Origin of the sequence: Dorea sp. 210702-DFI.3.125 (assembly GCF_020560945.1) — a bacterium.
Lineage (GTDB): Bacteria > Bacillota > Clostridia > Lachnospirales > Lachnospiraceae > Dorea > Dorea formicigenerans.
The window spans coordinates 1-115,343 of sequence record NZ_JAJCNF010000005.1; the positions used below are offsets into that span (position 1 = coordinate 1).

Annotated in this window: 120 protein-coding genes, 1 tRNA gene and 1 pseudogene; 107 read left to right on the forward strand and 15 right to left on the reverse strand. The window is 41.2% G+C overall.

What is annotated here, in order from left to right; translation table 11 throughout:
- On the reverse strand, positions 1-171 hold a 171-nt coding region (locus LI164_RS03745), incomplete at its 3' end, for an excisionase (RefSeq protein WP_111230939.1).
- Complete coding sequence (locus LI164_RS03750) at positions 171-1,232, reverse strand: replication initiation factor domain-containing protein (protein ID WP_259302594.1); 1,062 nt, start codon at positions 1,230-1,232, stop codon at positions 171-173. The genes LI164_RS03745 and LI164_RS03750, both read right to left, overlap by 1 nt.
- Before the next feature lie 496 nt (positions 1,233-1,728).
- Between LI164_RS03750 and LI164_RS03755 the strand changes: the two genes are divergently transcribed.
- The 9 genes from LI164_RS03755 (at position 1,729) to LI164_RS16265 (ending at position 8,051) form a co-directional block, all read left to right on the forward strand.
- The gene (locus tag LI164_RS03755; RefSeq protein WP_004847061.1) at positions 1,729-2,400 is read left to right on the forward strand and encodes a helix-turn-helix domain-containing protein; all 672 of its coding nucleotides are present in this window, start codon (positions 1,729-1,731) and stop codon (positions 2,398-2,400) included.
- 377 nt (positions 2,401-2,777) lie between these two features.
- The gene (locus tag LI164_RS03760) at positions 2,778-3,734 is read left to right on the forward strand and encodes a Rossmann-like and DUF2520 domain-containing protein (protein WP_227086737.1); all 957 of its coding nucleotides are present in this window, start codon (positions 2,778-2,780) and stop codon (positions 3,732-3,734) included.
- Positions 3,709-4,536, forward strand: a complete 828-nt coding sequence (gene panB, locus LI164_RS03765; protein WP_004847068.1) for a 3-methyl-2-oxobutanoate hydroxymethyltransferase — start codon at positions 3,709-3,711, stop codon at positions 4,534-4,536. Before LI164_RS03760 ends, panB begins: the two co-directional genes overlap by 26 nt.
- Before the next feature lie 11 nt (positions 4,537-4,547).
- The gene (gene panC, locus LI164_RS03770) at positions 4,548-5,393 is read left to right on the forward strand and encodes a pantoate--beta-alanine ligase (RefSeq protein WP_004847070.1); all 846 of its coding nucleotides are present in this window, start codon (positions 4,548-4,550) and stop codon (positions 5,391-5,393) included.
- Positions 5,394-5,406: 13 nt separating this feature from the next.
- Complete coding sequence (panD, locus tag LI164_RS03775) at positions 5,407-5,787, forward strand: aspartate 1-decarboxylase (protein WP_004847071.1); 381 nt, start codon at positions 5,407-5,409, stop codon at positions 5,785-5,787.
- 591 nt (positions 5,788-6,378) lie between these two features.
- Positions 6,379-6,513 (forward strand): hypothetical protein, encoded by a 135-nt coding sequence (locus LI164_RS15915; protein ID WP_005332445.1) that lies wholly within the window; start codon positions 6,379-6,381, stop codon positions 6,511-6,513.
- Positions 6,510-7,082, forward strand: a complete 573-nt coding sequence (locus LI164_RS03780; RefSeq protein ID WP_227086738.1) for a DUF4230 domain-containing protein — start codon at positions 6,510-6,512, stop codon at positions 7,080-7,082. Before LI164_RS15915 ends, LI164_RS03780 begins: the two co-directional genes overlap by 4 nt.
- A gap of 194 nt (positions 7,083-7,276) precedes the next feature.
- The gene (locus LI164_RS03785; protein ID WP_117614300.1) at positions 7,277-7,741 is read left to right on the forward strand and encodes a DUF1653 domain-containing protein; all 465 of its coding nucleotides are present in this window, start codon (positions 7,277-7,279) and stop codon (positions 7,739-7,741) included.
- A 109-nt stretch (positions 7,742-7,850) separates the two neighbouring features.
- Positions 7,851-8,051, forward strand: a complete 201-nt coding sequence (locus LI164_RS16265) for a histidine kinase dimerization/phospho-acceptor domain-containing protein (RefSeq protein WP_207635924.1) — start codon at positions 7,851-7,853, stop codon at positions 8,049-8,051.
- 35 nt (positions 8,052-8,086) lie between these two features.
- Here the strand turns inward: LI164_RS16265 and LI164_RS03795 are convergent, their stop codons facing one another.
- Positions 8,087-8,878, reverse strand: a complete 792-nt coding sequence (locus tag LI164_RS03795) for a YdcF family protein (protein WP_118364026.1) — start codon at positions 8,876-8,878, stop codon at positions 8,087-8,089.
- Between the two features lie 203 nt (positions 8,879-9,081).
- Between LI164_RS03795 and LI164_RS03800 the strand changes: the two genes are divergently transcribed.
- From LI164_RS03800 to LI164_RS03825, 6 genes are all read left to right on the forward strand, one after another.
- Positions 9,082-10,320 carry a threonine/serine exporter ThrE family protein gene (locus LI164_RS03800; protein ID WP_227086739.1) on the forward strand — a complete coding sequence of 413 codons (1,239 nt, stop codon included), beginning with the start codon at positions 9,082-9,084 and terminating at the stop codon, positions 10,318-10,320.
- Between the two features lie 200 nt (positions 10,321-10,520).
- Positions 10,521-11,534: a stage V sporulation protein AD gene (locus tag LI164_RS03805; RefSeq protein ID WP_105309849.1), complete on the forward strand. Its 1,014-nt coding sequence runs from the start codon at positions 10,521-10,523 to the stop codon at positions 11,532-11,534.
- 44 nt (positions 11,535-11,578) lie between these two features.
- On the forward strand, positions 11,579-11,935 hold the full coding sequence (spoVAE, locus tag LI164_RS03810; protein ID WP_173794092.1) for a stage V sporulation protein AE: 357 nt from the start codon (positions 11,579-11,581) through the stop codon (positions 11,933-11,935).
- A 498-nt stretch (positions 11,936-12,433) separates the two neighbouring features.
- On the forward strand, positions 12,434-13,195 hold the full coding sequence (locus tag LI164_RS03815) for an ABC transporter ATP-binding protein (protein ID WP_227086740.1): 762 nt from the start codon (positions 12,434-12,436) through the stop codon (positions 13,193-13,195).
- A 41-nt stretch (positions 13,196-13,236) separates the two neighbouring features.
- Positions 13,237-14,781: a COG1361 S-layer family protein gene (locus tag LI164_RS03820; protein ID WP_227086741.1), complete on the forward strand. Its 1,545-nt coding sequence runs from the start codon at positions 13,237-13,239 to the stop codon at positions 14,779-14,781.
- Positions 14,738-16,156, forward strand: coding sequence for an ABC transporter permease (locus LI164_RS03825; protein ID WP_227086742.1), 1,419 nt, complete (start codon positions 14,738-14,740; stop codon positions 16,154-16,156). Before LI164_RS03820 ends, LI164_RS03825 begins: the two co-directional genes overlap by 44 nt.
- Before the next feature lie 58 nt (positions 16,157-16,214).
- Here the strand turns inward: LI164_RS03825 and LI164_RS03830 are convergent, their stop codons facing one another.
- Positions 16,215-16,478 (reverse strand): hypothetical protein, encoded by a 264-nt coding sequence (locus LI164_RS03830; RefSeq protein WP_005332422.1) that lies wholly within the window; start codon positions 16,476-16,478, stop codon positions 16,215-16,217.
- Positions 16,479-16,690: 212 nt separating this feature from the next.
- Positions 16,691-17,224 (reverse strand): phosphodiesterase, encoded by a 534-nt coding sequence (gene yfcE / locus LI164_RS03835; protein ID WP_005332417.1) that lies wholly within the window; start codon positions 17,222-17,224, stop codon positions 16,691-16,693.
- 135 nt (positions 17,225-17,359) lie between these two features.
- Between yfcE and LI164_RS03840 the strand changes: the two genes are divergently transcribed.
- Complete coding sequence (locus LI164_RS03840) at positions 17,360-18,487, forward strand: N-acetyltransferase (RefSeq protein ID WP_227086743.1); 1,128 nt, start codon at positions 17,360-17,362, stop codon at positions 18,485-18,487.
- A 140-nt stretch (positions 18,488-18,627) separates the two neighbouring features.
- Here LI164_RS03840 and LI164_RS03845 read toward each other — a convergent pair whose 3' ends face one another.
- Positions 18,628-19,491 carry a class I SAM-dependent methyltransferase gene (locus tag LI164_RS03845; RefSeq protein ID WP_005339044.1) on the reverse strand — a complete coding sequence of 288 codons (864 nt, stop codon included), beginning with the start codon at positions 19,489-19,491 and terminating at the stop codon, positions 18,628-18,630.
- Between the two features lie 229 nt (positions 19,492-19,720).
- Here LI164_RS03845 and LI164_RS03850 point away from each other — a divergent pair, with 229 nt between their 5' ends.
- The 41 genes from LI164_RS03850 to LI164_RS04050 all read left to right on the forward strand — a co-directional run bounded on the left by LI164_RS03850 (position 19,721) and on the right by LI164_RS04050 (position 46,327).
- Positions 19,721-20,422, forward strand: coding sequence for a PHP domain-containing protein (locus LI164_RS03850; RefSeq protein ID WP_005332413.1), 702 nt, complete (start codon positions 19,721-19,723; stop codon positions 20,420-20,422).
- A gap of 49 nt (positions 20,423-20,471) precedes the next feature.
- Positions 20,472-21,056, forward strand: a complete 585-nt coding sequence (gene yedF, locus LI164_RS03855; RefSeq protein ID WP_227086744.1) for a sulfurtransferase-like selenium metabolism protein YedF — start codon at positions 20,472-20,474, stop codon at positions 21,054-21,056.
- A gap of 157 nt (positions 21,057-21,213) precedes the next feature.
- Positions 21,214-22,254, forward strand: a complete 1,041-nt coding sequence (selD, locus tag LI164_RS03860) for a selenide, water dikinase SelD (RefSeq protein WP_081472141.1) — start codon at positions 21,214-21,216, stop codon at positions 22,252-22,254.
- Positions 22,255-22,293: 39 nt separating this feature from the next.
- On the forward strand, positions 22,294-23,712 hold the full coding sequence (selA, locus tag LI164_RS03865; RefSeq protein ID WP_227086745.1) for an L-seryl-tRNA(Sec) selenium transferase: 1,419 nt from the start codon (positions 22,294-22,296) through the stop codon (positions 23,710-23,712).
- A gap of 24 nt (positions 23,713-23,736) precedes the next feature.
- Positions 23,737-25,650 (forward strand): selenocysteine-specific translation elongation factor, encoded by a 1,914-nt coding sequence (gene selB, locus LI164_RS03870; RefSeq protein ID WP_005332409.1) that lies wholly within the window; start codon positions 23,737-23,739, stop codon positions 25,648-25,650.
- Entirely contained in the window at positions 25,650-26,549 is a 900-nt protein-coding gene (locus tag LI164_RS03875; protein WP_005332408.1) for a selenium metabolism-associated LysR family transcriptional regulator, read from the forward strand. The genes selB and LI164_RS03875 overlap by 1 nt, the downstream gene beginning before the upstream one ends.
- A 164-nt stretch (positions 26,550-26,713) precedes the next feature.
- Positions 26,714-27,856: an aminotransferase class V-fold PLP-dependent enzyme gene (locus LI164_RS03880; RefSeq protein WP_173785474.1), complete on the forward strand. Its 1,143-nt coding sequence runs from the start codon at positions 26,714-26,716 to the stop codon at positions 27,854-27,856.
- Between the two features lie 42 nt (positions 27,857-27,898).
- Positions 27,899-28,135, forward strand: coding sequence for a DUF3343 domain-containing protein (locus LI164_RS03885; protein WP_005332406.1), 237 nt, complete (start codon positions 27,899-27,901; stop codon positions 28,133-28,135).
- An 81-nt stretch (positions 28,136-28,216) separates the two neighbouring features.
- Positions 28,217-28,314: transfer RNA gene (locus LI164_RS03890), tRNA-Sec, on the forward strand.
- Between the two features lie 1,345 nt (positions 28,315-29,659).
- Positions 29,660-29,977, forward strand: coding sequence for a 30S ribosomal protein S10 (gene rpsJ, locus LI164_RS03895; RefSeq protein ID WP_005332402.1), 318 nt, complete (start codon positions 29,660-29,662; stop codon positions 29,975-29,977).
- Between the two features lie 72 nt (positions 29,978-30,049).
- Positions 30,050-30,730 (forward strand): 50S ribosomal protein L3, encoded by a 681-nt coding sequence (gene rplC / locus LI164_RS03900; protein ID WP_029731230.1) that lies wholly within the window; start codon positions 30,050-30,052, stop codon positions 30,728-30,730.
- Positions 30,731-30,759: 29 nt separating this feature from the next.
- Positions 30,760-31,380, forward strand: coding sequence for a 50S ribosomal protein L4 (gene rplD / locus LI164_RS03905; protein ID WP_117495405.1), 621 nt, complete (start codon positions 30,760-30,762; stop codon positions 31,378-31,380).
- Positions 31,380-31,685 carry a 50S ribosomal protein L23 gene (rplW, locus tag LI164_RS03910; protein ID WP_005332398.1) on the forward strand — a complete coding sequence of 102 codons (306 nt, stop codon included), beginning with the start codon at positions 31,380-31,382 and terminating at the stop codon, positions 31,683-31,685. Before rplD ends, rplW begins: the two co-directional genes overlap by 1 nt.
- A gap of 88 nt (positions 31,686-31,773) precedes the next feature.
- Entirely contained in the window at positions 31,774-32,616 is an 843-nt protein-coding gene (rplB, locus tag LI164_RS03915; RefSeq protein ID WP_005339032.1) for a 50S ribosomal protein L2, read from the forward strand.
- A 23-nt stretch (positions 32,617-32,639) separates the two neighbouring features.
- Complete coding sequence (gene rpsS, locus LI164_RS03920; RefSeq protein WP_005332391.1) at positions 32,640-32,921, forward strand: 30S ribosomal protein S19; 282 nt, start codon at positions 32,640-32,642, stop codon at positions 32,919-32,921.
- 26 nt (positions 32,922-32,947) lie between these two features.
- On the forward strand, positions 32,948-33,337 hold the full coding sequence (gene rplV, locus LI164_RS03925; RefSeq protein WP_005332390.1) for a 50S ribosomal protein L22: 390 nt from the start codon (positions 32,948-32,950) through the stop codon (positions 33,335-33,337).
- 11 nt (positions 33,338-33,348) lie between these two features.
- Positions 33,349-34,002 carry a 30S ribosomal protein S3 gene (gene rpsC / locus LI164_RS03930; RefSeq protein WP_005332389.1) on the forward strand — a complete coding sequence of 218 codons (654 nt, stop codon included), beginning with the start codon at positions 33,349-33,351 and terminating at the stop codon, positions 34,000-34,002.
- Positions 34,003-34,004: 2 nt separating this feature from the next.
- Complete coding sequence (gene rplP, locus LI164_RS03935; RefSeq protein ID WP_005332388.1) at positions 34,005-34,442, forward strand: 50S ribosomal protein L16; 438 nt, start codon at positions 34,005-34,007, stop codon at positions 34,440-34,442.
- Positions 34,432-34,638, forward strand: a complete 207-nt coding sequence (gene rpmC / locus LI164_RS03940) for a 50S ribosomal protein L29 (protein ID WP_005332387.1) — start codon at positions 34,432-34,434, stop codon at positions 34,636-34,638. Before rplP ends, rpmC begins: the two co-directional genes overlap by 11 nt.
- 38 nt (positions 34,639-34,676) lie before the next feature.
- Positions 34,677-34,931 carry a 30S ribosomal protein S17 gene (gene rpsQ / locus LI164_RS03945; protein WP_005332385.1) on the forward strand — a complete coding sequence of 85 codons (255 nt, stop codon included), beginning with the start codon at positions 34,677-34,679 and terminating at the stop codon, positions 34,929-34,931.
- A gap of 19 nt (positions 34,932-34,950) precedes the next feature.
- The gene (gene rplN, locus LI164_RS03950) at positions 34,951-35,319 is read left to right on the forward strand and encodes a 50S ribosomal protein L14 (RefSeq protein ID WP_005332383.1); all 369 of its coding nucleotides are present in this window, start codon (positions 34,951-34,953) and stop codon (positions 35,317-35,319) included.
- 14 nt (positions 35,320-35,333) lie between these two features.
- Positions 35,334-35,645, forward strand: coding sequence for a 50S ribosomal protein L24 (rplX, locus tag LI164_RS03955; protein WP_005332381.1), 312 nt, complete (start codon positions 35,334-35,336; stop codon positions 35,643-35,645).
- Between the two features lie 22 nt (positions 35,646-35,667).
- The gene (rplE, locus tag LI164_RS03960; protein ID WP_005332380.1) at positions 35,668-36,207 is read left to right on the forward strand and encodes a 50S ribosomal protein L5; all 540 of its coding nucleotides are present in this window, start codon (positions 35,668-35,670) and stop codon (positions 36,205-36,207) included.
- Between the two features lie 11 nt (positions 36,208-36,218).
- Positions 36,219-36,404, forward strand: coding sequence for a type Z 30S ribosomal protein S14 (locus tag LI164_RS03965; protein WP_005332379.1), 186 nt, complete (start codon positions 36,219-36,221; stop codon positions 36,402-36,404).
- A gap of 143 nt (positions 36,405-36,547) precedes the next feature.
- Positions 36,548-36,949, forward strand: a complete 402-nt coding sequence (gene rpsH, locus LI164_RS03970) for a 30S ribosomal protein S8 (protein WP_005339031.1) — start codon at positions 36,548-36,550, stop codon at positions 36,947-36,949.
- Between the two features lie 75 nt (positions 36,950-37,024).
- Entirely contained in the window at positions 37,025-37,567 is a 543-nt protein-coding gene (gene rplF, locus LI164_RS03975; RefSeq protein WP_005332376.1) for a 50S ribosomal protein L6, read from the forward strand.
- 17 nt (positions 37,568-37,584) lie between these two features.
- Positions 37,585-37,953, forward strand: coding sequence for a 50S ribosomal protein L18 (rplR, locus tag LI164_RS03980; RefSeq protein ID WP_005332375.1), 369 nt, complete (start codon positions 37,585-37,587; stop codon positions 37,951-37,953).
- Between the two features lie 14 nt (positions 37,954-37,967).
- Positions 37,968-38,477: a 30S ribosomal protein S5 gene (rpsE, locus tag LI164_RS03985; RefSeq protein ID WP_005332371.1), complete on the forward strand. Its 510-nt coding sequence runs from the start codon at positions 37,968-37,970 to the stop codon at positions 38,475-38,477.
- Between the two features lie 14 nt (positions 38,478-38,491).
- A complete protein-coding gene (gene rpmD / locus LI164_RS03990) occupies positions 38,492-38,671 on the forward strand; it encodes a 50S ribosomal protein L30 (RefSeq protein ID WP_005332368.1) in 180 nt (59 codons plus the stop codon).
- 28 nt (positions 38,672-38,699) lie between these two features.
- Positions 38,700-39,140 (forward strand): 50S ribosomal protein L15, encoded by a 441-nt coding sequence (gene rplO / locus LI164_RS03995; RefSeq protein WP_005339030.1) that lies wholly within the window; start codon positions 38,700-38,702, stop codon positions 39,138-39,140.
- On the forward strand, positions 39,140-40,456 hold the full coding sequence (gene secY / locus LI164_RS04000) for a preprotein translocase subunit SecY (protein ID WP_005332362.1): 1,317 nt from the start codon (positions 39,140-39,142) through the stop codon (positions 40,454-40,456). Before rplO ends, secY begins: the two co-directional genes overlap by 1 nt.
- Positions 40,457-40,514: 58 nt before the next feature.
- Positions 40,515-41,159 (forward strand): adenylate kinase, encoded by a 645-nt coding sequence (locus tag LI164_RS04005; RefSeq protein ID WP_005339029.1) that lies wholly within the window; start codon positions 40,515-40,517, stop codon positions 41,157-41,159.
- Positions 41,160-41,163: 4 nt separating this feature from the next.
- The gene (gene map / locus LI164_RS04010; RefSeq protein ID WP_117657668.1) at positions 41,164-41,928 is read left to right on the forward strand and encodes a type I methionyl aminopeptidase; all 765 of its coding nucleotides are present in this window, start codon (positions 41,164-41,166) and stop codon (positions 41,926-41,928) included.
- A 78-nt stretch (positions 41,929-42,006) separates the two neighbouring features.
- On the forward strand, positions 42,007-42,261 hold the full coding sequence (locus LI164_RS04015; RefSeq protein WP_117495402.1) for a KOW domain-containing RNA-binding protein: 255 nt from the start codon (positions 42,007-42,009) through the stop codon (positions 42,259-42,261).
- A gap of 12 nt (positions 42,262-42,273) precedes the next feature.
- On the forward strand, positions 42,274-42,492 hold the full coding sequence (gene infA, locus LI164_RS04020) for a translation initiation factor IF-1 (protein WP_004607275.1): 219 nt from the start codon (positions 42,274-42,276) through the stop codon (positions 42,490-42,492).
- A 319-nt stretch (positions 42,493-42,811) separates the two neighbouring features.
- Positions 42,812-42,925, forward strand: coding sequence for a 50S ribosomal protein L36 (gene rpmJ / locus LI164_RS04025; protein WP_005339020.1), 114 nt, complete (start codon positions 42,812-42,814; stop codon positions 42,923-42,925).
- A 246-nt stretch (positions 42,926-43,171) separates the two neighbouring features.
- Complete coding sequence (gene rpsM / locus LI164_RS04030; protein ID WP_005339006.1) at positions 43,172-43,540, forward strand: 30S ribosomal protein S13; 369 nt, start codon at positions 43,172-43,174, stop codon at positions 43,538-43,540.
- Positions 43,541-43,589: 49 nt separating this feature from the next.
- The gene (gene rpsK, locus LI164_RS04035) at positions 43,590-43,985 is read left to right on the forward strand and encodes a 30S ribosomal protein S11 (protein WP_005332330.1); all 396 of its coding nucleotides are present in this window, start codon (positions 43,590-43,592) and stop codon (positions 43,983-43,985) included.
- Positions 43,986-44,045: 60 nt separating this feature from the next.
- Positions 44,046-44,639 (forward strand): 30S ribosomal protein S4, encoded by a 594-nt coding sequence (rpsD, locus tag LI164_RS04040; protein WP_005332326.1) that lies wholly within the window; start codon positions 44,046-44,048, stop codon positions 44,637-44,639.
- Between the two features lie 30 nt (positions 44,640-44,669).
- Entirely contained in the window at positions 44,670-45,629 is a 960-nt protein-coding gene (locus LI164_RS04045) for a DNA-directed RNA polymerase subunit alpha (protein ID WP_005339004.1), read from the forward strand.
- A gap of 161 nt (positions 45,630-45,790) precedes the next feature.
- Entirely contained in the window at positions 45,791-46,327 is a 537-nt protein-coding gene (locus tag LI164_RS04050) for a bL17 family ribosomal protein (RefSeq protein ID WP_117606528.1), read from the forward strand.
- Positions 46,328-46,804: 477 nt separating this feature from the next.
- On the opposite strand, the gene fdhF is transcribed toward LI164_RS04050, so the two are convergent.
- The 5 genes from fdhF to mobB all read right to left on the reverse strand — a co-directional run bounded on the left by fdhF (position 46,805) and on the right by mobB (position 54,613).
- Complete coding sequence (fdhF, locus tag LI164_RS04055) at positions 46,805-49,516, reverse strand: formate dehydrogenase subunit alpha (RefSeq protein WP_227086746.1); 2,712 nt, start codon at positions 49,514-49,516, stop codon at positions 46,805-46,807.
- Complete coding sequence (locus LI164_RS04060) at positions 49,513-51,348, reverse strand: NAD(P)-binding protein (protein WP_227086747.1); 1,836 nt, start codon at positions 51,346-51,348, stop codon at positions 49,513-49,515. The genes fdhF and LI164_RS04060 overlap by 4 nt, the downstream gene beginning before the upstream one ends.
- Positions 51,349-51,389: 41 nt before the next feature.
- Positions 51,390-52,202 (reverse strand): formate/nitrite transporter family protein, encoded by an 813-nt coding sequence (locus tag LI164_RS04065; protein WP_227086748.1) that lies wholly within the window; start codon positions 52,200-52,202, stop codon positions 51,390-51,392.
- An 88-nt stretch (positions 52,203-52,290) separates the two neighbouring features.
- A complete protein-coding gene (locus LI164_RS04070) occupies positions 52,291-53,505 on the reverse strand; it encodes a molybdopterin molybdotransferase MoeA (RefSeq protein ID WP_227086749.1) in 1,215 nt (404 codons plus the stop codon).
- Positions 53,506-53,539: 34 nt separating this feature from the next.
- On the reverse strand, positions 53,540-54,613 hold the full coding sequence (gene mobB / locus LI164_RS04075) for a molybdopterin-guanine dinucleotide biosynthesis protein B (RefSeq protein ID WP_227086750.1): 1,074 nt from the start codon (positions 54,611-54,613) through the stop codon (positions 53,540-53,542).
- A 335-nt stretch (positions 54,614-54,948) separates the two neighbouring features.
- On the opposite strand from mobB, the gene LI164_RS04080 reads away from it, so the two are divergent.
- The 27 genes from LI164_RS04080 (at position 54,949) to LI164_RS04210 (ending at position 84,942) form a co-directional block, all read left to right on the forward strand.
- On the forward strand, positions 54,949-56,781 hold the full coding sequence (locus LI164_RS04080) for an NAD(P)-binding protein (RefSeq protein ID WP_227086751.1): 1,833 nt from the start codon (positions 54,949-54,951) through the stop codon (positions 56,779-56,781).
- The gene (locus LI164_RS04085) at positions 56,775-58,508 is read left to right on the forward strand and encodes a [FeFe] hydrogenase, group A (RefSeq protein ID WP_117980524.1); all 1,734 of its coding nucleotides are present in this window, start codon (positions 56,775-56,777) and stop codon (positions 58,506-58,508) included. Before LI164_RS04080 ends, LI164_RS04085 begins: the two co-directional genes overlap by 7 nt.
- 346 nt (positions 58,509-58,854) lie before the next feature.
- Positions 58,855-59,493, forward strand: coding sequence for a bifunctional 4-hydroxy-2-oxoglutarate aldolase/2-dehydro-3-deoxy-phosphogluconate aldolase (locus tag LI164_RS04090; RefSeq protein WP_022279208.1), 639 nt, complete (start codon positions 58,855-58,857; stop codon positions 59,491-59,493).
- A 4-nt stretch (positions 59,494-59,497) separates the two neighbouring features.
- Positions 59,498-60,523, forward strand: coding sequence for a sugar kinase (locus LI164_RS04095; RefSeq protein WP_005338993.1), 1,026 nt, complete (start codon positions 59,498-59,500; stop codon positions 60,521-60,523).
- A 166-nt stretch (positions 60,524-60,689) separates the two neighbouring features.
- Positions 60,690-61,676 (forward strand): tyrosine-type recombinase/integrase, encoded by a 987-nt coding sequence (locus LI164_RS04100; protein ID WP_227078539.1) that lies wholly within the window; start codon positions 60,690-60,692, stop codon positions 61,674-61,676.
- Between the two features lie 342 nt (positions 61,677-62,018).
- Positions 62,019-64,526 carry a DUF5979 domain-containing protein gene (locus LI164_RS04105; protein WP_227086752.1) on the forward strand — a complete coding sequence of 836 codons (2,508 nt, stop codon included), beginning with the start codon at positions 62,019-62,021 and terminating at the stop codon, positions 64,524-64,526.
- A 1-nt stretch (position 64,527) separates the two neighbouring features.
- Positions 64,528-65,040: a signal peptidase I gene (lepB, locus tag LI164_RS04110; RefSeq protein ID WP_227085797.1), complete on the forward strand. Its 513-nt coding sequence runs from the start codon at positions 64,528-64,530 to the stop codon at positions 65,038-65,040.
- Between the two features lie 122 nt (positions 65,041-65,162).
- Complete coding sequence (locus LI164_RS04115; protein WP_227078536.1) at positions 65,163-66,218, forward strand: FctA domain-containing protein; 1,056 nt, start codon at positions 65,163-65,165, stop codon at positions 66,216-66,218.
- A 3-nt stretch (positions 66,219-66,221) separates the two neighbouring features.
- Positions 66,222-67,199 carry a class B sortase gene (gene srtB, locus LI164_RS04120; RefSeq protein WP_227078535.1) on the forward strand — a complete coding sequence of 326 codons (978 nt, stop codon included), beginning with the start codon at positions 66,222-66,224 and terminating at the stop codon, positions 67,197-67,199.
- Positions 67,162-67,815 (forward strand): FctA domain-containing protein, encoded by a 654-nt coding sequence (locus tag LI164_RS04125; protein WP_227086753.1) that lies wholly within the window; start codon positions 67,162-67,164, stop codon positions 67,813-67,815. Before srtB ends, LI164_RS04125 begins: the two co-directional genes overlap by 38 nt.
- Positions 67,806-68,363 carry a hypothetical protein gene (locus LI164_RS04130; protein ID WP_227086754.1) on the forward strand — a complete coding sequence of 186 codons (558 nt, stop codon included), beginning with the start codon at positions 67,806-67,808 and terminating at the stop codon, positions 68,361-68,363. Before LI164_RS04125 ends, LI164_RS04130 begins: the two co-directional genes overlap by 10 nt.
- 535 nt (positions 68,364-68,898) lie before the next feature.
- Positions 68,899-71,505 carry a bifunctional acetaldehyde-CoA/alcohol dehydrogenase gene (adhE, locus tag LI164_RS04135; RefSeq protein WP_227086755.1) on the forward strand — a complete coding sequence of 869 codons (2,607 nt, stop codon included), beginning with the start codon at positions 68,899-68,901 and terminating at the stop codon, positions 71,503-71,505.
- Between the two features lie 13 nt (positions 71,506-71,518).
- Positions 71,519-72,274: an aminoglycoside phosphotransferase family protein gene (locus LI164_RS04140; protein WP_005338990.1), complete on the forward strand. Its 756-nt coding sequence runs from the start codon at positions 71,519-71,521 to the stop codon at positions 72,272-72,274.
- A 212-nt stretch (positions 72,275-72,486) separates the two neighbouring features.
- Complete coding sequence (locus tag LI164_RS04145) at positions 72,487-73,497, forward strand: permease (protein WP_227086756.1); 1,011 nt, start codon at positions 72,487-72,489, stop codon at positions 73,495-73,497.
- 46 nt (positions 73,498-73,543) lie between these two features.
- Positions 73,544-73,903 carry a metalloregulator ArsR/SmtB family transcription factor gene (locus LI164_RS04150; protein ID WP_117606537.1) on the forward strand — a complete coding sequence of 120 codons (360 nt, stop codon included), beginning with the start codon at positions 73,544-73,546 and terminating at the stop codon, positions 73,901-73,903.
- Positions 73,890-74,822: a GTP-binding protein gene (locus LI164_RS04155; RefSeq protein WP_117606538.1), complete on the forward strand. Its 933-nt coding sequence runs from the start codon at positions 73,890-73,892 to the stop codon at positions 74,820-74,822. The genes LI164_RS04150 and LI164_RS04155 overlap by 14 nt, the downstream gene beginning before the upstream one ends.
- Before the next feature lie 124 nt (positions 74,823-74,946).
- Positions 74,947-75,180, forward strand: coding sequence for a thioredoxin family protein (locus LI164_RS04160; RefSeq protein ID WP_005332299.1), 234 nt, complete (start codon positions 74,947-74,949; stop codon positions 75,178-75,180).
- Between the two features lie 15 nt (positions 75,181-75,195).
- Complete coding sequence (locus LI164_RS04165; RefSeq protein WP_117606539.1) at positions 75,196-76,026, forward strand: HAD family hydrolase; 831 nt, start codon at positions 75,196-75,198, stop codon at positions 76,024-76,026.
- Between the two features lie 11 nt (positions 76,027-76,037).
- On the forward strand, positions 76,038-76,865 hold the full coding sequence (locus tag LI164_RS04170; RefSeq protein ID WP_005332295.1) for an undecaprenyl-diphosphate phosphatase: 828 nt from the start codon (positions 76,038-76,040) through the stop codon (positions 76,863-76,865).
- A gap of 95 nt (positions 76,866-76,960) precedes the next feature.
- Positions 76,961-77,842 (forward strand): transporter substrate-binding domain-containing protein, encoded by an 882-nt coding sequence (locus LI164_RS04175; RefSeq protein WP_005332294.1) that lies wholly within the window; start codon positions 76,961-76,963, stop codon positions 77,840-77,842.
- A 34-nt stretch (positions 77,843-77,876) separates the two neighbouring features.
- Positions 77,877-78,587 carry an amino acid ABC transporter permease gene (locus LI164_RS04180; RefSeq protein WP_117612846.1) on the forward strand — a complete coding sequence of 237 codons (711 nt, stop codon included), beginning with the start codon at positions 77,877-77,879 and terminating at the stop codon, positions 78,585-78,587.
- Positions 78,571-79,374 carry an amino acid ABC transporter ATP-binding protein gene (locus LI164_RS04185; protein WP_118001260.1) on the forward strand — a complete coding sequence of 268 codons (804 nt, stop codon included), beginning with the start codon at positions 78,571-78,573 and terminating at the stop codon, positions 79,372-79,374. The genes LI164_RS04180 and LI164_RS04185 overlap by 17 nt, the downstream gene beginning before the upstream one ends.
- Before the next feature lie 178 nt (positions 79,375-79,552).
- On the forward strand, positions 79,553-80,296 hold the full coding sequence (locus tag LI164_RS04190; RefSeq protein ID WP_227086757.1) for a zinc ribbon domain-containing protein: 744 nt from the start codon (positions 79,553-79,555) through the stop codon (positions 80,294-80,296).
- Between the two features lie 92 nt (positions 80,297-80,388).
- Positions 80,389-81,066, forward strand: coding sequence for a zinc ribbon domain-containing protein (locus LI164_RS04195; RefSeq protein ID WP_227086758.1), 678 nt, complete (start codon positions 80,389-80,391; stop codon positions 81,064-81,066).
- 4 nt (positions 81,067-81,070) lie between these two features.
- Complete coding sequence (locus tag LI164_RS04200; RefSeq protein ID WP_227086759.1) at positions 81,071-81,673, forward strand: YARHG domain-containing protein; 603 nt, start codon at positions 81,071-81,073, stop codon at positions 81,671-81,673.
- A gap of 15 nt (positions 81,674-81,688) precedes the next feature.
- Positions 81,689-82,891, forward strand: a complete 1,203-nt coding sequence (locus tag LI164_RS04205) for a zinc ribbon domain-containing protein (protein WP_227086760.1) — start codon at positions 81,689-81,691, stop codon at positions 82,889-82,891.
- A gap of 29 nt (positions 82,892-82,920) precedes the next feature.
- Entirely contained in the window at positions 82,921-84,942 is a 2,022-nt protein-coding gene (locus tag LI164_RS04210) for a VWA domain-containing protein (protein ID WP_227086761.1), read from the forward strand.
- Positions 84,943-85,061: 119 nt separating this feature from the next.
- Here LI164_RS04210 and LI164_RS04215 read toward each other — a convergent pair whose 3' ends face one another.
- A complete protein-coding gene (locus tag LI164_RS04215) occupies positions 85,062-86,753 on the reverse strand; it encodes a hypothetical protein (RefSeq protein ID WP_227086762.1) in 1,692 nt (563 codons plus the stop codon).
- A 391-nt stretch (positions 86,754-87,144) separates the two neighbouring features.
- Here LI164_RS04215 and LI164_RS04220 point away from each other — a divergent pair, with 391 nt between their 5' ends.
- The 12 genes from LI164_RS04220 to LI164_RS04275 all read left to right on the forward strand — a co-directional run bounded on the left by LI164_RS04220 (position 87,145) and on the right by LI164_RS04275 (position 100,579).
- Complete coding sequence (locus LI164_RS04220; RefSeq protein ID WP_227086763.1) at positions 87,145-87,597, forward strand: hypothetical protein; 453 nt, start codon at positions 87,145-87,147, stop codon at positions 87,595-87,597.
- A gap of 128 nt (positions 87,598-87,725) precedes the next feature.
- Complete coding sequence (locus LI164_RS04225) at positions 87,726-89,084, forward strand: zinc ribbon domain-containing protein (protein WP_227086764.1); 1,359 nt, start codon at positions 87,726-87,728, stop codon at positions 89,082-89,084.
- A 780-nt stretch (positions 89,085-89,864) separates the two neighbouring features.
- On the forward strand, positions 89,865-90,773 hold the full coding sequence (locus tag LI164_RS04230; RefSeq protein ID WP_005332273.1) for a phosphate ABC transporter substrate-binding protein: 909 nt from the start codon (positions 89,865-89,867) through the stop codon (positions 90,771-90,773).
- A gap of 83 nt (positions 90,774-90,856) precedes the next feature.
- Positions 90,857-91,759 (forward strand): phosphate ABC transporter permease subunit PstC, encoded by a 903-nt coding sequence (pstC, locus tag LI164_RS04235; RefSeq protein WP_227086765.1) that lies wholly within the window; start codon positions 90,857-90,859, stop codon positions 91,757-91,759.
- Positions 91,760-91,774: 15 nt separating this feature from the next.
- Positions 91,775-92,650 carry a phosphate ABC transporter permease PstA gene (pstA, locus tag LI164_RS04240; RefSeq protein ID WP_005332271.1) on the forward strand — a complete coding sequence of 292 codons (876 nt, stop codon included), beginning with the start codon at positions 91,775-91,777 and terminating at the stop codon, positions 92,648-92,650.
- Between the two features lie 16 nt (positions 92,651-92,666).
- Positions 92,667-93,434: a phosphate ABC transporter ATP-binding protein PstB gene (gene pstB / locus LI164_RS04245; protein WP_105309643.1), complete on the forward strand. Its 768-nt coding sequence runs from the start codon at positions 92,667-92,669 to the stop codon at positions 93,432-93,434.
- A 3-nt stretch (positions 93,435-93,437) separates the two neighbouring features.
- On the forward strand, positions 93,438-94,091 hold the full coding sequence (gene phoU, locus LI164_RS04250) for a phosphate signaling complex protein PhoU (protein ID WP_005332269.1): 654 nt from the start codon (positions 93,438-93,440) through the stop codon (positions 94,089-94,091).
- Complete coding sequence (locus LI164_RS04255; protein ID WP_117980511.1) at positions 94,088-94,762, forward strand: response regulator transcription factor; 675 nt, start codon at positions 94,088-94,090, stop codon at positions 94,760-94,762. Before phoU ends, LI164_RS04255 begins: the two co-directional genes overlap by 4 nt.
- A gap of 150 nt (positions 94,763-94,912) precedes the next feature.
- Positions 94,913-96,229 (forward strand): ATP-binding protein, encoded by a 1,317-nt coding sequence (locus tag LI164_RS04260; protein ID WP_227086766.1) that lies wholly within the window; start codon positions 94,913-94,915, stop codon positions 96,227-96,229.
- A gap of 102 nt (positions 96,230-96,331) precedes the next feature.
- Positions 96,332-97,852 (forward strand): sensor histidine kinase, encoded by a 1,521-nt coding sequence (locus tag LI164_RS04265; protein ID WP_227086767.1) that lies wholly within the window; start codon positions 96,332-96,334, stop codon positions 97,850-97,852.
- Complete coding sequence (locus tag LI164_RS04270; RefSeq protein WP_117606552.1) at positions 97,839-98,855, forward strand: ABC transporter substrate-binding protein; 1,017 nt, start codon at positions 97,839-97,841, stop codon at positions 98,853-98,855. The genes LI164_RS04265 and LI164_RS04270 overlap by 14 nt, the downstream gene beginning before the upstream one ends.
- Positions 98,856-98,956: 101 nt before the next feature.
- Complete coding sequence (locus tag LI164_RS04275) at positions 98,957-100,579, forward strand: response regulator (RefSeq protein ID WP_117606553.1); 1,623 nt, start codon at positions 98,957-98,959, stop codon at positions 100,577-100,579.
- Here the strand turns inward: LI164_RS04275 and LI164_RS04280 are convergent.
- The gene (locus LI164_RS04280; RefSeq protein ID WP_227086768.1) at positions 100,576-101,670 is read right to left on the reverse strand and encodes a GntR family transcriptional regulator; all 1,095 of its coding nucleotides are present in this window, start codon (positions 101,668-101,670) and stop codon (positions 100,576-100,578) included. The genes LI164_RS04275 and LI164_RS04280 overlap by 4 nt on opposite strands.
- A 404-nt stretch (positions 101,671-102,074) precedes the next feature.
- On the opposite strand from LI164_RS04280, the gene LI164_RS04285 reads away from it, so the two are divergent.
- The 8 genes from LI164_RS04285 (at position 102,075) to LI164_RS04320 (ending at position 112,347) form a co-directional block, all read left to right on the forward strand.
- Positions 102,075-103,064 carry an ABC transporter substrate-binding protein gene (locus LI164_RS04285; protein ID WP_117606555.1) on the forward strand — a complete coding sequence of 330 codons (990 nt, stop codon included), beginning with the start codon at positions 102,075-102,077 and terminating at the stop codon, positions 103,062-103,064.
- Between the two features lie 227 nt (positions 103,065-103,291).
- On the forward strand, positions 103,292-104,785 hold the full coding sequence (locus LI164_RS04290; protein ID WP_117606575.1) for a sugar ABC transporter ATP-binding protein: 1,494 nt from the start codon (positions 103,292-103,294) through the stop codon (positions 104,783-104,785).
- A complete protein-coding gene (locus LI164_RS04295) occupies positions 104,785-105,870 on the forward strand; it encodes an ABC transporter permease (protein ID WP_117606556.1) in 1,086 nt (361 codons plus the stop codon). The genes LI164_RS04290 and LI164_RS04295 overlap by 1 nt, the downstream gene beginning before the upstream one ends.
- A gap of 1 nt (position 105,871) precedes the next feature.
- Positions 105,872-106,888: a sugar ABC transporter permease YjfF gene (locus tag LI164_RS04300; protein ID WP_117606557.1), complete on the forward strand. Its 1,017-nt coding sequence runs from the start codon at positions 105,872-105,874 to the stop codon at positions 106,886-106,888.
- A 6-nt stretch (positions 106,889-106,894) separates the two neighbouring features.
- The gene (gene araA / locus LI164_RS04305; RefSeq protein WP_227086769.1) at positions 106,895-108,394 is read left to right on the forward strand and encodes an L-arabinose isomerase; all 1,500 of its coding nucleotides are present in this window, start codon (positions 106,895-106,897) and stop codon (positions 108,392-108,394) included.
- Between the two features lie 26 nt (positions 108,395-108,420).
- A complete protein-coding gene (locus LI164_RS04310; RefSeq protein ID WP_117606559.1) occupies positions 108,421-110,019 on the forward strand; it encodes a xylulokinase in 1,599 nt (532 codons plus the stop codon).
- An 82-nt stretch (positions 110,020-110,101) separates the two neighbouring features.
- On the forward strand, positions 110,102-110,803 hold the full coding sequence (locus LI164_RS04315; RefSeq protein WP_117606560.1) for an L-ribulose-5-phosphate 4-epimerase: 702 nt from the start codon (positions 110,102-110,104) through the stop codon (positions 110,801-110,803).
- A 59-nt stretch (positions 110,804-110,862) separates the two neighbouring features.
- Positions 110,863-112,347, forward strand: a complete 1,485-nt coding sequence (locus LI164_RS04320; RefSeq protein WP_227086770.1) for an L-fucose/L-arabinose isomerase family protein — start codon at positions 110,863-110,865, stop codon at positions 112,345-112,347.
- Between the two features lie 189 nt (positions 112,348-112,536).
- On the opposite strand, the pseudogene LI164_RS16270 reads toward LI164_RS04320, so the two are convergent.
- A pseudogene (locus tag LI164_RS16270) lies at positions 112,537-112,818 on the reverse strand (GxxExxY protein); the annotation flags it as partial.
- A gap of 191 nt (positions 112,819-113,009) precedes the next feature.
- On the opposite strand from LI164_RS16270, the gene LI164_RS04330 reads away from it, so the two are divergent.
- The 3 genes from LI164_RS04330 to LI164_RS04340 are packed head-to-tail and all read left to right on the forward strand — an operon-like array spanning position 113,010 to position 113,934.
- Complete coding sequence (locus LI164_RS04330) at positions 113,010-113,492, forward strand: DUF3990 domain-containing protein (RefSeq protein ID WP_173794159.1); 483 nt, start codon at positions 113,010-113,012, stop codon at positions 113,490-113,492.
- Positions 113,489-113,728 carry a hypothetical protein gene (locus LI164_RS04335; RefSeq protein ID WP_173794160.1) on the forward strand — a complete coding sequence of 80 codons (240 nt, stop codon included), beginning with the start codon at positions 113,489-113,491 and terminating at the stop codon, positions 113,726-113,728. Before LI164_RS04330 ends, LI164_RS04335 begins: the two co-directional genes overlap by 4 nt.
- Positions 113,729-113,730: 2 nt before the next feature.
- Complete coding sequence (locus LI164_RS04340) at positions 113,731-113,934, forward strand: DUF3791 domain-containing protein (protein ID WP_173794161.1); 204 nt, start codon at positions 113,731-113,733, stop codon at positions 113,932-113,934.
- Between the two features lie 87 nt (positions 113,935-114,021).
- Here LI164_RS04340 and LI164_RS04345 read toward each other — a convergent pair whose 3' ends face one another.
- Positions 114,022-115,176: an FprA family A-type flavoprotein gene (locus tag LI164_RS04345; RefSeq protein ID WP_173794162.1), complete on the reverse strand. Its 1,155-nt coding sequence runs from the start codon at positions 115,174-115,176 to the stop codon at positions 114,022-114,024.
- Positions 115,177-115,343: the final 167 nt, after the last annotated feature.

Genomic DNA, 115,343 nt, shown 5'->3' on the forward strand with positions numbered 1-115,343 from the left:
AAACTGTCGGCGTTTAATCTGTATGCGGTTGCCATTCATAATGAGCCAGCCAGCGTCCTTGTTTTCCTCTGCCAATCGTCTTAACTTGTTTTCTCCAATGCGGAAATACTTTGACGCTTCTTCAATGGTAAGGGTGTATTTTTCCCATACGGGAATATCGTTGTTATTCATCAGATACCCCCTTTCCCATGTTTTGTGTCATACTGGATATAGGGGATAAGGTCGGTGCGGTTTATCCTCTGTAAATGGGCGGTTAATTTACTGGAAAGGGAATTGCTGTATCTTGCCTTATCAAGCATAGTTCCTACTTTTTCCAGTCCACCTAATGCGTCATGTTCTTCCAAGAAATAAAAACTTTTGACAGCGGAAATGACGCCACCCTCTGTGAGCCATTGCTGTGTTTCTTCAAGGGAATTATGCTGCTTTGGTACTTGCAGTTTCAAGACTTCCACAGCCCCTAAAAAGCGTTCCCAAAATCGACACGTTTTCCACCTGCTTTTATTACTTTCGTTTCTGTTTGGCACGACAAAGCGTAGGTTGTTTGCCAGTAGCCCGAAAGCCAGTTCCCCAAGTTCCAGCGGTCTGTCCTTAAATGTCATGGCAAAAACATGAGCCTTATCATCACGCAGTTGCATTTCTGTTCGTTTCCAACTGCCGACTTCCTCAAGCGTCTTATTATGTTTTGAACAGACTTCCTTATCCTTATCATAAAAGCGGTAGGATAATCCAGATTTTCCAGCACCGATATAAACAGTCTTTGCGGTGTCGAAATCGTCAAACTTGCTTTCATCAAAGTGGTAGCCCTCACTATTGGAGATAAATTCCTCTTTTTCGCATTTCTTCTTTATCTGCTCTATGGTAAAGAATGGCTTTTCGTTCTTATCATCAATGGCAATATCAAGTCTTGTGAAATGAAAATTATCCAGTCCGTATCTTCGCTCACAGCGTCGGAACATATCCCCAAAGGTATAATTCCTACTGTCGAGAATACGGAAAATATCATCACAACCTCTGCCAGTCATAACAAGATAACAGCCTAGCCCCTGTGGGTTGTCCTCTGTCTTTCTTGCGTCCCCCGATACATAAATATCTCCAATCTGCCAGCGTGCTTGATAGGTTTTGTATTTAATGCTTGCCGGATAGACATTGAAAATATCAGTCGGTAAACCTAAAATGTGCATGATTACATCTTCAGCGGTTGCCGTTTCAAATACAATGCTGATGTAATCAATCTTAACGGATAAATTTTTGTGTGTAGTTATAGTGCATTACTCCTTTCGTATGCCCCGTTTTTTTGCGGGGTAAAAATAGCGTTTTGTCCTTTATTTATCACAGTTTCTAGGTACTATGACATGTATGCGCAGGGCGGTGTTACATATACGCCCTTTACGAGCGCCTAAAGGCGTTCCCTTTCTTCCTGTGTCTGTTCCGTTCTTAACGCTCACGAGCCTTGAGAGGCTCGTGGCTAAACGAAACAGCCCCAGTCAGAAACCCTATTTTTAGTCTGATAGTCCATGCTCATTCATGCTATCAAAGTGAAAACATCTCTTATATATGCTTACTCAAGTGTGTGATTGACCCTAGCGTGCTTAATCACTCTGTCTGATAAGATAATAACGCCACTAGAATTACTTGTCAAGAAGTTTCGATTGACTTTTCGATATATATTAAGTATGATATGCTTATAAATGACAATAAAAGCAACGAAAGGAGCGGTTATACTAAGTTATGGAGTATTATGAAAAGAAAATCAGTTTCTTAGGAGAAAACATACAAATCATAAGAAAACACAGGGGAATGAAACAACAGGAACTTGCCAATAAAATCGGTATCAATATGCAGAGCCTTTCCAAGATTGAACGAGGTGTGAATTATCCTACCTTTGATACATTGGAAAAGATAATGGACGTGCTGGGAGTAACACCGAATGAATTATTGTCGGGGGAATGGAAATATATTGACCACACCGAGCCATATATCATGGACGTTATCAAACGAGAACAGGATTTTAATGTTTCCTTAGATTATTTGTCTGAAAATGAATTTTTCAATGACGAAAAAGAATGTAGATTTTACATGGAAACTACATTGATTAGATACATTAGCAATTATCTTTCTAGTGAGGTAGTAGAGTTGGAAGAACTTATGGAAATCAAGCAGTTGATACAGCGTCAGAAATTGGAACGCATGATGAAAGTACATAAGGAAATGCGAGGGTTAGACCGATACAGAGAACAGCCCAAAGAGTATAAATATCACGACCCTTATGATGATTGGATATTCCGTCAGCTTGCAGATATAGACAACAGAAACAACATTCCCAACACTTCGCCACAATTAGATTTTAATGAAACGGACTATGAAGATTATCTAAAAGAGAAATGGAATAGAGGACTTTAATTTTCCTCTTGCATGAAAGATACAGCAAACAAAAAGCCCAATCAAGAGTGCAAAGCACCACCAATGGTGGTAAGGCTCTTTACAGGGTTCTTTCTTTTCTGTGGTGGGTAATCAAGCGAAAAATGAAGAAGTGTTTTGTCATGCTTTATATTTTTATCCCGACTTTGATAATTCAGATTGTGAAAATGATTAAATACAGAAAAGCTAAATAACACGATTTATATTAGCATCACTTTAATGATAAATTAGTTAGAGTGGTGCCTTATTTTTTTCTCTGTACAATCACTTAAATAGGTGCTATAGTAATGGGTAGATAGTATTCGAACAGAAACTATACCACATATTTTTTATTTTTAAACCATGAGGATTATATCAGTTTGAACGAGACCTCATCCATGCAGATTTTCATGATTGTCACTTCCCAGAAAGGAGTGATCGATATGAGAGCAGGATTTATCGGAGCGGGGAAAGTAGGATTTTCCCTTGGAAAATACCTGAAGGAAAACGGCGTAGAGATTACGGGTTACTTCAGCAAATCACCGGAATCAGCTAAATCAGCAGCAGATTTTACTAACACAAAACTATATAAGAGTATAGAGGATATCTTAAGTGACAGTGATACCCTGTTTATTACTGTGCCTGATGGACAGATAAGCAAAGTATGGGATTATATGAAGAATCTGGATATTAAAAATAAAAATATTTGTCATTGCAGCGGTTCGATTTCATCAACCGTTTTTTTTGATGGTGAAAACCTCGGTGCAAATATCTATTCGGTACATCCCCTATATGCAATAAGTGATAAGTGCGAATCATGGAAACACTTGAATAAGGCTTATTTTACTGTGGAGGGTTCGGCAGAGAATCTAGATGAGATTAAGAGTATCTTTGAGCGAGCAGGAAATAAGGTAATCGCAATGGGAGCGGAAAATAAATCTCTTTACCACTGCGGTGCAGTAGTTGTAAGCAATCTCGTAAACGGACTTTTTCAAGTGGGGGCTGAAATGCTTGTAAAATGCGGCTTTGATAAAAAAGATGCAAAGAAAGCCTTAGTGCCTTTGTTTACTGGAAATGCCGACACATTGGCAGAAAAAGGAGTTGCGGCTGCCCTCACAGGTCCTGTTGAGCGAAATGATTTGTCGACTATCACAAAACACATTGAAGCTATTAAGGCAGCATGGATAAACGAGTCTGAGGAAAAGGTGGGATATGAGATGATATATCTTTTGCTTTCAGAAAAGCTTCTCAGTATTGCACAGGAAAAACATTTAGACAGTGACTATTTGAAGATGACGGAGGTAATTAAAAATGAAAAACACAGTATCCACTTTTAAAGAACAGAAGGTTAAGGGCGATAAGATTACAATGCTGACAGCCTATGACTATTCGACAGCTAAATTGATGGATCAGTCAGGTATTAACGGTATTCTCGTTGGAGATTCTCTTGGCATGGTTATGCTCGGATACGAAAATACTTTGCCGGTAACAATGGAAGATATGATTCACCATACAAGAGCAGTTACAAGAGGTGCCAAAGATGCCTTAGTAGTTGGAGATATGCCGTTTATGTCATATCAAGTTTCAGTTGAAGAGGCCATGTATAACGCAGGAAGACTTATGAAAGAAGGAAGATGTCAAGCAGTAAAGCTAGAAGGTGGAGCCTCTGTTTGTCCACAGATTAAAGCTATTACAGCTGCTTCAATTCCTGTTATGGCACATATTGGACTTACACCTCAGTCAGTGAACGTTTTTGGAGGCTTTAAAGTTCAGGGAAAAAGTGAAGAGGGAGCAAAGAAACTCATTGAAGAGGCAAAAGCTGTTGAAGAAGCAGGAGCATTTGCGATTGTTTTGGAATGCGTACCTGCAAAATTAGCGGAAATTATTTCTGAAAGCATTAATATTCCTACAATAGGAATAGGTGCAGGATCTGGCTGCGATGGACAGATTCTCGTTTATCAGGACATGCTTGGAATGGTCTCTGACTTTACACCTAAATTCGTAAAACAATTCGCAAAGGTAGGAGATGTAATGAAAGAAGCCTTTGCTGCATATATAGAAGAAACTAAACAGGGAAGCTTTCCAGCACCTGAACACACATTTAAAATTTCAGAAGATGTAATTAACAAGTTATATTAGGAGATAGAACGATGAAAATAGTAAAAACCGTAGATGAAGTGAGAGTTATAGTCAAAGAATGGAAGAAAGAAGGTCTTACAGTAGGTCTTGTTCCTACTATGGGATTTTTGCACGAAGGACATAAGAGTTTAATTACAAGGGCTGTTTCAGAAAACGATAGAGTTGTTGTCAGTGATTTTGTAAATCCGACTCAATTTGGAGTAGGGGAAGATTTGGAAAGCTATCCGAGGGATTTGGAAAGGGATACTATGCTATGTGAGGAGGCAGGTGCTAATTTAATATTTAATCCTGAGCCGGAAAATATGTATTTTGACGATTTTTCAACATATGTAAACATAGAAAGTCTTTCAGAGGAACTTTGTGGAAAATCACGACCAATACATTTCAGGGGTGTAGGCACAGTAGTATCTAAACTTTTTAATATTGTAAATCCCGACAGAGCTTACTTTGGTCAAAAGGATGCACAGCAGCTTGCGATTATAAAAAGAATGGTTAGAGATTTGAACTTTGATATCGAAATTGTGGGCTGCCCTATAGTTAGAGAAGAGGATGGTCTTGCAAAGAGTTCAAGAAATACATATCTAAGCAAAGATGAGAGAAAGGCGGCACTAATTTTAAGCAAAGCAGTTAAGCTCGGAGAAGATATGGCAAAAGCAGGAGAAAAAGATACAGATAAAATTGTATCAGAAATGATTAAGCTTATTGAAACTGAGCCTATGGCGAAAATAGATTATGTTCAGGCTGTAGACGCTGTTTCAGTTAAACCGGTCAAGGAGATGACAGCACCAGTACTAGTTGCCATGGCAGTTTATATCGGCAAAACCAGATTGATTGACAACTTTATTTACGAAGGTTAAACGGGGGTTAAATATGACATTTGAAATGTTAAAGGGGAAGATACACAGAGCTACAGTAGTTCAAGCAGAACTTGATTATGTAGGAAGCATCACTGTAGACGAAGACTTACTTGACAGTGCTGGAATTTTGGAGTATGAAAAGGTAAGTATCGTAGATATAAATAATGGGAACAGATTTGAGACATACACAATTGCAGGAGAAAGAGGCAGCGGAATGATATGTCTCAATGGAGCTGCTGCAAGATGTGTTCAGACAGGTGATAAGATAATCATAATGTGCTATGCACAGATGACTCCAGAAGAGGTAAAGAAAAATCCACCTAAAGTAGTATTTGTAGATGAGGATAACAAAATATCAAGAGTCGCAAGATACGAAAAACATGGTAAGCTATAAGACATGTAATTTGCAAATAAAAAAGGGAATTTCGGTAATTAAAAAATGTAAAAGGTGAAGAATATGTCATCTGCCCTCGTTGTGAGCAAGAAGTTTATAAAGAAGTAATAATTTATCCATTTTGTAACTTTGGCATAATGGCATGGCTTGAAGGAGAAAATGATGAAAATAGCAAACCAGTGAAAGATAAATCTAAGTAAAATCTCAGCTTAACAATTTAATATCTATATTTACAAAGCAGTTGGTCTTATGATTGACTGCTTTTAAAAAAGACACCGTTTAGGTGTGAGGTCTTTTTAGTGTTATTTATAGTCATATCAAGGCTCGTTTAATTATGGTAAATTCGTGGTAAAATGAGTGCTTTTCTATACTTCAAAATATTTGAAAGTATAGTGTTTATACGGATAATCAAAAATTAGATATAAAATTTATATAAATCCTTTATCAAAATTTGTGATGAGTCCATATTTCCCGAAATCCGCGGAATATCAATATTTATTACTCTTTATTGAATATGTATTATCATGTCTTAAGTTATTATACTGGAATCATCGAAAGACAGCAAGAACAAGTAATTAAGGCGGTGTGTAAATGAATGCAGAACACAGAATACGACTGATACGGGTGATAGAAAAAATAGAGAAAAATCCAAAGTTCAGCAAAAAAATTGGTATCAAAGATAAGACAAAAGAAAAATTACAGGAAAGACGAGGAGTAAGAGTATGAAGAAAAAAATTAAGATTGGATTTGTGGTGTTAGTTTTCGTTGTGGTAAGCGTATGTGGAGTGTCTGTTTACAGGCATTTCACAGCGCCGAAAAAGGAAAGCGTTCCGCTTGAGACGGTGATTCAGAATTCATCGGATCTGACAACGCAGAAAATGGTGATTTCAGATGTGTTCGAGTGTACGAAAGGAAAGATTCCATTGCTCACAAAGAAAGATTTTCTGGTACAGTACAGAACAACCGTAACTGCCGGATTTGATGTAAGCGAAGCAGAAGTGGAAGAGACAAAGGATAAGGTGACGATCACGATTCCGCATTGCACAGTCGATGAAGATTCGGTCAAGATTAAATCCGACGACATCACACTATATGATACGAATTTTGCAATGTTAAATGTAGAACCGGAAGCTCTTCTGGAGGTGTTGGGCGAGGCAGAGACACGGGCAAAGAAGTTAGCAGAATCTGATGAATACGGATTTATCGCGGCAGCAGATGCGAATGCAGAAAATGTAGTGCACAGCCTGTATGATAACATTGTAGATGGAAGAAAAGTTGTGGTAGAGTTTAAGTAAAAAAACAAAAAAATCCCCTTGTTTTGTGGTAAAATTACGATATATAATGTCAGCACGAAGCACAAAGTAATTGCAGGCATTGTAATGTAAAATTGAGCTACAAAATAAAGGGATTTTTTTCGTGAATAAATTTTTCAATCATTACTGGATGATGGTTGCGGGATTAGAGATTGATGAAAAAAGGAGATTAAAATATGCCAAGAGTAAGAATTATTAAGAAAAATGATGAGTATTCTTCCGAGTACGACTTGGGAGATATTTTTGAAATCACAGGAACCTGGTACGGCGGCGTACACATTGAGGGAAAATCCGGGGTTCCGGTTTCGTTGGACAAGGATGAATATATGGAACTGGACACAGAACCACAGGAGCAAAAAAATCCGGCGGCAGGTGATGTGCCGGAGCGGGACATTCTTGTAGGAGATATTGTGCAACATTTTAAACGGGAGTGGGTGTCTTCTGAAACTTCGGAATACTTATACAAGGTTCTGGCATTTGCGCAGCATACGGAGACGGGAGAGAAGCTGGTCGTTTATCAGGGGATGTATCCGCCGTTCAAGATATGTGCCAGACCGTATGATATGTTTATGAGTGAGGTGGATCGGGAAAAATATCCAAAGATCCGGCAAAAATACCGATTTGAAAAAATAAAATTGTAGGAGAGTAGCGCCAGAGAAGCGTGGATATGATCTTTCCGGTCAGCAGTAGAAATCATTCAGTATGATTCAATTGAGGAATGTATCAAGGCTTTAAAATCGGGCGCGGAGTGTGTTTCTTAGGAATATGTCTCATGATATCCGCACACCGTTAAATGCGATCATTGGATTCGCAAGGCTCGCCATGAAGTCAGCCGGATTGAGAGCGGTCAGACAAAGCTGGAAGATTCGGATCTTGCAAATATTCCAATTATTGCACTTTCTGCAAATGCATTTGAGGAAGACAGAAAAGCATCGACCGATGCCGGAATGAATGGACATCTGGCAAAACCGGTCAATGTATCAGAATTATTGAAAATGCTTTGTAAGTTGTTTTAGCAAAAATTTGATTTCTGCAAAATATTCCCGGAACATATTGTTCGGCAGATATACTTTCGTGGAGCCGCAGGAAATACCGTAAGCGTTTGGTATCTTCTGCGCTCGCGCAATCTGCATAGCGCGGAACATATGAAAATCATTGGTCAAAATTCCAACGGTATTCGTTGTGTTGCTATCCAGTGCGTGATTTATCGTATCTGCAGAAATCAGTTTCATGCTGTTAGTCAGATTCTGGGCAGTGGTGGTTGATTTATCCTCCAGAATAATGCGCCCGGAATCAATTCCGCGCTTCACCAGATAATCTGCCATGCAGCTTGCCTCTGTAAAGGGTTCGTTTGATCCCTGGCCGCCGGTGACAATACATCGGGTTTCTGGATTTGCAGACAGATATTCATAAGCCTTGTCCAGTCGAAATTTTAGAACCGGGCTTGGACCATTTTTATAGACTTGTGCACCTAACACGATAAGATAGTCCAGATTATCAGGACCCGCTACATGCATCTGGCTTATGATTAGTCCTTCAATAATAAGGAAAGATGCCAGACAACCGGCAAATATAATGACAATTCCTTTTTTTAGAATATCAGGGAACATTTTCCATAGATTAAAATGAATTCCCAAAGCAACGCATATAAAAAAGACAGCCAGAACGAGCCAGACTGCGAAAAATGCTGTACCAGAGCCAATAGCGCGGACTGCAATGCCGTATGTGCCACATACTAAAGCCAGTATAATGCATAAAAGAAATAAAAAAGTGTGCATGTAAATGATAAACCTTTCTACAAATTTATTTACATTCTATCATAGATTGGTAAGAAATCCTACCTTTTTACATTGTATCGAAAATGTGAAAGCTTTATAATGGAACGATAGAAATTCGAATGAAAAATGTGGATAAAAAGTAAAATGGACTTGAAGAAGTGTTGATAAGTTCTGGAAAATAACCGTAAAAAGAGGATAAGCAGATGGATTATAACCGGATCGTGCAGGAAATATTAAATATTGGAGAAGAGCTGTTGAAAAGCGGGGCAGAAATATTTCGTGTGGAGGACAGTCTGTATCGCATGTGCAGAAGTTATGGATTTGTGCGAAGTGATGTCTATGCTTCGCAGATCAATATTCAAATGACGGTGGAGACGCCCGAAGGAGAGATTATCACACAGATCCGTTATATTGAAATGACGAGTCCTCATTATGATAAACTGGATCAGCTTAATAACTTGTCCAGATATGTTTGTGCCAATACTCCGAAACAGGCAGAGATTCATGAACGTTATGAAAAAATTGCAAAAAGTAAAGTACTTGCATTTCCACTTATGGTGCTGGCACAGATTGTAAGTGGAACTTCATTTGCAATTTTTTTCGGAGGAGGACGAAATGATGCGATTGTAGCCGTTTTTGCTTCAGCTGCAATGGCACTTACCGGATACTGGATTGGAAAACAGGAAAAGAATCCGATGATCTATAATCTAGTCCTCGCATTTGTAACAGAGATGGTGATACTTTTAGCAGAAAAAATGGGAATTGCAATTCATTCGGATCGTATTATGATCGGGATTGTCATGGTGCTGATCAGTACCCTTGGCGTGATCAATGGACTGCGTGATGTTGTTCAGAGAAACTTTACTTCCGGAACTCTGGAGATTATGAATTCTGTGCTTGGAGCCCTCGGAATTGCATTTGGAATTGCGTTAGCAATGAAAATGTTGCATGGCGGTGGAAATGCAGGAGGAGCAGTGCTAAACTCCAATATATTTGTGCAGGCGGTTTCGGTATCAGTCGGAAGCATCGGACTGGCTGGAATTTATCAGATACGTGGCAAAAAAGTTATTTATTCAGGGATCGGAGCATTTCTGACATGGACAGTCTATCTGATTGTGAGACAATTCGGCGGCAGTTATTTGTTTGGAATGCTTCTGGCGTCTGTATTTGTGGGAATGTATGCATTTGTAATGGCCAGGATTAATAAAGCACCGTCCACAATCTTTCTGACAGCATCCGTATTTCCGCTGATGCCGGGAGCCAATCTTTATTATATGATGTACGGCTGTGTGAAGCAGAACTTGGCGCTTGCCATAGAACATATGATTCTCCTTGTGGAGACCTGTCTGATGATCGTATTTGGATTTTTACTTGTGGATATTGTATCGAGAATCGTGATGCGAATTTTGGGACAGGAATATCATATTGGAAAGAATCAATAATGGAGAAAAAATAATCGGATCAGGGGAATATTTTGCCAGAAAAAGAAACATACTAATTTCATGTTGAAAATATGAGAACAGGCAGATGCCATGTGCTGCATGTCATTGCGAGGCATTCTTGAATGCATGACATGCATTTGGCAGTAAGAATGTCGAGGCTGTTCTTGTATTCTTTGAAAAAGAAAAGGGAGTTGGAATACATGAAATTAGTAAAAGGGGCGCAGAGTATAGCATATGACCGGGCACCTTATCTCATCAGCAGTGCATCTGTTGTCGGGAAAAAAGAAGGAGCAGGGCCGATTGGAGAAATGTTTGACCTGGTCGGAGAAAGTGATTTGTTTGGAGAAAATACGTGGGAGGAAGCGGAGAGCACGATGCAAAGGGAAGCCTGTCTGCTTGCCATGGGGAAGGCACATGTCAGCCAGAATCAGGTACGGTATCTGTTTGGCGGGGATCTTCTAAGACAGGGAATTGCAACGAGCATGGGAGTGGAAAAACTGCAGATTCCGATGTTCGGGCTTTACGGGGCGTGTTCAACATCGGGAGAAGCATTGGCATTGGCATCTATGAGTGTGGCAGCAGGATATGGCGAATATATACTTGCAGTGACCTCCAGCCATTTTGGAAGTGCGGAAAAAGAATTTCGTTTTCCACTAAGTTATGCGAATCAAAGACCATTGTCTGCCCACTGGACTGTGACTGGAAGTGGAGCGTTTCTTGTGGGGAAAAAGGAGAGCCATGTGAGGATAAGTGGTCTGACAGTGGGAAAAATTGTGGATTACGGTCTGAAAGATTCGCAGAACATGGGAGCGTGTATGGCGCCGGCGGCCTGTGATACGATTTGGCAGAATTTACAGGATTTTGGAAGATCGCCGGAAGATTATTCCCGGATTATTACAGGAGATCTCGGATATGTGGGACAGAGCATTCTTTTTGATCTGCTGCTTGAAAAAGGTTATGATATCCGTGGAAAACACCTGGACTGTGGTATGACGATCTTTGATCAGCAGACCCAGGACACCCATGCGGGAGGCAGCGGATGCGGGTGCGCGGCAACGGTACTTTCAGCATATATTCTTCCCAAAATCGAACGGGGAGAATGGGAACGTGTGTTGTTTGTGCCTACAGGAGCACTCATGTCTACGGTCAGCTACAACGAAGGTGCAAGTGTGCCGGGGATTGCCCACGCGATTGTGTTGGAGCATGAAGCTTAGAATATAAGTAGATCTTTGGTTTTCGAAATGGAGAGGAGACAGATATGGATTATATAAAAGCATTTATTATAGGCGGAATCATCTGTGCTCTGACGCAGATCCTGCTGGATAGGACAAAACTAATGCCAGGGCGTATCATGGTACTTCTAGTGTGCAGCGGGGCAGTTCTTGGAGCGATTGGAATCTATCAGCCATTCCAGGATTTTGCCGGAGCTGGTGCGAGCGTACCATTGTGTGGGTTCGGGAACCTTCTTTGGAAAGGGATCCAAGATGCTGTAGATCAGGAAGGATTCATCGGAGTGTTCCTGGGAGGATTCAAAGCCAGTGCAGTCGGTATCAGCGCAGCGTTAATATTCGGATATCTCGCATCATTGATATTCAGTCCTAAAATGAAAAGATGACTTTTTATATCGCTCAGATTAGACAGGATTTTCTATGCCTGCTGCGTCATATATTACAGTTTTCTCCGTAAACTCGCCAAAAGGCAGGCTCAGACAGTGCTCCGAAAACTGAATTATACTCGCAGGCATAACGAAAATCCTGCCATTAATCCTCGCGATGTAGAAAGTTCAGGCGGAAGTTGTGTGCGGGGACTTGGTGTGCTCGTTCCTGCGAAAGCCTCACTATAGTCACCAAGAAATTAAACATGAAACATAAAAATTAAGAAATACTTCATAATTTCTACCGGAAGTATTTCTTTTTTTATGTTTTAATGAACGTATGTAATATATAATTGAGAAAATAGATTTTTCAATTCTTAAGACAATTGGAAGATTTTTGCAACACCTGCAAATAGACGACGCAGCAGGTGTTGCAAAAATCTTTCATGTCTTCAAGAATGAAAAATCTGTATAACAATGTATATAAAGGAATTAAACATAAACCAAGAGGGAGGGTATATGGAAAAAGTCATAGAGGTAAAGAATCTGTATAAACTCTACCGCGTGGGTGATGAAGTCGTGCGTGCCTTAGATGGCGTAGACTTTAATATTTATAAGGGCGAGTTCTGCGCGATTGTCGGAACATCAGGATCTGGTAAATCGACCCTTCTGAATATGCTGGCAGGGCTTGAAAAACCGACAAAAGGCGAGGTCATCATCAGCGGCGAGCATATCGAAAAGAAGAACGAAGAAGAGCTGGTAAAGTTCCGGCGGGACAATGTAGGATTTATCTTTCAGTCTTTCCACCTGCTGGGGACTATGAATGCCGTGGAAAATGTAGCGTTGCCGTTGAGCTTTCGTGGAGTTCCGAAAGATGTAAGATTAAAAAAAGCGGATAAGATGCTGGATCTTGTAAATCTTGGAAAGCATAAGAAACATATGCCGAACCAGATGTCTGGCGGACAGCAGCAGCGAGTCGGTGTAGCGAGAGCACTTGTGGTAGATCCGAAGATTATTTTTGCGGATGAACCAACGGGAAATCTGGATTCCCACACATCGGAAGAGGTCATGAAACTGATGCAGCAGGTAGTAAGGCAGCAGAAGAAAACATTAGTTATGGTAACTCACGATAATCATCTCGCGACCTATGCAGACCGGGTATTTCATATCAGCGACGGTAAGATTATCAAGATAGAAGATCATCGGTCAGGAACTGAACATACAGAAGATAGAGATAAAGCGATTTCGGGAAATATGAATCCACAAGATACAGAGTATTAAAAAAAATAGAAAGAATGGGAGTAGTAAGGAGGAACAGGAAAATGACAAAATCAAGGAGAGTAATGGCGGTCATTGTAGCGGCGCTATTGATTGCAGCAATGATCCTGCCGGGGCTTGCGGTGAAGGTAGAGGCAGCAGCAGAAGGAGAAGGAACCGGAGAAGCTGGTCGTGTGGCCGCGAAGATTGAGTCCAAGGATAATAAAACACTGCAATATAAACCGGGAGAATCCCAGAAATGGACACTGGTGATCACCAATAAGACAGGACAGGATTTAAGTAATTTATCTGTATCTCCGGATATGGGTGGTGAAAATGCAGATGCATGGCCATTCAAGACAGATTATCAGAAATATGAACAGAAAATTGATACACTGAAAGCTGGAGAGAAGACAGAGATTTCTTTTGATTTTGTACAGAGAGACGATGCCGGAACACGCAGATATGCCATTCCATTTTCTGTGTATAAAGGTGATGATGATGAGCCGATTGCAACCCATAAATTATATGTAAACACGACAGAGAAGCCGCAGGCAGATAATTCCCAGAATCAAGGTGACAATGGAAATGGCGGCGATGCTATGACAGCTTCTGTTGGCAATGACGAGCCGGCAGTCTACAGTGGTGGCGGAAGCGGCAGTGGAGGAAGCAGTTCCGATGGTTCTGTGCCACGAGTTATCGTAACAGGATTTGATACCAATCCGGCAGAGGTGCATGCAGGAAGTGATTTTACACTGACGATTCATTTGAAAAATACATCGAAGAAAACAAAAGTCCAGAATATGTTGTTTGAGCTGGAAGCTCCGACGGAAGGTACTGATGAACAGACAAGTGCGCCGGCATTTCTGCCAACTTCCGGTTCGAATTCTATTTATCTTGATGGAATTAAAGCTGACGGTACCGCAGATATTTCTATTACATTGAATGCGAAAGCGGATCTGCTGCAAAAGCCTTACAGCATTAATTTGAGCATGAAGTACGAAGATTCACAGGCAACTCAGATTGATTCTTCCTCATCGATCTCTATTCCGGTAAAACAGGACGCAAGGTTCGAATTCAGCGAATTTGAAATCAGCCCTCAGACCATTGAGGTCGGTGGCGAGGCAAATGTTATGTGCAGTCTTTATAATCTGGGAAGAATTAAACTGTATAATGCAAAAGCCAGATTTGAAGGAAATGGAATCAAAAAACAGGAGATTTTCATCGGAAATGTGGAAGCTGGTGCAACCGGTTCTATTGATGCCATGCTGAAAGGCGAAAAAGTGACGAATGGAAATTCTAAGATTACCATGACTCTTTCTTATGAAGATGAATCGGGAAATATATCTGAAACTACGAAGGATTTCGAGCTGGAAGTCACTGAGGCAGTAGATGACTCTGATATGTATATGAATACAGACGGTGATGTGGACGCAGGCAGCAGCGGATTTCCGGTTGTTCCGGTCGTAGTAGTGATCGTGATCATAGCCGGTGCAGTGGCAGCAGTAGTATTTGTAAAGAAAAAGAAGAAAAAGCAGATGTTAAATGAAGAGGAGGAGCTACTGGATGAGTTGGATAGATCTTCTGAGGATGAGCGCGAGCAACCTTAAGAGACGAAAGCTTCGTACATTTCTTACGGTGCTCGGAGTCGTCATCGGAACAGCATCTATCGTAGTTATGGTGTCTCTTGGACTTGGACTTCAGAAATCAGTCTATGATGAGATGGAGCAGTCAGGGGGACTTACGACTATAAATGTAACGGGCAGCGAATCTGTCGGAGATGGGATGATGCATTCATCGAACTCCGATAAATCCGATGAGGCAAGCAAATATATTGATGACAATTGTGTGAAAAAATTCGGTGAGCTGGAACATGTAAAAGCAGCAGCACCAATCTATGAAACATCCGCAATTTGTCTGAAAGGGAAATATGAAGGATATATTTCCCTGTACGCAAGTACACCGGAAGGCTTGAGAATGAGAGATATCAAGCTGGCAGATGGAGGAACTTTTCCAAAATCCGGGACTGGAAAGCTGGAGCTGGTTTATGGTAACAATGTTCTGACCAATTTCAGTGAGAGAGGAAATAATTCATCAGGATATTGGGAGACAGGAGAACTTCCGGACATTGATTTGATGAAGGATTCTATGTTTATGATTCTGGATCAGGATGCTTATTACAACAGTCAGAGCTCCGGGGGATTTCAGGTTGATGCAGGAACTGACGGAAAGGGAACATCTAATGTTCCACAGTCAGCCAAGAAACATATCGTAACTGCCAGTGGCGTTGTGGCAGGAGGCGTTGACGATTATAATGTGAATTCCTACTATGTATTCTGTGATCTGGATACATTAAAACAGATTATGAAAAAGGAATTCAAAGGAAGAGTGATTCCGGGGCAGCCGTCTACAAAGTCTGGAAAAGCCTACAAAGAATTCTATTATTCTTCAGCGCAGGTCAAAGTAGATGATATGAGTAATGTCAATGATGTGGCAAAACAGATCCGCGAGATGGGGTATAATGTAGAGACAAATGTTGAATATATGGACAGCATGAAAAAGCAGATGGCAGTGATCCAGGCAGTACTTGGTGGAATCGGAGCCATTTCCCTGATTGTTGCAGCAATCGGAATTGCAAATACGATGATGATGTCCATATATGAGAGAACAAAAGAAATCGGAGTCATCAAAGTACTTGGCTGCAGTCTGAAAAACATTAAGCAAATGTTTCTGATTGAAGCAGCATTTATCGGACTCCTCGGTGGAATAGTCGGAAATATGGTGAGCTTTGCAATGTCTGGTGCAATCAATATGGTAACAGCACAAAGCTCGGCACTGGGAGTAGAAGGAAATATTTCTTATATTCCGGTATGGCTGGTGCTTATTTCTCTTGGATTTGCGATGCTGGTCGGAATGGTGGCGGGATATTTCCCGGCGCTTCGGGCAATGAGACTGAGTCCGCTTGCGGCAATCCGCAGTGAATAAAGTAAGCAAGAACAGGTGAAAAGGGGACAGGTGAAAAAATCACCTGTCCCAAAGTCTTTTATTCTTCTATTATATGAATTTCCAGATAGTCAAATTCAATAGAATCTACGAAGTTATCCTGATGAAATCTTGTCTTTGCATGTCTTTTGAATTCATCAATATTGGAATCCAGCCAGATTGGATTGCTCAGATCAAATTCATGGCAGACTTCGTCAATCGCATGAAAAATCTTGTGTGTGCGGGTGTCATCGTTATCAACTTCTATGACAGTATCCCGCAACATTCTATTATCTTTAAATTCTTTTGCCCATAATCGGAACATAGAAAATCCTCCTTGTATAATTTTTAGCGGTTGATAATAATGATGTAATCGGATTGCTCCATTGCTATGCAATTCCCGCAATCCTTGAACACCTCGAACTCCCATAAAATGGTGTATTCACACCATTTTATTTCGTCCTCGGTGTTCAGCGTGTCAAAAAGTATAAATTGCTTATTTGTGCGAGCACAAACACAATTTATACTTTTTGACACTTACATCATATCGATTACATTTCCGTCCAGATCTTTCCAGATGAATTCCTGGTCATAGATCATATATCCGTGTGCGGAATTCTCTTTTGGAATAGACACAGAACCTGGATTCATGTAAATGAAATCAGCCATATCCTGATTTGCAGGAATGTGTGTGTGTCCATTCAGGAGAATATCTCCCTTCTTTAACATAGGCGGATTTGCAGGATTATGGTGATGACCGTGAGTTGCAAAAATAGTATGACCGTCCAGTTCAATAAAACAGTAATCGGCAAGAATTGGGAATTCCAGTACCATCTGGTCTACTTCGGTGTCGCAGTTGCCGCGGACACATAACAGATCCTCTTTCATAGCATTTAACATAGCAATGACAGCCTTTGGGTTGTAGTCTTTTGGCAGATCATTTCTTGGCCCATGATAAAGAAGGTCACCTAATAATAATAGTTTGTCAGCTTTTTCCCTTTTGTATGCTTCAATCATTTTCTCACAATAATATGCAGAACCATGTATATCAGATGCAATCATTAATTTCATAAGTTTTATTTCCTCCAGAATTCGTAAATATATTTAGTTACAACTTTTCTACGACGGATTATAGCACAAAAGAAAGCAGACGTGTATAATTATGATAAATTCAAGTGGATTTTATACAAGAAAGGAAATACGATTATGGAAGATGAAATTATTGAAATATATGAATATAATGATCAGACACTCGAGCTATCACTTGTGACAGAAGAGGAAATCCCGGAGGCACTTGAAGTTGTCAGAGATACATTTGAAAGGACAAAGAATAAAAAGTGCAAGGTCTTTCGCCTGGAATCTGATGAAAAAATGCGTTCTTATATGACAGACAAAGGATTTGCAGTAAAAGCGATGCGTTATGGCGAGATGGTGGCAGTGTTTGTTGTCCAGACGGAAGGCGTGGACAAAATTCTTGCGGAAACCGGACTTGAACTTAGCGAGGAAGAAAGGAAAAGTGCTGCATTGATCTATTCCTGGTATCCTATGACTTATATAAGAAATGGGGAGGGGGTACCGGTACGATTGATTAATAAGATGATGCGTGCAGCAGAAAAAGTGATGTGGGACAGAGGTATCCATTATGCGGCAGGAATTATAGATTATGGAGTTGCACGGGCAATGGGAACATTTGGGCGCAGCAGATATGAGGAAAGAGGAGATTTTCAGAAAGAAAACGGAGAAATGCAGACGCTCTTCTGGAAGGATCTGAAGAAAGTGGAGAGTCATTTGATGAATGGCGATGATGATTGTCCTTGGTTCCGTATTGAACAGGCCCAGGAGCAGGAAGGACCGGAAATTTATAATTTTATGCAGAGAATTTATGAGGGTATTCCGGATAAGAGCTGGTTCAGTATGGATAAAGAGGAGAAGATTCTTCGCTATGTGGCGACAGCAGGATTTGCAGTAAAAGCAGAGGCTCCGGTGGGAGGACATGAATACGAACTGGCAGGAATTTTTATAGCCCGGACATCAGAACTTGGGGAGGAGAATCTGGGAAAATATCTGAATTTAAACGAGGAAGAGCTTACCCGTGTCGCGCATATGGAAATTGCGATGGTAGATGAAGAATTCCGGGGAAGAGGTCTGCAAAAAGAACTGATGAAAACAGCGGAAGAACATTTGAAATTCTTAGGGTATCACTGGCTTATGGGGACTGCTCATCCGGAAAATGTGTACAGTGTGAATAATTTCCGAAAACTCGGGTATGAGATTGTGGCCAAGGACCTGAAATACGGCGGACTTCCGAGATATGTTTTCTGCAAGAAAATATAAGGATGTCATGATAATAAAAGACTGCAGAAAATAAATGTTTTTAATCTACATCTATTTCTGCAGCCTTTTCATGTAATTGTACACTTTTTTAATATATTTCCTGAATTGGTAATTCGGACAGCTTAAGTGTATTAAGATAATTAATGATCTGCTTCCCAGCGTCCCGAAGCTCCACATGGAAGGATCAGTCCGGAGCTTGTGACCGGAAGACCGATTTCCTGAGAGTCTACATGTCCATGGAAGGATTTTAACTCTGTTCCGAGCATGTAAGTTAATACGGCAGGAGCAAGCCCTGTTGTATAGGAGTTGATCAGGAAGAAAAGTGGATCTTCAGAAAGAATCTGAGTACACAGCTTAATAAGTGGATGAATGGCATCCTCGATCTTCCAAATCTCACCTTTTGGTCCGCGGCCGTAAGACGGCGGATCCATAATGATAGCATCGTAATGATTGCCGCGGCGGATTTCTCGTTCTACAAATTTTACACAGTCATCTACAAGCCAGCGGATTGGTTTATCGGATAATCCGGATGATGCAGCATTCTCCTTCGCCCAGGCTACCATACCTTTGGAAGCGTCCACGTGAGTGACATGTGCGCCGGCAGCGGCTGCTGCAAGTGTAGCTCCGCCGGTGTAGGCAAACAGGTTCAGAACTTTGATCGGGCGTCCGGCATTGCGGATCTTATCACCAAACCAGTCCCAGTTTGTTGCCTGCTCCGGAAAAAGTCCAGTGTGTTTGAAACTGAATGGTTTTAAATTGAATGTCAGCTCACCATAGTGAATTTGCCATTGTTCTGGTAAATCAAAAAACTCCCATTCACCGCCGCCTTTTTTGCTGCGGTGGTAGTGACCGTTCATATGCTTCCAGCCTTTTTCTTTTTTTGGGGTATCCCAGATGACCTGCGGGTCCGGGCGTACCAGTGTGTAATCACCCCAGCGTTCCAGCTTCTCGCCGCCGCTGCAGTCGATGACTTCATAATCTTTCCATTTATCTGCAATCCACATAATAAAACTCCTTTAAAATTTATATAGAAAATCATTGGATATTTTACGGATTTTACCGTTCAGACTGAAGTACAATGCTATTTTGCACAAAAACTCAGTATCATAAGTGTAGCATAGGCACAGCACATTTTCAATTATAGATATTTTCTATATAAATGGACGATTATTATAAAAGTCAATTTGAAGATGTGCGAGAATCTTCTTATAATATAAAGAGGAGGGAGAAATTATGTTTATTGACACACACATGCACGAAATGACATATTCACCAGACAGCTTCCTGAAGCTGGAAGAGATGGTTCGGATCGGTAAGGAGAAAGGGCTTGGAGCGCTTTGCATTACGGATCATGACAGTATGGGGCTTAAGGACTATGCAGCAGAATATACAGCGAGGACAGGCTTCCCGATTTTTGTTGGGATTGAGTTTTATTCTCTTCAGGGAGACATTGTCGCATTTGGAATTGAAGATTACCCGAAAGAGCGGATCCCGGCACAGGATTTTATAGATCTTGTAAAAGCACAGGGAGGCGTTTGTTTTGCAGCGCATCCATTCCGCAATAATAACCGTGGCCTGGAGGAGAATCTGGCTTTGGTACACGGCCTGGACGGTGTGGAAGTACTCAATGGAAGTACATCTTTTGCAGCATGTATGAAAGCAGCGGCATATGCAAGGCAGTATGGATATTTTACACTTGGTTCCAGTGACTGTCATGTGCCGGAAAAAGTCGGTGTGTGTGCGACATATTTTCCAAATGAGGTCAGAACGATGGATGAATTCCTGACAGAGTTCAAAAAGGGACAGATGAAGCCGGCATATTATGTTCAGGGTGGCTATCGTGTCCTGGAAGTCCAGAATAACGACAAAAAAGTCCAAAATAGTATAAAAATACCATTTACCTTTCCAGCTAGAAGTGATAGTATGTATCTATAGTGTGCGTAAGAAATGGTATATTTAAATAAAAGAAAGGTGGAAATATACAATGATTACAGTTAACGCAATGGGAGATAACTGCCCGATTCCGGTTATCAAGACAAAAAAAGCAATGGATGCACTTACAGGACCGGAGACAATCGAAGTATTAGTTGATAACGAGATTGCCGTACAGAATGTGACAAAGATGGCTACAAGTGCCGGAGGAAAAGTTACATCTGAGCAGAAAGCTGAGAAAGAATATGTTGTTACAATCGAGATGGAAGGAGCACCGGCAGCAGAGTATGATGCAGAGGACGACAATACAGTTGTTGTAATAAGCTCTGACCGCATGGGTACAGGTAACGACGAACTTGGTAAAGTCCTGATCAAAGGATTTATTTTTGCTGTAACTCAGCTTGATAAATTACCAAAGACTATGCTTTTCTATAATGGAGGAGCAACACTTACAACTGAAGGATCTGATTCATTAGAAGATCTGAAATCTCTGGAAGCACAGGGAGTAGAGATTATGACATGTGGAACATGTCTTGATTACTATGGATTAAAAGACAAGCTTGCAGTAGGTTCTGTGACTAATATGTACAGCATTGTTGAGACACAGGCAAAAGCAACTAAGATCATTAAACCATAAGATGAGCACGCGAAGGGCGTGCCAGATGCTGTCTTGGGGGACAGCTCTGGAATTACCGGATTGAGATGAAAAGAGGAGCCTTCTGTTGTGACTGAATGGAAAGCTCCTTTTATTCATATATAATTATTTATTCAACATTGAGGAGGAATTAAGAAAAATGAAAACAAATGTCAAGTTGACTAGCTTAAGCAAGACTTCGGGGTGAGCGGCCAAAATAGGTCCGGAGACCCTTGCTCAGGTACTGAGTAAGCTGCCAAAATTTCAGGATGATAAGTTAATAGTAGGGATTGAGACGTCCGATGATGCAGCCATCTATAAAGTCACTGACGATATCGCGATGATTCAAACGGTAGATTTTTTCACTCCGATTGTTGATGATCCTTATATGTTCGGACAAATCGCCGCAGCCAATTCATTGAGTGATGTATGGGCTATGGGTGGGGAACCGGCGGTTGCACTGAATATTGTTGGATTCCCGAATTGTCTGGATCCGGCAATCCTTGGTGATATACTGGCTGGTGGTGCAGATAAAGTAAAAGAAGCAGGAGCAGTGCTGGTAGGCGGACATTCTGTACAGGACGATGAGCCGAAGTATGGATTGTGCGTGTCTGGTTTTGTACATCCTGACAAGATATTCAAGAACTATGGATGCAGACCGGGAGATATTCTTGTATTGACAAAACAGATCGGAAGCGGTGTGGTAAATACAGCAATCAAAGCTGATATGGCATCACCTTCCGCAATCCGTGAAGCGGAGACGGTCATGGCGTCATTGAATAAACTTGGAAAACAAGTAGTTGAGAAATTCGACGTATCTGCATGTACAGATATTACAGGATTTGGACTTTTAGGACACTGTGTAGAGATGGCATCTGCCAGTGAAGTAACCTTCGAGATCAATGTCCGTGATATCGAATATTTTGCAGACGCAATTGACTATGCGAAGATGGGACTTGTTCCGGCGGGGGCTTACAAGAACCGCGGATATTCTATCGATCAGGTCGAGGTTGGACATGTGGAAGATTTCTATCTGGATCTTCTGTATGATCCACAGACATCAGGTGGATTGTTGATGAGTGTGGCACCGGAGAATCTTCAGGAGATGCTTGCAGATTTTCGCGCGGCACATATGGATACTAAGGTTTCTATTATTGGAAAAGTGGCAGAGAAGAGCGATAAGCTGATTCGTCTGTATTAGTCAGACGAACAAAAGAATAAGAAGGGGAACAAAGAAGTCATGAATAAGAATATGTTATACCGCAGCATTCCGAAAGTGGATGTATTGCTGGAAGACCCGGAGATTCAGGGGCTGATTGAAACATACAGCCGGGATACGGTAGTGGAATCGATTCATTTGGAGATGGATGCACTTAGAAAATATATCGGAACATGCGAGGATGAGGAAAAGGCAAAAGAACAGATTGGGAATCTGAATGTGAATGTTCGAAGAACAGTAACTGCCATGCATACACCGAATATGCGTTCAGTCATCAATGGTACAGGAACGATTCTTCATACGAACCTTGGACGAGCACCGATCAGTCAGAAACACATGAATCGGATCGCTCAGATTGCAACGGGATATTCTAATCTGGAATACAATCTGGAAGCAGGAAGACGCGGAGAGAGATATTCACATTTTGAAAAACTGCTCTGTAAGATTACAGGCGCAGAGGCTGCAATGGCGGTAAATAATAACGCGGCAGCTGTTATGCTTATTTTAAGTTCCCTTGCAAAAGGAGGCGAAGTCGTTGTATCCCGTGGTGAGCTTGTTGAAATCGGTGGAAAATTCCGGGTTCCGGATGTTATGGAACAAAGTGGAGCAACACTGGTAGAAGTCGGAACGACTAACAAGACACATTATGATGATTATGAGAGCGCAATTACAGAAGAGACAAAGGCGCTTCTGAAAGTTCATACAAGTAATTATCGAATCGTAGGATTTACAGATACAGTAGGAATTGATGAATTGATTCCGATTGCGAAAGAACATGATATTCCGGTCATTGAAGATCTGGGAAGCGGTGTTCTGATCGATCTTAGCAAATATGGGATCACTTATGAACCTACTGTTCAGGATTCCATCAGAAAAGGAGCAGATGTGGTGTGCTTCAGCGGCGATAAGCTGCTTGGGGGTCCGCAGGCTGGAATTATTATCGGTAAGAAAAAATATATCGATATGATGAAAAAGAACCAGCTTACCCGTGCTCTTCGAATTGACAAATTTACAGCAACAGCATTGGAACTGGTACTTCAGGAATACCTGTCTGAGGAAAATGCGATCCAGAATATTCCGGTACTTAAGATGATTACAAAGTCTTATGACGAGACGGTTGCAGAAGCAAAGACATTTAAGCGTATGCTTCAGAGAGCAAAGCTGCCTGCAGCTTATGAAGTTGTGGATTGTGAATCTCAGATTGGCGGAGGATCTCTTCCGCTGGAACGAATTCCAAGTGCTGCAGTTGCAATCCATCCGGAAAAGATCAGTGTTCCGGAGCTGGAAGAACGTATGAGACATTTGCCTGTTCCGATTATTCCAAGAACGGTAAATGATACGATTCTTTTGGATGTGAGAACATTGGATAAAGATGCAATGACACTTGCTGTAAAGCAGTTAAAAGAGATGGATATATTAGAAGAAACAAGTCTTTTATAGAGACAATTAGGAGTATAGAGACAGATGAAGAATATTATCATTGGTACAGCCGGACATATCGATCATGGAAAGACAACTTTGATCAAAGCTCTTACAGGAAGAAATACAGACCGCTGGGAAGAAGAACAGAAGAGAGGAATCACCATAGATCTTGGATTTACATATTTTGATCTTCCAAGTGGAGACCGTGCGGGAATTATCGATGTTCCTGGACATGAGAGATTTATCAACAATATGGTGGCCGGAGTTGTAGGAATGGATCTGGTGCTTCTTGTTATTGCGGCGGATGAAGGAATTATGCCGCAGACAAGGGAACACATGGATATCTTACATCTTCTGGGAATTGAAAAGAGTATTATTGTCCTGAATAAATGCGATATCGTAGATGAAGAATGGCTGGAACTGGTGGAAGAGGAAGTGCGTGAAGAATTAAAAGGCACATTTCTGGAAAAAGCACCGGTATGTAAGGTGTCTGCTGCAACCGGTCAGGGACTGGAAGAACTGATTCAGGTGATCGAGCATATGACAAGTGATGAAGTTGTAGCTAAAGATGTGAATACAATTCCGAGACTTCCGATTGACCGCGCATTTACATTGTCTGGGTTTGGCACGATCATTACCGGAACCCTTGTGTCTGGTACGATTCGTAAAGAAGATACTCTGGAAATGTATCCGATTGGCAAAGAGTGCAAGATTCGCAGCATTCAGGTGCATGGTCAGGATAAAAAAGAGTGTTATGCGGGACAACGTGTGGCAATTAATCTGTCTAATGTTAAGAAAAAAGAAATTCAGCGAGGTTGTGTGCTGGCACCGCCGGCAAGTATGAAAAATACAGATCTGCTGGATGTGAAGATGAATATACTGGACTCCTCTATGCGGGTATTGACGAATCATACGAGATTACATCTGTTTACAGGAACGAGTGAAATTTTATGCCGTGCAGTACTGCTTGATAAAGAAGAAATCGGACCAGGTGAGAGTGGATATGTTCAACTTCGCCTGGAAGATGAAATCGCAGTACGCAGAGGCGATAAGTTTGTAGTCCGTTTTTATTCTCCGATGGAGACGATTGGGGGAGGCGTGATTCTTGAGCCAAATCCGGGTGTGAAGAGACGTTTTCAACAAGATGTGATTGAAGAACTTAAGAGAAAAGAATCCGGTTCTTCAGCGGATGTAATTGAACTTCATATAAAAGAACATGGAGACACAATGATCACTTCTGCAGAACTTGCAAAGCTGACGGCATTGTCCATGGATGAGGTAAACCAGGATATAGAAGAATTAAAAGAGAATGGTCAGATTTATGTATTCCCGATGAAAAAAGATACATTTACATGGCATGCGGATTCAAAACGTGGAGCAGTACAGGCGATTGTGAAGAGTCTGGAATCCTATGAAAAAGAGAATCCGTATCGTTATGGAATGAAGAAAGCGGAAGTGCAGATGACACATTTTAAGGGAATGAAACCGAATGTGTTTGATAAAGTCATTGAGCTGTTGGAAACTGAGGGATATGTGAAACGTGTCGGAGAGTTTTTGTGCACACCTCAGTTTGAAATAAAGAAAGATGAGACGTATAACAAGATAGCAAAGACCGTGCTTGGTACATTTGAAAGTGCGAAATATGACTTTGCAAAATATTCAGAGATTGACTTTGGAAAGACTCCAAGAGCAATGGCTGATGATATCCTGAATGTATTGCTGGTCGAGGGTAAAGTAGTAAAAATCGCAGAAGATATGTATACACTGACGGAATATATGGAAGAAGCAAAGAATATCATTCGGGAGAAATTAGCGGAAGATCCGGTTATTACTATTGCTCAGGTACGAGATATATTTGCGACCAGCCGAAAGAGTGCGAAACCAATTTTGGAATATATGGACAGTATCAAAGTTACCAAGAAAGTCGGAGCGGAAAGTGAAAGGGTAGCATACTAATGAACTTGAAACAATTAGAGGCTTTTGTACAGGTATCTGAAAGCGGCAGCTTTTCGAAGGCTGCCAAAGAACTTTTCCTGACACAGCCGACAATCAGTGCGCATATTTCCTCCCTGGAAAAGGAATTGAATGTACGGTTATTTATAAGAAATACAAAAGAAGTAAGTCTGTCAGATGACGGAAAAGATCTGTACCGTTATGCGAAGCAGATCACAGATCTTGAAAAGGCGATAGAAGAACGGTTTTATATGGATAGTGATGATGGAAAACATTTTATCACAATTGCGGCATCAACAATACCTGCGCAGTATCTTCTGCCGAAAGTATTGATGTGTTACAGAGAACGCTATCCAAAAGAGCAGATTAAGATTATGGAAACCGATAGTAGTGAAGTGGTTACACAGGTTGTAGATCACATGGTCGATGTCGGCTTTACAGGTACTGTACTTGAGAAAAAGCACTGCAAGTACATACCTTTCTATAAGGATGAACTGGCTGTGATCACTCCGGATACACCGGAATATAGAATACTGAAAGAACAGAATCGTGATGACATTGACTGGATCAAAAGGAAACCGCTGATTTTACGTGAAGAAGGATCAGGTACTAGAAAAGAAGCGGAAAAACAGTTGAAAAATGCTGGAATATCCATGGAGGATTTGGATATTGTGGCGAGCATTGCGAATCAGGAGACAATTAAAAAGTCTGTAAAACAAGGCATGGGGATTACGGTTCTTTCCAGACTGGCAGCTGAGGATGAAGATGGCCTGCTTATATTCCCGATTCCGGGCGCTGATGAAGGACGAGATATCAATCTGGTCTATAATAAAAATTATCAGATGACAAGATCGGCAGACCGTTTTATCCGGATCGTAAAGGAAGTATATGACATAGAATAGTGGTTACGGAACATATAAGTGACTATGAAATATATAAATGACTATGAAATATATCAGTGACTTGTTTAAAGAAAGAGAAAGAGATAGAATTAAGTTTGTACAATGATGTTGGGACCCTGGCATCGTACAATAAATATATAGAAGCGACGAAAGGGGATATTAGCGTGATATATATGGATAATGCGGCAACGACTATGCATAAACCGAAGACGGTGATCGATGCGGTAGTCGCAGCTATGAGTTCTATGGGAAATGCCGGACGTGGTGCGAATGAGGCGTCTTTAAGTGCATCAAGAATTATTTATGATACGAGAGAAAGGCTTGCAAAATTATTTGGGGCAGAAAATCCGAAGCAGATTGTGTTTACAATGAATTCGACGGAGAGTCTGAATATTGCGATTAAAGGATTGATTGAACCGGGAGATCATGTGATCACAACCATGCTGGAGCATAACTCTGTGCTTCGACCACTCTATGAGATGGAAGAAAGAGGCGCGAAGCTTACGATTATAAAAGCAGACAAGCAGGGGAATTTTTCCCTGGAAGATATGGAAGCTGCGATCACGCCAAAGACAAAAGCTATAGTATGTACCAATGGTTCCAATCTTACAGGAAATTATGTGGATGTTGCAGCTGTCGGTGAGATGGCACATAGACACGGAGTTCTTTTGATCGTAGATGCATCTCAGACGGCGGGAGTATTTCCGATTGATGTTCAGAAAATGAATATTGACGTGCTTTGTTTTACTGGACACAAAGGTCTGCTTGCTCCGCAGGGGACCGGAGGTCTGTATGTCAGAGAAGGGCTTACAGTGCAACCATTGTTGAGCGGTGGAAGCGGAGTTCAGACTTACAATAAAAAACATCCGGTGGAGATGCCGACAGCATTGGAGGCAGGAACACTCAATGGTCATGGTATTGCGGGAATGAATGCAGCTCTTGCATATCTGGAAGAGACTGGGATTGACACGATTAGGGAGCGCGAGCAGGAACTGATGTGGAAATTTTATGAAGGTGTTAAAGATATTCCGAATGTTACGGTATATGGTGATTTCAGCACAAAGAACCGTTGTGCGATTGTCGCACTGAATATTGGAGATTATGATTCAGCAGAGGTCAGTGATGAATTGCTTACGGAATATGGTATTTCTACAAGACCGGGTGGTCATTGTGCTCCACTGGCACACGAAGCACTTGGAAATGTAGAACAAGGAGCAGTGAGATTTAGTTTTTCCCATTACAATACAGATGAGGAAATTGAAACTGCAATCCGTGCAATTGAAGAGCTTGCACAGGATGAAGAGTAAAAAAAGATAAAGCATAACTTGAGATAGAAAAGGAAGACACTGATGAGAAAAAAAGAATTGAAACTGGTAGTTACTTTCCATACAACTGCAGATGCGATGGCTATGGAAAAGGCATGTAAAGAGAATAATACACCGGGCAGAATCATCCCGGTTCCAAGAGCTATCTCAGCAGGATGTGGACTTTCCTGGTGCGCGGCACTTGACGAGAGAGAAGAGATCGTTGCCATGATGGAGAAGGTCGGGATTGAACCAGAAGACCTGCATGAGTGTCTTGTATAAAAAAATGCAATAAATACTTGTAAAATATCGAAAAATATGATATTCTATCATAGCGTGATTAAAACGTGCGTAATTTAATACGGGGGTAGTTGGGTAACTGGTGTGCCTCCTAGTCTTCAAAACTAGTGTGGGGCGTTAAGAGCGTCCCGGGTGGGTTCGATTCCCACATGCCTCCGCCAAAAGAGAGGTTTCAGATCCATTGCAAGAGCGATGGATCTTTTTTGTATAATAGGAAATTGCATTTCCTATTATACAAAAAGCCTCCGGCAGGATGCGCACTGCGGCGTATACTGAAGATGTCGCAAGCGACCACCGCAGGCGCTAGAATGTGCCAAGGCACATTCTTTGTTCTAAAATAGGAAAAAATGTAAGAAAATGCATTTTTATATATAAAAACTCATTGAGAAAAACGAAAGAAATTGAAAATAGAATCTTTAAAATAATCAGGGAAGAAAAAAGAAAGACAATAAATTACAGGAAACTTCAAAAAAGAACGATAAGTTACAAAAATAATAGAAAAACATTATGAAAAGCATTAATTATATAGAAGTACAATAATTAGAATGGGTAAATTGACTAAAAGAGTAGAGAATGAAAATGCTTATTTGTCATATCGTATAAAAATACAAAAAACACTGGGATTCAATTGACGAAAGCGCTTACAAGTGGTATATTATAAGCAACTTAAAGATGTTCAGACCAACGGCGGTTATCTTAATATGATTCATATAGATGGCTGCTATTATATTTTGAGACATGTTTAAGTTAAATGACAACTTTGGTTGTGATTGCAGTTAAGCTGTTGCCGACTGTTTCCCCCAAGAATAGTCTTGCGACGGTAAACTCCAATTAATATATATACTTCCTCTTCAGAGGAGCATTCCCCAGCTTTGTATATAATAACAAACTGCAATGCAACGAGGAAAACCTCTCAATGACATACCAAAAAGAAAGAGCACGACATGAGCAGATGTCGTGCTTTTTCTTTTGTCCGATAAAATAAATAGAATACAAAGTGTTTTTTAGAACGCTTACAGGAAAAAGGTTATTATTATATATCAGCTGAGAGATGACTCCCGCAGGATTGCAGAGGTGCGCAGTAGAGGTATGCCATGCAATTGCATGACGCGCACCTCGCAGCGAGAATGCCTCGGCATTCTTGAAAGAAGAACCCCAAAATGTGTGCAACCCTTGAAAATACGTGGTTTTAGATTGTACTGGAAAAAGTACAAAAAAATAAAAAAAAGACTTGCATTATTGCCTTGGATTAGATATACTAAGAGAGCTGTGACATGATAGCAATGAAGCGCGAGGTTGCCGTCGAGAATGACGGGTTTTCCGTGGAGCGAATGTCAAGTTAGGAAACTGGCGACAAGTCACTGTACGAATCAAAAACTGATTACTGATTACCATTAGGTATAAGTATGAAACAACGTGTGAGTTTCTCACGACACACACGGGAGAGTGTACAGTCACCGCTTGTCGTACTGAAGTTAAAAGTACGAAAAGGAGGCGACTTTTTTTATGGCAAGTCAAGTAATGAGAATCACATTAAAAGCGTATGATCATCAGTTAGTAGATGCATCCGCAAAAAAAATCATCGAAACTGTAAAGAAGAACGGAGCACAGGTGAGCGGACCGGTTCCACTTCCAACTAAGAAGGAAGTTGTAACAATCTTAAGAGCTGTTCACAAGTACAAAGACTCCAGAGAGCAGTTCGAGCAGAGAACTCATAAGAGACTGATCGATATCGTAACACCTACACAGAAGACTGTAGATGCATTATCAAGATTAGAGATGCCAGCAGGTGTTTATATCGATATCAAAATGAAAAACAAATAAAACACAGTAATTCCTAAAATTTAGGATGAACGCCAAGTTGCGTTCCGCTGTAAATCACAGGAGGTAATTATAATGAAGAAAGCTATCTTAGCTACAAAAGTCGGAATGACTCAGATCTTCAATGAAGACGGAACACTGACACCTGTAACTGTACTTCAGGCTGGTCCTTGTGTAGTAACACAGATCAAGACTGTAGAGAATGACGGTTACGAAGCTGTACAGGTTGGATTCGTTGACAAGAAAGACAAAACTGTAAACAAAGACAAAAATGGTAAAAAGGAAATCGTTCATCGTCATGGTGTAACCAAGGCTGAGCAGGGACATTTCGCAAAAGCTGGAGTAACTGGAAAGAGATTCGTAAAAGAGTTCAAATTCGAGAACACAGCTGATTATGCACTTGCACAGGAGATCAAAGCTGACATTTTTGAAGCTGGCGACAAGATCGACGCTACTGCCATTTCTAAAGGAAAAGGATTCCAGGGTGCTATTAAGAGACACAACCAGCACAGAGGACCTATGGCTCACGGTTCTAAATTCCATCGTCATCAGGGATCTAACGGTGCTGCATCTGATCCGAGTAAAGTATTCAAAGGAAAGAAGATGCCAGGACACATGGGAAGCAAAAAGATTACAATTCAGAATCTTGAAGTTGTCCGTGTAGATGCAGAGAACAACCTTCTTTTAGTAAAAGGCTCTGTACCGGGACCTAAGAAATCCTTAGTAACAATTAGAGAAGCAGTAAAAGCTAACTAGGTTTTGACGAGGAAGGAGGAAGACTTAAAATGGCAAACGTATCTGTTTATAATATCGAAGGTAAAGAAGTTGAGACAATCGAATTAAGCGATGCGGTATTTGGTGTTGAGGTTAACGAGCACCTTGTACACATGGCAGTTGTTAATCAGCTTGCAAATAACCGTCAGGGAACACAGAAAGCTAAAACACGTTCTGAAGTTTCCGGTGGTGGAAGAAAACCATGGAGACAGAAAGGAACTGGTCATGCAAGACAGGGTTCAACAAGAGCTCCACAGTGGACAGGCGGCGGAGTAGTATTCGCACCAGTACCGAGAGATTACTCATTCAAAATGAACAAGAAAGAGAAGAGAGCAGCTCTGAAATCCGCTCTTACTTCCAGAGTAGAAGAGAACAAGTTCATCGTAGTTGACTCACTTACATTTGATGAGATCAAAACAAAGAATGTAGCAAACGCACTTAAGAACTTAAACGTATCTAAAGCATTAGTAGTATTAGAGGACGGAAATGTTAACGCAGAGCTTTCTGCAAAGAACATCGCTGGTGTTAAAACAGCTAGAACTAATACGATCAATGTGTATGATGTTATGAAATACAACACAGTAATCGCAACAAAGGCTGCTGTTAAAGCAATCGAGGAGGTGTACGCATAATGGCAAACGTTCAGTATTATGATGTAATCCTTAAACCAGTTGTAACTGAGAAGACAATGGAGCTCATGGGAGATAAGAAATACACATTCCTTGTACACCCGGAAGCAACAAAATCTCAGATCAAAGAAGCCGTTGAGAAAATGTTCGACGGAACAAAGGTAGCGAAAGTTAACACAATGAACTGCGAAGGAAAGAAGAAAAGAGTTCGCGGAACATTCAAATATGGTAAGACTGCTGCAACAAAGAAAGCAATCGTACAGTTAACTGAGGACAGCAAAGATATCGAGATCTTCCAGGGTCTCTAAGATCTTTGGAGAGCACATGAGGAAACTCGTCGTGCTCAATGCATACGGAAAGCAACCGTGATAATAAACAATCGAAAGGAGAAACACCATGGGAATTAAGACATATAACCCATATACGCCTTCCAGAAGACAGATGACTGGTTCTGATTTTTCAGAAATCACAAAAAAGACACCAGAGAAATCTCTGTTAGCTCCAAAGAGCAGACAGGCAGGCCGTAACAACCAGGGAAAAATCACAGTTAGACACCGCGGAGGCGGAGCTAAGAAAAAATATAGAATTATCGACTTCAAGAGAAGAAAAGATGGAATCGCTGCTACAGTAATCGGTATCGAGTACGATCCGAACAGAACAGCTAACATCGCTCTGATCTGCTACGAAGATGGTGAGAAAGCTTATATCCTTGCACCAGAAGGATTAAAAGACGGCATGAAAGTCATGAATGGACCAGAGGCTGAGGTTAGAGTAGGAAACTGCTTACCACTTTCTCAGATTCCAGTAGGTACACAGATCCACAACATCGAGCTTCACCCAGGAAAGGGCGGACAGATGGTTCGTTCTGCTGGTAACAGCGCTCAGTTAATGGCTAAAGAAGGAAAGTATGCAACACTGAGACTTCCTTCAGGAGAGATGAGAATGGTTCCGCTTGAGTGCAGAGCTTCTATCGGAGTAGTAGGAAATGGTGACCACAACCTGATCAACATTGGTAAAGCAGGTCGTACACGTCACATGGGTATCAGACCGACAGTTCGTGGTTCTGTTATGAACCCGAATGACCATCCGCATGGTGGTGGTGAAGGTAAGACTGGAATCGGACGTCCGGGTCCATGTACACCTTGGGGTAAACCAGCACTTGGTCTTAAGACAAGAAAGAAAAATAAAGCTTCTAACAAGATGATCGTAAGAAGAAGAGATGGTAAATCTATTAAATAGTTTTCGTAAGGAGGTTAGAACCTATGGCACGTTCAGTTAAAAAAGGCCCATTCGCAGATGCAAGCCTGCTTAAGAAGGTTGACGCAATGAACGCAGCAGGAGACAAGTCTGTAATCAAGACATGGTCCCGCCGTTCTACAATCTTCCCAAGCATGGTTGGACATACAATCGCCGTTCACGACGGAAGAAAACATGTACCTGTATATGTAACAGAAGATATGGTTGGACACAAACTCGGAGAGTTCGTAGCAACCAGAACATACAGAGGACATGGAAAAGACGAGAAGAAATCAAAAGTTAGATAATTATATTGTGAAAGGAGGGTTCATCCATGGCTAAAGGACAACACAGATCCCAGATTAAGAGAGAAAGAAATGCTAACAAAGATACGAGACCTTCTGCTAAGTTATCTTATGCAAGAGTTTCCGTACAGAAAGCATGCTTCGTATTGGATGCCATCAGAGGTAAGGATGTACAGACAGCACTTGGTATTTTAACTTATAATCCAAGATATGCTTCTAGTTTAATAAAGAAATTATTAGAGTCAGCAATCGCAAATGCTGAGAACAATAACGGTATGAATGCTGAGAACCTTTATATTGCAGAGGCTTATGCAAACAAAGGACCAACAATGAAGAGAATCAGACCTAGAGCACAGGGTAGAGCTTACAGAATCGAGAAGAGAATGAGCCACATTACACTCGTGCTTGATGAAAGATAAGGAGGACAATCATGGGACAGAAAGTTAATCCTCATGGCTTAAGAGTCGGTGTTATCAAAGACTGGGACTCTAAGTGGTATGCAGAAAAGGATTTTGCAGACTACCTGGTAGAAGACCATGAAATCAGAACGTATCTTAAGAAGAGATTATACAGCGCTGGTGTTTCCAAGATCGAGATCGAAAGAGCATCTGATCGCGTTAAGATTACAATTTATACAGCTAAACCGGGTGTTGTTATCGGTAAAGGCGGAGCTGAGATCGAGAAAGTAAAAGGTGAGCTTGCACAGTTTACTGACAAGAAATTAGTTGTTGATATCAAAGAGATCAAGAGACCGGATAAAGACGCTCAGTTAGTAGCAGAGAATATCGCATTACAGCTTGAGAACCGTATTTCATTCAGACGTGCTATGAAATCATGCATGTCCAGAACAATGAAGTCTGGAGCACTCGGAGTTAAAACTTCCGTATCCGGACGTCTTGGTGGAGCTGATATGGCTCGTACAGAGTTCTACAGCGAGGGAACAATTCCACTTCAGACACTGAGAGCAGACATTGACTACGGATTCGCTGAGGCAAACACAACTTATGGTAAAGTTGGAGTTAAAGTTTGGATTTACAAAGGCGAGGTTCTTCCGGAGAGAGCACATAAGGAAGGAGATAGATAATCATGTTAATGCCAAAAAGAGTAAAACGTCGTAAACAATTCCGTGGTTCCATGAAGGGTAAAGCTCTTCGCGGAAACAAGATTACTAATGGTGAATATGGTATCGTTGCAATGGAGCCATGCTGGATCCGTTCCAACCAGATCGAGGCTGCCCGTGTTGCTATGACTCGTTATATCAAACGTGGTGGTAAAGTTTGGATCAAAATATTCCCTGATAAACCTGTAACTACGAAACCAGCTGAGACACGTATGGGTTCTGGAAAAGGAACCTTAGAGTACTGGGTAGCAGTTGTTAAACCGGGTCGCGTAATGTTCGAGATTTCCGGAGTAGCTGAGGAAGTAGCTAAAGAAGCTCTTCGTCTTGCAACACACAAGCTGCCATGTAAATGTAAAGTAGTTTCTCGCGCAGACTTAGAAGGCGGTGATAACAGTGAAAATTAATGCATTTGTAGAAGATTTAAAGACAAAATCAGCTGCAGAGCTGAATGAAGAATTAGTAGCTGCTAAAAAGGAACTCTTCAACTTAAGATTCCAGAACGCAACAAATCAGTTAGACAACACAAGCAGAATCAAAGAAGTTAGAAGAAATATTGCCAGAATTCAGACAGTAATTACTGAAAAGGCAGCTCAGAATTAAGAGTAGACTCATAAACCCCAGGAAAGGAGTTACAGACTGTGGAAAGAAATCTTAGAAAAACCAGAGTTGGTAAGGTTATCAGTAATAAAATGGATAAAACCATCGTTGTTGCAATCGAAGATCATGTAAAACATCCGCTTTACAAAAAGATTGTAAAGAAGACATATAAGCTGAAAGCTCATGATGAGAACAATGAATGCAACATCGGAGACAAAGTAAAAGTTATGGAAACAAGACCTCTGTCAAAAGACAAGAGATGGAGACTTGTTGAAGTTATGGAAAAAGTGAAATAGTATAAGGAGGGAAACCTGCATGATACAGCAAGAAAGCAGACTTAAAGTAGCAGACAACACAGGTGCGAAAGAGTTACTGTGTATCCGCGTACTTGGCGGTTCAACAAGAAGATATGCAAGTATCGGAGACGTTATTGTTGCGACTGTTAAAGATGCAACACCAGGCGGCGTTGTTAAAAAAGGCGATGTAGTTAAAGCTGTAGTTGTTCGTACTGTAAACAGTACTCGCCGTAAAGATGGATCTTACATCCGTTTCGACGAAAACGCTGCTGTAATTATAAAAGACGATAAGACACCAAGAGGAACCCGTATCTTTGGGCCAGTAGCAAGAGAGCTTCGTGACAAACACTTCATGAGAATTGTTTCCTTAGCTCCGGAAGTACTGTAGGGAGGTGCAAAGGAATGGCAATGTTAAAAATTAAAAAAGGTGATACAGTTAAAGTTATCGCTGGTAAAGATAAAGACAAAGAAGGCAAAGTTATCGCTGTAGATCACAAGAACGGAAGAGTTACTGTAGAAGGCGTTAACATGCTTACAAAACATACAAAACCTAGCATGACAAACCAGAATGGTGGAATCGTTCACCAGGAAGGATCTATCGACATTTCCAACGTTATGTACTTACACAAAGGTAAAGCTACAAGAGTTGGAATCAAAATGGATGGAGACAAGAAGGTTCGTTTTGCAAAATCTACTGGTGAAGTGATCGATTAATTGAGGAAGGAGGGCTTAAGCTTTGAGTAGACTGAAAGAACAGTACCAGAACGAAATCGTTGATGCATTAACGAAAAAGTTCGGTTATAAGAATATTATGGAAGTGCCAAAACTTGATAAAGTTGTAATCAACATGGGTGTTGGCGAGGCAAAAGACAATGCAAAACTGTTAGATTCCGCAATTGCTGATCTTGAGAAGATCACAGGACAGAAAGCAGTTGTTTGTAGAGCTAGAAAGTCCGTTGCTAACTTCAAACTGAGAGAAGGAATGGCAATCGGTTGTAAAGTTACTTTAAGAGGAGAGAAGATGTATGAGTTCGTTGACCGTCTGGTTAACCTTGCACTCCCTCGTGTACGTGACTTCAGAGGTGTAAATCCTAACGCATTTGACGGAAGAGGAAATTACGCTCTTGGTATCAAAGAACAGCTTATCTTCCCTGAGATCGAGTATGATAAGGTTGACAAGGTAAGAGGTATGGATATCATCTTCGTTACAACAGCGAATACAGATGAAGAGGCTCGTGAGCTGCTTACACAGTTCAATATGCCTTTTACAAAATAGGGAGGTAAATTATGGCTAAGACAGCAATGAAAGTAAAACAGCAGCGTCAGCAGAAATTCTCTACAAGAGAATATAATCGTTGCAGAATTTGTGGACGTCCTCATGCATATTTAAGAAAATATGGTATCTGCCGTGTTTGCTTCCGTGAACTGGCATACAAAGGACAGATTCCAGGCGTTAAGAAAGCAAGCTGGTAGGCACTGAACACTTGGCGAGGCCAAGCGCCCAGCGCCGGCCGAGTTTAGTGAGAAGGCCGTTCTCTGAGTCTGGCGAGGTATTCCACGAGCCCGGCGAAGAGAACTACATTAAACAATCCATCAGAAGAGGAGGAAAACAATTCATGACTATGAGCGATCCAATTGCAGATATGCTTACAAGAATCCGTAATGCAAATACTGCTAAACATGATACAGTAGATGTACCTTCATCCAAGATGAAGCTTGCAATCGCAAATATCTTATTAGATGAAGGATATATCGAGAAATATGACATCGTAGAAGATGGAGTATTCAAAACAATCCATATTACATTAAAATATGGTGCAGACAAGAATGAGAAAGTTATCACAGGACTTAGAAGAATCTCTAAACCAGGTCTTCGTGTATACGCTAACAGCGCAGATCTTCCGAGAGTACTTGGAGGACTGGGAACAGCAATCATTTCCACAAACCACGGTGTAATCACTGACAAAGAAGCTAGAAAGCTTGGCGTTGGTGGAGAAGTTCTCTGCTACATTTGGTAGGCACTGAACAATTGAAACTGAAAACAGAGTGAGCAAAGACTCATTCCGAGAATCTAAGTTAAGGAGGATTTAGATATGTCACGTATCGGAAGACATCCAATCGCAATCCCGGCAGGAGTTACTGTTGAGATTAAAGAAAACAATGTAGTGACTGTAAAAGGTCCAAAAGGAACACTTGAGAAAGCACTTCCTACAGAGATGGAAATCAAGCAGGAAGGTGATGAAGTTGTTGTAACAAGACCAAACGATTTAAAGAAAATGAAATCTTTACATGGTCTTACAAGAACACTGATCAATAACATGGTTATTGGTGTAACAAACGGATACGAGAAAGTCCTGGAAGTTAACGGTGTTGGATACAGAGCAGCAAAATCAGGAAACAAATTAACACTGAACCTTGGTTATTCTCATCCAGTTGAGATGACAGATCCTGAAGGCGTTGAGACAGTAGTTGAAGGTCAGAACAAGATCATCGTTAAAGGAATCAGTAAAGAAAAAGTTGGCCAGTTTGCGGCTGAGATCAGAGACAAGAGAAGACCGGAGCCTTACAAAGGTAAAGGTATTAAGTATGCTGATGAAGTTATCAGACGTAAAGTTGGTAAGACTGGTAAAAAATAAGTAAGGAGAGTGTGAAAATGGTTAGCAAGAAATCAAGAAGTGAAGTTCGTGTAAACAAGCACAGAAAATTACGTAACCGTTTAGCTGGAACAACAGAGTGTCCACGCTTAGCTGTGTTTAGAAGTAATAATCATATGTATGCTCAAATTATTGACGATACAGTTGGAAATACACTGGTTTCCGCTTCCACTCTTCAGAAAGATGTGAAAGCAAACCTGGAGAAAACTAACAACGTTGATGCAGCAGCATATTTAGGAAAAGTCATTGCCGAGAAGGCACTTGAGAAAGGTATTAAAGACGTTGTCTTCGATAGAGGCGGATTTATTTACCAGGGTAAAATTCAGGCATTAGCAGACGCAGCTAGAGAAGCTGGGTTGAATTTCTAGAAGGAGGAGCACACATGAGACAGGAACGTATTGATGCTAGTCAGTTAGAGCTAGAAGAAAAAGTAGTGTCAATTAAACGTGTAACGAAAGTTGTTAAGGGTGGCCGTAATATGAGATTCACAGCTTTAGTAGTTGTTGGTGACAAGAACGGTCATGTTGGCGCTGGTTTAGGAAAAGCTACTGAGATTCCGGAAGCAATCCGCAAAGGTAAAGAGGATGCTGCAAAGAACCTCATCAAAGTAGCATTAGATGAGAACGATAGTATTACACATGATTTTATCGGAAAATTCGGAGGAGCTTCCGTGCTTCTTAAGAAGGCTCCGGAAGGAACTGGAGTTATCGCCGGTGGTCCGGCACGTGCCGTAATCGAGATGGCAGGAATCAAGAACATTCGTACAAAATCTCTTGGTTCAAACAATAAGCAGAACGTTGTTCTTGCAACTGTTGAGGGATTACGTCAGGTAAAAACTCCGGAAGCAGTAGCTAAACTTCGCGGTAAATCAGTAGAAGAAATCTTAGGCTAAGGAGGAAGAGTGAAATGGCAGATTTAAAAGTAACATTAGTAAAATCTACAATTGGAGCTGTTCCGAAGCATAAGAAAACTGTTGAAGCTTTAGGTTTAAAGAAGCTTAATAAGACAGTAGTTCTGCCGGATAACGCAGCTACAAGAGGAATGATCAAACAGGTTCAGCACCTGGTAAAAGTAGAAGAAGCATAGATTAAAATTCAGATAAGGAGGTGTCACAATGGATTTATCAAACTTAAGACCTGCTGATGGAGCAAAACAGAGTGATAATTTCAGAAGAGGACGTGGACACGGTTCTGGAAATGGTAAGACAGCTGGTAAGGGACACAAAGGTCAGAAAGCTCGTTCTGGAGCACCAAGACCAGGTTTCGAAGGTGGTCAGATGCCATTATATAGAAGAATACCTAAGAGAGGATTTACAAACAGAAATTCTAAGACTATCGTTGGAATTAACGTAAGTGCTCTTGAAGTATTTGACAATGATGCAGTTGTTTCCGTAGAAACACTGATCGAGCAGGGAATCGTTAAGAATCCAAGAGATGGTGTTAAGATTCTTGGTAACGGTGAGCTCACAAAGAAGCTTACTGTTCAGGCAAATGCATTTAGTGCTGGTGCAGTAGCTAAGATTGAGGCGTTAGGTGGAAAAGCAGAGGTGATCTAATGTTAGAGACATTTCGAAGGGCATTTCAAACAAAGGATATTCGTAGAAAACTTGGATATACTTTTTTGATGTTGATCGTAATCAGACTGGGATCACAGTTGCCTACACCAGGAGTAGATCCGACTTATATTAAAGAGTTTTTTGCTCAGAATTCCGGGGAGGCGTTCAACTTGTTTAACGCTTTCACCGGAGGCTCTTTTGAGCAGATGTCAATTCTGGCATTGAGCATTACTCCATACATTACATCTTCCATTATTGTCCAGCTTCTTACAATCGCAATTCCGAAACTTGAGGAGATGCAGAAAGATGGAGAAGATGGAAGAAAGAAGATTGTAGCAATCACACGTTATCTGACAGTTGGACTTGCTCTTATGGAGTCAACAGCTATGGCCGTTGGTTTCGGAAGACAGGGACTTTTGAAAGAATTTAATTTTGTGAATGCTGCAATCGTAGTTCTTACACTGACCGCAGGCTCTACATTTCTGATGTGGATTGGTGAGCGGATTACTGAAAAAGGTGTAGGAAATGGAATTTCAATTGTGTTGGTAATTAATATTATCTCACGTATTCCAAGCGATATGACAACGCTCTTTACGAAATTCGTAAAAGGAAAAAGTCTCGCATCAGGTGGACTTGCTGTTGTTATTATAGTTGCTATTATCCTCGTACTTGTTGTATTCGTAGTAGTACTTCAGGACGGCGAGAGAAGAATTGCAGTACAGTATTCACAGAAGGTGATGGGAAGAAGAACTTACGGTGGACAGTCCACGAACATTCCGCTGAAAGTCAATACTGCAGGTGTTATCCCGATTATCTTTGCATCTTCATTGATGCAGTTCCCGATTGTGATTGCAACATTTGCCGGCAAGGGAAATGGAACAGGAATCGGAAGCGAGATTTTAAGAGGTCTTAATCAGGGTAACTGGTGTAATCCTCAGATGCCGAAATATAGCTGGGGACTGGCAGTATACATCATTTTGACAGTATTTTTTGCTTATTTCTATACATCAATTACATTTAATCCGTTAGAGATTGCAAATAACATGAAGAAAAATGGTGGATTTATCCCGGGTATCCGTCCAGGAAAACCGACTGTTGAGTATTTGACAAAGATTCTGAATTACATTATCTTTGTTGGCGCATGTGGTCTTGTATTGATTCAGCTTGTACCGATCATTTTTAATGGATGGTTAGGAGCAAGCGTGTCCTTTGGTGGTACATCACTGATCATCATTGTCAGTGTAATCTTAGAGACACTTAAGCAGATCGAGTCACAGATGCTTGTACGAAATTACAAAGGTTTTTTGAATAAATAAGCAGGATAACTCGCGGAAGATTCTTTCGCGGGTTATTATGCTATAAAGGAGAGTAATTATGAAGATTATTATGTTAGGTGCGCCAGGAGCTGGAAAAGGCACACAGGCTAAGAAAATTGCAGCTAAGTACGAAATCCCACACATTTCTACTGGAGATATCTTCAGAGCTAATATCAAAGAGGGAACAGAGCTTGGTAAAAAAGCAAAAACATATATGGATCAGGGACTTCTTGTACCGGATGAACTGGTAGTTGATCTCGTAGTTGATCGTGTGAATCAGGAAGACTGCAAGAATGGATATGTTCTGGATGGATTTCCGAGAACCATTCCTCAGGCAGAAGCACTTGATAAAGCACTGGCAGAGCTTGGACAGAAGATGGATTATGCAATTGATGTAGATGTACCGGATGAGAATATCATTCACCGTATGGGTGGACGTCGTGCCTGTGTTGGCTGTGGAGCTACATACCATCTGGAATATGCTCCTACAAAAGTTGAAGGAATCTGTGATGTATGTGGTAAAGAACTCATTCTTCGTGATGATGATAAACCGGAGACAGTAAAGAAACGTCTTGATGTATATCACGAGCAGACACAGCCACTGATTGATTACTACACAAATGCAGGAATCTTAAAGACAGTTGACGGAACAGTTGACATTGATGTTGTGTTCCAGAACATTGTGGAGATTTTAGGAGCGTAACAGCATGCCGGTCACGATAAAATCAGCAAGAGAAATTGAACTAATGGCAGAAGCCGGAAGAATTCTTGAGATTGTACATAATGAACTACGTGACGCGCTCCATGCGGGGATGAGTACGCTGGATATCGACAGATTAGGAGAAGAGATTATACGCAGTTATGATTGTATTCCTTCCTTCCTGAATTATAACGGATATCCGGCATCCATCTGCGTATCTCTGAATCAGGAAGTTGTTCATGGAATACCGGACAAACACCGACTGATTCAGGACGGAGATATTGTAAGTCTGGATGCAGGAGTCATCTACAAAGGGTATCATTCAGATGCGGCCAGAACTTATGGAGTAGGTGAAATCAGTAAAGAAGCAAAAAATCTGATGCAGATAACAAAAGAATGTTTCTTTGAAGGTATAAAATATGCCAGAGAAGGTAATCATTTATTTGATATATCCGGTGCAATCGGAGATTACGCCAAAGAACATGGATATGGTGTTGTTCGTGATCTGTGTGGACACGGAATAGGAACACATCTGCATGAGGCACCTGAAATTCCGAATTTCAGGATGAACCGGAAGGGAATGCTTCTGAAAGCAGGTATGACATTAGCGATTGAACCAATGATCACGGCAGGTGGTCATGAAGTTGACTGGCTGGATGATGACTGGACAGTTGTCACCAGAGATGGTTCACTAGCAGCACATTATGAAAATACAGTGCTGATCACAGAGGGAGAACCAAAACTTCTCTCGCTTAGTGAGAAGGTATTATAATAGAAGAAAACGATCTGACAGTCAGATTCGAATTCAATATTATGATTCGAGAGAAACTCAAATATAGGAGAGATCGCTATGGAACAGTTTGAAACAGGAATGATGGCCCGGTCCAAAAGTGGACATGATGCCGGAAAGGTGTATGTAATCACAAAGGTTGAAGAGGCATACGTATATTTAGTGGATGGAAAAGTAAGAACACTGGATAAGCCGAAAAAGAAAAAGAAGAAGCATGTCCAGTTGATCAAAGAAAGCTTTGATATTCAGGGCGCCACAGATGTGGACATAAAAAGATGGATCAAAATTTGGAATAAGGAAGATAATCAGAATTAGGAGGAAGCGTATATGTCAAAAGCTGACGTAATAGAAATTGAAGGAACAGTAGTAGAAAAATTACCAAACGCAATGTTTCAGGTTGAACTTGAGAATGGACATCAGGTTCTGGCACACATCAGCGGAAAACTTAGAATGAACTTTATCAAGATCTTACCAGGAGATAAAGTAACACTTGAGTTATCCCCATATGATCTTTCAAAAGGAAGAATTATCTGGAGAGATAAATAGGAAGAGATTTAAAATAATCTTGAAAAGGATATAGAAATATATCTGAAAATTCGAAAATAGACATTAAAATAAGCTAAAAAAAATATTCGAAAAAATACTTGAAAAAATTTAAAAAACTCAAGAAAAAGTATTGACTTTATTTGAGATATAATGCTACAATATATAAGCGCGTTTCTGGGCGCTTATATTTGCGTTATCATATATTTGAAGAACAGTCGGTGATACAGTCTTCAGATATTTTCATGAGTTGCAAAATGATATGATAAAAGAAACCGTGCGAAACAAAAGGCAGAGCAATGGATGAAAGGAGGATCCCCTAATGAAGGTTAGATCATCAGTAAAACCAATTTGCGAAAAATGCAAAGTAATCAAAAGAAAAGGAAGCGTTCGCATTATCTGCGAAAACCCGAAACACAAACAGAGACAGGGTTAATTAATTAGGCGGCTGATAGTCAGGACACGCCAGGCGGTGTGTAGAGACTATTTTAAATATACAAGGAACACCTTTAGCCGGTGATGATTCCTCGTATATTGCTTCTAATGCCGGTCCGTCATTACCGCGCAGCTTCCATAAAAGATGCGGTGACCGGAAAGGGCATGATACCGAACATGCCTGGGACATGGAGATGTGTCCCCTATTAAAGACGATAACAAACAAAGAAAGTGGAGGAACAGTCACATGGCACGTATTGCAGGTGTAGATTTACCAAGAGACAAACGAGTTGAGATCGGATTAACTTATATCTACGGAATCGGTAGAACAAGCGCAACCCGTATCTTAGCACAGGCAGGAGTTAATCCTGATATTCGTTGTAGAGATCTTACAGACGACGATGTAAAGAAAATCAGTGCAGTAATCGACGAGACTCAGACTGTAGAAGGAGATCTTAGAAGAGAGATCGCTCTGAACATCAAGAGATTACAGGAGATCGGATGCTATAGAGGAATCCGTCACAGAAAAGGACTTCCGGTTCGTGGTCAGAAGACTAAGACAAATGCAAGAACAAGAAAAGGTCCTAAGAGAACAGTAGCAAACAAGAAGAAATAAGTAACAAATAACAAATAACACAAAAAGGAAAGCGTAGGTTAGTTTTATTATGGCAAAGAAAGTTACAAAGAAAGTGACAAAGAAACGTGTCAAGAAAAACGTTGAACATGGACAGGCTCACATTCAGTCATCTTTTAATAACACAATCGTTACATTAACAGATGCTCAGGGAAATGCTCTTTCATGGGCAAGTGCGGGCGGTCTTGGATTTAGAGGTTCAAGAAAATCTACCCCTTATGCAGCTCAGATGGCAGCTGAAACAGCAGCTAAAGCAGCATTAGTACATGGTTTAAAATCAGTTGACGTAATGGTTAAAGGACCAGGTTCAGGTAGAGAAGCAGCAATCCGTGCACTTCAGGCATGCGGAATCGATGTAACAAGCATCAGAGACGTAACACCGGTACCACACAATGGTTGCCGTCCGCCGAAGCGCAGAAGAGTCTAGTTACAATAATTACGTTAATGGATTGTAGTATCCGAATATTTATAGGAGGAAAATTAAAACATGGCAGTAAATAGAGTTCCGGTTCTTAAAAGATGTAGATCCCTCGGTATGGATCCAGTATATTTAGGAATTGATAAAAAGTCTAACAGACAGTTAAAGAGATCCAATAGAAAGATGAGCGAGTATGGTCTTCAGTTACGTGAGAAACAGAAAGCTAAATTCATCTATGGTGTATTAGAGAAACCTTTCAGAAACTACTTCGAGAAAGCTCAGCGTATGAACGGAATGACAGGTGATAACCTGATGATCCTTCTTGAGTCCAGACTTGACAACGTAGTATTCCGTATGGGATTTGCTAGAACAAGACGTGAAGCTAGACAGATCGTTGATCATAAGCATGTACTTGTAAATGGTAAGCAGGTAAATATTCCATCTTACCTGATCAAAGCTGGTGATACAGTAGAGATCAAAGAGGCTAAAAAGAGCTCTCCAAGATACAAAGAGATCGTAGAGGTCACAGGTGGACGTATGGTTCCAGACTGGTTAGAAGTAGATCAGGAGAACCTGAAAGGAACAGTTAAAGAGCTTCCAGCACGTGAAGCAATCGATGTTCCAGTTGACGAGATGTTAATCGTCGAGTTATATTCTAAATAATAACCAGTAACCCCACAGGAGGTGGACTTAGTGTTTGATTTTAATAAACCCAATATAGAAATAACAGAGATTTCAGAAGATAAAAAGTATGGAAGATTTGTTGTAGAGCCTTTGGAAAGAGGTTATGGAACAACATTAGGTAATTCTCTTCGCAGAATTATGCTTTCATCATTACCAGGATCTGCTATCAGCCAGGTAAAGATTGATGGCGTTCTGCATGAGTTCAGCTCCATCCCAGGAGTGAAAGAAGACGTTACCGAAATCATCATGAACCTGAAGTCACTGGCTATCAAGAATACATCTGAGACAGATGAGCCGAAGACTGCATATATCGAGTTCGAGGGTGAAGGTGTTGTCACAGCTGCAGATATACAGGTAGATCAGGATATTGAGATCATGAATCCAGAGACTGTTATCGCTACATTGAATGGTGGAGCAGACAGCAAATTATATATGGAGCTGACCATTACAAAGGGCAGAGGATATGTAAGTGCTGAGAAGAATAAGAACGATGAGTTACCAATTGCAGTAATCCCAATCGATTCTATTTACACCCCAGTGGAGCGCGTGAATCTCACAGTTGAGAATACACGTGTCGGACAGATTACAGATTTTGATAAACTGACATTAGATGTATATACAAATGGTACATTACTTCCAGATGAGGCAGTCAGCCTTGCTGCAAAGGTATTGAGCGAGCATCTGAAACTCTTTATTGATCTGTCAGAAGTAGCACAGGCTGCTGAAGTCATGATTGAGAAAGAAGATGACGAGAAAGAGAAAGTGCTTGAGATGAGCATTGATGAACTTGAGTTATCTGTTCGTTCATACAACTGTCTGAAGAGAGCTGGAATCAACACAGTTGAAGAGCTCACAAACAGAACATCTGAGGATATGATGAAAGTTCGTAACCTTGGACGTAAGTCACTGGAAGAAGTTCTTGCTAAGCTTGATGAATTAGGATTAAGCTTAAGCAAAGGAGAAGAGTAAACACTGAATACTTATAGGAATGTGAGCCGTAAGGTGATACATTCGTTAAGCATTAAGTGAAATAGATGTTATCTGCTGGTAAGACCGTAAGAGCACAGCAGAGCATTTGGCTAGTAAGCCCGAAGAGTATAACCAAGTGTTAAATATGGAGGAAATTTAAAATGGCAAAGTATAGAAAACTCGGCAGAACATCAAGCCAGAGAAAAGCTTTATTAAGAAACCAGGTAACAGCACTTCTGAACAACGGAAAAATCGTTACAACAGAAGCTAAGGCTAAAGAGATCCGCAAGATCGCTGAAGGTCTTATTGCTATGGCTGTAAAAGAGAAAGATAACTTCGAAGAAGTTACTGTAAAAGCTAAAGTTGCTCGTAAAGATGCAAATGGCAAGAGAGTAAAAGAAGTTGTAGACGGAAAGAAGAAAACAGTTTACGACGAAGTTGACAAGACAATCAAGAAAGATATGCCTAGCAGACTTCACGCTCGCCGCCAGATGCTGAAAGTTCTTTACCCTGTAACAGAGGTTCCTACAGCACAGGCTGGAAGAAAGAAAAACACAAAAGAAGTTGATCTTGTTGCTAAATTATTTGACGAGATCGCACCAAAATACGCAGATCGTAAAGGTGGATACACAAGAATCGTTAAGATTGGTCAGCGTAAAGGTGACGCAGCTATGGAAGTTCTTATCGAGCTTGTATAATTGCAAATACTTCTATCATCTGAATAAGATAATATTAAAGCTGTCATGTGAAAACATGGCAGCTTTTTGTAATTTCTATGAAAATAAAATGTTTGATAATTTGCAAATAAGATATGTTGTCTTGTAGTTTACGATAGAAGGAGCTCCATCGCTTATACTTACACTCCAAGCACTGGACGTTTCCATGAGCCGTAGAACAAGCAATCATGTTCAGTAAGAACTTCCATGATTGCTAACGTGAATAGCTTCATTACATCTTTTTATTTATTGCAGGGTAAATAAAACTTCAACAGCCAGTCAATAAACAGGAATACAAAGCAAAATACATGCCTATGTGCGACTTGAGTACAATGGAGATGAGATAATGTCAATCGTGTAAGCCATTGCTGTACACGATTGACACGCTTATTAGCTCATCGAAATGTTCTGTACTCGGAGCGCAAAGGCATGTATTTGCTTATAAGTATTCCGTCTTATTTACGCTGTAATCTTCTCAACTTTAACCGTACATACTTTGTACTCTGGTGTACTTGAGATGGAATCCAGTGCATCGCTTGTCAGCCAGTTTGCACCACCTTCGATATAGTGGAAAGGCATCCAGCATTCACCAGGATTTGTCTTGTAGGATACGGTAGCTTTTGCCTGAATCGTTCCACGTCTGGAAGAAATGGAAACCATCTCTCCGTCTTCAACGCCAAGCTTTTGTGCATCTTCTGTGTTTAACTCGATAAAGGACTCGCCGGCAATCTGATTGATCCCTTCTGTCTTATCAGTCATAGCACATGCATTGTAATGATAGAGAATACGTCCTGTCATCATGATCAGAGGATATTCCTCATCTGGAAGCTCCATAGAAGGTGTGTATGCAGCTGGTCTGAAATATCCAAGACCTCTTGCAAATTTTCCTACGTGCATAATTGGTGTTCCAGGGTGATCTTTTGATGTACATGGCCACTGAAGTCCCTGTCCGTTTACTTCTTCGCTGTCCAGTCTTTCATGGCTGATACCGGCAAATGAAGGAGTTACAGATGCAATTTCATCCATAATCTGTGCAGGTGTCAGATGAGGCTGTGGATAGCCCATACGACGCATGATCTCAGTGAAGATCCAAGTATCAGGCTTTGTATCACCTTCAATCTCTACGGCCTTTCTGACGCGCTGTACACGTCTCTCAGTATTAGAGAAGGTTCCTTCTTTTTCAGCATAAGAACGTCCCGGAAGAATAACATCAGCAAGTTTTGCAGTCTCAGTCATGAACAGCTCATCAATTGCGAAGAAGTCCAGTGACTCAAGAGATTTTATAACGTGATGTGTATTCGGATCTGTTCTGACCGGATCCTCTCCGAAGATAAACAATCCTTTAATATCTCCACTGATCATCTTAGGGAAGCAGTCCGTAGCTTTTGTACCAATATTCGGATTCAGCTTCGTATCCCATGCTTTTTCAAATTTCTCAAGAACTCCAGGTTTGTCGATGTTCTGATATCCGCTGAACTGGTTCGGAGAAGCACCCATATCGCAGGCTCCCTGTACATTGTTCTGACCACGGATTGGGTTAACACCACATCCAGGTTTTCCAAGTTTACCAACCATCATAGCCATGTTAGACAGGGACATAACACCTTCTGTACCAGTATGATGCTCTGTAACACCAAGACAGTACATAATTGGCGCACGATCAGCTTTTGCGTAAATACGTGCAGCTTCTCTCAACATATCTGCATCGATCTGACAGATCTCTGCTACTTTTTCAGGTGTATAATCTTTGACCATTTCTTTCATAGCTTCGAAGTTCTCTGTACGGTCTTCGATGAATTTGTGGTCGATTAAGTCTTCTTCAATGAAGATATGCATCATACCATTTGCAAACGCTACGTTTGTACCTGGTTTTAATTTCAAATGGATATCAGCATCTTTACACAGGTCGATATCACGTGGGTCAACTACGATGAGTTTAGCACCGCGCTGTACGGCCTGACGAACCTGCATTCCGATAACCGGATGTGCATGTTCCGGGTTAGATCCTACAAGGAGGATAGCATCAGATTCATGAGTAATATCATAAATAGTATTTGTCATAGCTCCTGAGCCAAGTGTGGTTGCCAATCCGGCAACAGTAGGAGCATGTCAAACGCGCGCGCAGTTATCGGTATTGTTGCTCTTAAACGCTGTTCTTACCATTTTCTGAAGCATGTAAATGTCTTCGTTGGTAGAACGAGAGCAGGCAAATCCGGCCAGCGCCTCACCTCCATATTGATTTCTGATTTCTGAGAATTTGGAAGCTACGAGATTTAAAGCCTCATCCCACGTAGCACGCTCAAATTCACCAGTTTCTTTGTTCTTAATTAATGGATAACGGATTCTTGCATCACAGTCTACGAAGTCGAAAGAACCACTACGTCCTTTGACACAGAGCAGATTGTGGTTGGAAGGACCGTCTGCACCCTGCACGTCTACGATTTTGCCGTCTTTTACGTACAGATCCATCTGACAGCCTGTAGCACAGTGCGGACAGGTTGTGCGGACTTTCTTAACTTCCCATTCACGATAATCTTTTCTTCTCTTAATCGTAAGAGCACCTGTAGGACATGCCTGAGCACAGTTTCCACAAGACTCGCATAAGGAATTCTCCCAGCCTTCGCCGAACGGTACTTTTACATATACACGTGCACCGTTTCTCTCAAGAGAAAGAGCATGTCTTCCGGTCGCTTTTGCACAAGTGCTGATACAACGCTGGCACTGGATACAAAGACCCGGGTCGTAGGAGAGGAATGGATGAGCGTCAAATGGCTCATGCTGTACATCTCCGTGTGATGATTTAAAGTTTGGCACATCAATACCATATTCGCGTGCCATAGCCTGAAGCTCACAGGCACCATTTTTAATACATTTGAAACAGTTTGTTTTATGCTCAGCCATCAAGAGATGGAGAGTGTTCTTTCTGGATTCGATAACAGCTGGGCTGTCTGTTGTAATGTTCATGCCCTGTTTTACTTTTGTGTTACAGGCAGTTACAAGTTTATTCATGCCTTCTACTTCTACGACACAGATACGACAGGAACCAATTTCATTAATTTTTTCCAGGAAGCAAAGTGTAGGAATATGGATTCCATGCTCCCTTGCAGCGCTTAAGATTGACTGACCTTCTTTTGCTTCAATCTGTACGCCATCGATTGTCAGATTAATCATAAGTCTCTACCTCCTACCATAGCTCCACATCCGAAGTGGTCACAACGCAGACAGCGGCATGCTTCCTGCATAGCTTCTTCATGTGTTAAGAGCTCTTCTACATGTTCGAAATCTTTCTTGCGGATATTTGCCGGGCGCTCACCAATCTCTGTACGTCCCATAAGATCACGCATATTTTCTTTTGGTTCCGGTACAACAGCTTCGCAAGTAAGTGTGTGGTGGTAACCAAGATATTCATCAATATTGTGTGCAGCTACTTTTCCGGCAGCGATTGCACGAATTACAGTAGATGGACCAGTTGCACAGTCTCCACCGGTGAATACACCAGGGACTTCTTTTACTTCTGTGTCAAGTCCGGCCTGAAGGATATTCCATTTTGCAGGGATACCAAACTCTTCAAATGGAGCGGATACAATATCCTGTCCAACTGCAATCATGATAACATCTGCTTTGAATTCCTGTTTTTCTTTTGCAGCATCCTTTGGTGCCGGTCTGGATCCGCGATAAGCACTGATCATCTGTGGCTGTGTGATCAGAGATTTGCAGTTACCATTTTCATCTTTTGTAATCTCGATCGGAGCCTGCAGTGTTACAAGTGCGATTCCTTCCATAACTGCGGACTCAATCTCGGACTCCAGGGCAGTCATGTCTTTCTGGCGGCGACGGTAAATGATGGATACTTCTTCAGCGCTACATCTGACAGCACTTCTTGCACAGTCCATAGCAACGTTACCACCACCGATAACGACAACACTTTTACCAGTGTAATCAGGAAGATTTCCATTTCCAATCTGATCCAGAATATCTACAGCAGATACAACATTTCCGGCGTCAGCACCTTCAATACGAAGTGTCTTACCTGTCTGAGCACCAATTCCAACAAAAATTGCATCATGTTTCTCGTAAATATCTTTGACAGGAATATCTTTTCCGATTGTTGTGTTATATGTAACATGGATATCACCGCTATTTAAGATCGCACGGATATCTTCATCTAGACGATCTTTTGGGAAACGGTAATTTGGAATACCATAACGGAGCATTCCGCCAAGTTTATCATGTGTTTCATATACTTCAATCTTATGTCCCATAAGAGCTAAGAAGTATGCAGCAGTCAGTCCGGCAGGGCCGCCACCAATGACACCGATGGATTTTCCTGTAGAAGGATTCGGTTTTGGTGTAGCAACTTTGTCGACCGGCATCATATCAACCGCATATTTTTTCAGTGCACGGATGTTGATCGGTGATTCCAGCATCTTTCTTCTGCAACGCTCCTCACAAGGATGCTCACAGACCATGGCACAGGCCGTCGGGAACGGATTGTCTTTACGGATCAGATTAATTGCTCCGGCGTAATCCTCTTCACCAACTAATGCGATATATCCCGGAATATTTACATGTGCAGGACATAAGGAGATACAAGGTACTTTTTGTCCAATGAACTCCTGACATTTTTTATTTTCAATATGACTTCTGTACTCCTCTGCAAACAGAGTTAATCCTTTTAGTACCTCATCAGCAGCATTCCAGCCAATGGCACAGTCTGCAGATGAACGGATCATTGTAGCCATCATACGAATATTGTCTAATGTTTTTTCGGTTGCGCGGCCATCTAACACTTTCTGCATCAGACGTGCTACAAGTGGAAGACCATCGCGGCATGGGACACATTTTCCACAAGTCTGGTTTGCAGCCGTACGCAGCATAGAAATCTGCATAGTAATTGGGCAGCTTCCAGGAGGATAAACCTCAACCTTATGAGAAAAATGTCTTGAAATTTCATTCATTTTCACGTCATAACCTGACGGATCAGCAAGATATAATTTGCTCATAATTTTCCCTTTCTAAATTCAATAAAGATTATAAAGATTTTTTAGTCGTCTTTTAAGTAAACGAACCAGTAGGCAAGACCTACAAAAACTGCTCCGCCGATAATGTTCCCCAACGTTACCGGAAGAAGATTTTTGGTGAACATAGCTCCCCATGTAAGGCCAGATACGTCAGCGCCGGCAGCAGTTGCAGCTTCAAGATATGCTGCATTTCCCTTAGCAAAAATACCGGCAGCAATATAGTACATATTGGCTACGCTATGCTCGAATCCACATAAAACGAACATCATGATTGGAAAGAACAATCCGATGATCTTGGAAGACACCTGCTTGGCAGCAAATGAAATCCATACAGCGATACATACAAGGAAATTACATGCAATTCCGCGAAGAAATGCATCGCCAAAGGAAAGTGATACCTTACCGGCAGCAGTACTGATCATAGAAGCAGCAAGACCGTTGTTAAAAAGACCGGCCTGATGGCTGAATACACAGATTGCAGCAACACTAATTCCACCGACCATATTGCCAAGGTATACAACTACCCAGTTCTTCAGCATTCCGCCAAGAGTGATCTCTTTTTTGCAGAGCGGAATAACTAGAAGACAATTACCTGTGAACAGTTCACTTCCAGCGAGGAGTACCATAGTAAGTCCTCCCGGGAAGATGCATGCTCCAAGAAACTTGCCTACAGATGCCAGCGGAATAGATACAGCGGCTGCAGTAGAAGCAACGCCTCCAAATGCGATAAAGATTCCGGCCAGTATTCCAAGAACGAACATCTTGGCGACCGGAGTGTTTACCTTCCCCTTTCCGATAGCAATGTAATTGTTAGCAATTTCTTTTGGTGAATTCATAACAAATTCCTCCCTTCCCCATAAAATTTTATTTCTAATATATATGATGCCGGCAAATAGTTATGTGAAAAGACTGTTTGCCCTGATATCATAATATATAGACTTCAAGCTTGTCGCCTGCCGCAAGAGGTTCACTTCCGGCAGGAATGACGGCCAGCAGATCACAATCGCTCATGGAAGAAACAGAACCATTGTGCTGATTACTAAGTGGGATGAAATATAACATACCATTTCTGAAATCTGAATGACCTTTTAAAATTCTTGTCACGGGACTTGATTTTTTAAAATCGACCCCAAGATAAGCAGTTGTCTGTGAAAATGTGATGTCAGATCTTCCAGAGAGTTTTCTCATAAATGGAAAGCCGACACACAACAGACCTGTTGCGGCAGCGCCCGGATTACCAGATAAGCCGAGGATGACTTTTCCGTCTTTTAAAGCTCCAAGCATTGCACCGCCCGGTTTGAATTTTAATCGGTGGAAGAGAAGGTCGCCCCCAATACGACGTATCACTTCCGGCATATAGTCGAAATCACCGGCAGATACACCGCCTGTCGTGATTACGATATCATTGGTCTTAAGGGCTTCAAGTACAGCCTGACACAGGGAATCCAGATCATCACTGACCGTGTTAAGGTAGTTGGCAGTCATATGATGTTTTTGAATGTAACCGCCTAAAAGATATGGATTCGTGTTATAAATCTTACCGTATTCTAAAGGAGAACCCGTATTCAAAAGTTCGCTTCCGGTACTAATAAGCCCGATGGAGAGCTTTTTATAGACCCTGATTTCAGCTATGCCCTGTCCGGCAATCAGTGCCAGGTCAGAAGCGGTAAGAATTTTGCCTTTTGGAACAAGCAAAGTTCCGGCTGCAACATCTTCTCCAGGTGGAATGATGTTCGCGGAGGTAACGGGCGCTGTTAATGTAACCGTATTCTCAGTAAAGGAAGTGCGCTCATGCATGATAATGGCATCGGCACCTTCCGGAACCGGTGCGCCGGTCATGATCCGTGCAGCTTTTCCTTCTGTGATTGGACAGGTCGGAACACTTCCGGCAGGAATTACCTCGGTAACGTCTAAAGTCACAGGATGTTCCGGTGAAGCAGCGGCTGTGTCAACGTGGCGAAGTGCATATCCGTCATATGCGCTTTTTGCAAAAGAAGGCACCGGAATTCCGGCTGTGATATCTTCTGCAAGAATTCGTTCAAAAGCATCTTGTAGTAAAATGTACTCTGTCGGCTGAGTTTCTGGTTTTGCCAGATTCAGGAGGCAGTCAGATGCTTCTTTTAAAGTCTGAATGTTCATATGTATGTTTTCCTTATATAAATGTATCAATTATTTATAAATGTTTTAAATCTCCGTTATGATAATGCTGTAATATACAGTCGGCAATAGCTTCAATATTATCCCGACAGTAAACGGGCGTATCTTGTATCAACTGTCCGGCTGAAGAATCAGCAGTGATATAGGAGATGCAATTGGAGCCAGAAGCAAGTAAGCTTTTATTTTGTTCATCACTTCCAGCCAATAATATAAGCTTTGGATAATCACTCCATTTGAAGCCTTCTAAAAGAATAAGATCGGCATCACCGACAAGCCCCGCAATTGCAGCTTCCTGTAAAGGTTCCCGCTTTACAACGGAATATTTGTCGTTGTCATAGACGATGGAAGCACTCACACCTGCCTGCCAGAATCGATAACTGTCTGTTCCGGGAGAATCAGGTTCGAAAGAATGTCCGTCATGTTTGACTGTGGCGACTTTAAGTCCCCTGTGGATCAGCTCTGGAATCAATCGTTCAATTAAAGTGGTTTTTCCGGAATTTTTAAATCCGGAAATGGCCAGGTAGCTTTTGGCAGTCAGCTTTTGGTATTCCTCTGGTGTATTGATATTCTGTAGCTGCCAGGAATCTTCTTCTACATGATAAAAATGAACTTTTAAGTCATTCAAGGCATCCATGATCCGCAGATTTCCGTTGTTTAAGCACCTTTCCAATGCAGGAATGCAGCTCTTGCAATAAATACCACACAGAGGATGGATCCGTTCATCTGCCGTGACACAGATAAGTGCATCAGTATCAGAATGCTCCATGACTTCCTGAAGGTGATGAGCCAGTGCTCCGGTAAAAAGAGGAACGTCACAGGGGAGAACGAGCAGCGCATTCGACTTGCAGACAGATAAGGCACTGTAAAGTCCGCTCATAGGACCACAGTCTGAATATCGGTCATCAATCATTGAATAAGGGATTTCCGGATGCCGGGCGGCATCATCGACTGAAACCAGAATCTCAGGAAAATCGCGTAGTTCAAAAATCAGTTTGTCGAGAAATGTTGTTCCATTAAGTCTCAGAGAGGATTTCCGATATCCCATCCGACGGCTTTTTCCTCCTGCCAGTATCAGGCAGCCTGTGTTCATTTGTATCACCTCGTGTTGTATTTATCTATAAACAAGCGCGCTTATAGGCGTTTCTTTTGGTTAATTATAGCATTTGAAATTTAAAACCACAAGGAAAGATATATGTTTCACAGGATTGATAAAATTGGGACGGGTTTTAAATGAAACTAACTAAATTATATTTAGAAAATATAAGGACGTTTATAAAAAGAAACTATAGAAAAGACGTTGCTATTGATAAAAAAATAGCATTGTGACTAATTTGGATAAAAGTATTTACAAAAATTTATCCAAATGTTACAATATGACCGTTACTTGTTCTAAAAACAATCGGTAGAGAGGGAAGGAATAAAAAAATGAGTAGATTAACGATCGATACTCCTAGCAGGGCAGACCTTGTTATGGAGCAGCTCTACAAGGATCTTGAGCGCAGAATCGAATCAAGTCCGCCGGGATTATGTCCAGTAGACTTGTCTCGCGCATTTTTGGAGTTATGCCATGCTCAGACTTGTGGAAAATGTGTACCTTGCCGTGTCGGTCTTGGTCAGTTGAATCACCTGATCAGAAAGGTACTGAACGGCAACGCAACAATGGAGACACTTGATATTATGGAGCAGACAGCGAAGTCCATTATGGAGTCTGCCGACTGTGCGATCGGATATGAGGCAGCACATATGGTATATAAGGGACTGATCGGATATCGCGATGATTATATCGAGCATATCAAGAACGGACGCTGTACCTGTACATATAATCAGCCGGTACCATGTGTATCCTTATGTCCTGCACATGTTGATATTCCAGGATATGTAGCGTTAGTTGGGGAAGGACGCTATGCAGATGCGATCCGTCTGATCCGTAAGGATAATCCGTTCCCAACAACATGTGGATTTATCTGTGAGCATCCATGTGAAGCAAGATGCCGTCGTAACATGATTGATGATTCCATTAATATCCGTGGCCTGAAACGAGTGGCAGCAGACTTTGCAGGGGAAGTAGAGCCGCCAAAATGTGCACCAAGCACAGGTAAGAAAATTGCTGTATTAGGAGGAGGTCCGGGAGGACTCAGTGCAGCTTATTATCTGCAGCTTATGGGACATCAGACAACGGTATATGAGATGCTTCCAAAGCTTGGAGGTATGCTCCGCTATGGTATTCCAAACTACAGACTTCCGAAAAATCGTCTGGACGAGGATATCAATGCAATCCTGAAAACAGGAGTAGAAGTAAAATACGGTCTTAAGATCGGTGAAGATATTACAATTCAGCAGCTTCGCAGTGAGTACGATGCGGTTCTGATCACAATTGGAGCAAGTACAGATAAGAAGCTGGGACTGGAAGGCGAAGATGCAGACGGAGTCATCTCAGCAGTACAGTTCTTAAGAGATGTAGGAAAAGACGAAGCACTTGACCTGACTGGAAAAGAAGTCGCAGTTGTCGGTGGCGGTAATGTATCTATGGATGCAGTCCGTACAGCCAAAAGACTGGGTGCTAAGAAAGTCAGCATTGTATATAGAAGAAGAGTTGCAGATATGACAGCCCTTCCGGCAGAGATTGAAGGGGCAATTGCAGAGGGAATTGAAGTACAGACTCTGAAGGCCCCGGCATCTCTGGATATTGATGAGAATCATCACATTAAAGGAATGTATGTGACACCGCAGATGATCAGCGAGATCAAAGGCGGACGTGCAAGTGTAAAAGCAACAGGAGAGCCAGATCAGTATATTCCATGTGATATCCTTGTTGTGGCAATTGGTCAGAATATTGAGACAGACCATTTCGAAGAAGCAGGAATTCCAGTAGAGCGCGGCAAGATCGTGACGACTGCAGGAGGAGATTTCCTGGATATGCCAGGCGTATTTGCAGGAGGAGACTGTGCAAGTGGTCCGGCTACTGTAATCAAAGCGATTGCAGCAGCAAAAGTTGTAGCTGCCAACATTGATGAATATCTTGGATATCATCATGAGATTTCCTGTGATGTAGAGATCCCGAAAGCAAGCCTTCACGACAGAGTACCTTGTGGACGTGTAGAACTTACAGAGCGCGAGGCATGTGAGAGAGTCTGTGATTTTGAAGGAGTGGAGAACTGCATGACCGAAAAAGAAGCAAAACAGGAAGCCTGCCGCTGTCTGCGCTGCGATCATTTCGGATATGGAATATTTAAAGGAGGCAGAGAAAAATTATGGTAAATCTTACAATAGATGGAAGACAGATTTCAGTAGAAGAGAATACCACAATTATGGAAGCTGCCAGATCCGTTGGTATTCAGATTCCGAGTCTTTGTTATCTCAAAGGCATCAATGAAATAGGCGCCTGTCGCGTGTGTGTGGTAGAGCTGGAAGGAAAGGATAGACTGATCACCGCCTGCAATAATATTTGCAAGGAAGGTATGGTCATTTATACAAATAGTCCGAAAGTCAGAAAGGACAGACGTACAACAGTAGAACTGATTCTTTCTGAGCACGACTGTCAGTGTGTAACTTGTATGAGAAGCGGCAACTGCAGTCTTCAGAAAATTGCAAATGATCTGGATATTTTAGAACTTCCATTTCATCAGTATCTGGAACACCAGCCATGGGATAAAACATTTCCACTGATTCGTGATTCTGCAAAATGTATCAAATGTATGCGTTGCGTACAGGTGTGTGACAAGGTTCAGGGGCTTGGTGTCTGGGATGTAGAGGGAACCGGTTATCACACAACAGTTAATGTGTCAGGTCATAATTCTATCCGAGAGGCAGATTGTGCACTTTGTGGTCAGTGCATTACACATTGTCCTGTCGGAGCACTTCGCGAGAGAAGTGATACGAATGAAGTATGGAAAGCAATTGAAGATCCGGATAAGATCGTGGTTGCTCAGGTAGCACCTGCTGTCCGCGCAGCATGGGGAGAGGAACTCGGACTGGCACCGGAAGATGCAACAGTTGGAAAAATCATAGATGCCCTCAAGAGAATGGGAATAAACTATGTATTTGATACAACATTTTCTGCGGATCTTACGATTATGGAAGAGGGAAATGAATTCGTAAAGAGATTTACAAGTGGTGAATTAAAAGACCGCCCGATGTTCACTTCCTGCTGTCCGGGATGGGTGCGCTTTATTAAGAGTCAGTTCCCACATCTGGTAAAATATCTGTCTTCCGCAAAATCACCACAGCAGATGTTCGGTGCAGTTATGAAGACATATTTTGCAGAGAAGCTGGGCGTAAGTCCGGAGAAGATCTATACTGTATCTGTTATGCCATGTGTGGCTAAGAAGGCAGAGCGTGAGATGGATCTTTATTATGAAGAATATGCAGGACATGATATTGATGCAGTTATCACCACACGTGAGCTGATCCGAATGATCCGTTCTGCACATATCAGCCCACAGACACTGGTAGATGTTGAGAGTGACCGCCCGATGCATGAGGGAACCGGAGCTGGAGTCATCTTCGGTGCAACCGGTGGAGTTATGGAGGCGGCACTTCGGTCGGCTTACTATATCATCAAAGGTGAGAATCCGCCGGCAGAGGCATTTACAGCAGTCAGAAGCCAGGGATTCAATGAAAATGACGGCGTTCAGGAAGCAAATTTCCAGATTAATGATATTACAGTGAGAACTGCAGTAGTCAGCGGACTTGGAAATACAAGAGAATTGATTCGCAAGATCGAATCCGGTGAAGTGCACTATGACTTTGTAGAAGTTATGGCATGTCCGGGAGGATGCGTCGGTGGTGGCGGACAGCCGATCCACGACGGCGAAGAGCGAGCATTTGAACGTGGAAAGAACCTGTATTATCTGGATCGCAATGCGAACCTTAGATTCTCTCATGAGAATCCAGATGTCATTCAGATGTACAAAGAGTACTTTGAGGCACCGATGTCTCACAAAGCTCACATGCTTCTGCATACTGAGCATAAGAAAAATATGTAGAAAAATGCCTAAGAAAGATAGGCAGTCTGTGTGTATCATAGTTGGGGGCTTTTGCACCCGACATCATAAAGAAAATGATGGATAAGAGAAGGGGCGTGTGAAAAAACGGAAGTTTTTTCATGCGCCCTTTTTGCATAATGTAGAATTGCATTCAAGCTGATATAGATTTACAAATGAGAACAGGTTGTTTTTACATAAGCTTAGAATTATAATAAAGAGGTAGTTAGAAAACTTGAAATACTCTTGACATTATGCGTCCTTTGAGTATAATCAGAATTAAGAGATTTCATAATATGAAAATAGGTTTCGCATAATGAAACTGAAAAAGAAGAAGGAGAAGAAGATCATGAATGAAGTATTAGAGAAGATTCAGAAAATTGGTATTGTACCAGTCGTTGTATTAAATGATGCAAAGGACGCAGAGCCACTTGCAAAAGCTCTTTGCAATGGAGGACTTCCATGTGCAGAGGTTACTTTCCGTACAGATGCAGCAGAGGAGTCAATCCGTATCATGTCTGAGAAATATCCAGAGATGCTTGTTGGAGCCGGAACAGTTCTGACAACAGAGCAGGTGGACCGTGCTGTAGCAGCAGGAGCAAAATTTATCGTAAGCCCAGGATTGAATCCTAAGATTGTAAAATACTGTGTAGAGAAGAATATTCCAATCACACCAGGAATCTGCACTCCAAGCGAGGCTGAGCAGGCAATCGAGAATGGTCTTGAAGTTGTAAAATTCTTCCCGGCAGAGCCAGCAGGCGGACTGAAGATGATCAAAGCTATGGCAGCTCCATATACAGGACTGAAATTCATGCCTACAGGTGGAATCAATGCGACAAATGTAAAAGAATATCTTGCATATGACAAGATTCTTGCATGTGGCGGAAGCTGGATGGTAAAAGGAAGTCTTGTAGAGGCTGGAGAGTTCGATAAGATTGAGGCAATGACAAAAGAAGCTGTAGAGATTGTAAAAGAAGTAAGAGGCTAGTCTTATGAAGAAAAAAGCATTTGATCTGCTGACATTAGGAGAGATTCTGCTTCGTCTGTCCCCACCGGACAATGAGCGTATCGTACGTGGAGAGACATTTCAGAAGCAGGTTGGCGGCGCAGAACTTAACGTAGCTTCCGGCGTATCTCTTCTTGGTCTGAGATCCGGTATCATATCAAGAATTCCAGACAGTAGTATCGGTATGTTCGCAAAGAATAAGATCCGATTCTGTGGAGTCAGTGATGATTATCTGGTATACGATACAGGAAAAGATGCAAGATTGGGCGTGTATTACTACGAGAACGGAGCATACCCGAGAAAACCGGGCGTGGTCTATGACAGACAGCATTCGTCCATGACCAGAATTGACATCGATGAATTTGATGACAGTATATATGAATCGACCAGATGCTTTCATACCTCCGGAATTACTCTGGCGCTCAGTGAAGAGTGTCGGAAGACCGGAGTAGAGATGATTAAGAGATTTAAAGAAAAAGGCACACTCATTTCATTTGACGTGAACTTCCGCCTGAATCTCTGGTCAGGAGAGGAAGCAAGAAAATGTATTGAAGGAATCCTTCCTTATGTAGACATTTTCTTCTGCTCCGAAGACACTGCAAGACTGACATTTGGAAAAGAAGGCAATGTAAAAGAGATCATGGAAAGCTTTGCAGCTGAATATCCAATCTCCGTCATCGCATCCACCCAGCGTACTGTATTAAGTCCAAAGATACATAACTTTACTTCTGTAATTTACGACGCAAAAGCGAAGAAATTCTATGAAGAGAAACCATACGAGAATATCGAAGTTGTAGATCGTATCGGAAGCGGAGATGCTTATTGTTCCGGAGTTCTGTATGGACTTTTGAGAGAAGACGGAGGGTGTGCAAGTGCTCTTCGCTATGGAAATGCCAGCAGTGCAGCCAAGAATACTATCCCAGGTGATATGCCGTCATTGGATCGTGAGGAGATAGAGAATATTATCCATGATCACGAGACAGTCGGATATCATAGTGAGATGAATCGGTAAAATTGAATATATAAACTGTAAGAGAATGTGCTATATCAGGTACATTCTCTTTTTTTGGATATTTACGTTACGATAAATTGGAGTATAAAGCTTCTGGAATTTGGCATGGAAAATTATAATCCTGAAAATAATAAATTCAAAACTATCATACGGGAGGTAAATAATTATGGGGAAAATTATGGAGAAATTTACAGATTCAGTTGCACGGAAAATTTGGAATCAAATGGAAGAAGAACAGCGAAAATGTGAGGAGAGTAAAATTCAGATAATTACAGAAAAACAAATTACAGAATTTGGAGAGAGTCTTTATGAAACGGAACACTCAGATAACACAATTCAAAGATATTGCCAGGAAGTGAGAAAATTCATGGAATTTCTTGATGGGAGGGTACCGGAAAAACAACTTTTCGTGGAATATAGGAATCTGGAAAAGGAACACTATAATGTGCGTTCAGTAAATGTTAAGATTTCAGCGATTAATGCATATTTTGCATGGAGCAAAAGACCAGAATTAAAAATGCATTTCCTTAAGATTCAGAAAAAAGCATTTATCTCAGAGAAAAGGCAACTATCTTCGGAAGAATTTTCAAGACTTCTTACAGTGGCACAGAAAAAGAGTAACCAGAGATTATATATGCTTTTGCAAGTACTTGTAAGCACGGGAATAAGGATCAGTGAATTGCCATTTATTACAGTTGAATCCGTGGAACAAGGTGAAGCTGAGATATCGTTGAAAGGAAAAACGAGGTCTGTAAAATTTCAAAATGAACTCCGAAAAAATATATTAGAATATTGTAAAAAAAATAAAATCGAATCAGGATATATATTCCGGACACGGAATGGGAAAGCGGTAGATCGTTCTAATATTTATCATGAAATGAAGAAATTATGTGAAAAAGCAGGTGTGGAAAAGGAAAAAGTATTTCCGCACAATATGAGACATTTATTTGCGAGGATTTTTTATCATACAGAGCAGAATCTGGCACATCTGGCAGATGTACTTGGACACAGCAGCATCGAAACGACCAGAATATACGTGGCGGAGACGATAGATACTTATGAAAAAATACTGGAGAAAATGAAATTTCCCGTACAAGTTAATAGAAATGGAGCAGAAAAACAAAAAGACCACAGAATCTATATTCCGTGGTAAATAAAGCCAACTCTAATACATATAAAAATTTTTAACACTAATAATGTTACCCCTGTATTTAGTAAATGTCAATATATTTACATGAAAATACATCACTAAAATACTGTTGAAATTCCTCCAATATAAATTGAAGCATGAAAAATAATCCCTGTCTGTGATGTGACGAACAGAAAGAGGGACTTTTCATGCTTTTTATTTTAACAAAGAAGACTCCTGGAAGGGTGGAACGTAAAAATATTACCACGGAATATAGATTCTGTAGTGATAAGGCTTTTGCATATAAGGGCAGGACAGGAAAACTGTTTTAGACCATTCCCTAAAAAAGAGAAGGAGGAGAAGAGTATGAATAATAGGGGAAAATATTGTACACATTCTAAAGTACTGCGTGTACTGGCAGTGGTGCTTGCTTTGTCGATGCTTCTGGGAATGTCTGGAATACAGGCATTTGCCGAAGAAGACACAGTGGTAAAGATTCAGTCAGGAGCAAGTACAGAGTGTGACCAGGGTGGAGAAAATGTGATTTTCACTCCTGAAAAACAAATGAAAGGAATTACGGTAAAAGCGAGTGCCGCAAATGGGGTATTGCCAGCGGACGTAACATTTTCAGTGACGGCGTTGAAATCCGAAGGGGAGACAGCAGAACATTATAAAGAGGTGGAAACAGCACTGACAGATGGTGAGACAGCATATGATGGATTTCAAGCTTTTGATATGTCATTTGAAGATGAAAACGGGGCCTGTCAGCCGACGGGTGGAAAAGTGGCTATTGAGTTGCAGATTGATTCCAAAACACTGGCAGAAGAAGTTGATCTGAATACCATTGCAGTACAACAGCTCGTAAAAACTGAGACAGGACTTCAGATGAAAAAAGTTGCTGATGCCACAGATGGAAAAATAAGTGTAGACGGAAATGTGATTACAGCAAAATATGACGTCGAGAGTGTTTCTGCATTTGCACTTACATGGACAAAGACAACGGTTTCTGATGAGAGTGAGAGCTCAGAGGGAAGTGTACAGGAAGATATTATGCCAGTGGCAATTACAACATTTTCACTGGAGAATCATATCAAAGATCAGGGAACATTGAATGTTCCGGAATCCGTCGTTGCAGCCAGTTATAAGTGGTTCAAAAGTGACAACGGAACAAGCAACTGGACAGAAGTTGTAAGCCGTAAGATTACCGGAGATTCCTACAACATTTCAGAAGATGGAAAAAGTCTGAATGCAGCGCTTGATAGTGGGGCAAGAAAATATTACAAGGTGGAAATTTATGATGAACAGGGAAATAAGACCGGTGAGTCAACAACAACTCAGGTTTCTTATTATTCAGCACTTCAAAATGGAAGCTTTGAAACGCCGCTTTGTAGTGATCATAGCAATTACCAGCCGTATATAACAAGTGATACGCAAGGAATTGTATGGAAAACAACAGCTTCTGATAACAAGATAGAAATTGTCAATGCTTCACCTAATAAGAGAGAAAGCCGATGGATATGGGCAAATACATATCAAGCGTTGTCTCAAAAGCATCATCAGGTCGATGCGGCAGCCGATGGAGAACAGTTCGCAGAACTGAATGCAAATGAAGTTGGCTCTTTATATCAGGATGTGCTGACGACACCGGGGGCAACATTGAACTGGGGACTGGCTCATCGGGCAAGAGGAGATAAGACGGCCAAGGATACCATGTACGTCCTGATCATGCCGACGAAACTTGCAGAAAATATTAACAATCAGGCAGATGTTGAAAGGGTTATTCAGGCTATAAACAATGGAGATGAGACTTATAAAGGTGCAACGGTCCAGGAGATTACAGATGATAATCAGAAATGGTATACGCATACTGGAACATATGAAGTTCCAGAGGGACAATATCTGACCAGATTTTTCTTTGTGTCAGGACCGACCGCATATGATTCCAGTTCTAGTGCAGATAAGAAGTTGAAAGGAACGATTGGAAACCATTTGGATAATGTGTATTTTACATCGGAACTTCCACAGCCGAATCCGGATACAGGACATTTGAAGATTGTAAAAACAATTCAGGGATTGACACCGGAAGAAGCAACAGAATATTCCGTTGGTGTAAAAATAGAAGGACCAAATGCTTATACGACAAAAACTGTTACACTGAATCGATTTAGCTGGAACGAGGAAAAGCAGGCTTATACGGCTACATATGTAGAACAGAATGTTCCAATTGGAAGTTATACCGTAAGTGAGGTTGCAGATTCCGCACAGAGAGATGGATATACCGTAAGTACAAAGGTAGATGGAACAGATAGTCCGGAGGCTTCGGGGACTGTCAGTATTCAAGACCGGACGACTTCTGAAATCTGGTTTGAAAATACATATACTCCGAATACATATGTGCTTTCCGTTACAAAGATTTTGACGAAAGAAAATGATTACGCAGACCGGACGAAGGCATTTGATATCGACATTACATTAAAGGATAAAAATGGAGAAAATGTAAGCGGTGAATTTGATATAGATGATGGTGAAAAAATCAGATTTACAGATGGAAAAGCAACCGTTTCATTAAAGGATAATGAAACTATAAAGATTGTTGGAATCCCAGCGCAAGCAACATATGAAGTTCAGGAGACAAGTGACAGCTCCAAAGGATACGATGTTCAGTATGATCAGAAGACAGGAACAATGAATCGTGACCAAAGTGTTACTGTAACAAATACTGCAAAAGATATTCCGACAAGTGGCGTAGACACAGGCAACTGGGTTGCCGGAGGAATTTTGATGGCAGCATTGATGGCGGCAGCAGGATCCATCTATGTGATCATCTGCCAGAAAATGAAGCGTGTGGCAGGCCACAGACGGAGAAGATTTTAAGATGCAGGAAGAAAGACAACCGGTGCCGCTTCTTGTGGATATCGGATATCTTCTGCTAAAGATTTTGATTATAGGGGCTTTGGCAGTAGTTATGTTTACATTTCTATTTGGCATCTGCCGTAATCCAGATGCTTCCATGACCCCGGCTATGAAAGAAGGAGACCTGATAATTTATTATCGTTTGAAAAAGGATTATCAGGTTGGAGATGTAGTGGTAATCAGGCAGGAGAAAGAGACAGAACTCCGACGAATCGTAGCGCGGGCGGGGGATGTAGTGGATATTACAGAGGAAGGATTAAGTGTCAATGGCTATATACAACAGGAAGATGACATTTATATGGAAACACTTCCATACTCAGAAGGAATTACATTCCCAGTCACAGTAGGCAAAAATCAGGTGTTTTTATTGGGTGATAACAGAAGCAGTGCAAGAGACAGCCGGATATATGGACCGGTAGACATAGCAACAATCAAGGGAAATGTTATGACCATTATGCGCCGCCGTAATTTATAAAATAGGTGGCAACAATTTCAGATAGGAAACAATCTGTTGGCAGGCAGGATTGAAGACAGGAAGAAAAATAGATTGCTTTTTATTATAAATGAAATACAAGGATATATTAAGGAGGAGAAACAATGAAATCAGGAAAAATCAAAGGAATGCTTATGGCAGGAATGCTCACAATGAGCTTATGTGCTGGAACAGCAGTAATGGCAGAAGAGGTACAGGTTCCAACAGTTGGACAGGCAGGTGTTACCAAGAATTTGCATATTGCAGAAGGAATTACCGTACCAGATACAACATTTACATTTAATATCACTCAGACCGCTGGAGATGCGACAACTGTTACAAAAACTACGACAGCAGCTTTTAAAGCAGATACGGTGACGAATGATCTTGTATCGAAAGCAGCAACAACAGAACTTGCAGATGAAACAAAATATCCACATGCAGGTGTTTACACATTTACCGTCAACGAGGTAAAAGGCAATGTAGCCGGCATGACATATGATACAAAATCTTACACAGTAAATGTATATGTAGTAAATGATGGCGATGGTTTAAAAGTAGACAGCATTACTGCAAACGATGGAACAGCAAAAGTAACAGATATGTCTTTTGACAATACATATGTAAAAGACTCCAGTCTCACAATTGAAAAGAAAGTAACAGGAACTCAGGCAGACAGAACAAAACACTTCAACTTTACAATTAACATGACAAAAGCGTCTACAGATACAAGAGCTTCCTACACAGGAACAATTGTAAAAGGTGACAAATGTAAAGAAACACATCAGAATGTAGTACTTACATTTGATAATAATGGTAAAGCAACAGCAAATGTAGAACTGTGTGACGGAGATACAATCACATTTGACAACATTGCAGCAGGAACAAGATATACCGTTACTGAAGCAGGAGCAACAGATGGATATACACCAAGTGTAGCAGTTGTTGAGAATGGTGGAATAGCAGAGCAAATTAACGCGACCAGCGAAGCTGACGGAATTACAGCAGATAACAAGCTGATTGGCGAGAAGGCAAACAGTGTCGTATTTACCAATGCTTATGCTGACACTCCGATTACAGGTGTTATCATCAATAACCTTCCATATGTTGTCCTTGCTGCTGCAGCAGTATGTGCTCTTGTGGCACTCGTACTGATCAACAGACGCAGACAGTATCGCTAAAAAATGTTGGTGCGTATAGCAGACCGGATCGTCAATTTTGTAGTACTGATATTCACCATGTTGCTGATTTTGTACGGCGTGTATGCATTTTGGGACACAAGACAGGTCTATGATGCGGCTTCTGTGCAGAAATACAAGACCTACAAGCCGGAAAAAGATGACTCGGTGTCATTTGAACAATTGCAGGCGCAAAACCCGGAAGTTATAGGCTGGCTGCATGTATATGGAACGAAAATTGATTATCCGTTCACGCAGGCAGAAGATAATTCAAAATATGTGAATACAGATGTTATGGGTGAATATGCACTGTCGGGAAGTTTATTTCTGGATTGCATGAACGCACCGGATTTTAGCAATTTTAATAATATTATTTATGGACATCATATGGAAAAAGAGTTGATGTTCGGTGATCTTGGTCACTATGAGGATGAGATGTATTTCAATACACATGAATATGGAAATCTATATTATAGTGGTCAGGATCATGGTGTGCATTTTTTCGCATTTGTGAAAGCAGATGCATATGACAACATGATTTACAATGTCAGAATTGCAGATCAATCAGAAAAATCGAAGTATTTATCATATGTACGGGAACAGGCATTGTATTACCGGGATTTAAACATTTCTGTGGAAGATGAAAATGTACGGATTATAGCTTTATCTACTTGTAATTCACAGACTACAAATGGCAGAGATGTGTTGATTGGTGTGATTTCAGATGAAACTTATCCAGATACGTTTGCGGAAGGAGAGACAGAAAAACAGCAGGGGACGGCAAGAAACCTTCTTGAGCAAATTCCATTTTGGTGGTATGTGCTTTTGGAAAGTGTACTTATAGGGCTGGAGATTACAGCTACTCTTCGATATATCAGAAAGAAACATAAGAATTGTATGGCGGTAGATAATCGTGCAGTACAAAGACAGAAGGGAGGGGAGATAAATGGTAAGAAACCGGAGAACAGAAAATATAAAAAATAGGGGGAGATTTTCTGCATGTGTTGCAGGGATTGCTCTTATAGCAGTTCTGTTGCAGGGATTGTCGGTGAAGGCAGAGGCAGCCTCTCAAAAAACTGTTGTAAAAATACCAGTGTCCCAGACATTTGAAATAAAGAATCAAGTGCCGGACGGATTGAACCGGGAGTTTCAATATATAATGACCTGTGAAGAGGCAAAAGCTCCGATGCCGGAGGAAACTTCAGAAGGAACTTATACATTTACTTTAAAAGATAATGAAAAAAAAGTAATCGAAATTGCTTATGAACATGCCGGTGTTTACTATTATAATCTGAAACAGCAAGTATCTGATAAAAAGGATAAATTCAGTTATGATGAGACGAACTACAAGGTGGCAGTATATGTGACAAATGCAGACAATGGAGGACTTGATACGCAAGTTGTTGTAAAAAATCCAGATGGGACAAAGAGTGCAGAGGCATTTTTCCATAATTCTTATACTGGAGACAACCCGGCGAAAGGAAATACTATTGTAAAAACCGGAGATACACAGAATATCATACTGTGGTGTTCGATAGCAGCAATAGCAGTCGCAGTATTTTTTCTTGCAGTATTTATCAGGAGAAAGAAATGTCAGTGATTCGTGATCTGAGTGGACAGAAATTTGGAAGACTGACGGCCTTGTATCCAACAGAAAAACGTGACAAGAGAGGCTCTGTATATTGGCATTGTAAGTGTGAATGCGGAAATGAAGTAGATGTTTCTCTTAGTGGACTTGTATATGGTAATTATAAAAGCTGTGGATGCCTGAAGAAAGAGTGTGAAAAAAACGTGCATGACCGGCTGCATTTATTGAACGGAACTTGTGTTGAATGGCTGAAGCACCGGAAAAATCGATGTGACAGTACGAGTGGTTTCCGTGGAGTGTACAAGACGAAAGCGGGAAAGTATCGAGTGACAATCGGCTTTAAAGGAGAACGATATCAGCTCGGGACATATCGCGAGTTTCAGGATGCAGTCGATGCAAGACTGGAGGCAGAATATCTGATTCATGACAGGTTTCTGGAAGCATATGAGAAATGGTGCAAGCGCCAGAAAGAAGATCCAAAATGGGCAGAAGAGAATCCATTGATTTTCGATGTACATCAAGAGAATAAAATTATAACAGTAGAAACAAATATGGAATAAACGAAAGAACGTGGAGGGCAGCTTCCACGTTTTTCTAATGCCTACTTTAGAATATATCGATGGGGAAAAATAGTGAAATAGTATCTATGTTACAGGCTTTCCGCTTAGCCTGCATAATGCACTTTCGGCGTAAGCCGTCCTGCTTCCAAGCAGTTTATTTTTTACATACTGAGTGGGAGAAATAGAACTGAAAAACAGGCGGTGCGCACAGAAACATTGAATTATTTTGTAGTTGATGCGAGCATAGCTTGAACTTTCGGAGCATTGTTTGAGCCTGTTCATCAGGCGAGTTTGCGTAGAAAGTTCAAAATAAGCGACGCAGCATCAACAAAAAATATTCAGTTTCTGTGCGCAATGCCTGTTTCAATTCTATTTATCACAGGATATGACAAAAAATAAACAATAATGTTAAAAAAATATCATTTATATATTGACAAATAATTAACGATAATTTATACTACCGAATGTAAAGAATAAAAGACGTCTAATCAAGCAAACTATAATCCATACTTTTTATTTACAGGAGGGAATCCAGATGGCTAAGAAGAAAGATGTTGTACCGGTATTTGTTGACAATGTGGAAGCGTTGGAAGCGAAGATGCAGGCGATGCGCGAGGCGCAGAAAATCTTTGCCACCTATACACAGGAGCAGGTTGACAAGATTTTTTATGCGGCAGCAGTTGCAGCGAACAAAATGCGTATTCCACTTGCAAAGCAGGCAGTTGAGGAAACCGGACGCGGTATTGTTGAGGATAAAGTAATCAAAAATCACTATGCAGCAGAGTATATTTACAATGCATACAAAGACACAAAGACTTGTGGTGTGATTGAGGAAGATAAAGCATTCGGAATTAAGAAAATCGCAGAGCCAATCGGTCTTGTGGCAGCAGTTATTCCGACAACGAACCCGACTTCAACAGCAATCTTTAAGACATTGATCTGTCTGAAGACGAGAAATGCAATTATCATCAGTCCGCATCCGGCAGCAAAAGCTTCTACAATTGCAGCAGCAAAGATTGTTCTGGACGCAGCAGTGAAAGCCGGAGCACCGGAAGGAATCATTGGCTGGATCGATGCACCGTCACTGGAACTGACCAATATGGTCATGAAAGAATCTGACATCATCCTTGCAACAGGTGGTCCGGGAATGGTAAAGGCAGCTTATTCTTCCGGAAAACCGGCACTTGGAGTTGGAGCCGGAAATACACCGGTTATTATTGATGACACAGCAGATATTAAACTTGCAGTTAACTCCATCATTCATTCCAAAACATTTGACAACGGTATGATCTGTGCATCTGAGCAGTCCGTAACGGTTCTGGACAGCATTTACGATGAAGTAAAGAAAGAATTTGCATACAGAGGCTGCTATTTCCTGAAAAAAGGAGAAGAGCTTGATAAGGTTCGTAAGACGATTATTATAAATGGAGCATTGAATAATAAGATTCCTGGAAAATCTGCATATGAGATTGCAAAACTTGCAGGTGTGGAAGTCCCGGAAAATACAAAGATTCTGATTGGTGAAGTAGAATCTGTGGACATTTCCGAGGAATTTGCACACGAAAAATTATCACCGGTACTTGGAATGTATCGTGCGAAGACATTTGACGAAGCTCTTGAAAAAGCGGAGCGCCTTGTAGCAGATGGAGGATATGGACACACAGCTTCTCTTTATGTACATCCTGCTGAGACAGAGAAAATTGCAAAACATGCTGAAGCTATGAAGACATGTCGAATCCTGATCAACACACCATCTTCTCACGGAGGAATCGGAGATCTCTACAACTTCAAACTGGCACCGTCACTGACACTTGGCTGCGGTTCCTGGGGAGGAAACTCCGTATCTGAAAATGTAGGTGTAAAACACCTGATCAATATTAAAACAGTTGCAGAGAGGAGAGAAAATATGCTTTGGTTTCGGACTCCGGATAAGGTATACTTTAAGAAAGGCTGCATGCCGGTAGCGCTTGATGAACTTGGAAATGTACTGCACAAAAAGAAAGCATTTATCGTAACAGACAGCTTCTTATATAAGAATGGTTACGTAGCTCCGATCGAGCAGAAACTGGATGAGCTTGGAATCCAGCACACATGCTTCTTCGAGGTGGCACCGGATCCGACACTTCAGTGTGCTGAAAAAGGTGTGGATCAGATGCGCGCATTTGAGCCGGATACGATCATTGCTCTTGGCGGTGGATCTGCCATGGACGCAGCAAAGATTATGTGGGTAATGTATGAGCATCCGGAAGCTGACTTTGAGGATATGGCCATGGACTTCATGGATATCCGCAAGCGTGTATTCACTTTCCCGAAAATGGGCGAGAAAGCTTACTTTGTAGCAATCCCGACTTCTTCCGGAACAGGTTCCGAGGTGACACCATTTGCTATTATTACAGATGCCGAGACAGGTGTAAAATGGCCAATTGCAGATTATGAGCTTCTTCCGAATATGGCAATTGTAGATGTAGATAACATGATGACTCAGCCAAAAGGACTGACCAGTGCATCTGGTATCGATGTTATGACTCATGCAATTGAGGCATATGTATCTATTATGGCGACGGATTACACAGACGGACTTGCCCTCAAGGCAGCAAAAGCAGTATTTGAGTATCTGCCGAGAGCATACGACAATGGTGCAAATGATCCGGAGGCCAGAGAGAAGATGGCAAACGCATCCTGTATGGCAGGAATGGCATTTGCAAATGCATTCCTTGGACTGAACCACTCCATGGCACATAAACTTGGTGCATTCCACCACCTGCCACACGGAGTTGCAAATGCAGTGATCCTGACAGAAGTTATGAGATATAATGCTGCAGAAGTACCGACAAAAATGGGAACATTTTCACAGTATCAGTATCCACATGCACTGGCAAGATACGCTGAAATCGGCCGCTTTGTAGGCTGCCAGGGAAAAGACGATGCAGAAGTATTTGAAAACTTTATCGCAAAACTGGAAGAGCTGAAAGAAAAAATCGGTATTAAGAAGTCCATTCACGAGTACGGCATTGATGAGAAATATTTCATGGACACACTGGACGACATGGTGGAGCAGGCATTTAACGATCAGTGTACAGCAGCAAACCCAAGATATCCACTCATGAAAGAAATCAAAGAGTTATACTTAAAGTGCTGGTAAGGAGGTAAATGTGATGAAACTTACGAATCCGGAATTAATTGTGAAACGTTCTTATAAGGAAGTCTACAAGGACGGGGATAAGATTGTAAAAATATTTGAAAAAGATCACCCGAAGTCAGCCGTTTTTAATGAGGCGCTGAATACAGTTCGAGTCGAGGAGGCAGGACTGGATATTCCAAAGCTTGATGAGGTCACACAGATCGATGAAAAATGGGCACTTGTTATTGAGTGTCAGGCAGGCGAGACTCTGGAAACAGTCATGGAAAAGGATCCGGATAATCTGGAAAAATATATGGCAGAGTTCGTAGATCTTCAGCTTCAGATCCACGCAAAGACGGCTCCGATGCTTACGAAACTGAAAGACAAACTGGCAAAACAGATCAATCAGTTAAAAGAACTGGATGCGACCCAGAGATATGAGCTTCTGGTACGTCTGGAGAGCATGCCGAAGCATACAAAAGTATGCCATGGAGACTTTAATCCAAGTAATGTCATCGTAGGCGAGGACGGCAAGCTGACAGTTGTAGACTGGGCACATGTTACCCAGGGGAATGCCAGCGCAGATGCGGCACTTACTTACCTCCAGTTCGCACTGAAGAACCGTGTGGCAGCAGAGATGTATCTGACTATGTTCTGCAAGAAGAGTGACACTGCGAAACAGTATGTACAGCAGTGGTTCCCGATTGTTGCAGCAGCACAGCTTGAGAAGAACAATGAGCTGGAGAAGGATTTCCTGATGAAGTGGATTGATGTCATGGATTATCAATAAAAATATTTGATATATAATTTGATTAAAATAAATAATAAAGCATATATAAGAAGATATATTGACAAACTTCTATGTATGATGTAAAGTGTGAATAGAACGAAACCGGTACGAAAGTTCGTGCCGGTTTTTATAAAACTAAAACATAGAGATATTTCTATATTTCTATATAATGAATTGTTTATAGAAATATCTAATGTTTAAAAGGAGACGTTATGGGTGCGATTAAGACAGGCTGGGATTTTTTTCAGAACCAGATATTAGGTATGCACTGGCTGAAAGATCTCATAGGAAATCTGCTTGTAAAGGCAGGAATGGGGGAGAGTAGATTTCCCGGTGAATTTTTACATTTTTTTATTTATGATGTGATTAAGATTTTTGTACTGCTGGCGGTGCTTATTTTCCTGATTTCTTATATTCAGAGTTATTTTCCGCCGGAGAGAAGTAAGAAGATTATGGGAAGATTTCATGGTATCTGGGCGAATATTATCGGGGCATTGCTTGGAACGGTGACACCGTTCTGCTCCTGTTCTTCAATCCCAATTTTTATGGGATTTACAAGTGCAGGACTGCCACTTGGAGTGACATTTTCATTTCTTATATCTTCTCCAATGGTAGATCTTGGATCACTGGTTCTGCTTATGAGTGTGTTCGGTGGCAAAATTGCATTTGTATATGTGATAGTAGGACTGATTGTGGCAGTAGTTGGAGGCACTTTGATTGAGAAGCTTCATATGGAAGATCAGGTGGAAGAGTTCATCAGACAAGCTCAGAATGTGGAGATTGAATTCCCAAAGCTGACGGTAGGAGACAGAATGAATTATGCAAAGAATCAGGTGGTATCCACTGTGAAGAAAGTTGCACCATACATTTTTGTTGGAGTAGCAATTGGGGCGGCAATTCACAATCTGATTCCGGAGCATATAGTTCGAAGCATATTAGGAGAGCAGAAGTGGTATGCGGTGCCGCTGGCAACGGTAGTCGGAGTACCAATGTATGCAGATATTTTTGGAACAATACCGGTTGCAGAAAGTCTGCTGGCAAAAGGGGCAGGGCTTGGAACAATCCTGGCATTTATGATGTCTGTGACGACTATTTCATTCCCGTCACTGGTGATGTTGTCAAAAGCAATCAAAAAAAAGCTACTTGCAATATTTATCGGAATTGTGTGCATGGGAATTGTCATTGTAGGATACCTGTTTAATATATTTGGATATATGCTATGATAAAGATACCAGAAGATTTTTGAACAGTCAGGAAGGTGATTAGATAATGGATGATAAAGTGACGATAGATTATGCAAAATATGCCCGTATATTTAAGGTAATGTCAAACCCAAAGCGTCTGAAAATTATAGATATGCTTTCCGAAGGGGAACTTTGTGCATGCAAGATTCTGGAAGAGTTTCACATCACGCAGCCAACGTTATCTCATGATATGAAGGTAATGTGTGACCTTGGAATTGTGAAAGCGAGAAAAGAAGGAAAGTGGATGCAGTATTCACTGGATATAGAAGTTTTAAATGATGTGTATAAGACAGTCGGAAGACTTATGATACCAGGAGCTTATGCGGGACTTTTAAATTGTAATTGTAATACAGAAAGGGAGAATGAGAAGAATGAATCAGATTAAATTATATTTTCTGACAGGTTTTTTGGGATCAGGAAAGACAACACTTTTAAAGAATCTTTTAGAGAATATGGAAGGAATGAAAGTAGGAGTCATTCAGAATGAGCTTGGAAAAATCAGCATTGACGGAACAGTACTACAGAATGATGACATTCACATGGTAGAGCTGAATAGAGGATCTATTTTCTGTAGTTGTCTGCGACTTTCTTTTGTCGATGCGCTTGCGAAGATGTCACAGCAAGGATTGGAATATGTATTTGTTGAAAGTTCCGGTTTTGGAGATCCTTCCAATGCGGAGGAGATTCTGGAAGCTACAAAAGTACTGGTTGGGGAAGTATATGATTTCCGTGGCTGTATCTGTCTGGTGGACTGCTACAATTTTCTGGATCAGCTGGAGGATGAAATTACTATCGACCGTCAGTTAAAGCACTGCAACCTTGCAGTACTGACAAAAGTGGATCTTGTGGATCGAGAGAAGATTGAATTGATTAAAGAAAAAGTACAGGAGATTAATCCGGTCTGCCCAATTACAGAGAGTGAGAATGGCAATATTAAACGTTCATTTTATGATATGGATCTGATGAAGTATCAATGGGCAGAATGCGAGGAGACAACCAACTCAGCAGAGACAAAGCCAAAGACATTTTCCATGAACTTTGCAGGTGAGATTGAAAAAGACAAACTGGAAGCTTTCCTTGAGAGAATTGAGCCGAGTGTTTATCGAGCAAAAGGCTTTTTCAAGGTAAAAAATGAAGGCTGGGAGAAGGTCGATGTAGTTGGAAAGAAACTGGATTATGCGCCATATGAAGAACAGGAGAAGTCAGAACTTGTATTTATCTCCAAGATTGGAATCGCACTGATCCGGGAGATTAAGAAAGCGTGGGATGAGTGTGTCGGACTTCCGATGGATCTGAAGAACTAGGATGGAATTTTAGTTGCCAAGCATACGACAAAAAGGTCCGGTGTACCTTTTTTAGTTGCCAAGCATACGACAAAAAGGTCCAGTGGACCTTTTTTAGTGAATGTGATGAGATGAGGAGTCAGATATGAATATAAAAGTAATCGGCAGTGGATGTGAGAACTGTGATAAGACGAATGCAATTGTAGCAGAGTGTGTAGAGGAGCTTGGGATTGACGCGAAGATTGAGCGTGTTGCAGATCTGGTAGAGATTGTAAAGCTTGGAGTTATGACAGCGCCGTCTGTCATGATTGACGGAAAGCTTGTTATTTCGGGACAGGTACCATCAAAGAAACAGATGATGAAAGTGCTGAAAAAGTAAGGGAGACGAAAAGAGATGAACATCAGGATGATTGGTTTTGACCTGGATGGAACACTTCTGACAACGGACAAGATTCTGACGGAGAGAACGAAGAAAGCATTGGAGGCAGCGGCAGATCAGGGAGTGATTCTGGTACCGGCGACGGGACGGCCATTATGTGGACTCCCAAAGGAACTTCTGGAGCTTCCGTTTATAAAATATGCAGTGACAGCCAATGGTGCCAGAATTTTGGAGACAAAAACAGAACAAGTTTTATCAGAAATGTTAATTTCGGTAGAAAAAGCGCGCGAAATATTGGATATTTTCTCAGATTATGATACACTACGAGATGTGTATTACGATGGAATCGGTTACTCAGAGAAAGAGAAGCTTGTCCATATTCAGGACTATGTCATGACGAAGGCCATGGGCGAATATATTCTTAATACTCGTGTCCCTGTTGAAAGTGTAGAAGAGAAGTTTGAGACAGAGAATCGAGGGACAGATAAAGTACAGGCTTTGTTCCGATACCAGACTGACAAGGAAGAAGCATGGAAGCGTATCCGTAAAGTGACAGGAGTGGAAGCAACCGGAGCATTGGAGAATAATATTGAGGTCAATGCAGAAGGTGTCCATAAAGGGATGGCTCTTTTGAAACTGGGCGAGATATTCGGGATCAGTCGGGAGAAAATTGCGGCATTTGGTGATGGATCCAATGATACGATGATGCTTAAGACAGTCGGAATGGGAGTTGCCATGGCGAATGGAATGCCGGAAGTGAAGGCAGCAGCAGACAGATTGACAGATTCCAATGATGAAGAAGGCGTGGCAAGATTCATAGAAAAATACATATTAAAAACTGAATAGGAGGGTAACTAATGTTAGACGTATTGAAAGTCATTTTGCTCGGAATCGTGGAAGGAATCACGGAGTGGCTTCCGGTCAGCAGTACAGGACATCTGATTCTGGTGGGGAATGTTTTAAAACCGGGACTCAGTGATGCTTTTATGGAGATGTTCAACGTAGTCATCCAGCTTGGTGCTATTATGGCGGTCGTTGTTCTGTATTTTCATAAGTTGAATCCGTTTTCACCAAAGAAGACTCAAAAACAGAAGCTTTTGACCTGGCAGATGTGGATCAAAGTATTGATTGCCTGTGTACCGGCCGCTGTAGTGGGATTGCTTTTCGATGATATTCTGGATAAGATTTTTTATAAGCCGCTTCCGGTAGCTGTGATGCTGATTGTATATGGTGTACTATTTATTATAGTAGAAAACCGTAATGAAGGAAGAAAACCGGCTGTCCGCAGAATCTCTGAACTGGATATTAAGATGCTGTTGTGGATCGGTGCTTTCCAGATGCTGGCCCTGATACCAGGAACTTCAAGATCAGGTGCAACAATTGTCGGCGCGCTGATCATCGGAGTATCCAGAGAAGTGGCAGCTGAGTTCACATTTTTCCTGGCAATTCCGGTCATGTTCGGAGCAAGTGCACTGAAGCTTATCAAATTCGGATTCCACTTTACAGCAGCAGAATTCGGATTCCTGATGCTTGGCTGTGTAGTTTCTTTTGGAATGTCTGTTATTGCGATTAAGTTCCTGATGAACTATATCAAGAAGAATGATTTCAAAGTATTTGGATATTATCGAATTATATTAGGTGCACTGATTATTCTGGTAGCACTATTTAAGATGCTGCTTGGATAAAAATGGACTTGAGTTTTAGCTGAAACGTGTTAAAATATGTATTATGCAATAAATATGTATAATCATGCAGAATAAAATTTTAGGAGGACAGGGTTATGAAAATGAAAAAATTAACCAGCGTACTTTTGGTTGCAGCATGTGCGCTTTCATTAGTAGCATGTGGCGGATCAGGAGACAAAAAGGACAGCTCCAAGGGCGGTTCATCATCAAAAACAGCAAAGGTTATCGATATTGACCTTACAAATGAAGAGTATGCATTCGGAGTAGATAAGACTCAGCCAGAGCTTCTTGAGAAGACAAATGCATTTATTGAGAAAATTAAAGGTGACGGAACATTAGATAAAATCTGTGACAAATATTTTGGAAGCGGAGAGCCAGAGGCAGTTGAATCTGCAAAACTCGACAGCTCCAAAGATCAGCTTGTAGTTGCTACAAATGCAGCATTTGAACCATTTGAGTATACAAAGGGAGACAGCTACTACGGAATCGATATGGAGATCGCTAAGCTTCTTGCTGATGAGCTTGGAAAAGAGCTTGTAATTGAGAACATGGATTTCGATGCAGTATGTCTGTCTGTAAGCCAGCAGAAATGTGATATTGCTATGGCAGGTCTTACAATCAATGAAGAGAGAGAAGAGTATGTAACATTTACAGATTCTTACTATTCAGCATCACAGAGACTGATTGTACCAAGCGACAACACTGCATTTGATGACTGCAAGAGCGCAGACGATGTAGCAGCACTTCTGGCTAAGACAGAGAAATCTGACAAGATTGGTGTTCAGGCCGGAACAACAGGTCAGTATTATGTAGAAGGAAGCGAGGACTGGGATTTCCCTGGACTTCCTGCAGAGTGTGTAACATATAAGAGTGGTTCCCTTGCAGTTCAGGATATGCTCAATGGAAACATCACATATGTAATCATCGATGCAGCACCTGCATCAGCTATTACAGAATCTATCAACGAGATGCAGTAATTCTCAAGTGATGGATTAGAAGAAGAGAGAGATTATGGGTAATTTTGATCAGAAAGTAAACAAGTTTATAGAGATTTTTGTGGAACAGAATGGTTATGCAAAAGTAATTCAGGGTCTGCAGAATACACTGTTAATTGCAGTGACAGGTTTAATCATTGGTATCATTGTTGGAACTTTGATTGCAACAGTGCGTGTACTTCCAAAGTATAAAACATTGCCAAAAGTATTGAATGGCATCTGCAGCTTTTATGTAGCACTGTTTCGTGGAACACCTATGGTAGTTCAGTTGTTGGTATTTTATTATGTACTTCTTCCGATCATCGGACTGAAAATTACAGGAGTACAGGTAGCCATGCTTGTATTCGGACTCAACAGTGGTGCGTATATATCAGAGATTATGCGAAGTGGAATTCAGTCTGTGGATTCTGGACAGATGGAAGCAGGACGAGCAGTTGGTTTAAGCTTTGGGACAAGTATGATGAAGATCGTTATCCCACAGGCAGTAAAGAATATTCTCCCGACTCTTGGAAATGAGTTTATTTCCCTGATCAAGGAGACATCAGTAGTCAGCTTTGTCGGAGCAGCAGATCTTTATGTTGCATTTAATTACATTGGAACGAATAGCTATGAATTCATGGTTCCGTACTTGGTAATGGCACTGATTTATATTGCACTGGTATTGATTATTTCCTTACTGATAAAATTGATGGAAAGGAGCCTGAAGAAGAGTGATAGACGTAATTAATCTGAAAAAAAGCTTCGGTGATGTCGAAGTGTTAAAAGGCATCGATATAACCATCAATAAAGGGGACATCGTAGCAATTATCGGACCGTCTGGTTCCGGTAAGAGTACATTCCTAAGATGTCTGAACTGTATGGAAGATCCGACGTCCGGACAGATTATTTTTAACGGTGTAGACATTGCGGATATGAAAGTTGATATCAATATCCACCGCCGTAACATGGGAATGGTATTTCAGCATTTTAATTTGTTCAATAACAAGACAGTCATTGAGAATATTATGCTTGCACCGGTTTACACAAGATGCCAGGATCTTAAGAAAGCGAAGAGAAAGAAATTATTCGGAAAAGGTGGGGCAGATGCATCACTTGAAGGCCTGACAAAAGAGCAGATCAAGAAAGAAGAGAAGGAAAAGGCAATGTCACTTCTTAAGAGAATTGGTCTGGAAGATAAGGCAGATGTATATCCGTCGACGTTATCAGGTGGACAGAAACAGCGTATTGCAATTGTCCGCGCACTTGCTATGGATCCGGATGTCATTCTTTTTGATGAGCCGACATCAGCACTTGACCCGGAGATGGTAGGTGAAGTACTGGAACTGATGAAGCAGCTTGCAAGCGAAGGAATGACCATGGTAGTTGTAACACATGAGATGGGATTTGCAAAAGAGGTGGCTTCCAGAGTTGTATTTATCGACGAGGGAGTTATCAAAGAAGAAGCGGCTCCGAAAGAGTTCTTTGAAAATCCGAAAGATGCACGATTAAAAGAATTTTTATCAAAAGTATTATAAGAGATTATAAAAAAGATATAAAGAGACAGAGTGGAAAGAAATCCATCCTGTCTCTTTTTGCGTATGTGAAAATGTGGTATAGTAGAAACAACAAAGTTATCACAGATAAAAATGCCTATTAGACATAGAAAGAGGCAGTAGAAAAGAACAATATTGACACCAAGGAGGAAATATAATTATGGCTTTTTTTGACAGAATGAAAGATTCACTTACAACAGCAGGACAGGAAGTTTCTCAGAAGGCGAAGAATGCAACGGAGAATGTCAGATTAGGAAATTTGATCAAGAACAATGATAAGATGGTAGATAAATTGCTTTACCAGGTTGGTCTGAAATATTATGAAGCACACGGACAGGAAGAGGGAACAGAATATCAGGAGTTATTTGCAGAGATTAATCGTCTGAAATCAGAAAATGCTGCATATCAGCAGGAGTTGGATAATCTGGCAGCTACAAACAAATGTCCTCAGTGTGGATTTGGTAACAATGCAGGTGCAAAATTCTGCATCAGTTGTGGAGCTCCACTGAATCAGACTCCGGTTGCACCGGCACAGTCAGCACCTGGAAAATGTTGTGACAAATGTGGAGCTTTGAATGATGCGGAAGCCCTATTCTGTACGGAGTGTGGAAATCGATTAAATACACAGCCGGCGCATCCAATGACTTATACAGTGCCGGAAGCAGACGAGGTAGTTGAAACGACAGTAGCAGAGGCTATGCCAGAGGAATCTGAATCCGAGAAAGTTGACTCAAAGGAAGTTGACTCAGAGGAAACAGTGACTGAAGTCTCAGAGGAAACAGTGACTGAAGTAGACGATACGCAAGAGCCGGTAACAGAAAAAAATCCGGCATGCTGTGCAAAATGTGGAGCACCATTAGAAGAAGATGCGTTATTCTGTACATCATGTGGAGCAAGAGTTTAGAGGAGTTCTAAAGAAGCTGAAATTCGGTTAAAAGAGACTGTCGGAGGCATTCTTGAAAAAGAAGATAAGGAAGAGAGTAAGGAGGAACAGCTATGGCAAAATTTTGTTCAAAATGTGGCAATGAGCTGAAAGAAGGAGCAAGGTTCTGTTCTGTGTGTGGAAACCCGGTAAAGCAGGTACAGAGCGCACAGAGTGCGGCAACAGCAGGAACTAATGAAGAGAGGCAAGGAGTGTTTTCACAGCAGCAGGGATTTACTGCCCAGGATATGCAGTATCAGCAGATGGCAGGATCTGCTGCACCAGTGAAGAAAAATAAAAATTTATGGCTGCTTGCAATCCCGGCAGCGATTCTTGTAATTTTGCTTGTAATTTTCGGAATCAAAGCCGTTCTGTCACCGGCATATTTAAAACCTGTCAAATACATGGAAAAAGCATTCAATAAGCAGGATATTGATCTGATGAAAAAAGCAGTGCCGGATGAGTATGCAGAATGGATGACGGATGATATTGTAGATTATATGTTTGATTTGGACAGTGATTATAAAATTACGATTAAAGTTACCGATAAAGAAAAAATTGCAAAAAAAGATCTGGAAGAAACTCTGATTGATGATTATTATGTTCTGGACAGCATTGCTGAAGATGCAAAGGCGGGATATATTCTGGAAGCAGAGGCAACATTAAAACAAGACGGAGAAAAAGATACACAGGATATTACACTTGTAGTGGTCAAAGTAGATGGAAAATGGGTGATTGTCTCCGGATTATAAAATAATGAAAAGAAAGACGGGAACAAAAGTTATGCAGGAACAGACAAAGGAAAACAAATTGCCAGTAGTGTTACTGACGGTCATAATTGTAGTATTACTTGTAGGAAGCATTGTAATAGGAATATTTGGCGGTGGAGGAAAGAAAGTTGAGACTGCTGTTCCAAAGAAAGATATTAAAGCTGCAAGAGAGGCAGCAGAGCTTTCAGATGAGGGGGAAGTTCAGACGATTGCAATCGACAAAGATATTGTTGTGAATGCTGGTGGGACTGGAAGTGCAGATGAGAAGAGCGAAATGCAGGATTCACAGACAACAGAGGATTCCCAGACAGTACAGAACACGGAAGATTACATTTTTCCGAATAGCTCCTCAGTACTTCTAACAGATGCAGAGGTGTCCGGAATATCAAAAGACCAGCTCAGAATTGGAAGAAATGAAATTCTTGCTAGACATGGAAGACGTTTCAACGACCAGACACTGCAGCAGTATTTTGATAGCAAAAGCTGGTATAACGGAACCATTAGTCCGGACGAGTTCGATGCAAATTTAGATTCCAGATTGAATGATGTGGAACGTGCCAACATCGAAATCATCAAGAAGTATGAGTAACAGGGGGGATGAGAAATGTTTTGTCCAGAATGTGGATATAAGAATGTAGAGGGTGCGGCTTTCTGTGAGAACTGCGGAACGAAACTTACAGGAATGCCGGGAAGTATAAATCCAAAGGAAACCTCTTATGAAAAAACAGGAGAAAAAACAACAAAGAAAAGCGTGCCGTTTGGGAAGATAAATAAGATGCTTCTGATAGAGATACCAATCGCAATGATCAGTCTGTTAATATTCATTATGGTCTTCCAGGCAAAATTCAGCGTCAAAAGTGTGGTAGAGCGTTATGTGGAAGGGATGGGTGACGGAAACTGGAATCAAGTTTATGATACACTTTATCTTAATGCTTCCGGAGACTTTATGTCAAAGCAGGCATTTGTTACTTCCCAGACTATCAACGGAATAAAATGGGATGAGGATCTGGAAGTTCAGAAGATCCGCAAAAAGACAAGCAATACATATCGTGTAAAATACGAAGGCGATAATGGCGTCCAGAGAATCGATGTAAAGGTAAAAAGAAGAGGTCTTACATGGAAAGTTGATGAAGCGGATACATTTCTTTCAAAAAACTTTTCTGTAGCGGTTCCGAAAGGTGCAGAGATTAAAATTGATGGAATTACACCAGATTCAAAACTGAAATCCCAGGATGAGATTGAAGGAATGGATACTTATACCATTAAGAAGATATTTGGAACAAGTCATTATGTAGAAATCAGCGGTTCTGACATTGAGACTACAAGTGCTGTACTTGAGTCATACGATGAACCTACTGTTATGACAGCCGGATATAGTAAGGCTACGGTGGAACAGATGGCAGATCAGGCAGTAAAAGATCTGAACAACATTTTCCAGGGAGCTGCCGCAAACAAACGTTTCAGTGATCTCGATATTTTGAATAATATGTATGCGGATGAAAAAGATTCTGCAATCAGAAAATATGAGAGTGCGAGGGACGATTATTTTGAAAATGGAAATAACAGCTGGGAGTTTCTGAACTATACAATAACGAATTGTGAGGCTCAGGCACAGATGATCACAAGAGATCAGAAACAACTGATTGAGGTGACGATCAAAGGTGACGCTCAGTGGGAAAAGAATTATGTCTACTATGATGGAGACAAGGAGAGAGAGACAGAGACAGAAGATGCAGAACATACATTGTATTACATTGATGATGGTGGAACATGGAAATTGTATGATTTAGATCTTTGGACTTGGTAAAATATGAACTGAAAAAGGAAGAGACAAAAATGTTTTGCGAAAAATGTGGAAAGAAACTGGAAGATGGAGTGAAATTTTGCCCAAGCTGTGGAAACCGGGTAGAAATACCGGAAAATCAGACTGATACGGTTCATGAACAGCCGGAAAAAAGTAAGAAATCCAGAAAAAAAAGTAAATTACCCCTTGTTCTGATTGCGGTGCTGGCAATTATTTTGATTGTAGGCGGAATTTTATACGGAACGGTCGGCCTTAATCTGCAGAAAGATAAGCTGGCTGTGAAAATAAAAAAGGCTGGAATCCCGCAGTACACGGAAGAAATGAACGAAATTGTGGATGAATGGGATGATTTTGGAATATTCAGCATTTCTGATAAAAGAAATGATCTTCATAAGCTGAAAAAGGTTGTAAATTATTTGGATGAGTACAACACAGCAGTGGATGAGTACAAATCCATGAATAAAGAAAAAGAGCAGTATGCGTTAGATGAGGATAGTTACAAAGAATATGAAAACGCACTTCATGACTGTAGCGATGCGATTGAGCAGAAAAATCCAGAGTCACTTATAAATGCAGTCGAGATTGCAAAAGAAACACTGAAGGATTTGAAAAAAGCAGATGATAGCTATGTAGAAGACCGGGTAAAGATGTATGAGGGACTGGATCTTAAAGATGCCGGGGACGATGTTGTCTCCGGATATAAAAAGAATCTGAAAGAGATTCAGGATTTGACTGGAAAAGGAAAAAAAGATTACAAAGCTATTAAGGAAGCATTTTCCAAGATGGATCAGATCGTGTACCAGTACATAGAGCCAAAGAATCAAGCAGTCGTATCCATCCAGCAGATTGATGCCAGTGAATTTCCAACTGTAAAACTATATATGAGTATCAAAGATAAGACAACCGGAAATGTAATTGAAAATCTGGATGATGCATTTTTCTATATCAATAAGCAGGATGCAAATGCAAAGTATGTAAAACAGGTCGTGAAATCAGCGAACCAGTTGAACGAAAAAGAAGCATTGAAAGTAGATATGGTAGCTGATGTCAGTGGAAGTATGGATGGTTCACCGCTAAACGAGGCAAAACAGGTAATGTCGGATTTTGTCGGAAGCGTGCAGTTTGACGCAGGAGATCTCGTGGAATTGACATCATTTTCAACCGGAGTATGTCTGGAACAGGAATTTAGTGATGATGCTGCAACATTGAACAATGATATCCATAATCTTGTTACAGGTGATATGACAAGTCTTTACGATGCACTTTACACAGCTGTTGAACGTGTAGCAGCACAGAACGGTGCAAGATGTGTGATTGCATTTACTGATGGAAATGACAATTACAGTAACTGTACAAAAGAAGATGTGGTAAATGTTGCAAATCGCTATCATGTACCGGTATTTATTATTGGAATCGGTTCCATTGATTATGCCGATGTAAATGATATTGCAACTCAGACTGGAGGTATGTATTATAACGTCAGCGATGTAACTTCCATGGATAAGATATACGAAGAAATCTATCAGATGGAAAAACAGCTCTATCTGGTGGAATTTGAAGATAATACAGGTGCAACTGTCGGGGATACCGCAAATATTCAAGCCGGATACCACAGTATCGATTATGGCGGAGAATGTGAATACACATACACTCCGAACGTTCTTATGAGTGCCCAGAGTAGGGATATATATACAGACGGTCCTCAGGCAGCAGTAGAAGGCTATCTGAAGAACTTCGACAGCGCCATGAATAAATCCGATTTTTCTCTGATATCCGGATATTTGAAAAATGGAAGCCCGATATACACAGAACAAGAAAAATATGTTCTGCGTGATATTACAGAACGATTGGATTCCTATGAACTGACAGACGTATCATATGCAGACACCAATAACTGCGTCATATCCACAAGAGAAACTTACTATGTACAAGTAAAAGGAAAACCATTACAACTTATGACCCAGGAATGTAAGTATAATGTAGAAAATCAGGGCGATAAGTGGCAGCTTACATCATTCGCAGATATTAAAGTCGTATCAAGAATCAAACAATAAAACAATTTTGGCATGGATGCTTTCCTGTAATTTACAGGAGGCATCCATTTTTTGTATAACAGGAAATTACATTTTCTGTTATACAAAAAGCCTCCGGCAGAAAAATTTGATGAAACGTATTATTTCTTCAAATCAAATTCCTTGCTAAGATCTTCAGATATTTTTGCGATAGTACCAGGTTCAAAAATATTGTTCAGCCCTGCAATTGTGAGTGCTTCCTGATATTTTGTCCCGGCAGGAACTGTGGTGAGAGTCATATATTTGGCAACACCGGAATGAAAATCAACCCGCGATTCTAAAAACAGTTCGAAAGAAGCGAGGGCAGAGGTGGCATAACCTATATAATAAAATGGCTCTTCAAAAACATGATCTATATAAGTCCAGGATGTGTCATCGCTGATGAAATTGTTATATTCATCACTGACATTTTCCCAAATCTGATCCAGTTTTTTAATATCCAGATCCGGAGTCGTATAGGAACGATATTCCGCTGCATTTATTGTAAATCCATCTGCAACAGAAGCCATCATATCAAAAATAACAAAGGAAGCCAGGGCATCGCCACATTCCGGATAATAGGTATCATAATAATCATAGCAGATTAATTCTAATCCTTGCGACATGATCTCTGAGACATCGGTTATATCGCGAGAATCAAATGGATGAGCAGGATTGTGGTAATAATAATTGTAGTGCCCGAATTCATGCAGGAGGGTTGAATAATCGGAGACGGTCTCATATGGAGAACTGTAAATATAAGCATCATTGTAGGCAGGCAGGGGTGCAGAAAAACTCAAGGCCGGATATTTCAGAGAAGACGCCTCGACATCATACAAAGTATTTTTTTGCAAATGAATCAAGGATTCCTCCAGTGCAGGACAGACTTTTTGAATACATTTGCGAAGCCGGTGGATTTTTTCCTCTCCACGGTCATGGTTTTCGTCATATACAACATAAATAGAATCATCCTCAGTGACGGAAGATACATATTCGTGAAATACAGGTATGAAATTATCTTTCACTTCATTTTCGATTTTCTTTAGATCGGTCATTGTGTAATCACGACCATATTCAACGGCATAGACAAAATCAGGGTAATTGGCATAACCGAAAGACCGGGCAAAAGCATTGTTCGTATTTACAAGGTCAATGTAGAGCTGTTTGAGTTCTTGTTCTTTGGCGCCCTGTGTGATCAGAGCCTCATAATGTTGGATTAATTCGTTTTTTTGTTGCTTCAGTGCAATTGCTTCATCAGAATAGATCAGTGAATTTTCTATCCGGGAGGCTTTATCTTCTCCAATGTAAGAACGAAAGACATCGCTGTATTGGGAAGATAAGGCACGCTGAAACAGACTGGAGGTTTTTTCAAAACTATCAGTATAGGCAGATTCTTTGCTATGATAACGCTCCGCTTTTTCCTGACTTTCGGTATCCAGATAATATGCATATTGCGCTAAAGTCGCATCAGTCAAAAGCATGTTCAGTTGTTCACATAACTGATCATAGAGACCGAGAATCCGTTCTTCATTACCGTCACTGTCAAGAGCGGTATAAAATTCATTAAAGGTAGATTTAAAGGTATCGATATCGATAGAATCCATAGAACGGTCAGTCAGGGAAAGGTTGGAACGGTTGAAATGATCCGCATACTTGAAGTCTGAATAAGGTTTGACCGTTTCTTTTGCAGATGTATGATTCTTGACGTCGGTATGCTTTTGAGACGAGTCACGGTTATTGCAGCCGGAGCATATAAATGCAGCCAACAGGCAGGAACAACATACTGTTAAGAGTAATAAATATTTTCTTTTCATAAGGCAACCTCCTTTTAAAATATCAGCTGGGAGTCAATCCCCCAGCTGATATAGCCTCCGGCAGGATTGCAGAGATGCGCAGTAGAAGTATGTCATGCAATTGCATGACGCGCACCTCGCAGCAAGAATGCCTCGGCATTCTTGAATGGATGATTTGTCTTTTTTAGTTGAAATAGTATAACAGGTTTGTAAGGCATCCACAAGGATAGAAAGATCTAATTTTCAGGAAAATGATTGACGAAATTTGAGGCAAAAATCTGTGTATTTTTGAAGGTGGATTTTGCTTTTGTGGGAGTAGTTCTTCATGATACAATGAAAAAAACAATACTTGGCTTATCACAAGAAAAAAGATTCATGGCAGGTAAATCATATAGGAGAGGAGAAAAGGGTCATGGTAAAAAGAATATTAGGTGGAATTTTATTTATATGTATTGGATTTTTTTTGATGATTGCTTCAATAAAAATGATTTTTGTGGATGATCCAAAGGCAAAGAAGCTTTTAAGTGAAGCCGTCTATGTCACGACAGATACGGTAGATCCGGCAAATGATGGAAAAGCCGTTATCGTATCGGCGCCTTTTAAGCTCGTTGAACCGGCGTATGATGATGAAATGGGGCTTACCTTAGACAGTATTCGTATTTCACGCAAGAAAGAGAGGACGGAGTATGAAAGAAAACAAAATGATGAGGATGGTTGGAAGGAAAAGTTAGTGTGGAATCAAGAGGGGGCTTCGGAGGAATATATAGGAGAAGGAATGGTTGGCGGATACACGCTTTCCGAGGATTTTATCCATATGATCCGAATGACCGGCACCTGGAAAGACGGAATATTTGATGAAAGGTGAAATGGATATGGAAACTGCAATAAAAGAAGGTGGTGCCGCAGGGATTGGATTGAAGATTTTTAGTATTGCGATTTCGTTGATCTTTATGCTTGGCGGTGTACTGATGTTTGTAATAAAGAGGTGATTCTATGTCAATGATATGGGCTGGGGCAGTTGAAATCGCACTTGCATGGGCGGTTATACTGGGCGTAAAAATTGCAAGTAATGCATTTGAATGGAAATTCGAGCATCTATTGCCGAATTACTGGTATCCGGTTGTAAAAAGAAAATTAGCAAAACCAGAGACAGCAACTTTAAAAGATAAGGGAATACCAAAAAAAATATCCGATGAACTGGAAGGTCTGCTGGCATTTATGCAAGGCGGCAGTTTGCAAAATAGCAGAATTCGAATGGATCGTACTTTTCAGGATAAGATAGAGCACGAGACAAAGCAACTGAAAAAAAGAGGTCTGGCAAGACAATTTCATTTTACAAATTTAAAATTGTCGGAGAAGAATGAAAAAAAGAAAGATTTCAGACATTGGAGCGATGCCGGACGTGAATGGAGAGAAGTTATCGTAGAAGCGTCTGTTTCGGACAAATATCTAAGCAAAGATAAGAAAAAAGTACTTCATGAAACAATCTATCCTTACGGTGCGATATTACTTCGTCAGTCACGTCACATTCGACATACAGATAAGGCAGATAAGGACAGAAAAAAGGAACAGACATTTTACAGTGAATATTCACAGATGACCTGCCCAAGCTGTGGTGCACAGTTAAATTTGAAAGGAAACGAAACGAATTGTCCTTATTGTGGCGCCTTTATACAGAGCCAATTTTACGATTGGCAGACAGAAGATTTTCGAATCTATCACCTTCCGGATCCGAATGTAAGGAATCTGTTATACACAGGAGGACTGATCCTGGCACTATTTTTACCGGCAGTTCCATGTATACGCTTCATCTCAAATATGTATCTTGCATTTGGTCTTGCATTTGTATTGACCATTTTAGTAGCTTTTGAAATGCTCTCTTTCATAACTCCGAAATTAGAGAAAGAGGAAAAGTTGAAAGAACAGATTGTCCGATATGACGAAAGCTGGCTGGCAAGTAACATCAATGAAGCATTGTATAAATCCGTACTCACACCGGAACTACTTACATATATTGTTGACGATATAAAGATAAAAAGCGTAGAAAATACAGAAGATACAACGACAATTTCAGTGAGTGCAAAACTGCGCAGGACTATTTTGGAAAATGATCAGCATATTGTCGTGAAAAACGAAAAAGAAAATTGGACGCTTTCAAGAGCACTACATCCAAATCGATTAAAATCAAAAGGACAGGACATTGTAATAGAAAAAGAATGCCCAAGCTGTGGCGCCAATTATGTTCCGGATGAGAAAGGCTGCTGTTCCTATTGTGGATATAGTTTGAAAGTTGATAACTCAAGGTGGAAAATTAATGCCAGTGAGAAAAGAAATATGTCTACTATAGTATAGTCGAAAGTAATATATTAATAAAATGTTTGACATAGAATAAGCAGACTGTTAATATAATATTAGAAAAGGTGCTACTGATGACGGTTCGCCTGATTTATTAATTAAAAAAATAACCGCTTAACTTGTCAGGGTGTGGGCGGTTATTTTTGCGTCTTGGAATCATGCCACGCAAAGCGAACCGCCATCAACACGTCAACGTGTAGTAGCACCTAAAAATATTTTAACAAAATAAATATATTTTATCAATATAATATTTCTAAAAGAATAAGTAATGTCTTGATAGAATGGGAATATCATAAAATGCTTTGAAAAGCAGTAGAAGTCGTAGTGTAATATAAGAGAGCATGCATCAATCTGACTACTGTGCAATGAAGATGAGACATAAAAAACGTGCTAGTTCATACTGGCACGTTTTTCGCACTTACTATTTATTAATAAAATGCTTTGAAAAGAGCGATAAATGAAGTGTATAAATAAAAAAGTCCCAAACAATCAAGGAGATTTCCGAAATATCAGTGAGCATAGCCAGTATGATTATGTATTGTCTGAGCCGTTTCTCAGGCGAGTTTACATAATCATACTGAGATAAGCGGCGCAACTGATATCGGAAATACCTTGTGTTTGTGACTTTTTTTATTTATAAACACATTCCCGACTACTTTACAAACATTTTACAATCCCGCCGTTTTTGATTTTACATTCTCCTTTTATGATAATAACTGTCGACGAGGTAAATAATAAAAAAAGAATTATTGTACAAGACAAAAGGAGATTACGAAAATGAAATTGAAAAAGTTTATTGCAATGATGGCAGTAACAGCAATGGTTGCAGGAATGGCAACAGGATGTGGCGGATCAAAATCAGATGCAGGATCTGATTCAACAGGAAGTGATACAAAGACAGAAAGCTTAAGCGGAACAATTACAGCAGCTGGTTCTTCAGCATTAAAACCGCTGGCAGATGATGCAGCAGATTCATTCTTAAATGAGAACCCGGACGTATCTATCACAATTGATGCAGGAGGATCAGGAGAAGGACTGAAGCAGGTATCCGAAGGAACAGTTGATATCGGAAACTCTGATGTAGCCGCTGAGGATAAGTTGGATGCAGATAAAGCAAAAGAACTTGTAGATCATCAGGTATGTGTTATTACAATGGCACCAATCGTAAATGAGGATGTTGCAAAGGCAGGAGTTAAGAGTCTTACAAAAGATCAGCTCATCAGCATTTTCACAGGAAAGACAACAAACTGGAAAGAAGTTGGTGGACCAGATGAGGACATCGTACTCGTAACAAGACCAGGATCTTCAGGAACAAGAGCTACTTTCCAGAAATATGCATTAGACGGAAATGAAGAAGCTTCCAATGCATCTATGGAGACAGACGATTCAGGAGTACTTCTTACAAATGTAAAAGATACAAAGGGTGCAATTGGTTATGTTGCTCTTTCTTATCTGACTGGTGATGCAGGAGTTGAGACAGTTGCAATTGACGGAGTAGAGCCTACACTTGAGAACACATACAGTGGAGAGTACCCAGTATGGACATTTGAGCATATGTATACAAAAGGTGAGCCAAACGAAGTTGTAAGTGCATTCCTTGATTACATCACAGGTGACAAATATGGAAGCCAGATGGAGAAACTTGGATATGGCGTTTCTTCTAAGATGACAAAGACAGAGCACTAATCAGGAAAAACGAGAAGTGGCAGGGCAGACGAAAATATAGCAATGTCTGTCATGCCATTTCTTATGAAAATCAGGTGAATGATATGAATAAAAAACAAAGTATGTTTGCAAAAGAATATGCCTGGAGAGGACTTATGACAGCCGGAGGCCTTCTGGTTATCGTAATCACAATCTGTATCGGAGCATTCCTTGTATATAAAGGTTCTGGCACATTTACCATATTCCACCATTCCCTTTCAGACTTTCTGTTCTCAGCAGATTGGGGACCGGCAGATAATGCCGAAGGCGGTGGTACGGTCGGAGCATTGATCTTTATCGTAGGTTCTCTTTGTACATGCGGACTTGCACTTTTGATCGCAACACCATTTGCACTGGGATCAGCAATCTTTATGATTGAAATTTCACCGAAATTCGGTGAAAAGTTTTATCGTCCGATTGTAGAAATATTTGCAGGTATTCCATCGGTTGTATACGGATGGGTCGGATTGACAGTGTTGATTCCGGCAATTAAAAAAATATTTGGACTGCAGGTCGGACATTCTATACTGGCAGCGGGAATCGTACTCGCACTTATGATATTTCCAACAATCAGCAATGTGGCAGCAGATTCTATAAGTTCTGTTCCGAAAGACTATCGTATGGCAGCTTACGGACTTGGATCGACCAGATGGCAGTCAATCTATAAAGTTGTACTTCCTGCAGCAGGCTCAGGAATTCTTTCTGGTATTATCCTTGGACTTGCAAGGGCATTTGGTGAGGCGCTTGCAGTTGCAATGGTTATCGGACAGACGACAGCACTTCCAACTGGCATTTTCTCTACGACAAAGAGTCTGACAACGGAGATTGCGGCACAGATGGGAAATGCGACAGAAGGTGGAGAGATGAAGACAGCACTTTGGACAATGGCATTACTGTTATTTGTATTGTCTCTTATATTTATTCTGCTGATTCATTATTTCTCCAGACCGAAGAAAGACAAAGAGTAAGGAGGAGACGAGAAGATGAACAGAATAAAACGTGCGCGTGGAACCAATAGCGTAATGACAGGCGTATTCTATCTGATCGCAGTTTTCTTTTTTGCACTTTTGATTTCATTTGCATCTTATGTGATTATAAAAGGATTCAGCGGTGCGACTCCGGAAATGTTCCGCTTTCTGAGAAAAGGAAGTATTGGAAACCAGTTATTCAATACGATTTATCTTGTATTCATATCACTGGTATTTTCCGTACCGCTTGGAGTAACTGCAGGAATTTATCTGTCTATGTATGCAAAAAAAGGATTTTTGACCAAGTTTCTTCGCATCTGCATCGAGACACTTTCCTCATTACCATCTATCGTAGTCGGTTTGTTTGGATATCTGGTATTCCTTGTGTTTTTCGGACTTGGAAAAAGTCTTCTTGCCGGAGCACTTTCCATTTCCATACTGGCAATTCCAGTTATTACAACGACGACAGAGGATGCGATCAATGGACTGCCAGATGATTATCTTCAGGCAAGTCTGGGACTTGGTGCAACGAGGTGGCAATCCATCTATCACGTACTTCTTCCGGCCTGTATTCCACGAATTATGACGGGTGTGATACTGGCAGCAGGAAGAGGATTTGGTGAGGCGGCAGCGCTTCTTTATACAACTGGTTCCGGAACAGATATCCGTTGGGGTAATTGGAACCTGGCAGCACCGACCTGTCCGTTAAATATATTCCGTCCGGCAGAGACGTTATCATTACAGATTTGGGGCTTACAGATCAATGGACAAGATCCGAATCTTGCCAATCTGTCAGCGGCAGTTTTGATGATCCTCGTTCTGTTATTTAGTATCGGGGCAAATGCCTTGAGCCGACATATTAATAAAAAGACGTCAGGTGAAAGTGTGTAGAAAGGATAAAAAAATTATGGCAGATCAATCAAAAAAATATAAATTTGATATCAGTAATCTGAATCTGCATTATGGTGATTTTCATGCATTAAAAGATGTAAATATGCAGATTGAAGCAAATAAGATTACTGCTTTTATCGGGCCGTCCGGATGTGGAAAGTCTACATTTTTAAAGACTTTGAACCGCATGAATGACTTGGTAGAGAATTGTAAGATCGATGGAAAGGTGCTGCTTGATGGCACAGATATTTATAAGGATATGGATGAAATTACTCTGCGTTACCGTGTCGGAATGGTATTTCAGCAGCCAAATCCTTTTCCGAAGAGCGTATACGACAATGTGGCATATGGCCCAAGAATTGCCGGAATCAAGAAAAAATCGCAGTTGGATGAGATTGTGGAGCGAAGCTTAAGACAGGCAGCTATCTGGGATGAATTAAAAGACAGGCTTCATAAAAGTGCGCTTGGACTTTCCGGTGGACAGCAGCAGAGACTTTGTATCGCAAGAACACTTGCGGTAGAGCCGGAAGTCATATTGATGGACGAACCAACTTCTGCACTGGATCCGATTTCAACATCTAAGATTGAAGACCTTGCGATGGAACTGAAAAAAGATTATACTATTGTCATGGTAACTCACAATATGCAGCAGGCTGTCCGTGTATCTGACAATACTGCATTCTTCCTGTTGGGCGAAGTGATCGAGTATAATGATACAGAAAAATTATTCTCTATTCCTTCTGACAAGCGTACAGAAGACTATATTACAGGGAGGTTCGGTTAAGATATGCGTAATAAGTTTGATATGCAGCTGGAACGTCTCAACAGCCAGCTGACCCATATGGGAGAGATGTGTGAGATTGCAATTACCAGAGCAACGAAGGCTTTGGAAGATGGTAAGATTGATGAGGCGAAATCTGTCCAGGAGGCAGATGAAGAGATTGACCAGTTAGAAAAAGACATCGAACGTCTTTGTCTGAAGCTTCTGTTACAGCAGCAGCCGGTAGCAAGAGATCTTCGCCAGATTTCAGCGGCACTTAAGATGATCACAGACATGGAACGAATCGGAGATCAGGCATCTGATATTGCGGAGATTATTATTTCTGAAAAGAAGGCTGAGGCAGCAGATATTCCGGTTATTGTGAAGATGTCTGAAGCAGCAGCAAAAATGGTTCGGGACAGTGTGAATGCTTATGTGGAAAAAGACCTGGAGTTGTCACGTGCTGTTATCGAATACGATGATGTTGTAGATGAGATGTTCGAGGAAAATAAAAAACAGCTGATCGATTACATTTCCAAGAATAGCGGAGAAGGTGGAAAGGAAGCCATTGATCTGATCATGGTCGCAAAATACCTGGAGAGAATTGCAGATCATGCGACCAATATTGCAGAGTGGGTAGAATTTTCAATTACAGGAATCCACAAGGAGAGCAAAGTATGATATTTTGTGTAGAAGACGATAGTAACATTCGAGAATTAGTCATATATACACTTGAGACCACGGGCTTTAAAGCGCGTGGTTTTGAGGATGGAAAGGAATTTTTAGAAGCGCTGGCACTGGAGACACCGGAATTGATCTTATTAGATATTATGCTTCCGGGAATGGATGGGCTGGAGCTTTTAAGCAAATTAAAAGCGTCACCGAAGAACCGTGATATTCCGGTCATTATGTTGACAGCAAAAGGTGCAGAATACGATAAAGTAAAAGCACTGGATGCCGGGGCAGACGATTACGTGACCAAACCATTTGGAATGATGGAGCTTGTATCCAGGATCAAAGCAGTCCTTCGAAGAACACAGAAAGATACACAGGATCCACAGGATGTCATTGTTCTTGGTGACATTGAGATGAATACGAAAAAACATGAAGTAATTGCAGATGGAGAAGTTGTGACATTGACGCTCAAAGAGTATGAACTTTTGAAGCGCCTTATGAAGAACCCGAACATTGTCATGACACGAGACTGTCTGCTGGAAGACATCTGGGGATACGATTTCGACGGTGAGACAAGAACTGTCGATGTACATGTAAGAACACTCAGACAAAAACTTGGCAAAAGCGGAGAGAAGATCGAAACAGTCCGCGGCGTCGGATACCGCATGTCAGAATAAGATAAAGTAGTAGAACACAGGAGACGGGAAGGGGACGGGAGCAACGGAGCCAAGGCGAGTATGCCCCGTCCCCAAAGCGAGGCGCAAGCCCGCTCAAGAGGCTCCCCCGTCCCCAAAGCGAGGCGTAAGCCCGCTTGGAAAGGTACGCATATGAAACTTAGAAGCAAAATTCAACATAGTATGATCATGGTCATCACAGTGACGCTTCTGGCGGCATATGCGCTGACCACACTGGTTATCTACAGACAGAATGTAGGTTTAATGGAGCGGGAGACGCGTCAGGAAGCGGATTATATTGTAAAGGCAATCGAGATATCCGGGACAGATTACTTAAAGCAGATGGACGAGGTAGAAAAGAATACAAGAATTACCTTGATTGATCCGGCAGGCGATGTTCTGTACGATTCTACGGAAGACGCGGTGACTTTACAGAACCACAAGAATCGTCCGGAAATCAAGGCTGCCCATAAGAATGGTACTGGTCAGGAAGTCAGAAGATCCATGACGATGAGCAAGGAAATGTTCTATTATGCAAAGCTTCTTCCGGATGGAAATGTACTTCGTGTATCCAAGACTATGAACACAGCGCTTCACACAGCAATTTCAATCCTGCCGATTATGGGATTGATAGCAGTTGTGGCTCTTGCATTTGCATATCTGCTTTCCAGACAGCAGGTGGCAAAGCTGATTCGACCAATTAATGAACTGGATCTGGAGGAACCTCTGGAAAACGAAGTTTATGAAGAGCTGACACCGCTTCTTGAGAGCATTGATAAGCAGAACAAAGAAAAAGAAGCCATTGCCAATATGCGAAAAGAATTTTCAGCAAATGTATCTCATGAACTGAAAACACCACTTACTTCAATTTCAGGTTATGCCGAGATCATGAAGAGTGGAATTGTGAAACCCGAGGATATGCCACGATTCTCAGAGAAAATTTACAACGAGGCAAGGCGATTGATTACATTAGTAGAAGATATTATCAAGTTATCGCATCTGGACGAAGGAAAAGTCGAACTAGAGAGACAAGATGTAGATTTTTATGAACTAACGAGAGAAATTATAAGCCGTCTGTCACCACAGGCTTCGGCGAAGAAAGTCCACATGGAGTTGACCGGAGAATCCGTCATTTACAATGGAGTCCGGCAGATTCTAGATGAGATGGTCTACAATATTTGCGAAAATGCCATCAAATATAACAAAGAAGGCGGAGAGATCCGCATCTGGGTCGGAAACACACTGAATGGAAAGAAGATTATCGTGACAGATACAGGAATCGGAATTCCGGAAGATCAAAAAGAACGGATTTTTGAGCGATTCTACCGGGTAGACAAGAGCCATTCAAGAGAAATCGGCGGAACCGGACTGGGACTATCTATCGTAAAACATGGCGCAATATTGCACAATGCAAAGATCCATGTAGATAGCGAGTTGGGAAAAGGAACGAGGATGGAATTGACATTTTAATATTAAGGGATGTAGTCAAGCGTTGATTGACTATGTCCCTAATTGCGTTTAAGAATTGAAAATGATACAATGATAAAAAATGATGAATTAAGGAAGTATCAAATGGATAGACAGGATGTAAAATTTTCAATTCGAAAGAAAATACTAGGGGTAACGCTTGTGGCGGCGTTACCTTTTCTTGCTATATCTATATATTTGCTCATTTCCATGTCAAACTATAATCATACATATAATAAGATTGTACAGAATCTTACTATTGCAAATAATTATAATCTGGATTTTAAAGATGAGATGGATGAAAGTCTTTATAAAATGGTTGTTGGATATGTTACAGTAGATGGCTTTGACGATGCGGAAGAATTAAAAAGTCCCTATGTCCTGATTAAGGATCTGCGCAAGGAATTTAGAAATTTGAAGAAAATTACAACGGATACCGAAAGTAAATTATGGCTGGACAGTCTGCTCCGAAATATTGACACGCTGGAGGATCGGGTCGATGATCTGGTGCAGAATATTCATGTGGGTGGTACTTATGACAGTAACATCAAAGAACTGGATGATAATATTTATATTTTAACTGAATTGATTCAGGATGACATTCAGTATTATATTTATTATCAAACAGAAAGTATGGAAAAGGTGACGGATACGCTGAATACACAGATCCGGACATTTATCATTATCTGTGCATGTCTGATCGCGGTTCTGACCATTGGTCTTGCTATGGCAGTCATGCAGATTACAACAGGCATGTTGCGTCCAATCCAGGTGTTGGCACAGGCGGCCGGAAGGATTTCAGAAGGGGATCTAGATGCAAGGGCAGATGTGGATTCCAGGGATGAGATTGCGGTGCTGGCTGATAGGTTCAACGATATGGCAGGCAATATCCAGACTTTGGTTGTGAAAGTTAGAGAGGACGAGCAGAAAATGCGAAAAGCAGACTTAAGACTTCTGCAGGAGCAGATCAATCCACATTTTCTCTATAATACACTGGACAATATTGTGTGGCTGATTGAAGGAAATGAGCCGGACGAAGCAGTGGAGATGGTTGTAACTTTATCTGAATTTTTCCGTCTTGTACTCAGTAAGGGAAAAGAATTTATCACGATCCGACAAGAAGAGCAGCACATCAGCAGCTACTTGCAGATTCAGGGGAAACGGTATCATGACATTTTAGATTACCATATTTATATAGATCCTGGAATTTACGAGTATCAGATTCCAAAGCTTACGCTGCAGCCACTTGTGGAAAATGCGTTATATCATGGAATTAAATATAAACGTTCCCGGGGAATGATTGAGATCACAGGAACGCAAGAGGGAGAAAATCTTTATCTGACAGTAGCTGATGACGGTGTCGGCATGAATGAAGAGGAATTAAAGAAACTGGAAAAAGAAATATCCAGACCATGTAAAGAAACGGAAAGCGGATTTGGACTTGCAAATGTAAATGAAAGAATCCGTATGTATTTCGGAGCAGAATTTGGTATGAAAATCTGGTCTGAAAAAGGAAGCGGAACGAGAATTACGATTGAAATTCCAGCAATCACAGATAATCCGGAAAAACCAGAAGCAGTCAAACAAAACATTAGAAGCGAGGAGGCAGAAAATGAAGCGAAATAATAAAATTTTTCGAAATGTAATCATTGTATTGGCCGTGCTCGCACTGATTACTGGTTGTGCCGGACAGGAACCCGAAGCGGAAGATACAAGAACGCCGACCGATGACGATTTAATTGTAGTCGGAGTCTCTCAAGAAGGAAGTGAGTCAGTCTGGCGGACCGCTAACACAAGGTCTGTAAAGGAGACATTCACAAAAGAGAATGGATACTTTCTGATTTTTAAAAATGCAAGGCAGAAGCAGGAGAACCAGATAAAAGCACTTCGGAGCTTCATTTCCCAGAGAGTGGACTATATTGTATTTTCTCCGATTGTAGAAGATGGATGGGATACTGTACTGCAGGAAGCAAGGGAGGCAGAGATTCCGGTTATTTTGATGGATCGGAAAATTAACGTGAAAGACGAATCCCTATATACAGCGTGGGTTGGTTCTGATTTTGTAGAAGAAGGAAGAAATGCAGGAAAATGGCTGGAAGATTATCTGAAAGGACAGCGTTTTAATGATGATCAGGTGAACATTGTTGTATTGCAGGGAACTGCCGGAACAACAGCTATGTTCGGAAGAACACAAGGATTTGAAGAGATAGCTGCAAAACACGAAAACTGGAATATTCTGGAGCAGACAAATGCAGATTTCACAACGGCAAAAGGAGAAGAGGAAATGCGCAGGCTTCTGAATACTTATCCGGGGATTGATGTGCTTGTATCCCAAAATGACGACATGACCTTTGGCGCGCTGGAAGCAATTCAGTCAGCAGGAAGAACGACCGGAACAGGTGGAGATATCACAGTGATATCTTTTGACGGAACGAAGAAAGCGTTGGAAAAGGTCAAGACCGGGGCAATTAATGTTGATGTGGAATGTAATCCATATCAGGGGAAATATATCGAAGAAATCATTCAGGCACTGGAGACAGGACAGAGCATAGAAAAGGATAATTATGTGGAAGAAAAAGTATTTACACAGAAAAATGTGCTGAGTGTGTTGAATGACCGAACCTACTAAATCTGTAACTAAATTTCTAAGAAATTATGGAATAGATTGGATTCATAGCATAGAGCAGAATTTCGAATAAGAGTAGATTAAAAAATAAGGGTGAAGATGTGATGTTAAAAGTATTTCTGGCAGAAGATGAAACTTTAATCAGAGAAGGTCTAAGAGACAATATTCCGTGGGAACAGTATGGCTATCGGTTTGTCGGGGAGGCAGCGGACGGTGAGATGGCGCTTCCGCTTATACGAAAGACGAAACCGGATGTGCTGATCACAGATATTAAGATGCCGTTCATGGACGGGCTGTCGCTGAGCCGGATCGTGCGGGAAGAGCTTCCGAAGACGAAAATTATCATTATCAGTGGGTATGATGATTTTGAGTATGCGCGGGAAGCGATTGCTATTGGTGTAGATCAATACCTTCTAAAGCCTGTAACACGGATGAATTTGAGAAAAGTGCTTCAGGAGTTAAAAGAAAAGATTGAACAGGACGTAGAGCAGGAAGATTACCAGACGATGCTTCAAAATGAAATGCATGAATATGAACAGTTTTCCAGAAGGCTTTTCTTTGAAAAAGTATTGGAAGGGAAAATGTCTGTCAAGGAAATCTATGATGAGGCGGCGAAGCTTGAAATGGAATTGACGGCGTCCAGCTATAACTTGATTTTTATATCTTTGCAGGAACACCGGAGGAACCAGACGGAGCGTGAAGTGGAGCAGTTTTTGCGGCAGCAGGAAGAAATTTTGCATTATTTTCTGAGGTATCCTAAGTTTCAGGTATTCCGGTGGAATGTAAACTGTTATGGAGTCTTAATAAAATCAGATCAGGATAATGTTGAAAAGGAGACAGACCAGGCACTGGATTATGTCCAGAAGATATGTGAGAAGGCGCCGGAGAAAATGGATTGGTACGTGGCTGCAGGAAAACCGGTAGAGAGACTGAGTATGCTCAAAGAATGTTACAAGAGCGCCAGTCATTGCCTTGCATACCGTTTTGTTCTGCCACAGATGCATGTGCTGACAGAGGAAAATCTGTCAAGATATATGGAGAATCAGGAAGAAAATAGTCAGGCAGCAGTGACAGTCGATACATCAAAAGTGGCGCCGGACGTAATTCTGGATTTTCTGGCAAGGGGCATCCAGGGGGAGATTTACAACTTTGTTGAGTCTTATCTTGGGGGGATCAGTGAAGCAATGAAATCCAGAATGTTCTGCGAATATGTAGTGCTGAATATCCGCTTTACGATTTTGTCTTACGTGGAGTCTGTCGGAGGCTCAAAGGAAGAATATCTACAGGCCATTGGAGAGTATGCACAGAATATTCATATGGAGTCAGAAGAGGTTTTTGAGTACTTTGTAAAAATGCTCCAGATAGCGATAGAGATTCGTGATAAGGATAGTGATTCACAGGGCGGAAGCACTCTTCGAAGAGCACTGGAATATATCCAGGATCATTACACAGAAGAATCACTGACTCTTGGAAATGTGGCATGTGAGGTTAAGGTCAATGCAAATTACTTAAGTTCTATCTTTAGTCAGAGCATGGAGAAGACATTTACCGAATACGTGACAGAAAAGCGTATGGAAAAAGCAAGAAAGCTGTTGCGTGATACGACTGTGTCAACCGCAGAGATTGCCGCAACGGTGGGCTATAAAGACTCCCATTATTTCAGCTTTGTATTTAAGAAAACGCAGGGAGTCAGCCCGAGAGATTACCGTAATGGAAAGAAGAACTAAAGGTTGTCCAAAAGGTTGTCTGGTGTACTTCCTTTTGGAATTAGAGTCCACGGGACCTCTAAAAATGTCACAGGAATTCCTTTGAGCTGCTGGATCATCATGTTGGCAGCGGCAGTGCCCATTTCGTGGGATTTGTGGGATAAAGTAGTCAGGGTCAGAATCTGTGAGTTGCTTAAGTAAGTATTATCAAAGGCTCCGATTGCCATATCATCAGGTAGATGGTATCCTGCCAGATTCAGTTCTTTAATTAAAAAATATGCGATCATATCATTATAACAGACGACAGCCGTGCAGGATTCCAAGGAGTCCTGCACGAATTTTTTTAAGAACCCTGTGTCCTGGAAACGCTGCAGGTGGTCAAGGTCACGGGAATTGAACCAGCCGACTCTGGAATCCGGGACAGGAAGCCCCTGGTTACGCATAGTCTCCATAAATCCTTGAAATCGTTCTGCACCTTGCAGGTCGTCAGAGTGAAAGATTCCGCCTATCGCCGTATGCCCTTGGGAAAGAAGATACTCGGTAAGCTGTCGGCTTCCGGAAACATTGTCGTCTTTTACAAAAGGAATCTGACTGAAATTCTGATAGTAATTATGTAAAAAGACAAAGCGGCAATTCTTTTTCTGAAGTGCACGGTACAGATCAAGATTCGGATTCGGAAGATAACTTCTGGATCCTTCTACAATAATTCCTCGTGGTGGAGCAGATAAGAGTTTTGTCAGAATCTTGCGTTCTTCATAAGTTTCATTTTTCGTAATATGAACCTGTGATGAAAAATGATTTTTTCGAAGTGTTCCCTGAATATCATTTAATACACCGGGATAAATATAATTGGAATCATCAGAAATCAAAATATCAATCTGGTCATCAGACAGATTTGAAGAATGTCCGGTAATATAACTGCCGCTTCCGTGACGTTTTTCAATCAGACCTTCCTGCGTAAGAAGATTCAGAGCCTGCCTTACGGTTTGGCGGCTGACGTGATAACGTCTGCACAGCTCCTGCTCCGATGGCAGCTTATTAATTTCATTTTTCACATCTTTTTTAATCAGATCCCGGAGTGTTCCGGCAAGCCATTTGTATTTTATAGCCATAAAAAAATCTCCTTTTTGAAAAAAATTATCTTTTCTTAACATAAAAGAATCTGAGAAAATCTAACGTTCCCCTGAAAAAATCAAACTTTTATGTGAAACAACTGCAAAGATAACAACTGTAAAATGTAAAAATCCACATAAAATATGTCAAAAAAACAACGATATCAAAAGAAAATCACTGTTTATCTGAGAATAGCAAACATTAAAAATAAACTTGTATTTATTTGATATTTTAATACAAAAAAGTTGTATTGTAAATAACTGATAAACCTTTAAAAACCGCTGTTTTTATAATTGTGAACAAAGCTATGTGATGCTATAGTGAAATCAAGAAAAAGAGAGGCCTTTCAAAAACAGACTAAAGTAACTGATGTGAAAAAATCAAGAAAATCAGGAGGAAGATTATGAAGAAAAAAATTATCTCAGTTTTACTCGCATCTATGATGGTCATTGGACTTGTAGGTTGCGGAGGATCAAAAGAAACATCTGACGGCGCAAAATCCGATTCTGGTGACGGGCTGATTAAAGTTGGTATCATCAACAATGATCCAAATGAATCCGGATATCGTACAGCAAATGATAAAGACCTAAAAGCAACATTTACAAAAGAGAATGGATATGACGCTTCATTCGCTTACAGCTTAAAGAATGATGAGCAGATTACATCAGCTCAGAAGTTTATCCAAGACGGTGTTGATTACTTACTCCTTTCCGCTGCTGATACAGCAGGCTGGGACAGTGTTCTGAAAGACGCTCAGGACGCAGGTACACAGGTTATTCTGTTTGACCGTACAATTGACGCAGACGAGAGCCTGTATGCAGCTTCTATCGTATCCGACATGGAAAAAGAAGGTGAGACAGCAGCAAACTGGTTAAAAGACCAGAAATTACCTGAGTATAACATCATTCACATTCAGGGTGTTATGGGATCAGCAGCTCAGAAAGGACGTTCTGGCGCACTTGCAGATACAGCAAAATCTGAGGGATGGAACATTGTAACAGAGCAGACAGCAGAGTGGAATGCAGAGAAAGCACAGCAGATTGTACAGTCCGTTATCGATTCCGGACAGGCATTCAACGTAATCTATGCAGAGAACGACGATATGGCTAAAGGTGCTGTAGCAGCTCTTGACAAAGCAAATATCTCCCATGGTGTTGGAAAAGACGTTATCGTTATGGGATTTGACTGCAACAAATGGGCATTAGAAGAACTTCTGAACCAGAACTGGAACTATGATGGACAGTGCAACCCTTATCAGGCTTCTTACATCGAAGATGTTATCAAGAAACTTGAGGCAGGCGAGACACTTGATGAGAAGACAATCATCATGGATGAGAAGGGATTCGATGCAACAACAATTACACAGGACGATGTAGATCAGTTCGGTATCTAATGATGGATTGTGAGAGTGCGCAACAGGTCGTAATCCACAGGAATCAAAGTGTAGAAAAAATATGTTAAGTCGCGCGGCGCAGCGTAAGAAAAATAAAAAAATACGCGGCGTCGCGCATTTTCTCTTAAAAGGAAAACAAACCCGAAAAGAGATAGAAAATAATAAGCAAAACAGTAAGTAAGAATGAAGAGGTGAATACGCTGGTGAAAGAGAATTCTGTATTGGAAATGAAAAATATCTATAAAAGTTTCCCGGGAGTCAAGGCACTGCAGGCAGTAGATTTCACATTGTGTGAGGGAGAGATTCATGCATTGATGGGAGAGAATGGTGCAGGTAAGTCAACCTTGATCAAGGTTCTGACCGGAGTCTATGAAAAAGACGGTGGAGATATCTTCCTGAAGGGACATGAAGGAGCAGTTGCAATCCGTTCTCCACAAGACGCACAGAATCTTGGAATCAGCACGGTGTACCAGGAGATTACACTCTGTCCGAACCTTTCCGTGGCAGAGAACATGTACATCGGACGTGGAAAAGGAATCGGACAGAACTGGAAGAAGATGAATGCGGACGCGGATAAGATTCTGAAATCACTGGATATTCCCGCAAAAGCAACACAGCAGCTTTCCAGTTGCTCTATCGCGATCCAGCAGATGGTAGCAATTGCCCGTGCGGTCGATATGGACTGTAAAGTACTGATTCTCGATGAGCCGACATCTTCCCTTGATGAACAGGAAGTAGAAAAATTATTCGGACTCATGAGAGACTTACGTTCCAGAGGTGTTGGAATTATATTCGTAACACATTTCCTGGATCAGGTATATGAAGTGTGTGATAAGATCACGGTTCTCCGTGACGGAAAATTAGTAGGTGAATATGAAATCAAGGATCTCCCGAGAGTCAAGCTGGTAGCCAAGATGCTTGGTAAAGAGCTGGACGATGAGGCGGATATTAAAGATGAAAGTCTGGTCTATGAGGCAGATGAGTCCATTCCACCAGTCATTGAAGTGGAAGGCTTACAGAGCAATGCCGGAATCAAACCATTTGACTTCAATATAAGAAAAGGAGAAGTCAATGGATTTACCGGACTTCTCGGATCTGGACGAAGCGAGTGCGTGCGTGCAATCTTCGGAGCAGATCGTGTGACTGGCGGTACAGTAAAGAAAAGCGGAAAAGCAGTAAAAATCAATAAACCACTGGATGCTATGAAGCAGGGAATCGCATATCTTCCGGAAGACCGTAAGAGAGACGGAATTGTCGGAGATTTGTCTGTCAGAGACAATATCATTCTGGCGGCACAGGTGCTTCGTGGATTCTTCAAACCATTTTCAAAAGCACAGGCAAATAAATTTGCAGATGAATATATCAAGCTCCTGGAGATCAAGACCGCTTCTGCAGACACACCGATTAAATCACTATCCGGTGGTAATCAGCAGAAGGTAATTCTAGCAAGATGGCTTCTGACTCACCCGGAATATCTGATTCTCGATGAGCCGACCAGAGGTATTGATATCGGTACTAAGGTTGAAATTCAGAAATTAGTACTTAAGCTTGCATCAGAAGGTATGAGTGTGACATTTATTTCTTCTGAGACAGATGAGATGCTTCGTACATGTTCCAGACTGATTGTCATGAGAGACCGAAAGAAAGTCGGAGAGCTTTCAGGAGAGGAACTGTCACAGAGCAGTATCATGGACACAATTGCCGGAGGTGACAAAGAATAATGCAGAACACTACAACAAAAAAATCAAAAAATATTATGGATATGTTCAGCGGTAAGCAGATTTTGATCCCGATTGCGGCGCTTCTTCTGCTCGCTGTATTTAACTTAATTGCAGACCCGTCATTTTACAAGATTTCCATGGACGTCAACAGTGCCGGAAACCATGTATTATCCGGATATCTGATCACAATTCTTGACTATGGCTCAGAGCTTGCGATCCTTGCAATAGGAATGACCCTTGTAACAGCGGCTTCCGGCGGACAGGATATCAGTGTGGGCGCCGGAATTGCAATTGCAGGTTCCGTGATTTTACGTGTACTTTGCGGAACCAATTCCAGACCAGACAAACTTCAGGCTCCGATCATTGTAGCATTTTTAGTAGCATGCGTTGTATCCATGTTATTCGGTGCATTTAACGGTATTCTTGTTGCAGGCTTCAAGATTCAGCCGATGGTAGCGACCTTGATTCTATACACAGCAGGACGTTCTATCGCAGCATGGATTAATAACAATGAACTTCCGGTCGTCAGTGATCCGACATTTGCATACTTTGGAGGATTTATTCCGGGAATCCCGATTCCGACACCATTTTTCATTGCAGTTGCATGTATGATCGTGATCGCACTGGCCATGAAATTTACAAATCTCAGATTATACACACAGGCGGTTGGAATCAATGAGCATTCTTCCAGATTGAACGGTCTGAATCCTGCATTTATCAAATTCTTAAGCTTTGTAATCTTAGGACTTTGCGTGGCAGTGGCAGGACTGATCAAGGTCAGCCGTATTTCTTCCATTAACTATTCTGTTATTGCGAAGGATATTGAGATGGACGCGATCCTGGCAGTAGCCCTCGGAGGAAACTCCTTAAGCGGTGGTAAATTTAACATGACAGCTTCAATTCTCGGAGCATACGTTATTCAGTTTTTGACAACAACACTTTATAAATTCAATGTAAAATCTGATGCAATCTCTGCTTACAAGGCAGTTGTAGTAATCATTCTGGTTGTAATCAGTGCACCGGTCGTACGTGAGAAATTTGCTTCATTTACAAAGAAAATGCAGGCAAAGAAGGAGGTAGCTTAGTATGAAATCTAAAAAGAAAAGAAATATTTCGGATACAAATCTACTCCTGACAATTACAATCGTCGTATTCTTTGCTATGTATATCGGCGCAATGGTATTCCAGGGTGGCGGATTTTTAAAGACACAGACATTCTTTAACATTTTAAATGCAAATGCAGCACTTTTAATTACTTCCTGTGGACTGAGTTTAGTAATGATTACAGGCGGGATCGACATCTCCGTCGGTGGTGTGGTAGCACTTGTCAGTATGAGCTGTGGTGTATATCTGGATTATATGGGTGGAAATGTTGCCATGTCTATCCTGATTGCACTTGGAATTGGACTTGCATTCGGACTCGTTCAAGGATTCCTGGTTGCTTATCTTGATATCCAGCCATTTATCGTAACACTGGCAGGTATGTTCTTTGCTCGTGGTATGACGACTATTGTACATACAGATCCGTTCAACGTACAGAATAAAGCATTCGTTGCATTAAAAGATACTCGTGTTATCGTACCTGGAATGGGTTCCGTAAACCGAATCGGTAAATATGTGGATGCTTATGTAGAAATCGGAGTTATTGTGGCACTGCTTATTGTAGTCCTGATGTTCGTAATGCTTCGCTGGTCCAAGCTTGGTCGGGCATTCTACGCAGTCGGTGGAAACAAACAAAGTGCACTGATGCTTGGTATTAATGTAAAAAGAACACGTTTCCTTGCACAGCTTTTCAGTGGAGTTCTGGCGGGAATCGCAGGCTATGTATATTTTCTTCACGTAGGATCAGGTTCTGCTTCCCATGCGACAGGAATGGAAATGAACGCAATCGCTTCCTCTATCATTGGTGGAACACTTCTGACCGGTGGTGTTGGAAATATTATCGGAACATTTTTCGGAGTACTTTCTTTAAGTACAATCCAGAATATCGTATCTTCCGCAGGTCTGGATCAGGCATGGTGGACAGGAATTACAATCGCAGCAATGCTTTGTCTGTTCCTTGTAATCCAGAGTATTGTTATGGCTCGTAAGAACAGGGGGTAATGACCGATGTTAAAAACGAAAAATTATCAGTTCTGGTTCTGTACCGGCTCTCAGGATTTATATGGAGATGAATGCCTGACCCATGTGGCAGAACATGCACAGAAGATTGTGGAGGCACTCAATGCCTCCGGAAATCTTCCGTATGAAGTTGTATGGAAACCGACCTTAATTACAAATGAACTGATCCGCCGGACGTTCAATGAGGCGAATACAGATGAAAATTGTGCAGGAGTCATTACATGGATGCACACATTTTCACCGGCAAAATCCTGGATACTGGGACTGCAGGAATTCAGAAAACCACTGCTCCATCTGCATACACAGTTCAACCGGGAGATTCCGTATGACACCATCGACATGGATTTCATGAACGAGAATCAGTCCGCACACGGTGACCGGGAATTCGGACACATTTTCAGCCGCCTTCATATGAACCGGAAAGTCGTTGTCGGCTACTGGGCAGATGAAGACGTGCAGAAGCAGATTGGTTCCTGGATGAGAACTGCAGTCGGAGTTGTCGAAAGCAGTCATATCCGTGTGATGCGTATTGCAGATAATATGAGAAATGTTGCCGTTACCGAAGGTGACAAAGTAGAGGTGCAGATCAAGTTCGGCTGGGAGGTAGACGCTTATCCGGTCAATGAGGCAGTAGAAGCAGTAAATGCAGTCTCTCAGGCAGATATTGATACATTAGTTGAAGAATATTATGACAAATATGAAATTCTTTTAGAAGGAAGAGATGAAAAAGAATTTCGCCGTCATGTAGCCGTTCAGGCAGGAATTGAAATCGGTCTGGAAAGATTCCTGGAAGAGAATAACTATCAGGCAATCGTTACACATTTTGGAGACCTCGGCGGATTTAAACAGCTTCCGGGACTTGCAATGCAAAGACTGATGGAAAAAGGGTACGGTTTCGGAGCGGAAGGAGATTGGAAGACTGCAGCCATGGTCAGACTTATGAAGATTATGACCGGCGGCATGAAGGACGCAAAAGGTACTTCCTTTATGGAAGACTACACATACAATCTGGTACCTGGTAAAGAAGGAATTCTGGAAGCGCATATGCTGGAGATATGCCCGACTATTGCAGACGGTAAGATCAGCATCAAAGAGCAGCCGCTGAGCATGGGCAGCAGGGAAGATCCGGCAAGGCTTGTATTTACGGCGAAAGAAGGACCGGCAATTGCGACTTCCCTTATTGATCTGGGAGACCGTTTCCGTCTTCTGATCAATGAAGTGGAGTGTAAAAAGACAGAAAAACCGATGCCGAAGCTTCCGGTAGCAACTGCTTTTTGGACACCGAAACCGGATCTTAAAATCGGAGCACAGAGCTGGATTCTGGCAGGCGGTGCACATCACACTGCATTTTCTTATGATTTAAGTGCAGAGCAGATGGGCGACTGGGCAGAAGCAATGGGAATCGAGGCTGTCTACATTGACGCAAACACAACAATCCGTCAGTTGAAAAATGAACTTCGCTGGAATGAGCTTGCTTATCGCAGATAATTCCGGAAAGAAACGGAGAAAATGATATGAGTAGTAGAAAAGAATTAATAGAAAAAGGAAAAACAGTCCTTGGTATTGAATTTGGTTCCACAAGAATCAAAGCAGTACTCATTGATGAAAATCATCACCCGATTGCTTCTGGAGATCATGAGTGGGAGAATCGTCTGGAAAATGGAATCTGGACCTACAGCCTTGATGATATCTGGCAGGGACTCAGGGACAGTTATCAGAAACTGGCATTTAACGTAGAAGAAACTTATGGAGTGACTTTAAAGAAAATCGGAGCGATTGGGTTCAGTGCCATGATGCATGGCTATATGGCATTTGATAAAAATGGAGAACTTCTTGTCCCGTTCCGCACATGGAGAAATGGAATCACAGGAGAAGCCTCTGAGGCACTTACAGAAGCTTTTCAGTACAATATTCCTCAGAGATGGAGCATCGCTCATTTGTATCAGGCAATCTTAAATGGAGAAGACCATGTAAAGGATATTGAGTTTTTCACCACACTGGCAGGATACATTCATTGGAAGCTGACCGGACAGAAAGTACTCGGAATCGGAGATGCCTCCGGAATGTTCCCGATCGATCCGGAAACAAAACAGTACCATGCAGCCATGATCCAGAAGTTTGATCTTTTAGTTGCAGACAAGAATTATCCGTGGAAATTAAAGGATATTCTTCCCAAAATACTGGTTGCGGGGGAAAACGCAGGAACTTTGACACCAGAAGGTGCAAAACTTCTTGATCCAAGCGGTAATCTGGAAGCAGGAATTCCGCTTTGCCCGCCGGAAGGTGACGCGGGAACCGGAATGGCAGCGACAAACAGTGTGGCAAAGCGCACTGGAAATGTATCTGCCGGAACGTCAGTATTTGCTATGGTCGTACTGGAAAAAGAATTAAAGAAAGTCTATCCGGAAATCGACCTTGTTACGACCCCGGACGGGAGTCTGGTCGGTATGGTACATGCCAACAACTGTACTTCAGATTTAAATGCATGGGTCGGACTCTTCCGTGAATTTGCCGAAAGCTTCGGTATGGAAGTGGATATGAACCAGTTATTTGGAACTTTATATAACAAAGCACTGGAAGGAGACAAAGACTGTGGCGGACTTCTTTCCTACGGTTATCTGTCAGGAGAGAATATCACAGGCGTGACAGAAGGAAGACCACTCTTTGTCAGATCGCCTGAGAGCAGATTTAATCTTGCAAACTTTATGCGAACACACCTTTATACATCATTAGGAGCCTTAAAAGTCGGCATGGACATTTTGTTAAAGGAAGAACATGTACAGATTGATAAGATTCTCGGACACGGCGGACTCTTTAAAACAAAAGGTGTCGGACAGGGAATTCTGGCAGCAGCCATTGACACACCGGTATCTGTTATGGAGACCGCAGGAGAAGGCGGCCCTTGGGGCATGGCACTTCTGGCATCTTATATGTTGAACAAAGAATCAGATGAGACACTGGCACACTATCTGTCAGAGAAAGTATTTGTAGGAAATAAAGGAACTTCTATGGATCCGGATCCGGAAGATGTAAAAGGATTCGAGACATTTATCGAGAGATATAAAAAAGGAATTGCCATTGAGAAGGCAGCCCTTGAGAATCTTATAGTTTAATCGGTGGTAGTGCCCTGTACGGCTTTGAAGTATGAAATGAGATAATCAATACTAGCCGTGCAGGGGAAAAGGAGAGACAGCAATGTTAGAAGAATTAAAAAAAGAGGTCTATGAGGCCAATATGCTTCTTCCTCATTACGGACTTGTCACATTTACATGGGGAAATGTCAGCGGAATTGACCGGGAAAAAGGCCTTTTTGTTATCAAGCCAAGTGGAGTAGATTATGAGAAACTGACACCAGAAGACATGGTCGTGGTAGATTTAAATGGTAATAAAATAGAGGGAGATTTAAATCCATCTTCTGATACAGCCACCCACGTTGTTCTTTATAACCGTTTCCCGAAAATCGGAGGCGTGGTACATACACACTCACCGTGGGCTACGAGCTGGGCACAGGCAGGACGGGGAATTCCGTGCTATGGAACAACTCATGCAGATTATCTGTATGGAGAAGTGCCTTGTGTGAGAAACCTTACAAAAGAAGAAATCAATGAAGCTTATGAGAAAAATACAGGAGTCTTGATTGCGGATGAATTTGCCATCCAAGATTTGGACTATATCGCAACACCGGCAGTACTCTGCAAGAATCACGGCCCATTTACATGGGGAAAGGATGCACAAGAAGCTGTACATAACGCAGTGGTACTGGAAGAAGTTGCAAAAATGGCAGCCCGTGCAGAACTGATCAATCCGCAGGTGAAACCGGCGCCACAGGAACTTCAGGATAAACATTATTACAGAAAACACGGTGCAAATGCTTATTACGGTCAGCCAGGGAGATAAATGGCCAGAAAATTAATTGGCAGGGAGTGAACCGGCCAGAACTTAAGGAGGAAAAGAACATGATAAATATTCCTAAAATTAAAATTGGTATTGTAGCAGTCAGCAGAGATTGCTTCCCGGAGCCATTATCAGTAAATAGAAGAAAAGCGCTGGTAGAGGCTTATAAAGCAAAATACGATGAGACAGACATTTACGAATGTCCAGTCTGTATTGTGGAGAGTGAGATTCACATGGTACAGGCGCTGGAAGATATCAAGGCAGCAGGCTGTAATGCACTTTGCGTTTACCTTGGAAACTTCGGACCGGAGATTTCCGAGACATTGCTCGCAAAACATTTCGATGGACCGAAAATGTTTGTGGCAGCTGCAGAAGAGAGCGCAGTAGATCTTCTAGACGGACGTGGCGATGCATATTGTGGTATGTTAAATGCAAGCTACAACCTGAAACTTCGCAATATTCATGCATATATTCCAGAGTATCCCGTTGGAACCGCAGAGGAATGTGCAGATATGATTCACGATTTTCTTCCGGTTGCGAGAGCCGTTGATGCATTAAATAACTTAAAAATCATCAGCTTTGGTCCAAGACCGCTCAACTTCCTTGCATGTAATGCACCAATCAAACAGCTCTACAATCTCGGAATTGAAATCGAAGAAAACTCAGAGCTGGATTTGTTTGAGGCATTTAACAAACATGCCGGAGACGAGAGAATTCCAGAAGTCGTAAAAGATATGGAATCTGAGCTCGGTGCTGGAAATAAAAAGCCGGAGATCCTTACGAAACTGGCACAGTATGAACTGACATTATTAGACTGGATCGAGGAGCACAAAGGTTATCGCAAATATGTGACGATTGCCGGAAAATGTTGGCCGGCATTCCAGACACAATTTGGATTCGTACCATGCTATGTAAACAGCCGTCTGGCAGCGAGAGGCATTCCGGTATCCTGTGAAGTAGACATTTACGGTGCACTCAGCGAGTTTATCGGAACCGTAGTCAGCCAGGATGCAGTCACACTTCTTGACATTAACAATTCCGTGCCGAGAGATATGTACGAAAAAGACATCAAGGGTAAATATGACTACACCCAGAAAGATACATTTATGGCATTCCACTGTGGAAATACAGCTTCCTGTAAGCTGAGCGGCCACGAGATGAAATACCAGAAGATCATGGCAAGAACTCTGCCGGAGGAAGTAACACAGGGAACACTGGAAGGAGACCTTGTGCCGGGAGATATCACATTCTTCCGTCTCCAGAGCACCGCAGACAATATCCTCCGCGGATATATCGCACAGGGCGAGATTCTGCCGGTAGCAACACACTCTTTCGGATCTATCGGAGTATTCGCAATCCCGGAGATGGGACGCTTCTACCGCCATGTGCTGATTGGGAAGAACTTCCCACATCACGGCGCAGTAGCATTCGGTCATTACGCAAAAGCACTCTACGAAGTATTCAAATATATCGGAGTACCGGTAGACGAGATCGGATACAACCAGCCAAAAGGGGTAAGATATCCGGACGAAAATCCTTGGGGATAAAGAATAGAGCCACTGGGAGAATGTAAAGGGATTCTTGAATTGATATATATTTAATGTTAATATAGATATATCAAAAGAATAAGAAAGGTGCTACCGTTGACGGTTCGCCTGATATTAATGGGTTATGAATAACCGCTCATATTTGCAGGACGATGGGCGGTTATTCTTCTGCTATCATTGTAATATTTTTTATACTACCACTTCTATGATTTTTTTATTACCCACTTCGATTTCTTTCAATCTCGTTTTTTGGTTCTTATTGAAACTGAAACTCAACAAATATCCCTTTTACAAATGATAGTACTCTAAATATTCAGCCAGTTGTTTTTCGCCTCTTTTGTTGTACTCATCACCTCGCCAGATTTTTAATTCTATCACATACTGTTTTCCTAAATAATCCACGATTATGTCGGTTCGAGTCTGGTCTCGAGTCTGCGCTTCTATATAATAATTTCCTGTACCATTGATGATTGTATATCCATTCTTATCTCTTAGTATACAAAAAAATGTTGAACGACAACTGAAACTGTCATTCAACATTTTCTCCTAAAATGAATTCCTACCTGAAATAAATTTTGTTAGTGAAGAAGGGACTAGCCGTTAAGCTGGTGATTTGATACAATAATAAAAAGAAAAGTAATTAAGACAAGGGGGAATCATTCATGATTTTATATCACGGGAGTAATGTGATTGTAGAACACCCTAAGCTTGTAAAACAAAATCGCTTTCTGGATTTTGGATTCGGATTTTATACAACTACAAATCGGGAACAGGCAGAAAATTTTGCATTAAAAGTAGCTGAAAGACGTAAAGAGGGAGAAGCTATCCTGAATATTTACGAAATAGATGAAAAAGAAGCATTTCAAAAATGCAGTTTATTAAAATTTGACAGTCCTGATGAAAACTGGCTTGATTTTGTTGCAGCTAATCGAAAGGGAATGTACGAAGGAAAGCAGTATGATCTGATATATGGAGCAGTTGCAAATGATGATGTATATCGGACGATTACTTTATATATGACTGGTGTACTGACAAAAGAACAGACCTTGCAGGCATTGAAAATTCGTAAATTATTTAATCAATTGGTTTTTACCACAGAGAAATCATTACAGTATTTGCAGTTTCAAAGGAGGGAGTTAGTATGAATGAAGATCAGTTCAGTGCAATGTTGGCAATCATTGTGCCTCCGATTATTGAAGAAATCGCAAAGAACAGTAATGTTGATGTAGAACAGATTATTCCTAAGTTTTATCAGTCAAAGCTGTATCAGGAGCTTTCTGATGAAAAGTCAAAATTGTGGCATTATAGTCCGAAAACACTATATACGATGTATCAGGACGAGTTGCTGACAGGTTCTTATGATTATCCTGAGGAGGCGTAATTATGAGTAAAGAAGTTAATTTTTTAATTTATTGTATGGAAAGATACAGGTATTTAAAAGGGCTTTCTGGGGCAGAAGTGGCTGAAAGATTCAGCAAATATGATATATACAGGTATATTATGAAATATTTTGAAACACTGCACACAAAAGGAGACCAGTACATTATGTGCGATATTGATGATTATATATTGAACGTGAAAAAATAAGTATTTGGCATAAAAAGTTTCAGGATAAAAGTAGACAGGACACGTAGTCAAGTGGTGATTGACTACGTGTCCTGTTAAAAGTTTAACCTATTTACATAATTCTTCTGCCAGTTTTTCAAGCTGTGTTGTGCTTTCTTCGTTGAGCGCTGACATAATCTTTACAGTAGTTTCTGTAAATGCGATTTCTTTGCTCTTTTCAAATAACTGACGCATCACTTTGGCAGCGGTTGCAGCCCAGGAACCATTTTCAATCAGTCCGATGGTACGTTTCTGGTAATTGCGTTCGGTCAGTGATTCAATGAACTCTCGCATAAATGGGAAGACATCCCCATTGTAGGTTGTTGTTGCCAGTACGAGGCGGTCATAGCGAAATGCATCTTCCACAGCCTCGGCAATGTCGTCTCTTGCAAGATCTGTGATTGCAACTTTCTCACAGCCTTTGTCTACTAACATCTGAGCCAGTAATTCAGCAGCTTTCTTTGTATTTCCATAGACGGAAGTATAGGCAATGAGCACGCCTTTATCTTCCGGCTCATAAGCAGACCATGTCTGATACAGGTTCAGATAGAAGTCCAGATTTTCGTTCAGTACTGGTCCGTGGAGTGGGCAGATGGTCTGGATATCAAGACCGGCAGCCTTCTTAAGAAGTGCCTGTACCTGAGCGCCGTATTTTCCAACAATTCCGAAATAATAGCGTCTTGCTTCGCAAGCCCAGTCTTCCTCAACATCCAATGCGCCGAATTTTCCGAATGCATCTGCGCTGAAGAATACTTTTGCATAGGAATCGTAAGTCATAATGACTTCTGGCCAGTGAACCATAGGTGCTGCAACAAATGTAAGTGTATGTTTTCCAAGTTCCAGCGTGTCTTTTTCTTTGACTACAAGTTGGTGCTCGGCATAATCACATCCAAAGAATTGCTTCATGATGGTAAATGCTTTCGCGCTTGCCACAATTGTGGTATCTGGATAATTCTCCATAAATATGCCAATACTTGCGGAGTGATCAGGTTCCATATGTTGAATGATCAGATAGTCTGGTTTTGCATCACCGAGCACATTTTTTATATTTGCAAGCCATTCTTCTGAAAAATGTGCATCAACGGTATCAAAAATGGCAATTTTATCATCCGTGATCACATAAGAATTGTATGCCATACCATTCTCTACCTGATGCTGTCCTTCAAAAAGATCAATGTCATGGTCGTTCACGCCAACATATTTGATATCTTCTGTAATAGTCATATTGATTAATACCTCCTGTATTTTGAATTTGTCATTAAAATTAAAAAGTACATCCGCAATTTTTGTAAGAACAAAAGCTGCCTCGTACAAAGCTCAAATTCGCCAGGATTATTATAACGCCATCGAAGGAAAAAAAGATAGTATTTTACAAAGTGTATTTAGAAAAA

Excerpts from the sequence above, each read along its gene's own strand:
- LI164_RS03755 (WP_004847061.1), top strand. The coding sequence starts at position 1,729 with ATGGAGTATTATGAAAAGAAAATCAGTTTCTTAGGAGAAAACATACAA.
- panB (WP_004847068.1), top strand. The coding sequence starts at position 3,709 with ATGAAAAACACAGTATCCACTTTTAAAGAACAGAAGGTTAAGGGCGAT.
- panC (WP_004847070.1), top strand. The coding sequence starts at position 4,548 with ATGAAAATAGTAAAAACCGTAGATGAAGTGAGAGTTATAGTCAAAGAA.
- panD (WP_004847071.1), top strand. The coding sequence starts at position 5,407 with ATGACATTTGAAATGTTAAAGGGGAAGATACACAGAGCTACAGTAGTT.
- LI164_RS15915 (WP_005332445.1), top strand. The coding sequence starts at position 6,379 with ATGAATGCAGAACACAGAATACGACTGATACGGGTGATAGAAAAAATA.
- LI164_RS03780 (WP_227086738.1), top strand. The coding sequence starts at position 6,510 with ATGAAGAAAAAAATTAAGATTGGATTTGTGGTGTTAGTTTTCGTTGTG.
- LI164_RS03785 (WP_117614300.1), top strand. The coding sequence starts at position 7,277 with ATGCCAAGAGTAAGAATTATTAAGAAAAATGATGAGTATTCTTCCGAG.
- LI164_RS03795 (WP_118364026.1), bottom strand. The coding sequence starts at position 8,878 with ATGCACACTTTTTTATTTCTTTTATGCATTATACTGGCTTTAGTATGT.
- LI164_RS03800 (WP_227086739.1), top strand. The coding sequence starts at position 9,082 with ATGGATTATAACCGGATCGTGCAGGAAATATTAAATATTGGAGAAGAG.
- LI164_RS03805 (WP_105309849.1), top strand. The coding sequence starts at position 10,521 with ATGAAATTAGTAAAAGGGGCGCAGAGTATAGCATATGACCGGGCACCT.
- spoVAE (WP_173794092.1), top strand. The coding sequence starts at position 11,579 with ATGGATTATATAAAAGCATTTATTATAGGCGGAATCATCTGTGCTCTG.
- LI164_RS03815 (WP_227086740.1), top strand. The coding sequence starts at position 12,434 with ATGGAAAAAGTCATAGAGGTAAAGAATCTGTATAAACTCTACCGCGTG.
- LI164_RS03820 (WP_227086741.1), top strand. The coding sequence starts at position 13,237 with ATGACAAAATCAAGGAGAGTAATGGCGGTCATTGTAGCGGCGCTATTG.
- LI164_RS03825 (WP_227086742.1), top strand. The coding sequence starts at position 14,738 with ATGAGTTGGATAGATCTTCTGAGGATGAGCGCGAGCAACCTTAAGAGA.
- LI164_RS03830 (WP_005332422.1), bottom strand. The coding sequence starts at position 16,478 with ATGTTCCGATTATGGGCAAAAGAATTTAAAGATAATAGAATGTTGCGG.
- yfcE (WP_005332417.1), bottom strand. The coding sequence starts at position 17,224 with ATGAAATTAATGATTGCATCTGATATACATGGTTCTGCATATTATTGT.
- LI164_RS03840 (WP_227086743.1), top strand. The coding sequence starts at position 17,360 with ATGGAAGATGAAATTATTGAAATATATGAATATAATGATCAGACACTC.
- LI164_RS03845 (WP_005339044.1), bottom strand. The coding sequence starts at position 19,491 with ATGTGGATTGCAGATAAATGGAAAGATTATGAAGTCATCGACTGCAGC.
- LI164_RS03850 (WP_005332413.1), top strand. The coding sequence starts at position 19,721 with ATGTTTATTGACACACACATGCACGAAATGACATATTCACCAGACAGC.
- yedF (WP_227086744.1), top strand. The coding sequence starts at position 20,472 with ATGATTACAGTTAACGCAATGGGAGATAACTGCCCGATTCCGGTTATC.
- selA (WP_227086745.1), top strand. The coding sequence starts at position 22,294 with ATGAATAAGAATATGTTATACCGCAGCATTCCGAAAGTGGATGTATTG.
- selB (WP_005332409.1), top strand. The coding sequence starts at position 23,737 with ATGAAGAATATTATCATTGGTACAGCCGGACATATCGATCATGGAAAG.
- LI164_RS03875 (WP_005332408.1), top strand. The coding sequence starts at position 25,650 with ATGAACTTGAAACAATTAGAGGCTTTTGTACAGGTATCTGAAAGCGGC.
- LI164_RS03885 (WP_005332406.1), top strand. The coding sequence starts at position 27,899 with ATGAGAAAAAAAGAATTGAAACTGGTAGTTACTTTCCATACAACTGCA.
- rpsJ (WP_005332402.1), top strand. The coding sequence starts at position 29,660 with ATGGCAAGTCAAGTAATGAGAATCACATTAAAAGCGTATGATCATCAG.
- rplC (WP_029731230.1), top strand. The coding sequence starts at position 30,050 with ATGAAGAAAGCTATCTTAGCTACAAAAGTCGGAATGACTCAGATCTTC.
- rplD (WP_117495405.1), top strand. The coding sequence starts at position 30,760 with ATGGCAAACGTATCTGTTTATAATATCGAAGGTAAAGAAGTTGAGACA.
- rplW (WP_005332398.1), top strand. The coding sequence starts at position 31,380 with ATGGCAAACGTTCAGTATTATGATGTAATCCTTAAACCAGTTGTAACT.
- rplB (WP_005339032.1), top strand. The coding sequence starts at position 31,774 with ATGGGAATTAAGACATATAACCCATATACGCCTTCCAGAAGACAGATG.
- rpsS (WP_005332391.1), top strand. The coding sequence starts at position 32,640 with ATGGCACGTTCAGTTAAAAAAGGCCCATTCGCAGATGCAAGCCTGCTT.
- rplV (WP_005332390.1), top strand. The coding sequence starts at position 32,948 with ATGGCTAAAGGACAACACAGATCCCAGATTAAGAGAGAAAGAAATGCT.
- rpsC (WP_005332389.1), top strand. The coding sequence starts at position 33,349 with ATGGGACAGAAAGTTAATCCTCATGGCTTAAGAGTCGGTGTTATCAAA.
- rplP (WP_005332388.1), top strand. The coding sequence starts at position 34,005 with ATGTTAATGCCAAAAAGAGTAAAACGTCGTAAACAATTCCGTGGTTCC.
- rplN (WP_005332383.1), top strand. The coding sequence starts at position 34,951 with ATGATACAGCAAGAAAGCAGACTTAAAGTAGCAGACAACACAGGTGCG.
- rplX (WP_005332381.1), top strand. The coding sequence starts at position 35,334 with ATGGCAATGTTAAAAATTAAAAAAGGTGATACAGTTAAAGTTATCGCT.
- LI164_RS03965 (WP_005332379.1), top strand. The coding sequence starts at position 36,219 with ATGGCTAAGACAGCAATGAAAGTAAAACAGCAGCGTCAGCAGAAATTC.
- rpsH (WP_005339031.1), top strand. The coding sequence starts at position 36,548 with ATGACTATGAGCGATCCAATTGCAGATATGCTTACAAGAATCCGTAAT.
- rplF (WP_005332376.1), top strand. The coding sequence starts at position 37,025 with ATGTCACGTATCGGAAGACATCCAATCGCAATCCCGGCAGGAGTTACT.
- rplR (WP_005332375.1), top strand. The coding sequence starts at position 37,585 with ATGGTTAGCAAGAAATCAAGAAGTGAAGTTCGTGTAAACAAGCACAGA.
- rpsE (WP_005332371.1), top strand. The coding sequence starts at position 37,968 with ATGAGACAGGAACGTATTGATGCTAGTCAGTTAGAGCTAGAAGAAAAA.
- rpmD (WP_005332368.1), top strand. The coding sequence starts at position 38,492 with ATGGCAGATTTAAAAGTAACATTAGTAAAATCTACAATTGGAGCTGTT.
- rplO (WP_005339030.1), top strand. The coding sequence starts at position 38,700 with ATGGATTTATCAAACTTAAGACCTGCTGATGGAGCAAAACAGAGTGAT.
- secY (WP_005332362.1), top strand. The coding sequence starts at position 39,140 with ATGTTAGAGACATTTCGAAGGGCATTTCAAACAAAGGATATTCGTAGA.
- LI164_RS04005 (WP_005339029.1), top strand. The coding sequence starts at position 40,515 with ATGAAGATTATTATGTTAGGTGCGCCAGGAGCTGGAAAAGGCACACAG.
- map (WP_117657668.1), top strand. The coding sequence starts at position 41,164 with ATGCCGGTCACGATAAAATCAGCAAGAGAAATTGAACTAATGGCAGAA.
- LI164_RS04015 (WP_117495402.1), top strand. The coding sequence starts at position 42,007 with ATGGAACAGTTTGAAACAGGAATGATGGCCCGGTCCAAAAGTGGACAT.
- infA (WP_004607275.1), top strand. The coding sequence starts at position 42,274 with ATGTCAAAAGCTGACGTAATAGAAATTGAAGGAACAGTAGTAGAAAAA.
- rpmJ (WP_005339020.1), top strand. The coding sequence starts at position 42,812 with ATGAAGGTTAGATCATCAGTAAAACCAATTTGCGAAAAATGCAAAGTA.
- rpsM (WP_005339006.1), top strand. The coding sequence starts at position 43,172 with ATGGCACGTATTGCAGGTGTAGATTTACCAAGAGACAAACGAGTTGAG.
- rpsK (WP_005332330.1), top strand. The coding sequence starts at position 43,590 with ATGGCAAAGAAAGTTACAAAGAAAGTGACAAAGAAACGTGTCAAGAAA.
- rpsD (WP_005332326.1), top strand. The coding sequence starts at position 44,046 with ATGGCAGTAAATAGAGTTCCGGTTCTTAAAAGATGTAGATCCCTCGGT.
- LI164_RS04050 (WP_117606528.1), top strand. The coding sequence starts at position 45,791 with ATGGCAAAGTATAGAAAACTCGGCAGAACATCAAGCCAGAGAAAAGCT.
- LI164_RS04060 (WP_227086747.1), bottom strand. The coding sequence starts at position 51,348 with ATGAGCAAATTATATCTTGCTGATCCGTCAGGTTATGACGTGAAAATG.
- LI164_RS04065 (WP_227086748.1), bottom strand. The coding sequence starts at position 52,202 with ATGAATTCACCAAAAGAAATTGCTAACAATTACATTGCTATCGGAAAG.
- LI164_RS04070 (WP_227086749.1), bottom strand. The coding sequence starts at position 53,505 with ATGAACATTCAGACTTTAAAAGAAGCATCTGACTGCCTCCTGAATCTG.
- mobB (WP_227086750.1), bottom strand. The coding sequence starts at position 54,613 with ATGAACACAGGCTGCCTGATACTGGCAGGAGGAAAAAGCCGTCGGATG.
- LI164_RS04080 (WP_227086751.1), top strand. The coding sequence starts at position 54,949 with ATGAGTAGATTAACGATCGATACTCCTAGCAGGGCAGACCTTGTTATG.
- LI164_RS04085 (WP_117980524.1), top strand. The coding sequence starts at position 56,775 with ATGGTAAATCTTACAATAGATGGAAGACAGATTTCAGTAGAAGAGAAT.
- LI164_RS04090 (WP_022279208.1), top strand. The coding sequence starts at position 58,855 with ATGAATGAAGTATTAGAGAAGATTCAGAAAATTGGTATTGTACCAGTC.
- LI164_RS04095 (WP_005338993.1), top strand. The coding sequence starts at position 59,498 with ATGAAGAAAAAAGCATTTGATCTGCTGACATTAGGAGAGATTCTGCTT.
- LI164_RS04100 (WP_227078539.1), top strand. The coding sequence starts at position 60,690 with ATGGGGAAAATTATGGAGAAATTTACAGATTCAGTTGCACGGAAAATT.
- LI164_RS04105 (WP_227086752.1), top strand. The coding sequence starts at position 62,019 with ATGAATAATAGGGGAAAATATTGTACACATTCTAAAGTACTGCGTGTA.
- lepB (WP_227085797.1), top strand. The coding sequence starts at position 64,528 with ATGCAGGAAGAAAGACAACCGGTGCCGCTTCTTGTGGATATCGGATAT.
- LI164_RS04115 (WP_227078536.1), top strand. The coding sequence starts at position 65,163 with ATGAAATCAGGAAAAATCAAAGGAATGCTTATGGCAGGAATGCTCACA.
- srtB (WP_227078535.1), top strand. The coding sequence starts at position 66,222 with ATGTTGGTGCGTATAGCAGACCGGATCGTCAATTTTGTAGTACTGATA.
- LI164_RS04125 (WP_227086753.1), top strand. The coding sequence starts at position 67,162 with ATGGTAAGAAACCGGAGAACAGAAAATATAAAAAATAGGGGGAGATTT.
- LI164_RS04130 (WP_227086754.1), top strand. The coding sequence starts at position 67,806 with ATGTCAGTGATTCGTGATCTGAGTGGACAGAAATTTGGAAGACTGACG.
- adhE (WP_227086755.1), top strand. The coding sequence starts at position 68,899 with ATGGCTAAGAAGAAAGATGTTGTACCGGTATTTGTTGACAATGTGGAA.
- LI164_RS04140 (WP_005338990.1), top strand. The coding sequence starts at position 71,519 with ATGAAACTTACGAATCCGGAATTAATTGTGAAACGTTCTTATAAGGAA.
- LI164_RS04145 (WP_227086756.1), top strand. The coding sequence starts at position 72,487 with ATGGGTGCGATTAAGACAGGCTGGGATTTTTTTCAGAACCAGATATTA.
- LI164_RS04150 (WP_117606537.1), top strand. The coding sequence starts at position 73,544 with ATGGATGATAAAGTGACGATAGATTATGCAAAATATGCCCGTATATTT.
- LI164_RS04155 (WP_117606538.1), top strand. The coding sequence starts at position 73,890 with ATGAATCAGATTAAATTATATTTTCTGACAGGTTTTTTGGGATCAGGA.
- LI164_RS04160 (WP_005332299.1), top strand. The coding sequence starts at position 74,947 with ATGAATATAAAAGTAATCGGCAGTGGATGTGAGAACTGTGATAAGACG.
- LI164_RS04165 (WP_117606539.1), top strand. The coding sequence starts at position 75,196 with ATGAACATCAGGATGATTGGTTTTGACCTGGATGGAACACTTCTGACA.
- LI164_RS04170 (WP_005332295.1), top strand. The coding sequence starts at position 76,038 with ATGTTAGACGTATTGAAAGTCATTTTGCTCGGAATCGTGGAAGGAATC.
- LI164_RS04175 (WP_005332294.1), top strand. The coding sequence starts at position 76,961 with ATGAAAATGAAAAAATTAACCAGCGTACTTTTGGTTGCAGCATGTGCG.
- LI164_RS04180 (WP_117612846.1), top strand. The coding sequence starts at position 77,877 with ATGGGTAATTTTGATCAGAAAGTAAACAAGTTTATAGAGATTTTTGTG.
- LI164_RS04190 (WP_227086757.1), top strand. The coding sequence starts at position 79,553 with ATGGCTTTTTTTGACAGAATGAAAGATTCACTTACAACAGCAGGACAG.
- LI164_RS04195 (WP_227086758.1), top strand. The coding sequence starts at position 80,389 with ATGGCAAAATTTTGTTCAAAATGTGGCAATGAGCTGAAAGAAGGAGCA.
- LI164_RS04200 (WP_227086759.1), top strand. The coding sequence starts at position 81,071 with ATGAAAAGAAAGACGGGAACAAAAGTTATGCAGGAACAGACAAAGGAA.
- LI164_RS04205 (WP_227086760.1), top strand. The coding sequence starts at position 81,689 with ATGTTTTGTCCAGAATGTGGATATAAGAATGTAGAGGGTGCGGCTTTC.
- LI164_RS04210 (WP_227086761.1), top strand. The coding sequence starts at position 82,921 with ATGTTTTGCGAAAAATGTGGAAAGAAACTGGAAGATGGAGTGAAATTT.
- LI164_RS04215 (WP_227086762.1), bottom strand. The coding sequence starts at position 86,753 with ATGAAAAGAAAATATTTATTACTCTTAACAGTATGTTGTTCCTGCCTG.
- LI164_RS04220 (WP_227086763.1), top strand. The coding sequence starts at position 87,145 with ATGGTAAAAAGAATATTAGGTGGAATTTTATTTATATGTATTGGATTT.
- LI164_RS04225 (WP_227086764.1), top strand. The coding sequence starts at position 87,726 with ATGTCAATGATATGGGCTGGGGCAGTTGAAATCGCACTTGCATGGGCG.
- LI164_RS04230 (WP_005332273.1), top strand. The coding sequence starts at position 89,865 with ATGAAATTGAAAAAGTTTATTGCAATGATGGCAGTAACAGCAATGGTT.
- pstC (WP_227086765.1), top strand. The coding sequence starts at position 90,857 with ATGAATAAAAAACAAAGTATGTTTGCAAAAGAATATGCCTGGAGAGGA.
- pstA (WP_005332271.1), top strand. The coding sequence starts at position 91,775 with ATGAACAGAATAAAACGTGCGCGTGGAACCAATAGCGTAATGACAGGC.
- pstB (WP_105309643.1), top strand. The coding sequence starts at position 92,667 with ATGGCAGATCAATCAAAAAAATATAAATTTGATATCAGTAATCTGAAT.
- phoU (WP_005332269.1), top strand. The coding sequence starts at position 93,438 with ATGCGTAATAAGTTTGATATGCAGCTGGAACGTCTCAACAGCCAGCTG.
- LI164_RS04255 (WP_117980511.1), top strand. The coding sequence starts at position 94,088 with ATGATATTTTGTGTAGAAGACGATAGTAACATTCGAGAATTAGTCATA.
- LI164_RS04260 (WP_227086766.1), top strand. The coding sequence starts at position 94,913 with ATGAAACTTAGAAGCAAAATTCAACATAGTATGATCATGGTCATCACA.
- LI164_RS04265 (WP_227086767.1), top strand. The coding sequence starts at position 96,332 with ATGGATAGACAGGATGTAAAATTTTCAATTCGAAAGAAAATACTAGGG.
- LI164_RS04270 (WP_117606552.1), top strand. The coding sequence starts at position 97,839 with ATGAAGCGAAATAATAAAATTTTTCGAAATGTAATCATTGTATTGGCC.
- LI164_RS04275 (WP_117606553.1), top strand. The coding sequence starts at position 98,957 with ATGTTAAAAGTATTTCTGGCAGAAGATGAAACTTTAATCAGAGAAGGT.
- LI164_RS04280 (WP_227086768.1), bottom strand. The coding sequence starts at position 101,670 with ATGGCTATAAAATACAAATGGCTTGCCGGAACACTCCGGGATCTGATT.
- LI164_RS04285 (WP_117606555.1), top strand. The coding sequence starts at position 102,075 with ATGAAGAAAAAAATTATCTCAGTTTTACTCGCATCTATGATGGTCATT.
- LI164_RS04290 (WP_117606575.1), top strand. The coding sequence starts at position 103,292 with ATGAAAAATATCTATAAAAGTTTCCCGGGAGTCAAGGCACTGCAGGCA.
- LI164_RS04295 (WP_117606556.1), top strand. The coding sequence starts at position 104,785 with ATGCAGAACACTACAACAAAAAAATCAAAAAATATTATGGATATGTTC.
- LI164_RS04300 (WP_117606557.1), top strand. The coding sequence starts at position 105,872 with ATGAAATCTAAAAAGAAAAGAAATATTTCGGATACAAATCTACTCCTG.
- araA (WP_227086769.1), top strand. The coding sequence starts at position 106,895 with ATGTTAAAAACGAAAAATTATCAGTTCTGGTTCTGTACCGGCTCTCAG.
- LI164_RS04310 (WP_117606559.1), top strand. The coding sequence starts at position 108,421 with ATGAGTAGTAGAAAAGAATTAATAGAAAAAGGAAAAACAGTCCTTGGT.
- LI164_RS04315 (WP_117606560.1), top strand. The coding sequence starts at position 110,102 with ATGTTAGAAGAATTAAAAAAAGAGGTCTATGAGGCCAATATGCTTCTT.
- LI164_RS04320 (WP_227086770.1), top strand. The coding sequence starts at position 110,863 with ATGATAAATATTCCTAAAATTAAAATTGGTATTGTAGCAGTCAGCAGA.
- LI164_RS04330 (WP_173794159.1), top strand. The coding sequence starts at position 113,010 with ATGATTTTATATCACGGGAGTAATGTGATTGTAGAACACCCTAAGCTT.
- LI164_RS04335 (WP_173794160.1), top strand. The coding sequence starts at position 113,489 with ATGAATGAAGATCAGTTCAGTGCAATGTTGGCAATCATTGTGCCTCCG.
- LI164_RS04340 (WP_173794161.1), top strand. The coding sequence starts at position 113,731 with ATGAGTAAAGAAGTTAATTTTTTAATTTATTGTATGGAAAGATACAGG.
- LI164_RS04345 (WP_173794162.1), bottom strand. The coding sequence starts at position 115,176 with ATGACTATTACAGAAGATATCAAATATGTTGGCGTGAACGACCATGAC.